Here is a 115,343-nt window from a genome sequence, read left to right on the forward strand (position 1 = left end):
TGTTCATCAAAGTCAGATATGGAGCCGCGAAGCTCCATTCCTCGTCCGACACATCCGTCGGATAGGGTTTGCGTTTTGCCATCCAGCCAGGATATCAGGTCTGGCAAGAAGTGCCTAACACGCTCTAGCCAGCGCCTGCGTGAATCGGTTGCGGTCGTTGTCACGACTGTCTCCTGCGAGGGCTCGCCTGTCGTTTTATCCGGTCGCGCCCGTCGCTTCGGCGCGCCGCCGCGCTATTGCATGGCCGTGCCGGTCTGCCGGCGGCGGTGCAATGCGTAGGCAAGCAATGTAGGGTACTGTCGGCATGAAAACAATCGAACAAAATCAATGCTTGCATAAAGTAACTTTATGATTGTGCTTTTGCTGGATTGTCTCGATGGCCTTGTCCTCACGACCCCTGCCTTCATGATCTTGCCCTTATGACCTTGCTCTCATGACTCCCACGATCAAGCAACTGCGCGCGTTCGCACTCGTGTGCCGGTTCGGCGTGCTCACGCGCGCGGCCGACGAGCTGTTCATCACGCAGCCGGCGGTGAGCGTGCTGATTCGCCAGATGGAAGAAGCGCTCGGCCTGCGCCTGTTCGATCGCACGTCGCGTGCGTTGCGGCCGACGGCGGCCGCGCACGAAATTCTGCCGGCCGTCGAGCGCATGCTGCGCGATCTCGAAACGATCCAGTCGAGCGCCAAAGAACTGACGGGGCGCGAGCGCGGCCAGTTGCGTTTCGCGGCCACGCCGTCGATCGCGGCGGCGATCGTGCCGAAGCTGCTGGCGGAATATCGCGCGCTCTATCCGAACATCGAGGTGTCGGTCGACGACGCCGCGCCCGATCGGCTGACCGCCTCGACGCTGACCGGCGACGTCGAATTCGGCATCGGCACGATCAGCGACCGGCTCGACGGCATCACGCTGCAATGCCTCGCGCGCGACCGGCTGTGCGCGATCTGCCGCAAGGATTCGGCGCTCGCGAAAAAGCGCCGCGTAAGCTGGAAGGATGCGTTGCAGTACCCATGGATCGGCATCCGTTCGACGAGCGGCATCCGCACGCTGATCGACGAAACGCTGTTTGCGCTCGGCACGCGCAAGCCGGTCGAATACGAGGTGTCATATATGACGACCGGGCTTTCGATGGTGCAGGCGGGTCTCGGTATCGCGATCTTTCCGGGCATTCTGCTCAGCGCGTTTCCGCACCGCGATCTCGTCGCGCGCAAGCTCGAAGCGCCCGCCGTCACGCGCGACGTGAACCTGATCCGGCGTGCCGGGCATTCGCTCTCGCCGGCCGCCGAGTCGTTTATCGAGCTTTGGTACAAGCGCATCGGCAAGCCGGCCGAGGTGTAGCCGGGGCCTGTTTTTTTTGCGTGGGGCATGAAATACTGTATGAATATACAGTATGATGGAAAGACCGGCCGCGAGTGCAGGCGGCGCGCGCAGCGCACGAACGGACACGTGAAAACGCGCGCGGAAACCAGCGAAGGAACGAGGCAAGATGCCTGAACAACTGTGGCTGCCCGGACTCGAGGCGCCGCCCACGCCAACCGACGGACTTTTTTTCGCCGTCTTTCCCGACACCCATACGGCGGCCGGCATCGCGAAGTTCGCGCGGCAGCTCTGCGACGAGGCGCGCGCGCGCAGCAAGCCGCTCGCGGCGGGCCGCCTGCATGTCACGCTGCGCCATCTGGGGAATTTCGCGGGCGGCTTGCCGCCGGAATACGTCGACGTGGCGAAGCGGGCGGCTGGCGCGGTCAGCATGGCGCCGTTCGCGGCCGAGTTCGACGCGCTCGAGAGCTTCGCGAAGAAGCCGCGGCCAGGCCCGGCGGTGCTGGTCGGCGAGGATGGCGTACAGGGGCTGCATAGGCTGCACGAGGTGCTCGGCGGGGCCTTGCGGACCGCCGGTTTCGGGCCCAGTTTCGGGTCCGATACACACTTCGAGCCGCACGTGACGCTCGCCTATGGGATACCTTGGGCCGAGCGTCGCCCGGTCGAGCCAGCGGGCTGGAACGTGCGGGAATTTGCGCTGATCCACAGTTTGCTGGGGCGTACGCGGCACATCGTCCTTGCGCGCTGGCCGTTGACGGGAGAGCCTTGATGGAGAGTGAGCGGTTGGTCGGCGGCGGGGCTTCACCCGGGTTTCGCTCCTGGGGGCGGCAAATTCGCGCGATCCAGAAAAGCCACGAAGGCTACGAAGGCCACGGATCGGCGGCGGTTTTATGCCGGCGAGGCAGCCTGAACGCTCGTGCGCTCCCTGATAGAATGCACGGGCCGCAACGTAGTGGATTGCAGATGAAATTGCTTGATGCGCTTGTCGAACAGCGTATTGCCGCCGCCGCCGCGCGCGGAGAGTTCGACGACTTGCCGGGTGCGGGAGCGCCGCTGCCTCTCGACGACGATGCACTGGTGCCGCAAGAGGTGCGCGTCGCCAACCGGATTCTGAAAAACGCGGGCTTCGTGCCGCCCGCTGTCGAACAGTTGCGCGCGTTACGCGACCTGCAAACGGAGCTCAATGCCGTGAGCGATCCGGCAACCCGTTGCCGTCTTCAGGCGCGCATGCTCGCACTTGATATGGCGCTCGAATCGCTGCGCGGCGGTCCGCTCGTTCTGCCGCGCGAATACTGCCGCCGGATCGCCGAACGTCTGTCGGAGCGTGCCGGCAATCCCGATCAAACCGGCGCGGGTTCACGGTGAGCGAGCCCTTCGTTCAAGCCGCTACAGCGGATGCGTCGGGGCCGGCCGAGGGCTGTAGCGGGCCTGGTTGCGCGGGTGCCGAAAGCCGCCGCGCGAACGCGAACGCTGCCGAAGTCGCTGCACCATCTTCGCCGGCTGTCGGTGCCGAATCCGCTCGTGCTGACGTAGCCGGTACTGCCGTGGCACCGGTGGCCGACGGCATCGCGGCCGCTTCCGCTACCGCCGTCGTCCCACCCGAATCTCCCGAAATCCCCGTCGTTTCCGAACGCGACCTGCGTTTTATGGCGCTGGCCCAGGCCGCCGCCGAAGAAGCGCGCGCGGCGGGTGAAGTGCCGGTCGGCGCGGTCATCGTGCGTGGCGAGGAAGTGATCGCGAAGGGCTTCAACCATCCGATCGGCGCGCACGATCCTTCCGCGCATGCGGAAATGGTCGCGTTGCGCGCCGCCGCGCAGGCGCTCGAAAACTATCGCCTGCCGGGCTGCGAACTCTACGTGACGCTCGAACCTTGCCTGATGTGCGCCGGCGCGATCATGCACGCGCGCATCGCGCGGGTCGTGTTCGGCGCGCGCGATCCGAAAACCGGCGCGTGCGGCAGTGTCGTCGATGCGTTCGCGAATCCGCAACTGAACCACCACACGAGCGTGAGCGGCGGTGTGCTCGAAACCGAATGCGGCGAGGCGCTGAGTTCGTTTTTCGCGGAGCGGCGTCGCGCGAGCCGGGCGGCCCGCGCGGCGGCGCGAGGCGAGGTCGTTGGCATGGGCGAAGAGACGGGAAAAGCCACGACAGGAAGCGGGGAACAGGCAGCGGAAAAATCCACGGAAAAGACGGCTGACGCCAGCACGCAGGTTCCGGCCAATAGTGCAGCGACCACCAGCCTCGACACCGCGACCGACACCGACCGCCCCAGTAGCGAATCGCCCCCAACTCCGCCGCTCTAAAACGACAACCCGCAACGGGCCTTGCCATGATCGCTCATCGCACCATCGAACTGATTGCGCCGTCCGGGTATCCGCATGATCCGGAAGGCTTGCATCGCGCGTTGCATCGCTTGCGCGCGCAGGGGCATCGGGTCGAGGGCGAAGCGGCGACGATGCGCCGTTATCAGCGTTTTGCCGGCACCGACGGCGAGCGCGCGGCCGATCTGAACCGGCTCGCCGATCCGTCGCGCGCATTGCCCGACGTCGTGCTCGCCGTGCGCGGCGGCTACGGCGCGGTGCGCATCCTGCATGGCCTAGACTATGAAGGGCTGCGGCGGCGGCTCGTCGATCAGCCGGTCGCGCTGGTCGGCCATAGCGACTTCACCGCGATCCAGCTTGCGCTGCTCGCGCGCGCCGGCGTGAAGACCTTCGGCGGCCCGATGCTGATGAGCGATTTCGGCGCGGAAGAGCTGAGCGAATTCACGATGCGGCATTTCTGGTCGGCGTTGACGAAGCCGTCCATGACCGTGACGGGCAACTCGCCGCAAGCGCAGGCGGTCGACGTGTCGGGCATGCTGTGGGGCGGCAATCTGGCGGTGCTGGCGTCGCTGGTCGGCACGCCGTACATGCCGCCGGTGCAAGGCGGCATCCTGTTTCTCGAGGACGTCAACGAGCAGCCGTTCCGCATCGAGCGGATGATCTATCAACTGCATCTGGCCGGCATTCTCGCGCAGCAGCAGGCACTCGTGCTCGGCGATTTCTCGGGCGGCAAGACCTACGAGTACGACAACGGCTACGACCTGCACGCGATGATCGAGCAGGTGAGGGCGTTGATCGGCATTCCGGTCGTCACGGGGCTGCAGTTCGGCCATATCCGCAACATGCTGACGCTGCCGGTCGGCGCGGACGCGCATCTCGTCGCCAACGCGCACGGTTTCAGGTTGACGTTGTCGGGTTATCCCTGCCTGGCCTGAGGCCGGAGGGCTGAACGGGGCGCATAGAGCAGGACGCAGACGGGCAGGAGCGGGCGGGAGGAAGCAGAGGCGTGAAGACGTTAAAGACGTAAGCGGGCAGCGCTGGCCTGCTTTCTTTTCATCATCAAAACGCAACTAACCGACAGTGCCTGGGGCTCCCCACATTACGGCATCCTGAGCGTCGATCACAACCCCATCGCACCCCCGCCATCCACGGGTAAACGCTAAAACCGCGGCCCCGCACATACATTCCGTGTAACACGCACTATCTGCCCATGTGTATGGGCGCACCCGGACGTTTTCGCTACACTGGGTCAACTCGGCGAGCCGGTATGAATCCCATACCGGCCCGCGCATTGCCCGAGCCTCACATGCATTTTTCGTCCCGTTACCACGCATTCGTCAGCCCATGCCACTCGACCCGAACTACCCACGCGATCTGATCGGCTACGGCCGCCACCCGGTCCACGCGAACTGGCCGGGACGCGCGCGGGTCGCGGTGCAATTCGTGCTCAATTACGAAGAGGGCGGCGAGAACTGCGTGCTACACGGCGACCCCGCATCCGAGCAGTTCCTCTCGGAGATCGTCGGCGCGGCGGCGTATCCGGCGCGTCATATGAGCATGGAGTCGATCTACGAATACGGCTCGCGCGCGGGCGTGTGGCGCATCCTGCGCGAATTCGAAAAGCGCGGCCTGCCGCTCACGGTGTTCGGCGTCGGCATGGCGATCGAACGGCATCCCGAGCTCGCGCGCACATTTGTCGAACTCGGTCATGAGATCGCCTGCCACGGGTATCGCTGGATTCACTATCAGGACATGTCGCCGGAGAAGGAGGCCGAGCACATGCGCCTCGGCATGGCAGCGATCGAGCGTGTCACGGGCACGCGGCCGCTTGGCTGGTACACCGGGCGCGACAGCCCGAACACGCATCGGCTCGTCGCCGAATACGGCGGCTTCCTGTACGACTCGGATTACTACGGCGACGACCTGCCGTTCTGGATGGACGTCGAGGTGACGGGCGGCCGGCAGGTGCTGCAACTGATCGTGCCGTACACGCTCGATACCAACGACATGCGCTTTGCGACGCCGCAAGGCTTCAATACCGCCGATCATTTCTTCACCTATCTGCGCGACGCATTCGACGTGCTCTACGCAGAAGGCGACGAAGCGCCGAAGATGCTGTCGATCGGCATGCACTGTCGGCTGCTCGGGCGGCCGGGGCGGTTTCGCGCGCTGCAGCGCTTTCTCGATCACATCGAACAGCACGAGCGCGTGTGGGTCGCGCGGCGCGTCGACATCGCGCGGCACTGGCACGAACATCATCCTTACCAACCAGACAACCGCGAGGCAGCGGCATGAAGGCGATGCAATACACCCTGGACCAACTCAACAGCCTCTCTACCGACGCGTTCGTCGCGGCGCTGTCGGGCATCTTCGAGCACTCGCCGTGGGTCGCGGAAATCGCGGCGCGCGAGCGGCCGTTTGCGAGCATCGACGCGTTGCATCACCGGATGTCGAAGATCGTCGAGACGGCCGGCGAAGCCAGTCAACTCGCGCTCATCAACGCGCACCCGGAACTGGCCGGCAAGGCCGCCGTGCGCGGCGAGCTGACCGCCGAATCGACGCGCGAGCAGAGCGGCGCCGGGCTTGCACAATGCACGCAGGCGGAGTTCGACAAGCTGCATGCGTTGAATCATGCGTATCGCGAGAAATTCGGCTTCCCGTTTATTCTCGCGGTGCGTGGCTACGACCGTCACGGCATCATCGCGAACTTCGAGTCGCGCGTGAACAACAGCCGCGCCGACGAAATGCGCGCGAGCCTCGATCAGATCTATCGCATCGCACGTTTCCGGCTCGACGACCTGATCGACGCGTGACGTCATCGCGCCCGGCAGGCGGGCGTGGCCGGTCATCCGGCGCAGGCCGCGAACCGTAACGTTTTTTTCCGCACCCATACCAATCGATATCAAGGACGACAAAGATGGCACTTCCGATTCTCGATCCCAACGCACCGGAATTCACGCGCCGTTACGTGAACCTGGCGGACCCGCGTCTGGGCGCGCAGGCGCTCGCGGCCAGCGACGAATTTTTCGCGCCGAAGGACCGCATGCTGAATCCGGAGCCGGCCGTCTTCATTCCGGGCAAGTACGACGACAACGGCAAGTGGATGGACGGCTGGGAAACGCGCCGCAAGCGTACGACCGGCTATGACTGGTGCGTCGTCAAGCTCGCGCGGCCGGGCGTCATCAAGGGGCTCGACCTCGACACGAGCCACTTCACCGGCAACTTCCCGCCGGCGGCGTCCGTGGAAGCGGCGCGCGTCGTGGATGGCGCGCCGAACCAGGCGACGCAATGGACCGAGATCGTGCCGTCGACTACCTTGCAGGGCAATAGCCACCACTACCTCGAGGTCAGCGACGCGAACGCGTACACGCATCTGCGCGTGAACATCTATCCGGACGGCGGCATCGCGCGTCTGCGCGTGTACGGTCAGCCGCAGGTCGACTGGGCCGGCGCGAGCCGCACCGAGCAGTTCGATCTCGCCGCGATGGAAAACGGCGCGTATCTGGTCGGCGCGAACAACCAGCACTTCGGCGCGGCCTCGACGATCCTGATGCCGGGCCGCGGCGTGAACATGGGCGACGGCTGGGAAACGCGCCGTCGCCGCGAGCCGGGCAACGACTGGGCGATCGTCGCGCTCGCGCAGCCGGGCGTGATCCGCAAGATCGAAGTCGACACCGCGCACTTCAAGGGCAACTATCCGGATCGCTGCTCGATCCAGGCCGCGTACGTGAAGGGCGGCACCGACAGCTCGCTCGTCACGCAGGCGATGTTCTGGCCGGTGCTGCTCGGCGAACAGAAGCTGCAGATGGACAAGCAGCATTTCTTCGAAAGCGAGATCGCGGCGCTCGGGCCGGTCACGCACGTGCGCTTCAATATCTATCCGGACGGCGGCGTGTCGCGTCTGCGTCTGTGGGGTACGCTCGAATGAAAGCGCTCGCCATCGAACCGCTGACGAAGGACGCCTTCGCCGCATTCGGCGACGTGATCGAACTCGACGGCGCAAGGCAGATTCCGATCAACCTCGGCACGACGATCCGCTATCACGATCTCGCGAAAGTGGACGTGAGCGACGAGAACGGCCGCACGCTCGTCAATCTGTTTCGTGGTCAGCCGCGCACGCTGCCGTTCGAGGTGAAGATGCTCGAGCGTCATCCGCTCGGCAGCCAGGCGTTCGTGCCGCTCAACGACAAGCCGTATCTGGTCGTCGTCGCGCCTGTGGGCGATCTCGACCCCGCACGGATTCGCGCGTTCGTCACGAGCGGCTGGCAGGGCGTCAACTACGCGAAGGGCGTGTGGCACCATCCGCTGATCGCGTTGGGCGAGGTGAGCGACTTTATCGTTGTCGATCGCGGCGGGGACGGGCTCAATCTCAACGAGCAGGATCTCGACGAGCCGCTGTGGCTGACCGAGGATGCGTTGAGCGCGGTGGCGGTTTGATGGCAAGACGACTGCCGGGGAGCCGGTAGCGTGCCGGTTTGAAGGGGAAGCCCGCGACGTAGGGTATGTCGCGGGCTTTTTTATGGGGGCGGTGGTTGGCGAGACGAAAACGCTGGCTTCAAAGGTTGCATGAAGGTTTGCATTCAGGCTTGCATCAAGGGCCGCGTCAACGTCGACGCCAGCGTGCGCGCTCAGCTTCGCCTGCCAAGCAGCGGCGAATGTCCGATCACCTCTCTTGTCCGTTCGGGCGGCTCGGGCGCCGAAAATCCCGCTGCTTCGATTGCCGGCTTGAGCCCCTTGAATTGCAGGCTTTTCTTCGAGGAGCGCAACGAGGCCATGCCGTCGTCCCACGCATGCAGCATCTGCTTGGCGAGCGCGCGCCACTGCGGTTCGTTGCGGGCCGCTTCGATCAGTTCATGGCCGACGTCGACCGCCGAGTCGCATAACGCCTCGACCATCTGCGCATATTGCCGCGGCGCGATACCCATACGGGTGTTGAAAAAGCGCTCCAGTGTCTTGCCGGCTGCCCAGGTCTTGCGGCCGTCAACGGCCAGGCCTGGCGGATTGGCTGCGAAGCGCGGATACGCCTGCGTTGTCACGACGTCGTAGACAGGCGTGAACGCGACATCGTCAATCGAGGTATAGAACAGCGCGACATTCTTGGTGTGGCAGTCCGCATTGCGCACGACGTAGTTCGTCAGCAGATGCCAGCCAAGCTGCTGAAGTTGCGCGCGCATGGTGTCGCGATCGAGCAGATAGGCGCGCGCGGCGTTGAGCAGCTTTTCGCTGGTCGAATTGTATTTTTCGTGCGGCGGCAAGCCGAGCAGGCCGCACATGTCTTCCACGCCATATGCCGGAAATCCCTGCGCATCGACGTCGAAGCGTTCGACGATCAGCGCGCGGCCATCGTCCGACATCCGCGTGCGCGCAACCGGCGCAACGCCGAGCCTCTCCAGCACGCGCATCGAATAGAACTCGTTGAAACCGAGAAACGGCGTGTTGTCGTCCGAACCCTTGACGATGTGGCGGCTCGTTCGAAGCGTGGGTTTGCCGAGCGGCAACAGCGTGGGCGCAATGGACGGCCGCGCTTCCGGTGCGATGAACTTCGGCACGACGCCCGAGATGGCCGCCCGCGCGTATTCGCGGACGAGCTGCGCAAAATGTTCGGCGGAGTTGTCGCCGTGCAGGATGTCCTCGACGTCGAGCGCCTGGAGTTCGGTGCCCGGCGCGACCCCTTCGGGCGTGACCGTGACCCGGCCAATCCCCATCGAGCCCACGACGGCAAGCAGCGAGAGATCGGTGCCGTCGAGCAGCGGCCCGAACTGCTCGCGGATCAGATTCAGCAGATAGCCCTCGGGCAGGTTCTGCCGGAAAAACGGATGCAGATCGCGCGGCCAGCGCCAGGCTTCTTCGCGCACCGGCATCGTCAGGCTGATGAAGTCGGCCGCGCTCGCGTCGCCGTTGTACTTGAGCACATAGTCGTCGCGTTCGCGAAACAGCGTGGCGACGTTTTTGCCGAGTACCTGGACGTCGAGCTTCATGGCTGCGCGTCCGGGCTGCGCTGTTCCGCGAGGATGTCTTCGAGCGTGCGGCCGTGTCCGTGAGCGACGAACTTGAGGTCGTAGCCGGCGGCTTCGAGCAGGCGCACGAGCACGGACACGCTCATGTCGTTTTTGGCGAGCGTTTCCATACGTGCGACGGTCGTGCGGGCAACACCCGCGCGGCGCGCGAGTTCTTCCTGCGACAGGTTGCTGTTGCGCCGCACGGTTTTGAGCATCTCGGAGACATCGGCGAGGTGGGTCATTTGTAGCCTCAGGGCATCAAATTCGGCGAATTCAGCTTGAATTGTAGCCCAGGAGACACAGAAATACGATTTATTTTTGTGCCTCTTGGGCTACATTTTTCCCGTTTTCGATGCTTTTTGTAGCCTCAGGGCATCAACTCAGGGCGTCAAAGTGCTATATCGATTCTGCCGACCACACACGCCACCATCGCCAAACGACCGCGGGCTTGCCGCTCCCGCGACAAGCCCGCTTCACATTGCAGCCTCGACTTCGGTGCCGGATCGCTCGCCCGGCACCCACCCTTACTTCGCCGCGCCTCCCTCGAACCACGCCGCGATCTTCATCCGTTCCTCATCGGTCATGTGCGTGACGTTGCCGAGCGGCATCGCCTTCAGCGTGACCGCCTGCTGATAGATGCGCTGGGCGTTCTGCGAGATTTCGTCGGGCGTATCCATCATCACGCCGGCCGGCGCGCTGCCCATCATCGTCGGATGGGCGGAGTGGCAGGCCACGCAGCGCTGCTGCAGCACCGGCGCGATGTCGGCGACCTTCAGCGTCGGCGCGTTGGCGGCCTGCGCCTGCGGCACCACCGGGCGCGGCATGGTCCACGCGAGCGCGACGCACATCAGCGCGACGCCGACGAGCGGCAGATACCACAGCACCTGGCCGCGATGGCGCATCACGAAGAACTGGCGGATCAGCGCGCCGGCCAGCATGATGACGACGAGCACGGCCCAGTTGTACGGATGCGTGTAGGTCATCGCGTAGTGGTTCGACAGCATCGCGAACACGACCGGCAGCGTGAAATACGTGTTGTGCACCGAGCGCTGCTTGCCGCGCTTGCCGTAGATCGGGTTCGGCGTGTCGCCCTTGAGCATCGCGTCGACCATCTTGCGCTGGCCCGGAATGATCACGAAGAACACGTTGGCCGACATGATCGTCGCGAGCATCGCGCCCATGATCAGATACGCCGCGCGACCCGCGAAGATATGGCAGGCGAGGTACGCCGCGATCAGCACGTAGGCGCCGACGCAGATGCCGAGCAGCTTGTCGCGCGTGCCGAGAATGCGGCACAGCGAGTCGTAGACGATCCAGCCGGCCGCGAGGAAGCCGATTGCCGAGGCGACCGCGACCACCGGCCCCATGTCGAGCACGTTCTTGTCGATCAGGTAAGTGCTCGGCGAGAACAGATACAGCACGGTAAAGAGACCGAAGCCCGACATCCACGTCGTGTACGACGGCCACTTCGACCAGTGCAGGTCGTCAGGCATTTCGGGCGGTGCGACCGTGTACTTCTGCATGTTGTAGAAGCCGCCGCCATGCACGTGCCACAACTCGCCGAACACGCCGCGGCGGCGCTGGTTCGGATCGGTCGGCGGTTTCAGGCTGTTGTCGAGCGCGACGAAATAGAACGATTCGCCGATCCACGCAATCGCGGCGATGACGTGGAACCAGCGAATCGCGAGGTTCAGCCAGTCGGTGATAAAGCCTTCCATGAAACTCCTCCACTTCTGATTCGTTGTGCGCGCGATGACGTTCGACGTTGCCGGTCATCGCGCCGGCTGCGGGGTAAAAGACGCAGCACGGGTTTTTATGGGTATCGCGGGGCGTGCGCCGTTTCAGGCCGTGCGGCCCATCGCGTTGCGCGCAGGTTCGCCGGTCGTCGCTCGTGTCTCCTCCGCGGGACCGGCGAGCATCCGCGAAATGCGTTCGGGCGCGGCTCTCGCGTACGCGGCCTGGTTGCTCCGTGGCCTGGTGCCCGTGGCCTAGCTGCCCCGATACGTGCTGTAAGCCCACGGCGACACGAGCAGCGGCACGTGATAGTGCGCGCCCGTATCGGCGATGCCGAAGCGCAGCACCACGCGATCGACGAAACGCGGCTCGGGCAGCTGCGTGCCGAGCGACGCGAAGTAGTCGCCGGCGCCGAACACGAGTTCGTATTCGCCCGCGACGAGCGCGTCGCCTTCGAGCAGCGGCTCGTCGCAACGGCCATCGTGATTCGTGAGGGTGGTTTTGAGCACGCGGCGCGTGTCGCCCGCGAGCGCGAAGAGTTCGACCTTGATGCCCGCGCCGGGACGGCCGTTCGCGGTGTCGAGCACGTGGGTAGTGAGCTTGCCCATTCGCAATTGTCCTTGTGTGAATGCGAGGTGTCGGTGGCGGCCCGATCCATTAACGTTAGCGGCGGATCGAGGCTCCACGTCAGTGGCTACATACCCGTCGGCGAACTGAAGCGAGCGCCGTGGAAGTCATTGTAGAAAGGATGCGCCGTCCCGCGCACGAGCGATAGGAAAGATAATAGCTGGCGCATGACGGACAGCCTTCTGAAAGCCCGCGCGCGCCGCTTTCCGGCTTATTGCCGGCCTGTTTCCCGCTTATTTCCCGCGCATGGCGCGGCAGGCGCTCGCCGGATCATCGTAGCGCGGACAAAAAACGGACCACTATATCGGCGGCGTGAATCCGGGTATCGCAACGGCGCGAGTTGCGGCCGTTATTTTGGCCACGCAAGGTTCACGTTATGCGCGGCGCGCGATGAACCGATAGTTCAAGGTTCAACGCCGAGGTTCAAACCCGCGCAACTCCCGAAGACGGCGTGACACGCTGGGTAACCGGGCCAACGGCGTTCGACGGAACGCGGCGGCGCGGTTCGCGTGCCGCCGCATCGCGTTCGAACGACTTTGCACGACAGCACCGAAAGCACAAAGGCGGAGAAAACGAATGACGATGGAACCGGCAGCAGCCACGAATACGCCATCCAGCGAGGCAACATCCCAGACGGCGACGGCGGGCAAACCGAAAAAAACGCTGCTCGTGAAGCACGCGGACGTACTCGTCACGATGGACGGCGAGCGGCGCGAGTTGCGCGACGGCGGCCTGTATATCGAGGACAACCGCATCGTCGCGGTCGGCCCGACAGCGCAATTGCCGCATACGGCCGACGAGGTGCTCGACATGCGCGGCCATCTCGTGATTCCGGGCCTCGTCAACACGCATCACCACATGTACCAGAGCCTCACGCGCGCGATTCCGGCGGCGCAGAACGCCGAACTGTTCGGCTGGCTCACGAATCTCTACAAGGTGTGGGCGAACCTCACGCCCGAAATGATCGAAGTCTCGACGCTAACTGCGATGGCCGAACTGCTGCTGTCCGGCTGCACGACGTCGAGCGACCATCTGTACATCTACCCGAACGGCAGCCGTCTCGACGACAGCATCGCCGCTGCGCGCCGCATCGGCATGCGCTTTCATGCGGCGCGCGGCAGCATGAGCGTGGGCCAGAAAGAGGGCGGCTTGCCGCCCGATTCGGTGGTCGAGCGCGAGGCGGACATCCTGAAGGACACGCAGCGTCTGATCGAGACGTATCACGACGAAGGGCGCTACGCGATGCTGCGCGTCGTGGTCGCGCCGTGCTCGCCGTTTTCGGTGAGCCGCGATCTGATGCGCGAATCGGCGCTGCTCGCGCGCGAGTACGGCGTGTCGATGCACACGCACCTTGCCGAGAACGTCAACGACGTCGAGTACAGCCGCGAGAAGTTCGGCATGACGCCGGCCGAGTATGCGCACGATCTCGGCTGGGTCGGCCGCGACGTCTGGCATGCGCACTGCGTGCAACTCGACGACGCCGGCATCGAGCTGTTCGCGCGCACCGGCACCGGCGTCGCGCATTGTCCTTGTTCGAACATGCGGCTCGCGTCGGGCATCGCGCGCGTGCGGCGCATGCGCTCGGCGGGGGTGCCGGTCGGGCTCGGCGTCGACGGCTCGGCTTCGAACGACGGCGCGCAGATGGTCGCCGAGGTGCGCCAGGCGCTGCTGCTGCAGCGCGTCGGTTTCGGCCCCGATGCGATGAGCGCGCGCGATGCGCTCGAAATCGCCACGCTCGGCGGCGCGCGCGTGCTGAACCGCGACGACATCGGCGCGCTCGCTCCCGGCATGGCGGCGGATTTCATCGCGTTCGATCTGCGTCAGCCGCTGTTTGCGGGCGCGCTGCATGATCCGGTGGCGGCGCTGGTGTTTTGCGCGCCGTCGCAGGTGAGCCATAGCGTGATCGACGGCAAGGTGGTCGTGCGGGATGGACGCTTGACGACGCTCGACCTCGGGCCGGTCATCGAGCGGCATAACGGGCTGGCGCGGGTGCTGTATGAGGCGGCGGTGTAGGGCCCTGCTAACGCGCTGATTAGCGGACTAAACAGCGGGCTGAATAGCAGGCCGACCAGCAGGCTGACCAGCGGGGGCCGACGGGCAGCGAGAAGAGGGTCGGCGAAAGACAGGCAGGGGACGGGCCAAAGACCTCGCCCCCGGGGCAGCCTCAAGGCTTGTCGATCAACGTCTTCGTCGCCTCGGCGACGAGCCCGCGCAGCCAGCGCACTTCGTCGGAGTAATGCACGCGCTCGTGCCACAGCTGGTAGTACTGCATCGGCGGAAAATCGAGCGGCGCGGGCACCACGGTCAGCGGCAGGAACTTCGCGTAGTAGTCGGCAAAGAGTCGCGTGGTCGTGAAGATCAGGTCGGACTTGATCAGCACGTACGGCGCCAGATTGAAGTACGGCAGCGTGACGACCACGTGGCGCTTTAAGCGCTCGCGCGCGAGGTGCACGTCGATCGCGCCGCGCTGGCCGACCGAATACGGCGTCGGCGCGAGATGTGGCGCGTTCAGGTACTGGTCGAGCGTAAGCCCGCCGCGTTTGGCGAACGGATGCGTGTTGCTCATCAGGCAAACGATCTGATCGACGAACAGATTCGACAGATGCAACTGCTCGGGCGGCTCCGGCCAGTTGCCGACCACGATGTCGAGCTTGCCGTCTTCGAGCGCGAGTTCGTAGTCGAACGCGGGACCGAGCGAATGGAATTCGAGCGTCGCGTTCGGCGCGGCCTGGCGAAAGCGTTCGACGACGGTCGGCACGAACAGCACGTTCAGGTAGTCGGGGCAGCCGATCCGGTAGCAGCGGATCGAGGTGGCCGGGTCGAAGTTGTGCTGCTGGAACTTGATGCGCTCGATTTCGCGCAGCGCGTTCTGCACCGGTTCGAGCAGGCGCAGGCCGTATTCGGTCGGCACCATGCCGGACTTGCCGCGCACCAGCAGCGGGTCGCCGGTGATGTCGCGCAGACGGCGCAGCGCGGCGCTGATCGCCGGTTGCGATTGATTGAGTTTGACGGCGGCGCGCGTGACGCTGCGCTCCATCAACAGCGTGTGCAGGACCCGCAGCAGGTACGTGTCGATCGCCTCGCGTTGCTGACTCATGGATTCTCCGAAATATATGTGCTGGCTGATCGAATGGGCGTGTGGGTATAAGCGTTTTAATATGGACGAAACATGCCGTCAAGGGTGGCATACCCGCAGAGGTCGCAGTGGCGCGGGTTTGCGGGAATTTTGGCGGCTCGACTGAGTAGGGCAAATTAGGTATCGTCATCCGATTATGGTGACGGATCGTTCGCGGGCACGCTGGACGAACCCGCGCGGAAACCGGCAGTCACTGACGCACGACGCAATCACATGAGCGACTTTCCCTCTGGCGGCAACGCCGCCGCGCAGCCGGGACCGGGTTCATCGAACACGGGCACCACGGCGCCACGGCTGATGCTCACGGGCATCACCAAGCAATATCCGTCCGTGCGCGCCAACGACGACGTCACGCTCGTCGTCGCGCCGGGCGAAATCCACGCGGTGCTCGGCGAGAACGGCGCGGGCAAGAGCACGCTGATGAAGATCATCTACGGCGCGGTGCGGCCCGACGCCGGCGAGATTCGCTGGGAAGGCGAGACGGTCGAGATCGCGAATCCGGCGGCCGCGCGCAAGCTCGGCGTCGGCATGGTGTTCCAGCACTTCTCGCTGTTCGAGACGCTGACGGTCGGCGAAAACATCGCGCTCGCGCTCGACGAACCATTCGACCTGAAGACCTTGTCGAAGCGCATTCGCGAGGTGTCGGCCGACTATGGCCTCGACATCGATCCGCAGCGTCACGTGCACAGCCTCACGGTCGGCGAGCGGCAGCGCGTCGAAATCGTGCGCTGTCTGCTGCAGAAGCCGCGGCTGCTAATCATGGACGAACCGACTTCGGTGCTGACGCCGCAAGCGGTCCGCAAGCTCTTCGCGACGCTGCGCCGGCTCGCGGCCGAGGGTTGCAGCATTCTCTACATCAGCCACAAGCTCGACGAAATCCAGGCGTTGTGCGACACCGCGACCGTCATGCGCGGCGGCCGCGTGACCGGTCACGTCAAGCCGAAGCACGAGACGCACGCATCGCTCGCGCAACTGATGGTCGGCCATTCGCTGCCCGATTACACGCGGCGCGAGCACCAGCCGGGTGCGGTGCTGCTCGACGTGAAGCGGCTGTCGGTGGCAAGCGACGACCGGTTCGGCACGTCGCTGCATGAGGTGTCGTTCAGCGTGCATGCGGGCGAGATCTTCGGCATTGCGGGCGTGTCGGGCAACGGGCAGGCGGAATTGCTGGCGGCGCTATCGGGTGAAAAGCGCGCCGAAAAACGCAGCATGCCGGCCGATGCGATCACGATCTGCGGCAAGCCCGCCGCGCGTCTCGGCGCGGGCGGCCGGCGCGCGCTCGGCTTCGGCTTCGTGCCGGAAGAGCGTCTCGGCCGCGGCGCGGTGCCGTCGATGAGTCTCGCGGACAACGCCTTGCTCACCGCGCATCGCCAGCAGATGGTGAGCGCGGGCTGGATTCGCGCGGGCGCGATACGCGCGTTCGCGAAGCGCTGCATCGATGCATTCGACGTGCGCTGCGGCGGCCCGGACGCGCTCGCGCAGAGTCTGTCGGGCGGCAATCTGCAGAAGTACATCATGGGCCGCGAGATCCTGCAGGCGCCGAAGGTGCTCGTGGTCGCGCAGCCCACATGGGGTGTCGACGTCGGCGCGGCGGCGTTTATCCGTCAGCAACTGCTCGATCTGTCGGCGCGCGGCGTCGCGATTCTCGTGATCTCCGAAGAACTGGAAGAGCTGTTCGATATCTGCGATCGCCTCGCGGTGCTCGCGGGCGGCCGGCTCTCGCCGGTGCGTGCGACCGGCGCGACCCATGCCGAGGAAATCGGCCGCTGGATGGCGGGGTTGTTCGGCGACCGCGAGGGCGCGGCGGACCAGCCGGCGCATGCGTGACTCACCGAACCGAACCCGAACCATTACACGCTATTCATGACGCTTCCTTATCGACTCGAAGCCCGCACGGCGCCCTCGCGCGCGATGCAGCTTGCCGTGCCGCTGATCGCCGCGTTGCTGACGCTCGCGATCGGCTTCCTGATCTTCGGCCTCGTCGGCCGCGACCCGTTGCAGGCGATGTACGCGTTCTTCATCGAGCCGCTCTCCAGCATCAACGGCTGGTCGGAACTGCTGCTGAAGGCGTCGCCGCTGTGCCTGATCGGCCTCGGTCTCGCGATCGGTTATCGCGCGAATGTCTGGAACATCGGCGCCGAAGGGCAGATGCTGCTCGGCGGCATTGCCGCGAGCGGCGTCGCGATCTATTTCGATCAGGCAAGCGGCAGGTGGATTCTGCCGACGATGATGCTCGCCGGCGTGCTCGGCGGCATGACGTGGGCCGCGATTCCGGCGTTCCTGAAGAGCCGCTTCAACACCAACGAGATTCTCGTGAGCCTGATGCTCACCTACGTCGCGACGCAACTGCTGATCTATCTCGTGAGCGGCCCGTGGCGCGATCCGCAGGGCATGAATTTTCCGCTGTCGGAAATGTTCGGCGGCGACGCGCTCTATCCGACGCTCTATGGCGACTGGCACTGGATATGGCTGCGCGGCACGCGCCTCAACGCCTCGGTCTTTCTCACGCTGATCGCGATTCCGCTCGCATGGCTTTTCATGCGCAAGAGCTTCGCGGGCTACCGGATGAACGTCGGCGGACTCGCGCCGCTCGCCGCGCGCTATGCCGGTTTCTCCGACACGAAGACCGTCTGGACCTCGCTGCTCATCAGCGGCGGTCTCGCGGGGCTCGCCGGCATGGGCGAGATCGCCGGTCCGATCGGCCAGTTGCAGGCGACGTGGTCGCCGGGCTACGGCTTCACCGCGATCATCGTGGTGTTCGTCGGGCGCCTGCATCCGCTCGGCATCGTGCTCGCGAGTCTGCTGATGGCGCTGCTCTATCTCGGCGGCGAAGCGGTGCAGACCTCGATGCAACTGCCGCAGGCGCTCTCGGGCGTGTTCCAGGGGCTGCTGCTGTTCTGCCTGCTCGGCGCCGATCTGTTCGTGAACTACCGTGTGCGGCGCCGCTCGGCGGCCGTCGCAGCCCGCTAATCCGCTGATCCGCTTCTTGTCCGCTTCTTGTCCGCTTCTTATCCATTTCTTATCTGCTCATCCGCCGCTTATGGATATCCAGCAAGCCAGTGCGCTCACGTCGAGCGCCGTCACCGCGTCGATCCCGCTGATGTTCGCGGGCGCGGGCGAACTCGTCGCCGAGAAGTCGGGCGTGCTCAACCTCGGCGTCGAGGGGATGATGCTGATGGGCGCCGTGAGCGGCTACGCGGTCACGGCGCTCACGGGCAGCCCGTGGCTCGGCGTGCTTGCCGCGATCGGCGCCGGTCTCGCGATGTCGCTGCTGTTCGCGTTCCTCACGCTGACGATGCTCGCCAACCAGGTCGCGACCGGCCTGTCGCTGACGATCTTCGGCATCGGCCTGTCGGCCTATGTCGGCAAGCCGTACACGTCGGCCGCCGTGCGCGCGACGATCGACACGTGGACCATTCCCGGCCTCTCGAAGATTCCGGTGCTCGGCCCGGCGCTGTTTACGCTCACGCCGCTCGATTACCTCGCATTCCTGATGTTTGCCGCGATCGGCTGGTTCCTGTATCGCACGCGTGCCGGGCTCGTGCTGCGCTCGGTCGGCGAATCGCCGCAGGTCGCGCACTCGGTCGGCTTTCCGGTGGTCGGCGTGCGCTATGGCGCGGTGGCGTTCGGCGGCGGCATGGCGGGGCTCGCCGGCGGCTACTATTCGATCGTCAATCTGCACCTGTGGCAGGAGAATCTGACCTCGGGGCGCGGCTGGATCGCGCTCGCGCTCGTCGTGTTCGCGACGTGGCGCCCCGGGCGTCTGCTGATCGGCGCGCTGCTGTTCGGCGCGGTCACGGGCCTGCAGTTCTATGCGCAGGCGATCGGCGTGCCGGTGCCGACGCAGTTCCTCGCGATGCTGCCGTACGTCGCGACGATCGTCGTACTCGCGCTGATCTCGCGCAATCCGAACACGATCCGTCTGAATGCGCCCGCATCGCTCGGCAAGCCGTTTTTCTCGGCGGGCTGAGCGGGCCGGCGTTTTTGGCGATTCGCGCTTCATCATCGGCTCATTGCCATTCGCGCTTCACAGTCCGTTCATCGCAGTCCGCGCTTCACGTTTCGCTCATCACAGTCCGCGCTGCACATTCCGCGCTGCACATTCCGGTTAACACGACAGGGGAACCACATGAAGAGAAGAAATCTGCTGACCGCTTTCGCCTCGTGCGCGGCTTCGCTCGCACTCGCCGCGCCGCTCGCGCAAACCGCGCAGGCCGCCGATGTGCCGGGCGTCGCCTTCGTCTATATCGGTAATCCGGGCGATGCCGGCTGGACCTTCGCGCACGACCAGGGCTCGCGCGAAGTCGAGGCGAAGTTCGGCAACAAGATCAAAATCACGCGCGTCGAGAACGTGCCGGAATCGGCCGACTCGGAGCGTGTGTTCCGCGATCTCGCGAACAAGGGCAACAAGATCATCTTCGGCACGAGCTTCGGCTTCCAGGACTTCCAGCTGAAGGTGGCGAAGGACTTCCCGGACGCCGTGTTCCTGCACGCGACCGGCTACAAGAAAGCGCCGAATTTCGGCACCTACGACGTGCGCATGTACCAGGGCGCCTATCTGGCCGGCGTCGCCGCGGGCTACGTGACGAAGAGCAACACGCTCGGCTTCGTCGCGTCGGTGCCGATTCCGGAAGTCGTGCGCAACATCAACGCGTTCACGCTCGGCGCGCGCTCGGTGAATCCGAAGGTGCATACGAAGGTGATCTGGATCAACAGCTGGTTCGATCCGGGCAAGGAAAAGCAGGCCGCCGAAACGCTGATTGGCCAGGGCGCCGACGTGCTGCTGCAGAACACCGATTCGAGCGCGACGCTCGCGACCGCGTCGGAGAAACACGTGCATGCGTTCGGCTGGGATTCGGACATGAAGAAGTTCGGTCCTGACGCGCACCTCGGCTCGGTGGTCGCGCACTGGGGCGTGTACTACAACGCGGTGATCCAGCAGGTGCTCGACGGCAAGTGGAAGAACGATCCGGTGTGGTGGGGTCTGCCGCAGAAGGCGGTCAATCTCGAGGACCTGAACACGTCGGTGATTTCGGCCGATGCGCAGAAACAGGTGGCGGCGAAACGCGAGGAACTCGCGAGCGGCAAGCGCGACGTGTTCACGGGGCCGATCAAGGATCAGTCGGGGGCGGTGAAGATTCCGGACGGCAAGACGCTGACCGATCCGGAATTGCAGCGCCTGAACTGGTATGTCGAGGGGGTGGACGGGACGTTGCCGAAGTAAGGCGCGGCAGGGCGGCCGAGGTATGTCGCCTCGGGCCGGTTCGCGGTGTCCGGCGGGTATCGGCATCGGCCGGTGAACGCTGGCACGTTGTAGCCGCAGCAGGTTCTTGAGCGGCTCGTCTGCGACATCTGCTGCGGCAAGCCGGGCCGGTTTCACGAAAACGCTGCGAAAAAGCTGCGTCCGCCTCAGCCCGGGTGCAGCTTTTTTCTACCGCCGATTCCGCGACGTCGCAGTACCGGAGACTGCCGCCGTGTCACGACACTGCAACGCCGCTGCTCAATCCTGCTTTCAGTCGTCGATACGCAGGCCTACCTTGAGCGTTACCTGCCAGTACGCGACCTTGCCGTCCTGGATCTGCCCGCGCGTTTCCGTCACTTCGAACCAGTGCAGATTACGCAGCGTTTTCGACGCTTTGGCGATGGCGGTGCTGATGGCGTCGTCGATCGATTTCGTCGACGAGCCGGTCAGTTCGATCTTCTTGTAAACGTGCTCTGACATGGATGTTCTCCTGGGTCTGCGCCGCAGATCGGCAAAGCGCCGTTCGGCCGGGCGCGGGCGAGACAAGCGCCTTCGAAAAGTATAGGCAACGATGTGCACGGTTTATGGGTGATGCGTGTGGCCGCATGCCTGGGGCGGTGGCGTGGCCGGGTGTGTGACCGTTAAAGCGGCGTCATGCGCGGCACGTAACATGCGGCGGCCCGATCCGTCAGGCCGTGCGGCGTTGGCCGGCCATCCCGCCGTGGCGCGCGGCCACGAAATTTGCCGATACCGATCGATACCGAGCCGCCGGTTTTCACCGCCGTATTACCGACGCCGCAACAACGGATGGGGCCGTCAGGCAAAGCGGCGCAGTCCGTGCGGGTTAGATTAGCGATAGTCTGCTAAAATATTGGGTTTTTCGCCGATATCACATTCAAAGGGACGCGCCGTGCTGTCTACTGCCAATATCACCATGCAATTCGGGCCGAAGCCCCTCTTCGAGAACATTTCGGTCAAATTCGGGGAAGGGAACCGCTACGGCCTGATCGGTGCGAACGGCTGCGGTAAATCCACTTTCATGAAGATTCTCGGCTCGGATCTCGAACCGAGCTCGGGCAACGTGATGCTCGAACCGAACGTGCGTCTCGGCAAGCTCCGCCAGGACCAGTTCGCCTACGAAGACGTACGCGTGCTCGACGTCGTGATGATGGGCCACACCGAAATGTGGGCCGCCATGACCGAGCGCGACGCGATCTACGCGAACCCCGACGCCACCGACGACGACTACATGCACGCCGCCGAACTCGAAGCGAAATTCGCCGAGTACGACGGCTATACGGCCGAAGCGCGCGCGGGCGAACTGCTGCTCGGCATCGGCATCGCGATCGAAGACCACAACGGCCCGATGAGCAACGTGGCGCCGGGCTGGAAACTGCGCGTGCTGCTCGCCCAGGCGCTGTTCTCGAAGCCGGACGTGCTGCTGCTCGACGAGCCGACCAACAACCTCGACATCAACTCGATCCGCTGGCTGGAAGATGTTCTGAACCAGTACAACTCGACGATGATCATCATCTCGCACGACCGGCACTTCCTGAACCAGGTCTGCACGCACATGGCCGACATGGACTACGGCACGCTCAAAGTCTATCCGGGCAACTACGACGACTACATGCTCGCCAGCACGCAGGCGCGCGAGCGTCAGCAGGCTGCCAATGCGAAGGCCAAGGAGCGCGTGGCCGACCTGCAGGACTTCGTGCGCCGCTTCTCGGCGAACAAGTCGAAGGCGCGCCAGGCCACCAGCCGTCTGAAGATGATCGACAAGATCAAGATCGAGGAATTCAAGCCGTCGTCGCGGCAGAACCCGTTTATCCGTTTCGAGTTCGAGAAGAAGCTGCACAACATCGCGGTGGTGGCGGACACCATCTCGAAGAAATACGAACGCTCGATCTTCAACAACTTCAGCATCAGCGTGCAGCCGGGCGAGCGCATCGCGATCATCGGCGAGAACGGCGCGGGCAAGACCACGCTGCTGCGCTCGCTGCTCGGCAATCTGCAACTCGATCACGGCACGGTGAAGTGGGCGGAAAACGCCAACATCGGCTACATGCCGCAAGATACCTACGAAGAGTTTCCGACCGACGTCACGCTGATGGACTGGATCGACCAGTACCGCAAGGAAGGCGACGACGAGCAGATGGTGCGCGGCACGCTCGGCCGCCTGCTGTTCAATGCGGACGACATCCGCAAATCGGTCAAGGTGCTGTCGGGCGGCGAGAAGGGCCGCATGATCTGGGGCAAGCTGATGCTCGGCCGCCACAACGTGCTGCTGATGGACGAGCCGACCAACCACATGGACATGGAGTCGATCGAGTCGCTGCAGATCGCGCTCGACAAGTTCGACGGCACGCTGATTTTCGTCTCGCACGACCGCGAATTCGTGAGCGGCCTCGCGAACCGGATCATCGAAGTGAAGACCGATGGGACGTTGAACGACTTCGGAGGTAATTACGAGGACTTCCTGACGAGTCAGGGCGTGGAGTAAAGCCTGTTCGAGGCAGCCGGTTTGTCCTGATTGTCTTGAGGCAGCGTAGCGAAACCTGATGGAACCCGATGGCCCGCCGAGGTGGATACCTCGGCGGGCTTTTTGCTGTGGCGCAGGCGTTTCCTTATCCGGACACGAATGCCGGCCGCAAAAATAGAAAATGCCGGGATGTCCCGGCATTTTCCATGGCATGGCATTCGGGCGCGGTACGACACGATGCGCGACCTGCCTCACCTGCATCCCCCGCGATTTGCGGAGAAAACCGGCCTACGGCTTGTCTGGCCTACAACCGGTCGTACTGAAAACGCATCGCCGTGCCTTCCCGTTTGATACGTTCCCAGATCGCGCGCTTTTCCTCGTCGCTGAGGAACACCCAGTTGGATACTTCGTCGGCGGTGCGGCCGCAGCCTTTGCAGACTTCATCGAACAGCGTGGAGCAGACGCCGACGCACGGGCTGTCGGGGAGATCGTGAAGATTCGAAGTCATCGGAAACCTTGTGGCGCAAAAGCGGAGTCCCGCCATGTTACCCGATGCGTAAGCGTCACGCGCCCAGCGCCAACTGCCACAGCAAGGCCCCGTTGAGCATCACGATAAACGCCGCCGACAGCCACGCGAGCGCAAGCGGCACGCCGTGCACGCGCCAGCCGCGCATGAGGTTCGCATCGGATGCGTAGCGGATCAGCGGCACGACCGCGAGCGGCAATTGCAGGCTCAGCACCACCTGGCTCGCGACGAGCAGTTGGTTCGAGCCGCGCGGACCAAACAGCGCGACCGCGAGCAGCGCCGGCCCGATCGCGAGCGCGCGCGTGAGCAGCGCGCGTTTCCAGCGCGGCAGCCGGATTTGCAGAAAGCCTTCCATGACGGTCTGACCGGCCAGCGTGCCGGTGACGGTCGCGCTCAGGCCGCAGGCGAGCAGGGCCGCCGCGAACAGGATGCTGGCCCAGCGGCTGCCGACGAGCGGCGCGATCAGCCGGTGCGCGTCGGCGAGATCGGTCACGTCGCGATGCCCGCTCGCGTAGAACACGGCCGCCGCGACGATCAGCAGCGCCGCGTTGATGACGAACGCGAACGCGAGCGAGCCGAACGTATCGAGATTGACCACGTGCAGCGCGACCTTGATGCGCGGGTCGCTGCCGTCCGGCGCGTGATGCTTGACGAGCGCCGAGTGCAGATAGAGGTTGTGCGGCATGACCGTCGCGCCGACGATGCCGGCCGCGAGCCACACCATGCCCGCATTCCTCAGCAGCTCGACGCTCGGCGCGGTGCCGGCCAGCGCCGCACGCCAGTCGGGCCGCGCGAGCGCGAGTTGCACGACGAAGCACAGGCCGACGAAGCCGATCAGCACGGCGATCACCGCTTCGAGGCGGCGGCCGCCTTTCTGCTGGAGCGCGAGCAGCGCGAACGTGCAGACCGCCGACATCATCACGCCGACCGTCAGCGAGACGCCGAGCAGCAGTTGCAGTGCAACGGCGCTGCCGACCACCTCGGCGACGTCGCAGGCGATGATCGCGACCTCGCTCGTCAGCCACAGGAACAGCGTCGCGCGCCGGCCGTTGCGCTCGCGGCATAGCTGCGCGAGGTCGCGCCCGGTTACGACGCCGAGCCGCGACGACAGCCATTGCATCAGCATCCCCATCACGCTCGACAACAGCACGATGCCGAGCAGCCGGTAGCCGTAGCCCGCGCCGGCGCCGAGCGCGGTCGCCCAGTTGCCGGGGTCGATATAGCCGACCGCGATCAGCGCGCCGGCGCCGAGGAACGAGAACCAGTGCGCGGGCCGCGTGGGCTCGCCCGGCAGACGCCGGCGGCGGTTGGGGCGCAACGCGAAAGGATTGGTGTTCATCGGTGCCTGAGGTCGGAGAGACGCATCCTCTTGCAAGCCACCTGCCCGTCGCGCGCGGCGGGCGGTGGAGCGAGGCAGGGCGGCTATTGCATGATGGCGGCGCCGGCCTCAAGCGCCTATTGTGCACCGCTACTCGCGCGCTCACCTGACAACGGGATGACAGTGCGATAACGGCGGGCTGGCGACGCCGGCGCAAGCCGCGGCCACCCGGTTATCAGCCCCATAATCCCGCATAATTTTAGGTGGACACGCGCCGATAACCCGTTAAAATTGCGGCCATTTTGCAGCGGTGCGGCCCGAGCTGTGCCGTTTGCGCGACAGCTCGGCGTTTTTTTTGGACCGCGCGGTAATTGGTGGTAGTTTTCGGGGTTTTCGGGGGCCGCGCGCGACGCAGCGGCTTGAGTGACAACGGGATCGGAGAACGGGATGAAACGACGGGTAGTGGGGCAGGTGGCGGCGCTGGTCTTGTGCGCGGCGCCGTGGTTGACGGCCGCTGCGAAGGATACGCAGCTCAACGTGTATAACTGGTCCGACTACATCGCGAAGGACACGATCCCGAACTTCACGAAGCAGACCGGCGTGCAGGTCAGGTACGACAACTACGACAGCGACGACACGCTGCAGGCCAAGCTCCTCACCGGCAATTCGGGCTACGACATCGTCGTGCCGACCAGCAACTACGCGGGCAAGCAGATCGCCGCCGGCATCTTCGAGCCGCTCGACAAATCGAAGCTGCCGAACCTTAAATATCTCGACCCGTCGCTGATGGCGCTCGTCGCCGGCGCCGATCCGGGCAACAAGTACGTGGTGCCCTGGGCTTACGGCACGACCGGGCTCGCCTACAACGTCACGAAGGCCCAGCAGATTCTCGGCAAGGACACCCCGCTCGATAACTGGGACATCCTCTTCAAGCCCGAGAACATCTCGAAGCTGAAGGCCTGCGGCGTGTCGGTGCTCGATGCGCCGGACCAGATGTTCGCGGCCACGCTGCACTACATGGGTAAGGATCCGATGAGCACGAACCCGGCCGACTATCGCGCCGCGCTCGAAGTGCTCAAGAAGATCCGTCCGTACATCACGCAGTTCAACTCGTCGGGCTATATCAACGATCTGGTCGGTGGCGACATCTGCTTCGCGTACGGCTGGTCGGGCGACGTCGTGATCGCCAAGCATCGCACGATCGAAGCGAAGAAGCCGTACAGGATCGAGTACTACATTCCGAAGGGCGGCGCGCCGGTCTGGTTCGACGTGATGGCGATTCCGAAGGACGCGAAGCACAAGGAAGCCGCGCTCGAATGGATCAACTACATCGAGACGCCGCAGGTACACGCCGCGATCACCAATGCCGTGTACTATCCGAGCACCAACCTGGAAGCGCGCAAGTACGTGGACAAGGACGTCGCGAACGATCCGGCCGTGTATCCGTCGCCTGAGACCATCAAGACGCTGTTCCTGCTGAAGCCGTTGCCGCCGGAAATCCAGCGGCTGCAAACGCGGCTGTGGACCGAACTCAAGTCCGGCCGCTGAGCGCGGCGCGCAGCAGGGAATCCGCATCATCATGAAGCCCTCGGTGTTCACCGGGGGCTTTGTTCGTCAAACGCCGGAGTGAAGCAGCATTATGATCAGTAGTGACCAGCCGGGCGCGCTGGCGGGGGCGGGCGCGCCGTCCCCGGGCCCGAACGCCGTGACGGGCGACGCAGCGGACCAGTTCATCCAGATCGTCGACGTCGTGAAGAAGTTCGGCGAGACCGTGGCGGTCAAGGGCGTCAATCTGTCGGTGAAGAAGGGCGAACTGTTCGCGCTGCTCGGCAGTTCGGGCTGCGGCAAGTCGACCTTGCTGCGCATGATGGCCGGGCTCGAAACCGTGACCTCGGGCAGGATCCTGATCGACGGCGAAGACCTCGCGCAACTGCCTCCGTACCGCCGGCCGGTCAACATGATGTTCCAGTCGTACGCGCTCTTTCCGCATATGACGGTCGAGGCGAACGTCGCGTTCGGCCTCAAGCAGGAAGGCGTGCCGAAGGCCGAACTGAAAGACCGCGTGCACAACGCGCTCGAACTCGTGCAAATGGGCCGCTTCGCGAAGCGCAAGCCGCATCAGCTGTCGGGCGGCCAGCAGCAGCGCGTCGCGCTGGCGCGCTCGCTGGTCAAGCGCCCCAAGCTGCTGCTGCTCGACGAGCCGATGTCGGCGCTCGACAAGCAGATTCGCCAGCGCACGCAGATCGAACTCGTCAATATTCTCGACCAGGTCGGCGTGACCTGCATGATGGTCACGCACGATCAGGAAGAAGCGATGACGATGGCGAGCCGCCTCGCCGTGATGAGCGAAGGCCAGATCGTTCAGCTCGGCACGCCGCACGAGGTCTACGAGTATCCGAACAGCCGCTTCTCGGCGGAATTCATCGGCTCGACCAATCTGTTCGACGGCCATACGGTCGAGGACGAAGCCGATCACGTCTTTATCGAAACGCCGGACCTGCCGTGCCAGCTGCACGTCAATCACGGCATCACGGGACCGCTCGGCATGCCCGTGACGATCTCGGTGCGCCCCGAGCGCATCGCGCTCACGCGCAAGCCGCCCGAGGGCGCGCACAACTGGGGCAAGGGCGTCGTCACGAATATCGCGTACATGGGCGGCTATTCGCTCTATCACGTGAAGCTTGAGGGCGGTAAGACCGTGATCGCGAACGTGACGAGCCTCGCGCTCACCGAGATCGAGCCGCCTACCTGGGGCGACGAAGTGTACGTGCGCTGGAGCGCATCGGCCGGCGTGGTGCTGACGTCATGAAAGAGGCGCTTGTTTCGTTCTTCGTGTGGCCGGTGCGGCGCCTGAAGCTCACGGGCCGCACCGCGGTGGTGGCGGGGCCGTTCATCTGGCTGCTGCTGTTCTTCCTCGTGCCGTTCCTGCTGGTCGTGAAGATCAGCTTCGCCGATTCGCAGCTCGGCATTCCGCCGTATACGCGCCTCGTCGACTTTGCCGACGGCGCGCTGCACATCACGCTCGACCTGTCGCACTACGCGTTTCTGCTGACCGACAGCCTGTACTTCGCGACCTACGTCAATTCGGTGGTGGTCGCGGCGATTTCGACCGTGCTGTGTCTGCTGATCGGCTACCCGATGGCCTACTACATCGCGCGCTCGAATCCGGCCACGCGCAATCTGCTGATGATGGCCGTGATGCTGCCGTTCTGGACGTCGTTCCTGATCCGCGTGTACGCATGGATCGGCATCCTGAAGAACAACGGCTTGCTGAACAACTTCCTGATGTCGATCGGGCTGATTCATACGCCGATCGAGCTGTATCACACGAACACGGCCGTCTATATCGGCATGGTCTATTCGTACCTGCCGTTTCTCGTGATGCCGCTTTACGCGCACCTCGTGAAAATGGACCTGACCTTGCTCGAAGCCGCCTACGACCTCGGTGCGAAACCGTGGAAGGCGTTCTGGCAGATCACGCTGCCGCTCTCGAAGAACGGCATCGTCGCGGGCTGCCTGCTGGTGTTCATTCCGGCGGTCGGCGAGTACGTGATCCCTGAGCTGCTCGGCGGCGCGAACACGCTGATGATCGGCCGCGTCATGTGGAACGAGTTCTTCGACAACGCCGACTGGCCGATGGCATCCGCCGTGACGTGCGCGATGGTGCTGCTGCTGCTCGTGCCGATGGCGCTGTTCCAGCATGCGCAGGCGAAGGCCTTGGACGAGGGCCGCCAATGAAGCCGAATCGCCTGTTGCAGCTGATCGCGCTCGGCATCGGCTTTCTGTTCCTGTATATCCCGATCGTGAGCCTCGTCGTGTATTCGTTCAACGAATCACAACTGGTCACGGTCTGGACCGGTTTTTCGACGCGCTGGTATACGGCGCTGCTGCACGACGACGAGCTGATCGCCTCGGCGTGGCTGTCGCTGCGCATCGGTTTGATGACGGCGTTCGCGTCGGTTGTCATCGGCACGTGGGCTGGTTTCGTGCTCGCGCGCATGGGGCGCTTTCGCGGCTTCACGTTGTATACGGGCATGATCAACGCGCCGCTCGTGATTCCCGAAGTGATTCAGGGCATCTCGCTACTGCTGCTGTTCATCGAAATGGCGCACCTGATCGGCTGGCCGGCCGAACGCGGTATCTTCACGATCTGGATCGGCCATGTGATGCTGTGCATTTCGTACGTCGCGATTATCGTGCAGTCGCGTGTGCGGGAGTTGCATCCGTCGCTCGAAGAGGCCGCGCTCGACCTCGGCGCGACGCCGCTGCGCGTGTTCTTCTTCGTCACGCTGCCGCTGATTTCGCAGGCGTTGGTGTCGGGCTGGCTGCTGTCGTTTACGCTGTCGATCGACGACCTCGTGCTGTCGGCGTTCCTGTCCGGCCCCGGTTCGACGACCTTGCCGCTCGTCGTGTTCTCGCGCGTGCGCCTGGGCCTGAATCCCGAGATGAACGCGCTTGCGACGCTGTTCATCGCGGTCGTGACGGTCGGGGTGGTCGCGGCCAACTTCGTCATGCAGCGCGCCGAGCGCAAGCGCGCGATGATGGCGGTGTGACGCGGACATAGCGTGCCCGCGCGCAAGGACGTGCGGCGCGCCGCGTGCGCGGCGGCTATTTCTTTCCTCGACCGCCGTTGTGCGGGCTACTGTTTTTCCAACCGATGACCCTGCTCGAGTGCCTTGCGCGCGTGATGGACTGGGAGCCGCTTTATCGCCTGTGGGAACTGATCGTGATGATCTGCAAGTTCCTGTGGGACCTGCTGCGGCTGCTGAGCGGCGGCGGCTGAGAGCGCCGGCCCGCGGCGGTGCCGGCAAGGCTGGCGGATCGATGCATCGGCTTAGACCGAGGCGCGGCGCGTTTCCTCAGGCCTGCACGTCCGCCTGGACCCGCGCATGAACCGCTGGCGTCCCCAGAAACGTGCGCAGATCGGAGAGCACGCGCTCGGGCGCTTCTTCCATCGGAATATGGCCGAGTTCCGCATACATGACCGATTGCGCGCCCGGAATGCGGCTCGCGAACTCGGCGGCATGGGCGGTCGGAATCCAGCGGTCTTTCGCGCCCCACAGCACGAGCGTGGGGACGTCGAGCGTTTTCAGCGCCTCGGTGTCGAGCGCGCGGAAGTCTAGCGTCGGCACCATCTTGCCGATCGCCGCGCGCGTGCCCTCGCCGTGGAAGAACTCGACGTAGCGGCGCAGCGTCAGCGGGTCGAGCTTGCGCGGATCGCCATACACGTTGCGCACCGCGCTTGTGACGATCACCTCGGGCAGCCACCACGGCGAACTGATGCGCACCAGCGAGCGGTTGAACAGGTCGATGTAGATCGGCAGTTTCATCGGAAAGCCGGCCGAATCGATCAGCACGAGCCGCTCGACGGCGCCGCGATGGCGCAGCGCGTAGTCCCATGCAATCAGGCCGCCGAGCGAATTGCCGATCAGCGTCGCGCGCGCGATGCCGAGCGCCTGCATGAACGTGTCGATGAAGCGGCGGTAGGTCGGCAGGTCCATCGTTTCGATCGCACCGCTCGCCGAATGCAGCGGTCCCGTCACGCCGAACGGCGGCAGATCGAGACGGATCACGCGATGCGCGCGTTTCAGCTCGTCGGCGACACGGTTCCACGTATGCAGCGATGAAGCGAAGCCGTGAATCATCACGATCGTGCTGCCCTGGCCCGCGTCTTCGCTTGCACCTTCGTCCACGTAATGCACGTCGGCGCCCATGATCGTCACGAACTTCGAGCCGCTTTGCGTATAGCGCCGACGCAGTTCGTCGCGCGGCACGCTCGTGATGCCGAGACGCGCGGCGAGCGGGCGCCGCGGCAGCATCGCAGCGGAAGCGGATGAGGTGGAGCCGGTGTCTGCCATGTTCTTATCTCCCTGTGTTGTTAGTTGTTCGGTGTGGGTGTCGCTCGGGGGCCGCATGCTTTTCGCCAGTCACGCCTTGCCTGCGGCAGCCCGGCAGCAAGTAAAGCGCCAGGCCCGGCGCCAGGCAGGGCGGCACGCCCAGCCTCAACGCGCGAAGCGGTAATCCTCGGGCCGCACGCGCCGCGTGCGCCTGCGAAACGCGAACGTGAAGCCGGGCCAGATCGCCGTGACCTTGCCGCTATTCGTCTGATACCAGCTATGGCAGCCCGTGGTCCATACCGAGCGGCGCATGTCCTGTTGCAGACGCGCGTTGAAATCGCGCTGCACGTCGGCGCGCACGGTCATCGTGCGAGCGTTCCGCCTGCGCAATACGCGCAGGCAATCGACGATGTATTGCAACTGCGACTCGATCATATAGATCATCGAGTTGTGGCCGAGCCCCGTATTCGGGCCGACGATCATGAAGAAGTTCGGAAAGTTCGCGATGCTCGTGCCGAGATAGGCTTCGGGACCGTCGCGCAGCCATAGCGTGCTCAGATCGGCGCCATCGAGTCCGCTCACTTCGAACGGCGCGCGCACGTCGTTGACCTGGAAGCCGGTGCCGCAAATGATCGCGTCCACCTGACGATGCACACCGTCTTCGGTCACGATGCCATCGGCGACGATCTCGCGAATGCCGCTCGTCACCACCTCGACGTTCGGCGCGCAAACCGCGGGGTAGTAGTCGCTCGACAGCAGGATGCGCTTGCAGCCGAGCCGGTAGTTCGGCGTCAGCTTCGCGCGCAGCGCCGGGTCGCGCACGCGACGCTCGAGATAGCTGAGGCCAAATTTCGTCGGCAGCTTCATGAGCTTCGGATTGACGACGAACGCCAGCGCGCGCGATTCGAGCTGCCAGTAGATGGCGCTGCGCACGAGACGCTGCGTGAACGGCAGCGCGCGGAATAGCCGCTGCATGCGCGGGCCGACGGCTTTGTCGGGCTTCGGCATGACCCACGGCGCGGTGCGCTGGAACAGATCGAGGTGCGCGACGCGCGGCTGGATTCTCGGCACGAACTGGATCGCGCTGGCCCCAGTGCCGATCACCGCGACGCGTTTGCCGTCGAGCGGATAGGCATGGTCCCAGCGCGCCGAATGAAACAGCTTGCCCGCGAAGCGTTCGATGCCCGCGATGCGCGGCAACGCGGGACGCGAGAGCGGGCCGCTCGCGGCAATCAGCACGTCGGCCTCGACGGTTTCGCGCGTGCTGTTCGTATCGATGTCGACATGCCAGAGCTGCCGCGTGTCGTCGAAGCGCGCCGCGCTCACCTTCGCATTGCAGCGCACGTGGCGCTCGATGCCGTACTTGCGCGCGCAGTGCCGCAGATACGCGAGGATTTCGGCCTGACCGCTGAATGCGCGCGACCACGACGGGTTCGCTTCGAACGAAAACGAATAGAGATGCGAGGGGATGTCGCAGGCCGCGCCGGGGTAGGTGTTGTCGCGCCAGGTGCCGCCGATATCGCTCGCGGCCTCGTAGATCGTGAACGACGCGATGCCCATCCGCAGCAGACGGATCGCCATGCCGATGCCGGCAAAGCCGCTGCCGACGATCGCAATGTGCGGTGTCGCGGATGAAGCGGAAGGGGCAGGCGTCACGGCGGTCTCCGGCATGGGGTGAAAGCGGTGTAGGACAGGTAGGGCGAATGGGTACGCCGACAGTTACGCCGACGGGTGTTCGTTCCGGTTGCGAACGCCGGGCCGAGGCGGGCAGCCTCTACGTCTACGCCTGTCTACACGCGCAGCGTAAAGCGCAGGGTAGACAACTGTACACATTGCGTCAAGATCGTTTAGAGTGCTGCTATCAAACGGACCCACGGCGGCACCTACCGTGGTACCCACTGTGGCACCTACAGCGTCATGCCCGAAAACCCCATGACCTCCTTCCCCGAAGCGGCGCTTCTCGCCGGCCAGGAATTGCCGCCCGGCAAACGCAAGTTGATCGAAGCCGCGCTGCGGCTGACCGCCAGTGGCCGCAGTTTCGCGAGCCTCGGTTTGCGCGAACTCGCGCGCGAGGCGGGGCTCAACCCGAACACGTTCTATCGCCATTTCAGCACGCTCGACGATCTGGCGCGCGAAGCCGTCGAATCGGTAAGCCGGCGTCTGCGGCCGATGCTGCGGCGCGAACGCTGGCTCGCCGCGCACGACGAACCGCATAGCGTGCCGCGTCGCGCCTGCGTGGCGTTCTTTGCGTTCGCGCAGGAAAACCGCGCGGCGTTTCTGAGCGCGCTCGCCGAATATCACGGCACCTCGCCGGCACTGCGCGAAGCGGTGCGCGCGAATCTGCACGAGGTGGCGGCGGAAATGGCGGACGACGTCGTGCAGCTCGAATTGATGCCACAGTTAGCGCGCGGGACCGTCGACGAAGTCTGCACGCAGGTCGTGCTGCAACTGTTTCATCTATCCGCCGAATACATCGACGCGAGTGCCGAGCGGCGCGACGCCTTGATCGATTATGCGGAGCGCTTCATCGTGCGGCTGTTCGCGGGGGCGGTACTGCTTGCGCAACACGCGGCCGGTAGCGCGGATGAGCCGGCGCAGGTTTGAGGTCGACGAATTCGCGCTGCGCAGCGCTCAGCAAAACCGGCCGGCAAAAAAACAGGCTCCTTCGCGAAGGAGCCTGTTTTCGTCGACGCGGGCCGCATGGCGACCCGCGATATCAGATCAGAGTCGGGGATCAGGTATCGGTCCAGCCGCCCGAATCGTCGTTGCTGCCCATGTCGATACCGCCGCCGCTGTTGTCGTTCCAGTCGTTCGAACCCTGACCGAAGTCGAGTCCGCCGCCGTTGCCGCCATCGTTGCCGCGGCGGCGCAATTCGTCGTCGTCGACGATCACGTCGCGCTCCACCACGCGGTCGCGCCCATGGTTCAGCGCCTCGCCGAGCAGCACGCCGGTCAGGAGGCCGCCCATACCGCCACCCATGCCGCCGCCTTGCTGCACGATGACCTGCGGCTGCTGCTGATACGGACCCTGCTGCGGATAAGGCGCCTGCGGGCTGCCGAAGCGCTCGGCTTCCTGCGCATAGGCCGATTGCTGGCTGCCGGGCGCTGGTGCTGCGGCCGGATCGGGCCGGCCGTCGGCGCGCGCGCGCAAGCTCGCGATACGCTGTTCGAGTTCGTCGAGCTGATACGGCGGCAGCGGATTCTTGCCGTTCGAGAGCGTTTCGACGACGCCGCGCAACTGGTCTTCCGTCGCTTCGACTTCCTTTTCCAGCGCTTCATGACCCGTCGCGGTCGAAATCTTCACGTCGAGCTTGATCGAACGCACCGCGTTCAGCATGTCGGTTGCGCGCTTCAATTGCGCGCGGCGCTCGTCGTCGGCGCGCGTGTCTTCCTGCGTGCGGGCGCGGCGCAAGGTCCAGCGCAGCACGAGCGCGATGATCGCGATCAGAATAAGGAGACCGATCCACATACCCACCCCCGGACCATGAGATTGTTGCGCTTGCGGCATCATCGCCGACGGTTGCTGCACAGCAGGCGCATTCTGCTGCGCGAACGGATTCGCGGCGTGACGGGTGACGTTGCCGCCCGCGTTTTCCGCATCGCGGCGCAGGCGTGCTTCGGTTTGCGCGAAACGGCCCGGGTCGGTGAAGCGGATCTGCGGATCGAGCGTCTTCGCCTGCTGCACCTGTGCGAGCGCGTCGCCGTAACGGCCTTCGCGATCGAGCACCTGTGCGTACAGGTAGTGCGCACGCGCGTTGTTCGGATGCGCCTGCAGCACTTCGGTGAGGCCGGCATCGGCCTGCTGCCAGTTGCCTTGCGACATCGCCGATTCGATCTGCTGCACCGTCGGCACCGCGAACGCGGCGGCCGAAACGAGCAGCAGCGAAGCGCAGGCGGTTGCGAGAAATTTTTTCATGTGCGGACCGGGCGCGGCGCGCCCGTCTCCTTCAGTCGATTGCGGTGGCCGCCATGAGCGGCCGGTATGCCGACTCTGCCGCGAGCGGCGGTCCGGCAAGCACTGCGGTTGCCGCGCGTACCTCGAAGGCGCGGCGATTCACGTACACGTACCGCGGCACGCTCGCCACGGCACGCTTGTCGCTGCACAATTACTGCGCCGGCGTGTTGAGCTGCTTCTTCAGCGCTTCGAGACGATCGTCGACGGACGGGCCGCGGTTCAGGTCCGCGAGCTTGTCGTCGAGCGCCTTGCCGCTTTTCTCGTCGGCGGAATTCAGGCGTGCGTCGGAACGCGCGTTCGACAGCGCGACCTTGTCTTCGAGCTTCTGGAAATCTTCGGACAGATTCTTGCCGCCGATGCCGCCCAGCGCGGTGGCCGCCGTATCCTTCGCCTGCGCGATCTGCTGCTTCGCCTGCAGGATGTTCGAGCGTGCGTTGAGGTCGTTGCGGCGCGTGCGCATGTCATCGATCTGGCTCTTCAGCTGCGAGACCGACGGCTCGAGCGAGGTCAGCTCCTTCGTCAGCGCATCGCGTTCGGCTTCGGCGGTGGCCTGCGCGCCGAGCGCTTCACGCGCGAGCGCCTCGTCGCCGGACTGCAGCGCGCGGCGCGCGCCGTCTTCGTATTTCTTCGCCTTGTCCGCGGCAACATCGCGCTTGCTCTGCTGAGTGGCGACCTGTGCCTGAATCTCGATCAGCGAGTTCTCGGCCTTGCCGATGCTGTCGTCGAGTTCGCGCACGATCTGGCGCGAGTCGCGCGACGGATCCTGCACCGAGTCGGCCGCATCGTTCAGAAGACCTTTGAGCGTGCGCGAAATGCTGTCAAAAAGCGACATGAAAACCTCCAGAGAATGTAAGCGGCGCCGACGATGTCCACGCGCCGCGACTGCCTTGAACTGCTACTTTACGCCGCCGCGCGCGATGCTGCGCAACGTTCGGACCGGAGTTCGGGGCGTACCGGCCAATTGCAATAGCGCGGCCCCGAATTGTTCGCGAGCATGGCTTGAATCGATGACGTTTCGATGAGCGAAAGCGCCTCGCGAGCCTGCACTTGACGGCGGATATTACACCATCGGCTTTGTCTCGAAATGGCTTGCGCGAGGCGGCTGCGCGCGGGTTTTGCCGGGCGGCGGAGGCTGTTGTCGTAGTTGCGGTATCGGTGTGGCGGCCCAGGTTGCCGACGGCTGGTCATGTGTCATGCGCCGATGTAACGATCTGCAACAGAGAGCGGTTTCTTGAGGCGTTTTGCGCGTGCTTTGTGCATAGCGACGCAGCATCGGGCGGGCGTCATGCGTGGTGATTGCCGTTCACGCGAAGCGGCCGCCTTCCGTGCTGGTGTCGCTGCGGGGTTCGTCGTCGTCGCTGGCTTTGTCGAGGCGGCGGCGCTTTAGCGAGTTGCGCAGCGGTGCCGCAGAGCCGGGCTGCGGTTGCGATGGCGACGAGTCGTCGGCTTCGGCCGCTCGGGCCGCCGTGAGTCGCGCGACGGCTTCGGCGGTGGCCGCGGCCTGCTCGTCCTGTTCGGCCGCGAGTGCCGCGGCGACGCCGGCGGGCAGCAGGGAGGCGGGGTGGTCCCCGGTGGATGGGGGCGCTAAGGCATGCCCGGTTGACGGAGCGCGTGTCGCGTCGCCAGTGCTTGAGGCATGGGCTGAATCGGCGGCTGCGGGCACGCTGTTCACCGACCCGGCGGCACCCGCCGCATGGCCCGGCGCCTTGGCGTCGTTTGCCTTGTGAGGCACACTCGCGGGTGTCGTCGCTCGCGCATGCCGCGTTCCGCGCGCGACGCGTTGCAGCGCCGCGTTCAGCGCATCGGGCGCGCGCGGTGCGCGCAGCCGGTCGACGATGCTCGCCGCCTTGACCTGCTCGCTTGTCGCGCCGAAGCTCAGCACCGCGCGCCGCATCAGTTCGCTCACGCTGATGCCCAGATCCTCCGCGGTCTGGGTGATGGCGCGCTTCTGCGCGGTCGTGACGAATACGACGATGCGCTCGCTGGGCTTGGTCATGATCGGCTCGCAGGCTTGTTGGCATGAGTGGGGCACGGCGTGCATCCGGCGCCGTGCGTCCGAGCTGTGCATTCACGGTACGTCGGCACGTGCGCGGAACAGGGCCGGGCGCGCCGGCTTCATCATATGACGAGTTGCCCGGATACGAAATGTTCGTTGCACGAAAATCCCGTGACATCAATGAGTTGTAGCGTTTCCAGGCAGTTTGTCCACAGCCCTTTCAACATTTTCTGTTGATAACCTCGCATAAATTGCCGGTCGCGCGCGGCTCGCGCCATGCGCTTCCCGAAATTACAGGTCCTTACCTTGGCGCGCCGCTTCACGAAGGGAATTCTTACAAAAAAACTGCGTTGGACCCCGGCCGATTTATTTAAAATGTGCTGTTACGTTGCGCCGGACAGGGTTCGAGGCGTGCCGTGCGGCCGGCCGGGGGCAAGGTCCGCGCGGCGGCGTACGCCGAGGCCCGGATGCTCGATCACGACTCAGGCGCGCATCGCGAGCGCGCGGACAGGCGTGCGGTTGCACGCCCACTATTCAAGTCATGCCAATCATCAAACGACCGCATTCCTCCCATTCTCCGGCCGGTGAAGACCGGGACTCCCGCCAACGCACTCCAGGTCGCAATGCCGCTTCGCGTGACGTGGGGCGCGGCCGCCGCTCGTTCGGCACGTCGTTCGTGCTGTGGTTCTTCGGCCTGATCGCGACCGCCGTCGTGGTGGGGGCGCTGATCGTCGGCTATGCGCTCGTCGTGATGGGGCCGCAACTGCCGTCGCTCGACGCGCTGACCGACTATCGCCCGAAGGTGCCGCTGCGCGTCTATACCGCGGACCACGTGCTGATCGGCGAATTCGGCGAGGAGCGGCGCAGCCTCGTGCGCTTCCAGGACATTCCGGACCAGATGAAAAAAGCGGTGCTCGCGATCGAGGACTACCGCTTCTACGAACACGGCGGGGTCGACTTCGTCGGCATCCTGCGCGCCGGTTTCGCCGACCTCGCGCATGGCGGCGCCTCGCAGGGCGCGAGCACGATCACGATGCAGGTCGCGCGCAACTTCTTCCTTTCCAGCGAGAAGACCTACACGCGCAAGATCTACGAGATGCTGCTCGCCTACAAGATCGAGCGCGCGCTCACGAAAGACCAGATTCTCGAGCTGTACATGAACCAGATCTATCTGGGCGAGCGCGCGTACGGCTTTGCCGCGGCCGCGCGCGTGTACTTCGGCAAGGACCTGAAGGACATCACGCTCGCCCAGGCCGCGATGCTCGCGGGCCTCCCGAAGGCGCCGTCCGCGTATAACCCGGTCGTCAATCCGAAGCGCGCGAAGATCCGTCAGGAGTACATCCTGCGGCGCATGCTCGAGCTGAACTACATCACGCAGCAGCAGTACGACGAGGCGATCAAGGAAGAGATTCACACCAAGAACCCGGGCAACGAGTACAGCGTGCACGCCGAGTACGTCGCCGAAATGGTGCGGCAGATGATGTACGCGCAGTACAAGGACGAGACCTATACGCGCGGCCTGAACGTCACCACCACGATCGACTCCGCCGATCAGGACGCCGCGTATCACGCGGTGCGCAAGGGCGTGATGGACTACGAGCGGCGCCACGGCTATCGCGGACCGGAGGGCTTCGTGCAACTGCCCGCGGCCGGCGACGATCGCGATCAGACCATCGACGACGCGCTCACCGATCACCCGGACAACGGCGAGATCATCGCGGGCGTCGTGACCGATGCGAGCGCGAAGCAGGTGGCCGCGCAACTGGTGGACGGCACCCAGGTGACGGTGACGGGCGACGGTCTGCGCTTCGTCGCGGCGGCATTGAGCCCGCGCGCGTCGGCAACGCTGCGCATCAGGCCGGGCTCGATCGTGCGCCTGATGGCCGACGACAAGGGCAACTGGCAGATCACGCAGCTGCCGCAGGTGGAAGGCGCGCTCGTGTCGCTGACGCCGCAGGACGGCGCGATTCGCGCGCTGATCGGCGGCTTCGACTTCAACAAGAACAAGTTCAACCACATCACGCAGGCCTGGCGCCAGCCCGGTTCGAGCTTCAAGCCGTTCATCTATTCGGCCGCGCTCGACAAGGGGCTCGGACCGGCGACGATCATCAACGACGCGCCGCTGTACTTCCCGCCGAGCACGCCGGGCGGCGACGCGTGGGAGCCGAAGGACGACGATCAGCCTGATGGCCCGATGCCGATGCGCCTCGCGTTGCAGAAGTCGAAGAACCTCGTGTCGATCCGCATCCTGTCGTTCATCGGCACGAAGTATGCGCAGGACTTCGTCACGCAGCGCTTCGGCTTCGACCCCGACAAGACCCCGCCGTATCTGCCGATGGCGCTCGGCGCGGGCCTCGTCACGCCGTTGCAGTCGGCGGGCGCGTACTCGGTGTTCGCGAACGGCGGCTACCGGATCAATCCGTATCTGATCAGCGAAGTGACCGATGCGCGCGGCGTGCCGATCTCGCGCGCGCAGCCGCTCGTCGCCGGCCGCGACGCGCCGCGCACGCTCGAGCCGCGCAACGCGTACATCATGAACAGTCTGCTGCATTCGGTCGCGACCGCGGGCACCGGCGCGGGCACCAACGTGCTGCATCGCTCGGACCTGCAGGGCAAGACCGGCACGACCAACGACGCCAAGGACGGCTGGTTCGCCGGCTATCAGCAGTCGCTCGTCGCGGTCGCGTGGATGGGCTACGACCAGCCGAAGAGCCTCGGCAGCCGCGAATTCGGCGCGCAGCTCGCGCTGCCGATCTGGGTCGAGTACATGCAGCGCGCGTTGCGCGGCGTGCCGCAGGCGGAGCCGCAGCAGCCCGATGGCGTGACCGCGATGGACGGCGAACTGTTCTTCACCGACATGCTGCCGGGACATGGCTTCGTCGCGAGTATCGGCCTCGACTCGGGCACCCCGACGGCGGGCGCGAGCGACGCGGTCGGCGGAGTGGGACCGGCCGGCATGACGCCGCCGGCGGTGCCGCCGCCGAGCGTGTCGTCGAGCGAGAAGAAGCAGATCATGGATCTGTTCGAGACGAACAAGCCTTGAGGTTGTGGTTCTGAGCCGGCGCGGCTTTCGTGGTGTTTTGACGAGGGCTGCGTTGGCTGTGGGGTTTGGCTGATTGAGGAAGGGCAGGTAGTTGTGAGCTACCGTGGGGTTGCTTCGTCGTATAGAAAGACCACGGCAGGATCACGCACCATCAATATTCCCTGCACGGGTTGTTCATCATGATCGTCAGGGCAGCGGGAATTGATCCGGCTTCACGCACAGGCGCTTTTTGATCTCGGGGTGGTAGATCGAGAGGATGCCGAGCGCTGTTGCGCCGAGTCGGTTCGCGATGTTTTCTGTCAATTCTCCGCCGGGAATATCTTCGAGGCGCCATGGCGCAATGACATTTTTTCCGCGCAACGCGGCAAGGTCTGCATCCTTAACCGAGAAAACTTCGAGTTGCTGCAATTCCGGGTTATACGAAACAACAAACGATTTTGCGGTGACCATAATTACTCCGTGGCTGGTTGCGTTGGCGTCCAGTTGATCGGCTCCGCAGTTGTGATCTGAAGGCGCTTACGAAGATCGTCGTGTACGCCCGCCTGCATCAGTATCGCCAGTGCACCTAGTTTGCGGGCATCTTCATCATCGATCGGCTGCGAACTATGCTCCTGTGCATCGGGGGAATCGTCATACCGTCGCTACGGGCCAATTTGCGATCAATGACTGACTGCACTTCGCGCCTAAAAACGGTGCATATGCTCAATTGCTGTGTTTCTTCGTCGTAGAAAACGATTGTCGCGCGGGGAGGCTTAGGCATGTCAGTATCCTCTGCAACTCTGGTAATTGGAAAACGCGCGCTGCTTATTCATCAGTCGTGGTTGGCGCCGGAGTAACTTTGATATGTGGTTTCAAATCGGGATTGGACAGCGCTAACAGATTTAGCGTTGCACCGCCGAACCGTCGAGCGAACTCGTCGTCCAGTGAGTAACCGTAGTCGGCGAGAGGCAATTCCATAGGAAAGAGACGTTGAGTAACGGCCAGTATCTTTTCAACGTCCAGGGTATACGAGATGAGCGCCTGCTTTTCTTCGGACCACATGACGACGACACATCGCTTGTTTGGGTGGTTTGCCATTAATAGTCTCTACATTGATCCGGCCCATTTTCATGTCGAGGCTAGCTCTGAAATGTATGTTGTGGGCACAGTACATAAGCCCAGGAGTATCGATACATGTTCTCTGCTATTACGCATGCGCCCGTTCCGGTTACTTTTCGTCGCACTGAGGCGGCTCGGGATGCCCGATTGAGTCCGGATGAGGGGTGACGCTGATGTATTGCTTCAATTCCGGTTGATGCACGGCCAGAAGGCCGAAGATAACGCCTCCGATGGTTCGGGCCGATTCATCATCAAGTTTGAAGTCAACATCTTCAAGAGGCCATGGAACAATCAGGGCGGAATCCATCCGTCTGGCAAGCGAGTCCCGATACAGCGTGCAAATTTTCAGTGCCTGTTGATCTTCGTCGTAAGCGATGACGACGCATCGCGGTGGCCTTTTTTCCATCTCAATCCCGTCCTCTCAAACTGACCAGCCGTCACGGCAGCGGGAATTGATCCGGCTTCACGCGCAGGCGCTCTTTAAGCCCGGGGTGGTAGATCGAGAGGATGCCGAGAGCACATGCCCCGAGGCGATTGGCGACGTTCTCGGTCAGCTCACCGCCTGGAATGGCATCAAGACGCCACGGAGCGACGACGGCGTTCTCACGCAGCGGCGTGAGGTCTGAGTCTTTGAGCGAGCACATTTCGAATTGCTGAAGTTCCTCGTTGAATGAGACGACGAAAGAGTGTGGTGTGGGCATGACCTGGAATCCCCCGCATTGGTTGTTGAGTCGGAACGCCGTCCATACCCAAGTCAGATCAGCGGGCAAACGTATCATGGCGTCGAATCGCGTATGACAAAAGAATGAGGCCCCGAAACCGCTGCAAATGCTGAAGTACATCTCTGGCAGCCTCGGGAGCGCACTTCGTGGCAATTGACGATAGCGTGCAACATTGTGGGAGACTGTTATCGTCCTGGTCGATGTATTGCTTGGTTCGCAGCCAGGAATTGATCCGGGCCCTTACCAGGCCGTAGGTCTATTTCCATGGGACATCGGGCGACCGACGATCGGACATGACCGGAAGTAAAACCCCGAAGCCTCGCCGTTGAGCGACAGCGGCACCAATACTCGCCCGTCAGAGAATCAGATCGACAGGCTCATTTCGCGCCGCCCGGACAAATCCCCGTTCGTTCAATGCGTTAGTGCGCTTGTCAGAGAGTTTTCAACAGGCTCTTCAACATAAACTGGGGATAAGTACGCCATGCTCCCTACGGAATCCCATGTTTAGTTCGGCACGTTGGCATTTGTCGCCGTATCCGACGCCGCCGAAGCCGCAGCCGCAGGCAACGACGCTCCCACCTCACTCACCGGCGGATTCCCCATCGCCTGAAACAACGCCGCCGTGTCGGTCAGCCGCGCGCTCGTATAGCGGATCTCGTCGAGCTGCGCGTTGCGCCACTGCTGCTCGCTCGAGCGCGTCGATGCAACGGGCAGCGCGCCGAGCCGGTAGCGCGCCGACGTCTCGTTGAACACGCCCTGCGCCGAGCGCGCGGCGACGTTGGCCGCATCGAGCGATTGCGCGTCGTGATCGAGTGCGGCGAGCGTATCGGCGACGTTCTGGAACGCGGCGAGCACGGTCTGCTTGTACTGCGAGACCGTGGCCTCGTAGGTGTCCTGGGCCGCGCGGCGCTGCGCGAAGAGCGCACCGCCATGAAACAGCGGCTGCGACAGCGACGCGCCGAGGCTCCAGATCGCGCCCGCGCCCGACAGCGCGACCGGCCAGCTAAAGCCGCCTTGTCCCATCGACGCCGACAGCGACAGGCTCGGGAACATCTGCGCGGTCGCCACGCCGACGTCGACCGCCGCGGCCTTCAGCGCGGCGTCGGCGGCCTGAATATCGGGCCGCGAACGCAGCAGTTCCGAGGGCACCACGACCGGCACCTGCTCGGGCAGATGCAACTGCCCGAGATCGAGATCGGCGGGCGCGGCGTCCGGCGTGCGGCCGAGCAGCACCGCGAGCGCGTGGCGCGTCGTCAGCCATTGCTGCTTCAGCGCCGGCAGACTCGCCGACACGCTGGCCGCACTCTGCTGCGCGTTCAGCAGATCGGCATGCGATACCGCGCCGAGTTCATAGCGCCGCGCGGTGTCGCGCGCCTGATCGTTGGCGAGGCTCACAAGCCGTTCGGTCGTGTCGATCTGCGCGTGCAACGCGGCACTCGTGAGCGCTGCGCTCACGATGTTCGCGGCCAGCGCGCGGCGTGCGGCATCGAACTGATAGACCTGCACGTTCACGCGCGCGGCAAGTGCCGCGTTCGCGAGGCGCGCGGCGCCGAACAGGTCGAAGGTGTAATGCGCCTGCAACTGGCCGACGAACACGTTGTACAGAAACGTGTTCGGCCCGGCTTCGGGAATCGCGAGCGCGCGATTGCGCGTCGCCTGGCCGCCCGCGTCGATGGTCGGCAGCAGCGAACTGCCGACCTGCGCGCGCAACTGCTCGCGCGCGGCGGCGAGACTGCGGTCGGTGGCCGCGAGCGTCGGACTGTTGCGCAGGCCTTCGTCGACGAGCGCGTTCAGCGCATCCGAGCGGTATAGCTTCCACCACTCGGGCACCGGCTGCGCGCCGCTCACGAACTGCTGCGCGACGCCTTGCGCGGGCACGGTTTGCGTCGGCAATGCTTCGGCGCCGTAGTGCGCGGGCTGCGGCATCGCGGGCGGCTCGCCGCTCGGTCCGAACGAGCAGGCGGCGAGCAGGCAGGTGACGCTTGCGATGCTCGCGGCGAGCGGGATGCGTGGGATGCGGGCCCGCGCATCGAAGCGCGGGCGGCGAGGGAGTGCGGGAATCGCCATGCGGGTGCTCATGCTCAGTTTCCGGTATGCGCGCCGCCGGAGCCGGCGGGCGTCGGCGGCTCGCGCTCGTCGGTCCGCACGCGGAACGACGCGGCATACAGCGCGGGCAGATAGAACAGCGTGAGGATCGTCGCGCTCGTGATGCCGCCCATCAGCGCGGTCGCCATCGGCCCGAAGAAGTTCGAGCGCAGGAGCGGGATCAGCGCGAGCACGGCGGCCGCGGCGGTCAGCGTGATCGGCCGGAAGCGCCGCACGGTCGCGCCGACGATCGCATCGAAACGCTTGTGTCCCGCGGCGATGTCCTGTTCGATCTGATCGACGAGAATCACCGAGTTGCGCATGATGATGCCGAACATCGCAATCACGCCGAGCATCGCGACGAAGCCGAACGGCTGGCCGAACAGCAGCAAGGTGAGCGCGACGCCGATCAGCCCGAGCGGCGCGGTCAGCACGACCATCAGCACGCGCGCGAAGCTTTGCAGCTGGATCATCAGCAGCGTCAGCACCGCGATCACCATGATCGGAATCTGCGCGTTGATCGAGGTTTGTCCCTTCGCGCTTTCCTCGACCGAGCCGCCGATCTCGATGCGGTAGCCGACCGGCAGCGTCGCGCGGATCGGTGCGAGCGCGCGGTCCACCGCGTGCGTGACGTCGATGCCTTGCGCACCGGCCGCGACGTCGGATTGCACGGTGATGGTCGGCTGGCGGTCGCGTTCCCAGATCACGCCGTATTCGAGGTCGTTGCGCAGCGTCCCAAGCGTGCCGAGCGGCACCGGGCCGTTCGGCGTCGGCATCGCGAGCGCGGTCAGTTGCGACGGGTCGACGCGCTCGGCGCGCGGCGCGCGCAGATCGACGCTGATCAGCTTGTCGCGTTCGCGATACTGCGTGACCGTGTAGCCCGAGAGCGTCATCGCAAGGAAGCTCGAAATGTCTTCGGACGTCACACCCAGTTCGCGCGCGCGTTTCTGGTCGATCTCGAAGTGCGCCGAGCGCTCGGCCGGTTCGTCCCAGTCGAACTGCACGTTGCGGGTGCCGTTGTTCGCGCGCATCGCCGCGGCGACGCGCTCGGCGATCGAGCGCACGGTCGCGATGTCGTCGCCGCTCACGCGGAACTGCACCGGATAGCCGACCGGCGGCCCGTTTTCGAGGCGCGACAGGCGCGTGCGGATCGCCGGGAAGTGGTCGCGCAATTGCGGTTCGAGCCACTGCGCGAGCTTCTCGCGATCCTTGACCGACTTCGCTGTGACCACGAACTGCGCGAAATTGGGCTGCTGCAATTGCTGATCGAGCGGCAGATAGAAACGCGGCGCGCCAGTGCCGACGAAGCTGACCGTGTGGTCGATCTCGGGGCGGCCTGCGAGCGTTTTTTCCAGGCGCTCGGCCTGGCGCAGCGTCGCGTCGAACGACGCGCCTTCGGGCAGCCGCACGTCGATCAGCAATTCCGGCCGGTCCGAACTCGGGAAGAACTGCTGCGGCACGAGCGAGAAGCCGGCCATCGCGAGCACGAACAGCAGCACCGTGATCGCGAGCACGACGAAGCGCCGCTCGATGCACCAGCCGATCCAGCCGCGCAGACGCGTATAGAAGCGCGTGTCGTAGATGTCGTGTTCGTGATCGTCGGGCTCGTGCGCATGGCGCTTGCGCTCGGGCAGCATGTGATAGCCGAGTAGCGGAATCAGCACGACCGCGGCGAGCCACGACGCGATCAGCGCGATCGCCGAGACCTCGAAGATCGAGCGCGTGTATTCGCCCGTGCTCGATTTCGCGAGCGCGATCGGCAGGAAGCCGGAGACGGTCACGAGCGTGCCGGTCAGCATCGGAAACGCGGTGCTCGTGTAGGCGAAGGCCGCGGCGCGCGCGCGGTTCCAGCCTTGTTCGAGCTTGACCGACATCATCTCGACCGCGATGATCGCATCGTCGACGAGCAGCCCGAGCGCGAGCACGAGCGTGCCGAGCGACACCTTGTGCAGGCCGATGTCGAACAGGTACATGCACAGCGCGGTGACGGCGAGCACGACCGGAATCGAGATCACGACGACCATGCCGGTGCGCACGCCGAGCGACACGAGGCTCACGATCAGCACGATCGCGACCGCCTCGGCGACGGCTTCGAGGAAGTCGTCGACCGAGCGCGCGACCGCGTGCGGCATGCTCGACACTTCGACGAGCCTGAGGCCCGCGGGCAGCGCCGCGCGCAATTGCGTCATCTGCCGGTCGAGCGCCTGGCCGAGACGGATCACGTCGCCGCCCGGCTGCATCGTCACGCCGATGCCGAGCACCGGTTTGCCGCCGAAGCGCATCTGCGTGACGATGGGATCGTCGTAGCCGCGCTTGATCGTGGCGATATCGCCGAGACGGAACGTGCGGTTGTTGATGCGGATCAGCGTGTCGGCGAGTGCGTTGACGTTGTTGAACTGGCCGCTCGGGCGCACGAATACGCGGTCGTCGGTGGTGGTCAGGGTGCCCGAAGGTGCGATCGTGTTCTGCGCGTTGATTGCCTGACCCAGTTGCTGCGGCGAAATGTCGAGGCGCGTGAGTTGCGTGTTGGCGATCTCGATGTAGATGTGCTGATCGGGGTCGCCGAAATAATCGACCTTGCCGACGCCCGGCACGCGCAGCAGCACCGTGCGCAACTGGTCCGCGTAATCGTGCAGTTGCGCGGGGGAAAAGCCGTCGCCTTCGAGCGTGTAGATGTTCGTGTAGACGTCGCCGAACTCGTCGTTGAAGAACGGTCCCTGAATGCCGGGCGGCAAGGTCGACGCGATATCGCCGACTTTCTTGCGCACCTGGTACCATGTTTCGGGTACCTGACTAACCGGCGCCGAGTCTTTCATCGAGAAGAAGATCAGCGATTCGCCGGGGCGCGAATAGCTGCGCACGAAGTCGATGTAGGGCGTTTCCTGCAGCTTGCGGCCGATGCGATCGGTCAACTGCTCCTGCACCTGGCGCGCGGTGGCGCCGGGCCAGAAGGTGCGGATCACCATCACGCGGAACGTGAAGGGCGGGTCTTCGGATTGCGCGAGGCGCGTGTACGCGAGCACGCCGAATGCGGTGGCGAGCGCGATCAGGAACACGACCAGCGCCTGGTGGCGCAGCGCCCATGCGGACAAGTTGAAGCGTCCCTCTTCATGCGGCGTGCTCATGAAGCGAAGTCCTCGGGATGTAGCGGCGCGATCGTGCGGACCTTCTCGCCCGCGCTCACGGTGTGCACGCCTTGCAGCACGACGCTTTCGCCGTCCTTCAACCCTTCGCTGACGACGATCGTGCGCTCGTTGTAGCGCACGATCGTCACGCGGCGCAGTTCGAGCGTGTTGTCCGCGGCGCGCACGACCCAGACGGCCGGCTGCTGGCTGTCGTGAAACAGCGCGGTGACGGGCAGCGTGAAGAGGCCGTGCTGCGCGGCTGCCGTGGCGAGCGGCAGGGCGGGCGTGACGTCGGCAGTCATGCCGAGCCGCACGTCCGGGCCGGCATCGGCAAGCGTGAGCCTTGCGCGCCAGGTGCGGCTTTGGGGATCGGCAGCGGGCGAGAGTTCGCGCACGCGCGCACTGAACTGGCGGCCCGGCAACGCGGCCAGCGTAACGCTCGCGCTTTGCCCGACCGCGAACGCGGCGAGCGCGCTTTCCGGCACGTCGCATAGCACGTCGGTGTCGCCGCTCCACGCGAGGTTGTAGACGGCCTGGCCCGCCGATACGTTCTGGCCGGTGTCGGCCTGTTCCGCCGTGATGACGCCCGCATGACCGGCGACGAGCGTGGTGTACTGCAACTGGTTCTTCGCGAGCGCCAACTGCTGCTGCGCCTGATCGCGTTGCGCCTGCGCGGACGAGTAGGCGTTGCTGGTCTGCTCCAGTTGCGCCGGGGCGATCAGGTTCTCTTTCGCCTGGGCCTTGTCGCGCTCGAATTGCTGTTGCGCATAGACGAGATTGTGTTGCGCGGCGTCGAGTTGCGCCTGCGCGCTGGCGGCGCTTTTCTGCGCATCGGCGGGATCGAGCAGGGCGACGACCTCGCCGTTTTTCACGACATCGCCGAGCCGCACGCGCCGCTCGATGATCTTGCCGCCGACCCGAAACGACAGCGGCGTCGAGTAGCGCGCCTGCACTTCGCCGGGCAGCGACGCCGCCTGCAGCGCCTCGCCGTCCGCATGCACGGCGAGCGCGACCACCGGACGCGGCGCGGGTGCCGCGGCTTCTTTCTTCGAGCAGGCCGCGAGGAGCGCCGCGCCTGCCAGCACGACGGCACACGTGCGGAGCAGGAGGCCATGACGCATGGACGGGGGAGACTGCTGGCGCATCGCAGACGATGCGGGAGAACCGGGACGCTTCACAATTACCCCAACTGGAGACAGCGAACGAACACGGCAAGCCGCGGCGGCCCGCCAGCGAGGACCCGTGCGCCGATCATGCAAATGGCATACGGAACCGACTCTGAATGATGCCTTGCATTCTAATACACAGCTGTATTTGAATGTCGAGGTGAATCGGAATTCTTTTCGGTGCTAGACTTGCGCCCATGAAACGGCAACGACTGACAAGAGAGCAAAGCAAGGACCAGACGCGGGAGCGTCTGCTCGATGCTGCGCAGACGACTTTTATGAAGAAAGGTTTCGTCGCGGCGAGCGTCGAAGATATTGCGGCGGCTGCGGGCTATACGCGCGGCGCGTTCTATTCGAACTTCCGCAGCAAGACCGACCTCTTTCTCGAATTACTGCGGCGCGATCACGAAACGATGCAGGCGGGGCTGCACGCGATCTTCGAGAGCGCGGCGTCGCGCGAGGAGATGGAAGCGCGCGTGCTGCATTACTACAGCACGCTGCATCGCGAGAACAAATGCTTCCTGCTGTGGGTCGAGGCGAAGCTGCTCGCGGTGCGCGACGGCCGTTTCCGGCCGCGTTTCAACGCGTTCATGCACGAGAAGCTCGAACAGCTAGCCGCGTATATCCGCGAGTTTTCGGTGCGGGTCGGCACGCCGCTGCTGATGCCGCCCGAGCAACTGGCTATCGGCCTGATGGGCCTGTGCGACGGTATGCACTTCTTCTATTCGGTCGATCCGCAGAATGTGCCGACGGAGAAGGTCGAAACGGTGCTGGCGGGATTTTTCGCGCGTGTGGTGTTCGGGCGCGAGGCGTGAGTTTCGGCTTGGGGGAATGCAGGGGGACTGCGCAGCCGGGCTCCCTCGAAGGTGGGTAGCCTTGTGGCACGGCGCGCGATCGTCAGATGGTCGCGCGCAGTTGAAATTGCGCCGAAGCGAAGCGGAGGGAAATGCGGTGAAGCCGTATTGAATTCGCGCAAGAATTACAAAAACGCGCGCAATCTACGAGCAGACCAGGCGAACTGAACGAGCGCAACGCGCGACCCAGTCTGGATCGCGCGTCGGATACGACAAAACGGAAACAGCGAAAATCAGTCGACCGGCAATTGCGCGCAGAGGTCGGCGGCCGGTGCCGCGCAAGCGAACGCATATTGGCCGCTTGTATTGATGATCTTTTCCCCCGCGTGCAGGGCGACCTTGATGTCCGGGCAACGCTCGTAACCGATGTAGGCCGAGCTGGCCGCAGCGGACCAGCAGACAAGCGTAAACGCGATTTTTTCCAGAAGATGAAAGCGATGTGGCATGGCGGTAATTTCCTTTTGGCCGCCATTTTACCAGTTAACTAGGGTTTATACCTAGCTAAAACCCATAATAGACTCAAAAATAGTGGTGCGGCAGTCAAGCCGCATCGAACCTGACGGGAATGTCATGTCCAGGTCAGGGTTGGGACATGATCCGATCGATACAATCGGTTCATCGGGCAAACCCGCGCGCGCTCCTGGCGCACGGGTCGACAGGCGGCAAGCTCGCGCCGGCCCGGCTTTACCGAGGCAGGAGTCGTCCCATGAATCAACTGCAGTCGATGCGCGTGTTCGTCAAGGTGGCGGATCTCGGCAGTTTCGTCGGCGCGGCAGGCGCACTCGATCTGTCGACCGCAGTGGTCACGCGGCACGTGGCGGATCTCGAAGCGCGGCTCGGTACGCGCCTGCTTAACCGCACCACGCGTCGTCTGTCGCTGACCGAGTCCGGCGCGACCTATCTGGAGCGCGTGCGCCATATTCTCGCGGACCTCGAAGGCGTCGAGCAGATGGTGGTGGCGCGCAATCACGAGCCCGTCGGCACGCTGCGCATCGTCGCGCCGGTCGTGTTCGGGCTGCATAGTCTCGCGCCGGTCGTGCAGTCGTACGCGGCGCGCTATCCGGACGTCCTGCCCGATGTCACGCTCGCCGACCGCAACGTCGATCTGGTCGAAGAGGGTTTCGACGTCGGTATTCTGGTCGCGCGACACATGCGCAGCGCGAGCATCGTCACGCGGCGTTTGACGACCGGCTACATGACGGTCTGCGCAACGCCGGCTTATCTCGCGCAGCATGGCACGCCAACGCGCCCCGAGCATCTGCTGCAGCATTCGTGTCTGAGCCGGCCGGCCGAGCAGAGTGGCGGCGAGGAGCGCGTGTTCAAGGGGCCGGACGGCGAAGTGCGGGTGCGGCCCGTCAACGCGATCGCCGCGAACAATACCGAAATGCTGCGGCAGTTCGCCTTGCTGGGCATGGGCGTGGCGATCCTGCCGAGCTATCTGATCGGGCGCGATCTGGCGGCGGGGCGCCTCGTGCGTCTGCTCGACGATTACAGTCTGCCGCCGATCGAAATCACGATTGCCTACCCGAGCCGTCTGCATCTGCCGGCGAAGGTGCGCACCTTTATCGACCACCTGGTCGATCATTTCCAGCCCGGTAGCGGTCTCACGCGCGATTCGCGCGGCGTGGCGTTCGCGCCGTCCGTCGCGGAGCCGGTGTTCGGCATGGCGGGGGCCGACGATTTCGACGCGCCCGAACTGCCGGATGCATTGCGTGAAGCAGACGAACCGGCGCGCCGCGTACCGCATGCATCGCGTGCCCGGGTGGCGGCGCCGCAGTTCTGATTTCCGTCTGATTGATCGCGGCGTGCTGCTCACGGCAGCCAGGACGGCCTAGCTATACGCACGGCTAGCACGGCCAGCGCGGCCGCCGCGCCTAAGCCCCTAGCCCCGGACCATAGTTGCCGCTGATCAGTCGCGTGACCGACGCAATATCCACGTAGTCCTGCTCCGGCATGCCGTCGAGCATCGCCAGCACTTCGTTGCTCGCGCCGGCTTCGCGCGCGGCGTCGACGAGCGCGTCCTTATTGGTCGGAAAGCGGACTTCGCTGAGAAGATCTGCGATCTGCAAATCGATCGATTCGCCGGGGATGTCCGAGGCAGTCATGCGCATGCTCCTGTGCTTGCTGTTGTTATGGCCGCGGCGTCTTCTGCGGAGAGCCCGATGGCATTGCCGGGGGGCCGCGAGCGCATCCGGGCACCATGCGCCCCGGCTTTCATCGTAAAACTATTCAGCCGCTCGCGCCGGGTACGTCGTCGAGTCCGAACTCAGGTTTGCAGATGCTCGTTCTGCCCGGTGAGGCTGCGCTCCAGATGGCGCGATTTCGGCAGCGCGATATGTTCCCATTGCTGCGGACGGTCGTCGGTGCTCGATACGCCGGGGGCAGGCGGCGCGACCGGCGCGGCGTTCGCGCGTTGCGCGAGCGTGGTGGAATCCGCGCTGTCCGGGGCGGTGCGAACCGGGGCGGCAAAGCACGAGGCGGACAGCGTCACCATGGTCAACAGTGTCGAGGTTTTCATCGCCCGACCTCCTAAGCTCATGCGGCGCTGACAGTTGAGCAAACCCCGTGCCGTTCCCGCGTCGAAAGGAAGGCGCAAGCTACAGGCGGCGTGGCGATGCACGGCCGATGCTCATTTACCATCTTAGATGGCAAATCCTGCCATGCGCGCACATTCGTGACAAAACCGCATTGTAGATTTCAGATGATGGCACGAATGCGGCAGCACCGCCTAGCGCGACGGATTCATGCGGAAGTACGCGTCGAGCAGCGATGTCTTGTAGACCACACCCGCGAGCGTCGGATGCGCGGTACTCTCGACCACCGGCAGCCGCTCGCCCTGGAACGCCATGAAGTGCTGCAGCGCGACGCCGAGCGACATGTCCGGCGTGAGCACGTCGAAATGCGGCTGCAGATAATCGGCGGCGGTCTTCGCCGACGTATCGCGTTTATCGAGCAGATCGGACGTGATGTCCTTCAGCGCGACCACGCCGAGAAACGCGCCCGACTCATTGGCGACGTACAGATACTTGACCGGATATTCGAGGAATACGCGCGTCATGTCGTGCACGGTCGCGTTCGGCGGCACGACCGTCTGCGCGGGACGGATCAGCTCGCGCATCTGCGTCGCGCGCAGGCGCGTGCGCTCCTGTTCCTCGCGATTGCGGCGCAGCGTGATCTCGTACATCGAGGTCTTGCCGATCGCGCGCGAGATGAAATACGCGACCACGCACGACACCATCAGCGGCAGCACGACCTGGTAGCTCAAGGTCATCTCGAAGATCATCAGGATCGCCATCAAGGGCGCCTGGGTCGCGCCGGCGAGGAAGGCACCCATGCCGACCATCGCATACGCATAGGCGGCCGAGGTCGCGTGCGGCCACAATTCGTGCATGCCCTGGCCGAACAGCGAGCCGACTGCCGCGCCGACGAACAGCGTCGGCGTGAAGACCCCGCCGACCGCGCCGGAGCCCGCGGTCGCCGCGGTCGCCGCGAGCTTGCAGACCAGCACGACGACGAGCGCGCTCCAGGTCCACGGCGAGTGCAGGATCGAGTTCACGACGCTGTAGCCGTTGCCCCATACCTCGGGCTCCCAGGTCGAAATGATGCCGACGATCAGGCCGCCGAGCGCAAGCCGCAGCGGTAGCGGCACAGGCAGCTTGCGAAAGCTCGCCTTCGACGCGTCGAGCAGCCGCAGGAATTGCGGCGCGGCCGCTCCGCACAGCGCACCGAGCGCGACGAAAAGCAGCACTTCCACGCCGGTCACGGTCGGGAACACCGGCATTTCGTACGGCGGCTTGTAGCCGGCGAATTCGCGCATCGTGATGTTCGCGACGACGGCCGCGACCACGACCGGCCCGAAGCTCTCCATCGCGATCGAGCCGAGCACGATCTCGGTGACGAAAAACGCGCCCGCGATCGGCGCGCTGTACGCGGACGTGATACCGGCCGCCGCGCCACAGGCCACCAGAAGGCGCAGCCGCGGCGGATCGAAGTGGACCCAGCGGCCGATCAGCGAGGCGCCGAGCGCGGCCAGTTGCACCATCGGACCTTCGCGGCCGATCGAGCCGCCGCTCGAAATCGTGAACAGCGACGACACGCTGCGCCACAGGCTCAGCCGGACCGGCACGACGCCGTCGCCGATCGCGACCGCTTCCATGTAGTCGGTGTGCGCGCATTTGTCGGCATGACGCTGGGCGACCAGCAGAAGCAGGCCGGCGATCAGGCCGCCCGCGGCCGGCAGCCCGATGCGCATGGTCCACGGCAGGCTGCGCGCCATGTCGACGAAACTGCCGACGCGCCCGGCCATCGCGAATTGCAGCAGCTCGATGCCCTTGCGAAACACGATGGTGGCAAACGCGCCGGCGATGCCGACCACGACCGACCAGACCAGCATCGTGTGGGCATCGGAGAGACGGAACAGGCGTTGGGCGCGGGTGCGCAGCTTCAGCAGGAATGAAAGCACGTCGACGGTACGGGGCGTGAGACAGGGTTGAGGAAGGCGCACCACAACAGCAGCGCGCCCGCCTTCGATGGCGGGCGCGCTGTCGCGGATGGGCGGGTATCGGCGGCGTGGATCAAGGCGCCGCCTTGTCGAGTTCCGGGTAGTGCCGGAAGACGCAGGCTTCGTTGTGCTCGATGCGCCTGTCCGAGTTCAGATACGCGGCGATGTTCGGCCGCGCCATCACCATGTCGTGCAGCGTGGCGAGCCGCGGATAGTGCTCGCCGAAGCGCTTCAGCGCGCGCGGAAACGCGTACAGCAGACCGTCGATCAGCTGGAACATCGACAGATCGACGTAGCTGAGCGTATCGCCGACCATGAAGCGCTCGCCGGCCGGGTTCTGCTTCAGCACGCGCTCGAAGTACGCCATGAACTTCGGCAGGCGGTGGTCGATGAAGTCGTGCGCGCGCGCTTTCGCGGCGTCTTTCTGGTCTTCGTAGTAGAGCGAGCTCGAGAGCGGGTGATGCGTGTCGTGCGCTTCGGTCACGACGTCGGCGATCGTCAGTTGCAGGCCGTTCGCGACATAGCGCAGGCTTTCGGCCGCCGGCGCGAGATTCAGGCGCGGGCCGAGATAGAGCAGGATATTGGTGGTCTGCGAGATGACGAGATCGCCGTCTTTCAGGAACGGCGGCGCGAACGGCGGATACGGCTCGTCGGGGCTCGCCAGCAGCGCCATCATCGCCTCGGTGCCGAGGCCCTGCGAAGGCTTGCCGCGCGCGACTTCGACGTAGGCCACGCCGGCTTCCTCGAGGGCGAGCCGCACGAATTCGCCGCGGCCCTGCAGGCCGTCCCAGTAATAGAGTTCCAGGCTCATCGATCGATCCTCATTCCGGTTGCCCGCACGCGCTGCCGGAACAGCGCGCGCGGGCGGGTTGCATGAGCAAAGTTCGCAGCAACGAGTATGCCGCGCGAACGCGCCGAATGGGGCGCCGGAATGCGCAAAACCCCGCGCGCGGCGGGGTTGGCGTCAAGGCGGGAGCGGCCTAGCGGAACAGGTACTGGACGGTCCATGTGATTCCCAGTCCACCCGCGATCAGCCACACGTACAGGATCAGGCCGGTGCTCAGCGCTCGCGGGCCGGCTTCGCGAATCTGCGAGAGGCGGGTTTCGATGCCGAGCGCGGTCATGGCCATCGTCAGCGCGAAGGTGTCGAGCAGGTTCAGCGTCGACGTCGCGTTCTCCGGCAGCACGTGTAGCGAATTGAGCACGACGCAGGCGAGGAAGCCGAGCACGAACCAGGGGATGGCGAGCTTGCGCGGCGTGCTATTGGTATTGCCGCCGAGATTGCCGCTCGCGGTGCCGTCCTGCGTGCCGCGCGCCGCGCGGTTCACCCACAAACCGACCACGAGCAGCACCGGCACCAGCAGCATCACGCGGGTCATTTTCACGATCGTCGCGATGTGGGTCGCTTCGGGGCTCACGTTGCTGGCCGCGCCGACCACCTGCGCGACCTCGTGGATCGTGCCGCCGAAGAAGAGGCCCGCGCCGACCGTATCGAGATGCAGCCAGCCGGCCTTGAACAGGATCGGGTAGAGAAACATCGACAGCGTGCCGAACAGCACGACACTGCCTACCGCCATCGCGCTCTTGTGCGGCTTCGATTGCAGCGTCGATTCGAAGGCGAGCACGGCGGCCGCGCCGCAGATCGCGCTGCCGGCGGCGGTCAGCAGCGCCGTGTCGCGGTCGAGCTTCATGATCTTCATGCCGGCCCACGTGCCGATCGCGAGCGTGCTGACGACGATCAGCACCGACTGCGCGAGCCCCGGCAGGCCGACCTGGGCGATTTCCTGCAGGCTCACGCGCAGGCCGAAGAACGCGACCGCGATGCGCAGCAGCTTGCGCGCCGAGAAGTTGACGCCGGCCGCCCAACTGGCCGGCATGCCGTCGCGCAGCGCGTTGCCGTAGAGCGCGCCCGCGACGATGCCGACGATCAGCGGGCTCAGGCCCAGCCCGGCAATCGCCGGCATCGCCGCGATGCGCGTGACGGCGGCCGCGAACAGTGCGACGAACAGCACGCCGTTGAGCTGGCCGCGGGTCGAATGCGCGGCGGTGACGGCGGTGAGCGGTACGGTTGGGGTGGACATGGTGAGCGCCTCGGTATCCGGCTTGGCTGGCTGATTGCAACGGGGCTAATCCTAAATTAGATATATCGATATGAAAAATCATGATTTAGAATGTGAAATATCGGTACAGCAGATATTTAGTCAAGATGACCCCGGATCAGCTTATAACTTTCGCCGCCGTCGCCGAGCATCGCAACATCAGCCGGGCGGCGGTGGCGCTGCATCTGTCGCAGCCGGCGGTGTCGGGCCAGTTGCGGCAGTTGCAGGACGAATTCGGCGAGCCGCTGTATCAGCGTGACGGCCGCGGCGTGCGCCTGACGCCGGCCGGCGAGCAACTGGCGAGCTATGCGGCACGGCTGCGCGACACCTGGCGCCAGGCGCATGCGTATCGCGACGCGCTGCGCGGGCTCGAACAGGGCACGCTGCGGATCGGCGCGAGCACGACGCCGGCCAGTTATCTGCTGCCGTATCTGATCGCCGAGTTTCATCAGCGCTACCCGGAGGTGACCGTGCATGCCGCCGACGGCAACACGACCGAGATTGTCGGCGCGCTCGGCGCGGTCGATATCGCGATGGTCGAAGGGCCGGTCGGCGACGATCTGCCGCCCGGCACGGCCGTGCATGCATGGCGCGAGGACGAGATCGTCGCGATCATGCCGAACTCGCATCCGCTCGCGCAGCAGGCGAGCGGCGGGCGCATCGGGCTCGCGGCGTTCGGCGCCTGCCCGCTGGTGTTGCGCGAGACGGGCTCGGGTGTGCGGCAGACGGTTGAGCGTGAGTTCGCGCGCGCGGGCGTGCCGATGCGCGTGGCGCTCGAAATCGCCGGCGTCGAGGGCGTGAAAGAGGCGGTGCGGGCCGGCATGGGCGTGGGCTTCGTCTCGGCGATGTCGATGCGGCATGAGAATGGCGCGCTGCGTCTGCTGTCGCTGAGTCCCGAGCCGCTGACGCGCCGGCTGTCGATTCTGGTGCCGCATGCGAATGCGCCGTCGCGCGTGGTCGAGCAGTTTCTGGCGCTGTGTCTCGCGGAAGGGGGCGGGTGAGTTGCGGTTGGCAGGATTTGTGTGGCGGCCAGGAGCCCGATTGGCTCGATGCGCACTGTGCGAGCAGTTGCGAATCACGGAATCGTGTCTGGCGCGGTTCGCATGCTCTCGTGCCTGCTCAGCCTGGGGATTTCCTCTATGGTGCGCAGCGGCGGTCCCGCGCACTATTCGGGCATCGCAAGCGCCTCGGCGCTTTTTTTCGAAATGCTTTTGGAACCGGTTCCAAGTCACAGTTTCCAGGCAGAATGGAGCGGATTCGACATGTCTGATGCAATGGAGATCGTGATCGTCGCAAGCGCGTTCGGCATGGACGCGGTGCGGGCGGGCGGTCATCTGAAATGGGCGCGCGTGGCGCGGCAGGCGGGTGCGGCGGGTTTCGAAGTGCGCCGCGAACTGTTCGCGAGCGACGCGGACGCGGTTCCCGGGCAACTGCGCGCGCTTGGCGCCGCGCTCGCGGAGCTGGGCCTGTGGTCGGTGTTTTCCACGCCCGCTTCGCTGTACACGTCCGCTGGCCGGTTCGATGCCGAGGCGCTGCGTCTCGCGCTCGACGAAGCCACGGCACTCGGCGCGCGCTTCGTCAAGCTGCAATTGGGCGGCTTTATCCATGATGCCGAGGGCGCGGCCATCGCCGCGCAACTGATGCGGGCGAAGCAGCAGGCGCGGGGCGCGCAGCCGAGGCTCGTCGTCGAAAACGGGCAACTGGCCGAAGGCGGTTCGCCCGCGCAGTTCGTCGGACTGTTCGACGCGCTCGCGCGCGAAGGCCATGCGGGTCGGCTCGGCATGACCTTCGATATCGGCAACTGGGCGTGGCTCGATGTCGCGCCGCTCGACGTGGCCGAGCGGCTCGCGCCATATGTCGAATACATCCATTGCAAAACAGCGGCCGGCGAGGGTGCGCGGCGATTTCCGGCGGCGCCGGCCGAGGACGACGCGCAGTTCCGTGCCGTGCTTGACCGCTTGCCGCGCCATGTGCCGCGCGGCATCGAGTTTCCGTTCGACGTGAGCCGGATCGGGACGGACGCCGCGCGTTACGTCGAATGGCTCGCGAGCGTTTAGGCAACAGGCCACGACGCATAACTCCACAGCAACGCAACACCGAGTACCCAGCACCCGCACCACCCAGGAGCCCAGCATGACCCACCCCCATCCCGCCCTCGACGTCATCACCTACGGCGAAGCCATGGCGATGTTCGTCGCCACCGAAACCGGTCCGCTCGCGGGCGTCGGGCAGTTCGCGAAGCGCATCGCCGGGGCCGATCTGAATGTCGCGACCGGCCTCGCGCGACTCGGCTTCAAGGTGGGCTGGATGAGCCGCGTCGGCGACGATTCGTTCGGCCAGTACGTGAGCGACACGCTGACCAAAGAGGGCATCGATCAGCGCTGCGTGAGCACCGACGCGCGCTATCCGACCGCCTTCCAGCTGAAGTCACGCAACGACGACGGCAGCGACCCGGCGGTCGAGTATTTCCGCAAGGGCTCGGCGGCGAGCCATCTGTCGCTCGACGACTACGTCGCCGATTACGTGCTCGGCGCGCGCCACTTGCACCTGACCGGCGTCGCGCCGGCGATCTCGGCGAGTTCGCGCGAACTCGCGTTCCATCTGGCTCGCGAAATGCGTGCGGCGGGCAGGACGATCTCGTTCGATCCGAATCTGCGCCCGACGCTGTGGCCCTCGCGAGAGGCAATGGTCGACGGGCTCAACGCGCTGGCCGCGCTGGCCGACTGGGTGCTGCCCGGCATCGGCGAGGGCGAGATTCTGACCGGCTATACGCAGCCCGAGGACATCGCGAAGTTCTATCTGGAGCGCGGTGCGCGCGGCGTGATCGTCAAGCTCGGCGCGCAGGGCGCGTACTACCGCACCGCGAGCGAGGCCGCCGTGATCGCGGGCCAGCCGGTCGCGAAGGTCGTCGATACGGTCGGCGCGGGCGACGGCTTCGCGGTCGGCGTCATCAGCGCGCTGCTCGAAGGCCGGACGCTGCCGCAGGCGGTCGCGCGCGGCAACCGGATCGGCGCGCTGGCGATTCAGGTGATCGGCGATTCCGAGGGTTTGCCGAGTCGGGCCGAGCTCGACGCGCTCGAACTGGCCGACGGGGCGCGCGTCGCGAATGCGGCGTAAGGCGGAATCGGGCATGGCCTGAAATGACCTGAAGCCGCGTGTCATGCGAAGTGAACGTCACTCGAATCTGAGCGGTATGTGCCCCGTATGTGCCCCGAACGTATCGGTGGAACGCATCGCGAGCGGCGGCAGCAACAGCAGCAATAGCAACGACAGCAGCAACAGCACCAGCGTCCGCGCACCCTCGCGCCACCTCGACCACAACAACAGCACGTACCGCGCGCCACGCTTTTTCATCATCGTTTAGGGAAGCCGTACAAGGAGACACCCATGACCTCATCACTCGCGATTCGCCGCTGGTGGACGATCATGCCGATCGTATTCATCACCTACAGCCTCGCCTATCTCGATCGCGCGAACTTCGGCTTTGCGTCGGCGGCCGGCATCAACGACGATCTCGGCATCGGCAAGGGCCTCGCGTCCCTGATCGGCGCGCTGTTCTTTCTCGGCTACTTCTTCTTCCAGATTCCGGGCGCGATCTACGCCGAGCGCCGCAGCGTCAAGAAGCTCGTGTTCTGGAGCCTCGTGCTGTGGGGCGGCTGCGCGGCGTTGACCGGCATGGTCAGCAACATCCCGTCGCTGATGGTGATCCGCTTCGTGCTCGGCGTCGTCGAAGCCGCCGTGATGCCGGCGATGCTGATCTTCATCAGCAACTGGTTCACGAAGAGCGAGCGCTCGCGCGCCAACACGTTCCTGATTCTCGGCAATCCGGTCACGGTGCTGTGGATGTCGGTCGTGTCGGGCTATCTCGTGCATTCGTTCGGCTGGCGCCAGATGTTCATCGCCGAGGGCGTACCCGCAGTCGTCTGGGCGGTCTGCTGGTGGTTCCTCGTCAAGGACAAGCCCGAGCAGGTGTCGTGGCTCACGCAAGAGGAAAAGGACGCGCTCGCGCAGACGCTGCGTGCCGAGCAGGCCGCGATCAAGCCGGTGCGCAACTACGGCGAGGCGTTTCGCACGCCGGCCGTCGTCAAGCTGTGCGCGCAGTATTTCTGCTGGAGCATCGGCGTGTACGGCTTCGTGCTGTGGCTGCCGTCGATCCTCAAGAACGGCTCGTCGCTCGGCATGGTCGAGACCGGCTGGCTGTCGGCGCTGCCGTATCTGGCCGCGACGATCGCGATGCTTGCAGCTTCGTGGGCATCGGATAAACTCAACCGCCGCAAGGTGTTCGTGTGGCCGTTCCTGCTGGTCGGCGCCATCGCGTTCGCGGCGTCGTACGGGCTCGGCTCGTCGCACTTCTGGGTCTCGTATGCGCTGCTCGTGATCGCGGGCGCCGCGATGTACGCGCCGTACGGCCCGTTCTTCGCGATCGTGCCGGAATTGCTGCCGAGGAACGTCGCGGGCGGCGCGATGGCGCTCATCAACAGCATGGGCGCGCTCGGTTCGTTCGTCGGCTCGTACGTGGTCGGCTATCTGAACGGCGCGACCGGCACGCCCGCCGCCTCGTATGCATTCATGAGCGTGGCGCTCGTCGCCGCGGTGATCCTGACGCTCGCCGTCAAGCCGGCCGCCGTCGAACGACGCGACTCCGCTCGCTCCACCGTCGCAAGGAAAATAAGCTGATGAAGAAGATCGTCGCCTGGAAGGCCTTACCCGAAGACGTGCTCGCGTATCTGCAACAGCATGCGCAGGTCGTGCAGGTCGATCCGTCACGGCATGACGCGTTCGTCGCCGCGCTGCGTGACGCCGACGGCGGCATCGGTGCGAGCGTGCAGATCACGCCGGCGATGCTCGACGGCGCGAGCCGCCTGAAGGCGCTCTCGACGATCTCGGTCGGCTTAGACCAGTTCGACGTCGACGACCTCACGCGCCGCGGCATCGTGCTCGCGCATACGCCGGACGTGCTGACCGAATCGACCGCCGACACCGTGTTCGCGCTGATTCTCGCGTCTGCGCGGCGCGTCGTCGAACTCGCCGAGTGGGTCAAGGCGGGGCAGTGGCGCGCGAGCATCGGTTCCGCGCAGTTCGGGCTCGACGTGCAGGGCAAGACGCTCGGCATCGTCGGGCTCGGGCGGATCGGCGGCGCGGTCGCGCGGCGCGCGGCGCTCGGCTTCAACATGACGGTACTCTACACGAACCGCAGCGCGAATCGCGAGGCCGAACAGGCCTATGGCGCGCGGCGCGTGGAGTTGGCCGAACTGCTCGCCGAGTCCGACTTCGTCTGTCTGCAGGTGCCGCTCACGCCGCAAACGCGGCATCTGATCGGCGCGAACGAGCTGCGTGCGATGAAGAAGAGCGCGATCCTGATCAACGCGTCGCGCGGCGCGACCGTCGACGAAGCCGCGCTGATCGAGGCGCTGCAAAACGGCACGATCCACGGCGCGGGGCTCGACGTGTTCGGCACCGAACCGGTGCCGGCCGATTCGCCGCTGCTGACGTTGCCGAATGTGGTGGCGCTGCCGCACATCGGTTCGGCGACGCACGAGACCCGCCATGCGATGGCGCTCGATGCGGCGCGTAATCTCGTGGCCGCGCTCGACGGCACGTTGACGAAGAACATCGTCAATCGCGCGGTGCTGGCGAAGTAAGGACGGTCGCGCGCGAGATCGATGCCGAAGCGCGCGCCGAGCCCGCCAACCGATATGAACGATGAACCTGTAAGCCGATGAGCACGCCATCCGCCACGCCGCGCCGCGCGACGATCACCGACGTCGCGCGCGAAGCCGGCACCGGCAAGACCAGCATCTCGCGCTATCTGAACGGCGAGATGAACGTGCTGTCGCCCGAGCTGCGCGCGCGCATCGAAGCGGCGATCGAGCGGCTCGACTATCAGCCGAACCAGATGGCGCGCGGGCTCAAGCGCGGACGCAACCGGCTGATCGGTATGCTGGTCGCCGACCTGACCAATCCCTATTCGGTCGAAGTGCTGCAAGGTGTCGAGGCGGCTTGCCACGCGCTCGGCCTGATGCCGCTGATTTGCCACGCGGCCAACGAAGTGGAGATGGAGCGGCGCTACCTGCAACTGCTCACGACCTATCGCGTGGAAGGCGTGATCGTCAATGCCCTCGGCGTGCGCGAGGAAACGCTGCGGCCCGTCGGCGAGGGCGGGATTCCGGCCGTGCTCGTCGATCGGCAGGTGGAAGGACTCGTCGCCGATATGGTCGGGCTCGACAATCGCGCCGCGGCCGAACTCGGCACGCGGCATCTGCTCGAACAGGGTTTCGAGCACATCTGGTTCGTCGTGCAGCCGTTCGAACAGGTCAGCTCGCGGCATCTGCGCGTGGAGGCGTTCGGCGCCGCGCTGCATGCGCAGAACCAGGCGCGCGGCCATACGCTGGTGTTGAATCTCGCGGATGCGGCCGAGGTCGAGCGCAGCCTCGCGGAACTGGATCGCGCGATCGAGGCGGTGAGCGGCGGTGACCTCGGCCGCAGCGTCGATAGCGACACCGGCAGCATGAGCGGGACCGGAACCGGCAGCGTGAGCGGCCAGCACATCGCGAATAACGCGCACGCAACCGCCCGCATCGCGCTATTCGCGGCCAACGCGCCGGTCGCACTCTGTCTCGCCCTGCATCTGAAGGCACGGTACGGCGCGCACTGGCAAAGCCGCGTCGCGCTCCTCTCCATCGACGACCCCGACTGGGCCGAGCTCGCCGGCGTCACGACGATCCGTCAGCCGACCTATGAAATCGGCTATCGCGCGGTCGAGTTTCTGCACGAGCGCATCGAGGGCGGGCAAACCGGCGCGCGCGACTGTCTGCTGCCGGGCGAACTGATCGTGCGCGCGTCGACTTCGCGCTGATCTGCGATCATTCGGGCTGCGGCGCGCAGCGGGTGCGCGCCGGTCATCGCAAGGAAATTCATGGTCGTCGCACCACTTACTCTCGCGAGCCTCGTGCTCGCCACGCTCGTTATCGCCGCGTTGCCGTTCCTGATCTACCGGCAGTTGCGCAAGCCGCTTGCGCTGAAACCGCGCGACGCGATCGCCGGCGTCGCTGTGTTCGCCTTGTTCGCGATGGTGATCGAGCGCGCCTTGCACGACTACCTGCTGCGCGGCAACCAGACGACTGCCGCGTTTCTCTCGCATCCGCTGGCTTTTGTCGTGTACGGCGCGCTGGCCGCGGGCATCTGCGAGGAAGTCGGGCGGTTTGTCGGCATGCGCTTTCTCGTCAGGCGCGCGATGGCGAAAGCGGCCGCTGGCACGCCCCGGGTTGCGGCGGGCGAAGGCCGTCCCGATGCCAAAGCCGACCTCAAGATTCGCGCGGGCGCGCAAGCCAGCGCACGCACGGCCGCCTTGCGCGCGGACGATGGCGCCGCGCTCAGCTACGGCCTCGGCCACGGCGGGGCGGAAGCGTGGATGGTCGGCGTGCTCGTGCAATTCCAGTGGATGCTGTTTGCGATCCTCGAAAATCGCGGCCAGCTCAGCGGCTACCTGGGCGACCTGCCGGACGAAGCGGTGATGCGCATCCATCTGATTCTGGCGAGCCTCACGCCGCAGATGGCCGGTGTCTTCGCGATCGAACGCGCGGCCGCGCTGGTGTTTCAGATCGGCCTGTCGGTGCTGATGTGGCGCGGCATGCAGGCGGGCTGGCGCGGCATCCTGCCGCTCGCGATCGTGCTGCATGCGCTGATCGACGTGCCCGCCGCGCTGTTCCAGGCGCGGCTCGTGCCGCTCGCAGTAGTGGACGCCGTGTATGCGGTGCTGGCGGTGATCGTGGTCGGGGTGCTGGTGCGCCGGTATCGGCGGCCGGAAGCGGGTGAGGCAAGGGCGCATTGACGGAGAGGGCGGCGGGGTGGCTGCGAGTGGCGCGATAATCTGTCGAGCCCTCGCTGCGCCACGCGCCGCATCGGACCGATGGGCGCCGGATGGCGGGTAGAAGGGCGGGCAGTGGGCAAACGATAGCCGTGAGCGCCTCGCTATCGACCGTGCCTTTCTCTAAAATGCGCCTACCTTTTTCCAGTATCCCGATTTTGCGGCGGCCTTCATGGAAGCTTACCAATACGACTGCGCGAATCCCGAGTTCGAGGAGCTGGCGCGCGTCATCAGCGATCTCTTTCCCGAGCAGACGCAGTTCATCCAGCGCGCATCCGACGACGGCACGCCCACGCTGGCGATCCACTGGGTGGCGATGCGCTTCGGCTCGACCGCGCGCCGTATCGAGATGACGGTGGTGATCGCGCCGGCCGCGCTCGCGCGTTATCGCGCGTTGCCGGCCCGGTTGCGCGGACGCAGCTTCGCGGTGTTGCGGGCGTATGTCGAGGCGAGCCTCGGCTCGCTCGAAGAGATGTATGCGAACGGCGAAGCCGTGCCGCGCGACGTCACGGTGGATCTCGGCGACGAATTCGCCTGACGCGCGTCGCTCGCTGCGGTGCTAAAACGGTTCGGGGCCGATCCGGGGGGCAGCCGGAACGGCGCAACTGGGATGCGCTCGATTCGCGATTCGACTTGCGGTTCAATTCGCGGCTCAGTTTGTGACTCGATTCGCGGCTCAATCCGCGAGCCGATACACCTTCGCGAAGCGCGCGGCTTGCACGACGCCGTAGTCGCCGGGCGCATATTGCATGACCCAGTCGCCGGCCGCGCCGTGCAGCACGTCGCCGCCGGCGGCGGAGCGGGCCAGCGAGAAAGCTTCGTTCATCTGCCGGGCCAGCACGACGGCCGGGCGATTGCGATAGGCGCCGGGCTCGCCGTGCGCGAGGGCCGGGTCGGCGGGCACGTATTTGGCGTCGAAGCGTTCGCGCGACACGACCCAGCGGTCGCCGGTCGAGCCGGTGATCAGCGCGTCGCCGCGCGCGTAGCGATTCGGGCCTTCGAGGCTCATTAACTGGCCTTCGACTGCGGCGAATTCGACGCCGACCGTTTCGTCCTTGACGACGCGTTGGGCGTGCGGATCGTCACGCAGATCGAGATTCCTGAGTTCGGTCATGAAGCGGATGGATAGTTGAGATTAGAGCGCGGAACGGCCGTGGTGCGTTGCCGTTTTGCGTCGAAAACTGAAGCCCACGGTTGTAGCGGATACCGCCGCACGCCGCGCACCCGAATCATGCCAGATGCGTTTGCGGGCCGGGCTGTTTTGAGATGAGACGCGCCTTGTTTCCGGCGGTGAAAAGAGAGCGGGCGAGAGCAGCCGACGTACGAGCAGGCGCACACAAGGACGAAGGTATGCACGGGCTTACCGCCTGCGCGCGCAGGCGGACGTCCCGCGCAAAAACGCCGATCGGCGCGAAGTGATGAGGCCAACGTTACAAGGCCAAAGCCACGACGCCGACATGACGCCGTAAAGCGGACCGACCGGAGATCGAAGACCGGAGACCGTGGCCCGCTTGCGCGGCGAACCTCGCCGCGCAAGCGTCGATGCCTTACTGCTTCGCCGCCGCGTCGCTTGCCGGTTCCGCCGCCGCCTTGCCGGCCTTGCCCTTGCCGTGATGGCCGCCGCGATGGTGAGCGCCGCCTTCCGGGCCGCCGCGATGGAACGTCGCGTCGGCGAGCTTCTTCTGCTCCGGCGACATGCTGCTATAGAGCGGGTCGAACGCGTCGACGAGCTTCTTCATGCCGTCCGCATGCGCCTGGGCGATCTGCGCGTACTGCTTCATGTCGTCGAGCGCGCTCACGTTCGCCGCGGCCTTGCGCTGCTGGAACAGCTGGCCCATCGTCTCGCCGTTGTCGCGCATCACGTCGGCGAATGCCTTCCATTGCGTTTCCTGTGCCGATGTGATCTTCAGTTGCGAGTGCAGATAGGCGATGCGGTCTTCGACGTTGCGTGCGTAGCCGGCCTTGGCCGCCGGGGCCGAGGCGGTGCTTTCCGGGGCCGCCGCGGGCGCGGAAGCCTGGGCGAACGCGCCGCCCATCGAAACGGCCGTAGCCAGCATAACCAGTGCTTTTTTCATCGAAACTCCTGATGTCGGTTCGTATTGGGACAAGGCGCGCGGCGGCGAACCGTCGCGCACCCATGGCGAATAGCGGCGCACGGCGACCGGCTGCCGCATCCGCCCGTCACCGCTATTAGTAACACGATATGCCTACAATACGTTTCCAGTGCGACAAACGCTTACAACCGAAACGAAAGGGAAATGGGCTGCGGGGCTGTCCACAGCCGATTTCGCACACCGTTGTCCAGCCTCTTGCCGGGACGCGCGATAATCCGCCATACCGCCGACCCACTTTCCTTTCCTTCGATGAGACCACCGCGCCTCGATCAGCTCGACGACCTCGACCGCAGCCTCGTTGCCCTGCTGCAAGCCAACGCCCGCGAAAGCGTCGCCAGTCTCGCGCGCCAGCTCGGCATCGCGCGCACGACCGTGATCGCGCGCATCGCGCGGCTCGAACGCAGCAACGTGATCGCCGGCTATAGCGTGCGGCTCGGCCAGGACGTGCTCGATTCGAGCATCGTCGCGTATGTCGGCATCATCATCGCGCCGAAGTACGGGCCGGCCGTGCAGAAGCGCCTCGCGAAAATGCCCGAGGTGCAGCTGCTATGCGCGGTGAGCGGCGAGTTCGATTACGTCGCGTGGCTGCGCGCCGATTCGCCCGAGCGGCTCAACGATCTGCTCGATCAGATCGGCGGTCTCGAAGGCGTCGAACGCACGACGACGTCGATCATTCTCGCGCGCAAGATCGACCGAGGCACGGTATGAGTCGGCTCAATCGACCATTCACGTTAACGGCTTTTTAATGATTTTTCGACAGATCGTCTGACGGCTTCGTCATAACGTCGAACTTTATGGTCATAGCGCAGCATTTTGCGCATATGAACTGTTCTCGCTTCTTCCTACACTGTCCTTGAAGGGTTCGGCCCGCGGGCGCCGCATGCCATGCGCGGCGCGCCTGCCTGGCTCGGAGACGGCACACGGACAACAAGGAGAAGCACATGAAAGTAGCGATTGTTGGCGCGGGTCTGATCGGTCACACGATTGCCCATCTGTTGCGCGAGACCGGCGACTACGACGTCGTCGCATTCGACCGCGATCCGCACGCGCTCGATAAGCTCGCCGTCCAGGGCATTCCGACGCGGCGCGTCGATTCCGCCGATGCCGCCGCGCTGCGTGCCGCGATCCAGGGCTTCGACGTGCTCGTCAACGCGCTGCCGTACTACCTCGCGGTCAACGTCGCGTCGGCTGCAAAGGGCGCGGGCGTGCACTATTTCGACCTGACCGAGGACGTGCGCGCGACCCACGCGATCCGTGCGCTCGCCGAAGACGCCGGGCATGCGTTCATGCCGCAATGCGGTCTCGCGCCGGGTTTCATCGGTATTGCCGCGCACGAACTCGCGAACCGCTTCACGGAAATCCGCGACGTGAAAATGCGCGTCGGCGCGCTGCCGGAATTCCCGACCAACGCGCTGAAGTACAACCTGACGTGGAGCGTCGACGGTCTCATCAACGAGTATTGCCAGCCCTGCGAAGCGATTCGCGACGGCCGCACGCTGTGGGTGCAGCCGCTCGAAGGTCTCGAACATTTTTCGCTCGACGGCATCGAGTACGAAGCGTTCAACACGTCGGGCGGTCTCGGCACGCTGTGCGAGACGCTGGCGGGCCGCGTCGAATCGCTCGATTACAAGTCGGTGCGCTATCCGGGCCATCGCAACCTGATGCAGTTCCTGCTCGAAGACCTGCGTCTGTCGAGCGACCGCGACACGCTGAAGACGATCATGCGGCGCGCGGTGCCGGCGACCGAGCAGGACGTCGTGCTCGTGTTCATCACGGTGAGCGGCATGCGCGACGGTCAGCTCGTGCAGGAGGTGTTCACCCGCAAGGTCTTCGCGAAGACCGTTGGCGGCGTGCCGATGAGCGCGATCCAGATCACGACGGCCGGCGCGATGTGCGCGGTGCTCGATCTGTTCCGCGAACGCAGGCTGCCGCACCAGGGCTTCGTGCGCCAGGAGCAGGTGTCGCTCGGCGAATTCCTGGCGAATCGTTTTGGGAAGCTCTACGAAGGGCAGCCGTTCGAGGCGAGGGTGCGGGCGGCGGCCGCGGTTTGAGGGCGTGCCGGTTCGAGGGTTGAAGGTTTTGATATGTCGGGATGAGGGGCGTCGCGGTCGAGCCGACGGGCTGCGACGCGCTCATGGAGCCTGAGCGCATCCGCGCAAACTTTATCGCACGTGCGGTTCGTCATCTGCCTGGTTCATCACCCGTCAGGCAACGAGCCGCGCCAGCAGCGCATCGTAATCCGCCTGCGTCGGCGCGGTGTTGTCGAACATCAGCAGATCGTCGCAAGCCGCGCCGCTCGGCACGAAGCGCCGTTGCCGGTACTCGTCCCAGTGCGCGAGCTTGTATGCGTCGTTCGGATTCGCGCGTGCGACGATCCGCTGCCGCGCCGTGTCTTCCGACGTGTGAACCCAGACGACACGCAACTCGACGTCTTGCGCGACGCCGAGCCATGCGTGATCGAACAGTTTGCGCTCGCGTACTTCGCGCGACAGCGGTCCGATCACCAGTGCGCTGATGCCAAGTTCGAGATTGTCGCGCGCGGTGTCGATGAGCCCGCGATACTCGGGGTCGCGCAGATGCTGCAGAAAAAGCGGGCTGTCGCGGTCGTTCGGATCGCCGGTCAGCATTGCCATCGCAGCCGCGCTGTAGCCGCCGAACAGCGTGTCCTTGTCGAGCAGGCAGAAGGGTTGGCCGCTCGCCTTCATCAACGGCGCGAGCAGCTTTTTCGCGAGCGTCGTCTTGCCCGTGCCCGCATGACCGCAAAAGAAAACCAGCGACGTCACGAAGGCGAATCTCCCGATGCAGCGGCGTCCTCACCAGGGGGCTGCGGATCGCGCGCGAACTTGCCGTTGGTCTCGAGCCACATGACGTTGATGATGCCGAAACCGAGGGCCACGCCCACGCCGAGAATCCAGGTGAAATACCACATCGCAGTCTCCTTGAACACGCGTCCGGCGACGCGTGCATGAAGCCGGCATGAAGCGGCATAAAGGCCGGCAAACGAGGGCGGCGGGGCGCGGCGCGTAATCGCAGGGCTTGTTGCTGCGGCCTCGCCCGCGTCCGACTCCGTCCGGTTTCCCGCAGCGGATGCGCCGAAGTACGGTACGGCGCGCACCGCAACGCCCGCACGCGGCCACCTTCAGGTCGATCATGAAGAAGAACGCCGCGCCACGCAAGAGGCGCGGCCCCTGGCCGTTCGGCCAGGCTGGCGGAATGGTCGTGCGTTGCTATCATGCAGGGCAGTCATGCGAGCGTTCGCGCGCTTTCGCGATGCGCTCGCGTGCGCGGATGGCGAGCGCGTCACCGATCTGAATTAGTGCCGGCCGCGACGGCCGACTTGCGAAGCGCTGATGCGCGAGGCAAGGCGAAGCGCGAGGCGGACTTCGTTTTCAAGGTAATCCGAACATGCTGATCAATTGCGCCGCCTATCAGGACGGCCGGAAACTCGCCGACATCGAGATCGAGAACATCAGCGACTACGTCGCGCGTCCCGAGTGCTTCGTCTGGGTCGCGCTGAAAGACCCGGACGCCGGCGAACTCGCGATGATGAAAGACGAGTTCAATCTGCACGAACTCGCGATCGAGGACGCCCAGAACGGCCATCAGCGTCCGAAGATCGAGGAGTACGGCGATTCGCTGTTCGCCGTGATGCACACGGTCGAGACCGACGACGACGGCGAACTGATGATCGGCGAAGTCGACGTGTTCGTCGGCAGCAACTACGTGCTGTCGGTGCGCCGCGGCACGCGCACCGGCTTCCAGAACGTGCGCGCGCGCTGCGAGCGCGAGCCGCATCTGCTCAAGGAAGGCTCGGCGTTCGTGCTGTATGCGCTCGTCGATGACGTGGTCGATCGTTATTTTCCGGTCATCGAGGCGATGAGCACCGAGCTCGAAGCGCTCGAAGACCGCATCTTCGACAAGAACGATTCGGCCGCCTCGCGCGCGATCGTGCAGGACCTCTATTCGATGAAGCGCCGGCTCGTGATCCTGCAGCACCATATCGTGCCGCTGCAGGAAGCGCTCGGCAAGCTGACGGGCGGGCGCATTCCGAGCATGTGCTCGGGCATGCAGGCCTATTTTCGCGACGTCTACGACCACCTCGAACGGATCGTCCGGACCATCGAGGGACGCCGCGAAATCGTCGTGACCGCGGTGCAGGTCAATCTCGGCATGATCTCGCTCGCGGAGAGCGAGATCACCAAGCGGCTCGGCTCGTTCGCGGCGCTGTTCGCGGTGCCGACGATGATCGCGGGCATCTACGGGATGAACTTCGAGCGGATTCCCGAACTCCATTTCAAGTACGGCTATCCGGTCGTTCTGCTCGTCATGCTGGTCATCGACGTCGTGCTGTTCCAGCGCTTTCGCAAGGCCGGCTGGCTGTAGCCGGCCCCGGTTCAAGGGCGCTCGCGCAACGGATGCGCGGCCGCTTCGCCATGCACGAACAGGGCGCGAGGAAGGACGCGAGAAAGCGCGGGCGCCGGCGAGGCGACGCAAGCGGTACCGGATGACGTGGCAAAAAATGTCACAAATTGGCTAAAAAGTCGTAGTGAAAGCGGTTCCATAACCAGCGGCTCCGCATTTATTCAGCAAATGCTCAAGAAAGTCGCCGGGCTGCCGTTAAATCCGGAGATAAGCGTCATGGCCGATCGATCGTGGCGCGCCGCGGCGGGCCACACACGGGGCGACAAGCACGAGCGGCGTGCAGGATGGGCGAGGTGTGAGGTGCGGAGCAAGGCGGCGCCGCGGACACGACCTTGTCCGCCAACCCCTCGGTGCCGCCCGCGAGCGGCAAGCCAGCCGCACACGGTCCGATCGACCGCGACGAAACTGCATGGGATGGGAGTCAGCGCCGAAGCGCACTCCGATCGACAGGAGAGCAACAGGTTATGGCGACGATCAAGGATGTAGCGGCTGTGGCGGGCGTGTCGTTCACGACGGTATCGCATGTGGTGAACAACTCGCGCCCGGTATCGGCCGACGTGCGCGCGAAAGTCGAACACGCGATCCGTCAACTGCACTATGTGCCGTCGGCGGTGGCGCGCTCGCTGAAGGCGCGCGCCACCGCGACGATCGGACTCGTGGTGCCGAACAGCACGAACCCGTATTTCGCGGAACTCGCGCGCGGCATCGAGGACGGCTGCGCGCGCAACGGCTACTGCGTGTTCTTCTGCAATTCCGACGACGACCCCGCCAAGCAGCGCAACTATCTGCGCGTGCTGCAGGAAAAGCGCATCGACGGGCTGATCGTCGCGTCGGCCGGCGATGACGCGGTGCTCGCGCAGACGCTCGCCGACTCGCGCGAGCCGCTTGTCGTGGTCGATCGCAACATCGAGGGGCTCAACGCGGACCTCGTGCAGATCGACCACGAAAAGGGCGCCTATCTCGCGACGCGCCATCTGCTCGAACTCGGCCACGCGCGGATCGGCTGCATCACGGGGCCAGTGCAGACGGCGGTCAGCGCGATGCGTGTGCACGGCTTTATCCGTGCGATGACCGAGCGCGGCATCGAGATTGCGGATGGCGCGATCGTCGAAAGCGATTTTTCGGGCACGGGCGGCCATCGCGCGGCCGCGCAACTGTTCGAAACGGTCAGGCCGACGGCGATTTTCGCGGGCAACGACATGATGGGCATCGGCGCGCTGCGCGCCGCGGCCGAGCGCAATATCAGCGTGCCGCGCGACTGTTCGATCATCGGTTTCGACGATATCGAGCTCGGGCGTTTCACGTTTCCGTCGCTGTCTACGGTCGGGCAGTCGGTGCGCGCGCTCGGCGACATGGCCGCGCAGACCTTGATCGAGCGGATCGCCGAGGCTTCGTCGGGCAATGGCGCGCGCGCGCCGGCGAAGCGGCGCGTGGTGTCGCCGCGCCTGATCGTGCGGGAGTCGACCGCGGCGTGGGCGGGCGAGGCCCGGCGCGATCAGGCGGCGTGACCGTGCGTATGAGTGACCATGCGCATGAGGCGGCGCCCGCACGAAGAAGTGCACCTATGACGCTTGGCACGCATGAAGCGGCACCTGCATAAAGTAACGCACGCATAAGATCGCCACCACGGCAGGCATCCGGTAGCGGTTCAGCCTCGCGGCGCACAACGGAGACAGGCAAGTGGCACACAACCAAACGGCTGCGCGCGTGACGGTGGTCGGCAGTCTGAACATGGACCTCGTGGTGCGCGCGCCGCGTCTGCCGCATCCGGGCGAGACGCTCGCCGGCCGCACGTTCGCCCAGGTGGCGGGCGGCAAGGGCGGCAACCAGGCGGTCGCGGCCGCGCGGCTCGGCGCGCGGGTGTCGATGCTCGGCTGCCTCGGCGCCGATGCGAGCGGCGCGCAGTTGCGCGCCGGCCTCGAAGCGGAAGGGATCGATTGCACCGCGCTCGAAACCGGCGCCGAGGCGAGCGGCGTTGCGCTGATTACTGTCGATGACGCGAGCCAGAACGCAATCGTGATCGTCGCGGGCAGCAACGGCGAAGTGACGCCCGCGACGATCGCGCGCCATGAAGCGGCCATCGCCGCCGCGGACGTCGTGATCTGCCAGCTCGAAACGCCGCCGCAGGCGGTGCGCGCGGCCCTTGCCGCAGCGCGCCGGCTCGGCAAGATCGTGATCCTCAATCCCGCGCCCGCCACCGGACCGTTGCCGGCCGACTGGCTGCCGCTCGTCGACTATCTGATTCCGAACGAACTCGAAGCGGCCGCGCTAAGCGGCCTGCGGGCCGATTCGCCCGACGCCGCCGCGCAGGCCGCCGCCGCGCTGCAAGCGGCCGGCGCGCGCAACGTGCTCGTCACGCTCGGCGCGCGCGGTGTGCTCGCCGCGCTCGAAGACGCGGCCGCCACTCACTACGATGCGCCGAAAGTCGCTGCGGTCGATACGACCGCAGCCGGCGATACGTTCATCGGCGGCTTCGCGGCGCAACTCGCGCAGGGCGCGAGCGTCGGCGCGGCGATCCGCTTCGCGCAGCGCGCCGCGGCGCTTTCGGTGACACGCGCGGGCGCCCAGCCGTCGATTCCGACGCGAGCCGAGGTCGACGCTTTCACCTCATTCGCCTGAGTCCGCCTCGCCTCGCCTCGCCTCGGCAAGGCAAGGCAAGGCAAGGCAAGGCAAGGCAAGGCAAAAACAAAACGCCGCTCGCTTTCTCCGCCTGCGCCAAAACAGGATCAGCCGGCTTCGCCTCACCCGGCGTCCCGCGCCCGGGTTCTGCCGCGGCAACCTCAAAACTCACGCGCCACCCAGCCTCGCCAGCGCTCGCTGCCTGCCCTGATCTCACCGTTTCAAAGCCCAACTCGCTTTCAACTGCTTACAACGTCTTTTTTCATGGACTTGAGCGTCGCGGGCTTCAAATGCTTCAAGTCTGCGAAGGCCCTGCCGTAAACGGGACTGGAAGCACGCACACAACAAAGCGCCGGAACCCGATTGTCACGCCGCCGCCATGCTGCGAATGCCGCCTCTCACTTTGCACAGCCACAGGAACACCATGTTGAACAAGGGCATTACGATCAAGGCGCGAATCGGCCTCACGATGGCTTTCCTCGCCGTGTTGCTGGTCGCGATCAGCGTTTTCGGCTTATTCGGCATCAGCCGTTCGAATAGCGCCTACCAGGACACCTTCACCAACGCGATGCCGAGCGCGACCGCCATCGATAACGCCGAGGTGTACACGGCGCGCGAGCGGCTCGTGCTCGACCGCGCCGCGTTCATGGGCGGCTCGCCCGAAGTCGCGGCGACGCTGGAGCGCGCGCGCCTGATGCGCGAGACGTCCGACACGTGGTGGAAAAAATATCTGGACCTGCCGCGCGACGCCAATGAGGACCGGCTCGCGCAGGACGTCACGGCGAAGCGCGACGCGCTGCATCAACGCATGGACGCGTTCGCGGCGGTCATCGCGGCGAACGATCATGACAAGATGGTCGGGAGCGGGAAGGGCCTGCAGGAGGATTACAACGCGCTCTCGCTCGCCGACGACGCGCTGCGCAAATTCCAGTTCGACTCGGCGAGGCAGGGCTACGACTCCGCGCAAGGCAGTTTCGACCTGTTCCGCATGGTCAGCATCGGCTCGCTGGTGGCGGGCGTGATTGCGGCGCTGCTGTCGTATCTGACGCTGAGCCGCGCGATCTCGCGGCCGCTCGACGAAGCGCTCGGCCACTTCGACGCGATCGCGGCCGGCGATCTGCGCCGGCCGGTCGTCGTCACGTCGCGCGACGAAATGGGGCAACTGCTCGACGGCATCGCCAGAATGCAGCGCAGCCTCACCGAAACGGTACGCAGCGTGCGCAGCGGCAGCGAGTCGATCGCGACCGCGACGCGCCAGATCGCCGCGGGCAACATCGATCTGTCGTCGCGCACCGAGGAGCAGGCGTCGGCGCTGCAGGAAACCGCGTCGAGCATGGACCAGCTGACCGGCACGGTCAAACAGAACGCCGACAACGCGCGCCAGGCCAGCTCGCTCGCGGCCAACGCGTCGGAGATCGCCAACAAGGGCAGCGCGGTGGTCGGCCAGGTGGTCGGCACGATGGGCGACATCAACCAGAGCTCGGCGAAGATCGCGGACATCATTTCGATCATCGAGGGCATTGCGTTCCAGACCAATATCCTCGCGCTCAACGCGGCCGTCGAGGCGGCGCGCGCCGGCGAGGAAGGGCGCGGCTTCGCGGTCGTCGCGGGCGAGGTGCGCAGCCTCGCGCAGCGCTCGTCGGCGGCGGCCAAGGAGATCAAGGAACTGATCGACACCTCGGTCGAGCGCGTGCAGTCGGGCTCGGCGCTCGTCGACGAGGCGGGCCGCACGATGACCGAGATCATCGGCGCGGTGCAGCGCGTGACCGACATCATGGGCGAGATCGCGGCGGCGTCGGAAGAGCAGAGCGGCGGCATCGACCAGGTCGCGCGCGCGGTCACGCAGATGGACGAGGTCACGCAGCAGAATGCCGCGCTCGTCGAAGAGGCGGCGGCCGCGGCGGCGTCGCTCGAAGAGCAGGCGGCGCACCTGCGCACGGCCGTGGCGGTGTTCCAGGTCGATGACGGCGGGCAGCACCCGCAGCGCGTGCAGACCGCCGGCGCACCGAGGCGCGCGATGCCGGCGGGGGCGTCGGCGGGTTTGTCCAATACCGTTCGCGCACGCAAGTTCATGCATGCCGGTGCGCCTGCCGCCCTGCCGGGCAAGGCTTCGGCGGCGATGACGTCCGCGATGGCATCCGAAGCGCCGCTGGCGATGGCCGCGCCTGTGCGGGCGTCCACTCAGGCTGCCGCGAGCGCCGGCGGCGATCAGGATTGGGAAACGTTCTGACGTGACGTGCCCGCTGGCGAAGCGCGCGTCGGCTTTGGCTTTCCGCGCTTCCATCTGTTCCAGGGCAACGCGGCGCCAGCGCAGCCATATCGGAACATTCATTCCCGACTAACTCGCCCCGGACAGCCTCTTTCGCGCGTTCCGCGCGGCGGGACGACGACGGGCCACGCCGATGACAATCCACGGATCCAAGACTGCGCATGCGCCCGCATCCGCGGTCTTTTTTATGACACGCGCGTGAATTGACGTTTGCGTGACTCGGGCTCTCCCCGGCGCGCGCCGCGATCCGGTACATTGACGGGCACGGCCACGACCCGAGCCGGCGCCGGCCGGCGCCCCACGTGGCTTGCCCCCGAGCGCGATACCGTCGCGACGCCCCGATGAACCGTTCCATGCGCCAGCCAGAAAGGACCGACATGACGCGATACGATCTTGTGCAACGCCTCGTCGAGGCACGCCGGCAGCATCGCCCGATCGATGCGCCCGCACCCGACAGCCTGCCGCCCGATGCGGCGACCGCCTATGCGATCCAGCAGGCGGTCATCGCGGGCCTCGGCGAGTCGACCGGCGCGTGGAAGATCGGCGCGAAAACGCCGGGCGGCGCCGCGTCGGGCGCGCCGATTCCGGCGTCGCTCGCGGTGCCGTCGCCGGCGCGGCTCGCGCATGACGGGTTCTTCCGCGTGCTGCTCGAACTCGAAATCGCGTTTCGTTTCGACGAGACGATCGAGCCGCGCAACGACGCGTATGCGCGCAACGAGGTGCTCGCGAAGCTTGGCGTCGCGCTGCCCGCGATCGAGATCGTCGACAGCCGCTTCGCCGAGTGGCCCAACGTCGCACCGCTCGCGCAACTGGCCGACGCGCAGAACAACGGCGCGCTGATCACCGGGCATCCGGTCGCGTATGCGGGCCTCGCGCGCAGCTTCGATTTCGTCTCGCCGGAGCTCGAACTCAGCGTCAACGGCCGCTCGCTCGTGCCGGAAGCGACCGGCAATCCGGCCGGCGATCCGCGCGAGCTGCTCGTGTGGTTCGTCAACCATTGCGCTGCAATGGGTATCACGATCGAACCCGGCTGGACGATCACCACCGGTTCGTACGTCGGCGCGCACAAGGTCGGCGAGCCGGGCATCGTGCGCGGCCATATCGACGGCCTCGGCGAAGTGGAAATCGAGCTGACCTGAGCGAACACACCGCAGCGGCGCGCCCGCGCCTGTCACCACCGCTGACGAAGCATCATGCAAACGGCTGCCCGAGGGCGGCCGTTCTGTTTTTCACGACGCCACGCGCTTCGCGCGCATCTAAATCGTTAATGGCCTGCGCGAGGTCGTTGCAACTTTGCGTGGGTCTTTCCGTATACACCTATGAAGGCGTCGTGGTTTGCCGCCGTGAACCAGTCATACGGACGCTTCACGCAACGATGCGTGACTCATGCGTGCAACGCGCGGAACCAAAAGCCATCGCGCGCGGACGAATCGCGTGAAGGTGCGCTAAGCGTGCAACGGACATGTAACAACTGTACATGCGTGTAGACCGCGCGTTCGGCTCGTGCGTTGAGATGGAAAGCCGTCACGCAGCATCATGACATCGGGGCTTTAGAGATGAAATGCGCGTGAGCGGACAGCCGATGCCTGACGACGCGACAGTGCGGGAACGCGATGTGCAACGGCACGCTGCGGCTGCGGTGCGATGACGTGGAAGCCGTGACTCAGGTGACGCAGGTCACGCGATGCGGCGGCACAATGAAGCCGCGCAATAGCGCCAACCGGCGATGCGTTGCTGAATAAAGCAGCAGTGGAGCGGAAGGAGCAGTGAGGGCGTAGCGAGGTGAGGCGGTGTGAGCGGCGATGGCGTCAACGTCATCGCAACATCATGAGCGCTGCAACATGAGTGGGAAATTGTAGGTGCTTGAAACCGGGTTTCCAAGTGAGGATTGGCAGGAAGCGGTTATGGTGCGATTTTCGTAACGTAGTCCGTGAAAAAAAATTTAAAAGGGTTTAGGATGAATTCGAGCGATGTCGTTTCCGAATAGCGCGCCGCGCACGACTTCGCTCCAGACTTCGGCGAGGAGGTAGCATGGATATCTACAGCAGTTTCGCGACCCGCTTCGAGAAAACACGGGAGGACGAACTCTCGCTCGAGGAGTATCTCGCGCTCTGCAAAGACAATCCCGCCGCGTACGCCACTGCTGGCGAACGCATGTTGACGGCAATCGGGGAGCCGGAACAGATCGACACGCGCAACGATCCGCGTTTATCGCGTATCTTCGCGAACAAGGTCATCAAGGTATACCCCGCATTCCGTGAGTTCTACGGAATGGAAGAGGTGATCGAGCAGGTGGTCGCCTACTTCCGGCACTCGGCCCAGGGGCTCGAAGAAAAGAAGCAGATCCTGTATCTGTTAGGCCCGGTCGGCGGCGGCAAGTCGTCGATTGCGGAACGTCTGAAGCAACTCATGGAGCGCGTGCCGTTCTACTCGATCAAGGGCTCGCCCGTGAACGAGTCGCCGCTCGGTCTGTTCGATTACGAGGAAGACGGCCCGATCCTCGAAGAACAATACGGCATTCCACGCCGCTACCTGAAAAGCATCCTGAGTCCGTGGGCGGTCAAGCGCCTGCACGAGTACAACGGCGACATCCGCAAGTTCCGCGTGGTGCGCCGCTATCCTTCCATCCTTCGCCAGGTCGGCATCGCCAAGACCGAACCGGGCGACGAGAACAATCAGGACATCTCGTCGCTGGTCGGCAAGGTCGATATCCGCAAGCTCGAACAGTACGCGCAGGACGACGCCGACGCCTACAGCTACTCGGGCGGCCTGTGCCTCGCGAATCAGGGCCTGCTCGAATTCGTCGAAATGTTCAAGGCGCCGATCAAGGTGCTGCACCCGCTGCTCACCGCGACCCAGGAAGGCAACTTCAAGGGCACGGAAGGCTTCGGCGCGATTCCGTTCGACGGCATCATCCTCGCGCACTCGAACGAGTCGGAGTGGAAGGCGTTCCGCAACAACCGCAACAACGAGGCGCTGCTCGACCGGATCTTCGTCGTGAAGGTGCCGTACTGCCTGCGCTATAGCGAAGAGGTCAAGATCTACGAGAAGCTGCTGCGCAACTCCTCGCTCGCGAATGCGGTGTGCGCGCCAGGCACGCTGAAGATGATGGCGCAGATGTCGGTGCTCACGCGCTTGCAGGAGCCCGAGAATTCGAGCCTCTTCTCGAAGATGCAGGTCTATGACGGCGAGAATCTGAAGGACACGGACCCAAAGGCCAAGTCGTACCAGGAGTATCGCGACTTTGCCGGCGTCGACGAAGGCATGACCGGCGTGTCGACCCGCTTCGCGTTCAAGATTCTGTCGCGCGTATTCAACTTCGACTCGACCGAGGTCGCGGCCAATCCGGTGCATCTGATGTACGTGCTCGAACAGCAGATCGAGCGCGAGCAGTTCCCGCCGGAAACCGAGCAGAAGTATCTGTCCTTCATCAAGGACGTGCTCGCGTCGCGCTATGCCGAATTCATCGGCAAGGAGATCCAGACCGCGTACCTGGAGTCGTACTCGGAATACGGCCAGAATATTTTCGACCGCTACGTGACCTATGCGGACTTCTGGATTCAGGACCAGGAGTTCCGCGATCACGACACGGGCGAGAGCTTCGACCGCGCCGCGTTGAACGCCGAGCTCGAGAAGATCGAGAAGCCCGCGGGCATCAGCAATCCGAAGGACTTCCGCAACGAGATCGTGAACTTCGTGCTGCGCGCGCGGGCCGCGAATGCGGGCAAGAACCCCGCGTGGATCAGCTACGAAAAGCTGCGCGTCGTGATCGAAAAGAAAATGTTCTCGAACACGGAAGAGTTGTTGCCGGTGATCTCGTTCAACGCGAAGGGCTCGGCGGAAGAGCAGCGCAAGCACGAAGACTTCGTCAATCGCATGGTGGCGAAGGGCTATACGCCGAAGCAGGTGCGCTTGCTGTGTGACTGGTATCTGCGCGTGCGCAAGTCGTCATGATGCGCGCGTGATACCGATGGTGTGCCGCCCGTACGGTTTAACCGTACGGGCAACCGGCGAGGCGCAAGCCGCATAGCGTTGCACTGCGCGGCGGGCGTTTCGCGCACCCGAAATATGAGTGCGGCTGCAGGAGATCGCGGCTGCATGGGACGGGAGACCGGGCGTGCTTCATCAAATTATCGACCGCAGGTTGGCAGGCAAGAACAAAAGTATTGCGAATCGCGAGCGTTTTTTGCGCCGCGTCAAGAACTATATTCGCCGCGCGGTTTCGGAGGCCGTGCGCGACCGCAGCATCAAGGACATTCAAAACACCCAGAGCATCACCATTCCGCGCAAGGACATCGCGGAACCGTCGTTCCGTCATGGCCCCGGCGGCAAGCGCGAAATGGTGCACCCCGGCAATTCGGACTATATCCGTGGCGACAAGATCCAGCGTCCGCAAGGTGGTGGGGGTAGCGGTGGCGGTAGCCAGGCCAGCAACGAAGGCGAAGGTCAGGACGACTTCGTGTTCGAGTTGAGCCGCGAAGAATTCATGCAGTACTTCTTCGACGACCTCGAACTGCCGCGTCTCGTCAAAACCCATCTGATGGCCGTGCCGACGTGGAAAAGCATCCGCGCGGGCTGGGCCGCCGAAGGCACGCCGAACAATATCGACGTGGTCCGCTCGTTGCGCAGTGCGCTGGGCCGGCGCATCGCGCTCGGTGCGCCGCTTGTCAACCAGTTGCGCGAGATGGAGCGGCAACTCGAAGAGCTGAAGGCCGATCCCGCCGATCGCCGCGAAGAGATCAAGCTGCTCGAAGACGACATCCACCATTTGAAGGGACGCATCTGGCGGATTCCGTTCATCGACCCGTTCGATCTGCGCTACGTGAATCGCGTGAAGCAGCCCACGCCGTCGAGCCAGGCCGTGATGTTCTGTCTGATGGATGTGTCCGGCTCGATGGACGAGCAGCGCAAGGACCTCGCCAAGCGCTTTTTCATCCTGCTGTACCTGTTTCTCAAGCGCAATTACGAGCGCATCGAGGTCGTGTTCATTCGCCATCACACGCGTGCCGAGGAAGTCGACGAAGACACGTTCTTTCACTCGACCGAAAGCGGCGGCACGGTGGTGTCGAGCGCGCTCGAACTGATGCGCAAAGTCATGGAGGAGCGCTATTCGCCGACTGAATGGAATATTTACGGGGCGCAGGCGTCGGACGGCGACAACTGGACCGACGATTCGCCGAAGTGCCGCAAGATACTCGCGGATGACATCCTGGAGAAGGTGCGGTATTTTGCGTATATTCAGGTGACGCCCGAAGAGCAGAACCTGTGGCTCGAATATGCGCAACTGGCCCTGACCCAGCCGCATATGGCGATGAAAAAGGTGGAAACCGCAGCCGATATCTATCCGGTGTTTCGCGAGCTGTTCGAGAAGCAGGCGGCGACTTCGTGACGGAACGCCCGTTGCGAGAAAGCACCTGATCGATGAAGCGCGCGGCGCGCACTCCTGCGACAAGATTCAGCACAGGTCGTATGAAAGGGCGCCGCGACGCACAAGGCGTGCCGCGGTCACAATGGGGGCATGCCGAGGCGAGGGCGGAACGGTAGCCGTCCGAGCCGGAGCAGTCTGCCATGCTGCAGCACGGGACACGCCGGAACGCCCCGCGAGGGCAAAGGGAAGTCCGTATGAACGTAGCCGATAGAAGGCCTCTGCCGTGCCCGTCCGACTGGACCTTCGAATTGATCGAAGAGTACGACTCGCATATTGCCCGTGTTGCGGAGCAATATGAGCTCGACGTGTATCCGATCCAGCTCGAACTCATCAGCGCCGAACAGATGATGGACGCGTACGCGTCCGTCGGCATGCCCGTGAACTACCGTCACTGGTCGTTCGGCAAACACTTTCTTGCCACCGAAAAGAGCTACCGTCGTGGACAGATGGGGCTCGCGTATGAAATCGTCATCAACTCGAACCCCTGCATCGCGTATCTGATGGAAGAGAACACGATGACGATGCAGGCGCTCGTCATCGCGCATGCGGCCTACGGGCACAATTCGTTCTTCAAGGGCAACTATCTGTTCAAGCTCTGGACCGATGCCCACGCGATCATCGACTACCTCGTCTATGCGAAGAATTACATCGCCGAGTGCGAGGAACGCTTTGGGCTCGACCGTGTCGAGGAACTGCTCGATTCGTGCCACGCGCTGATGAACTATGGCGTGGACCGCTACAAGCGTCCGCAGAAACTGTCGCTCGAACGGGAATTCGCCGCACGCCGCGAACGCGAGGCGTATCTGCAATCGCAGGTCAACGAGTTGTGGCGCACGCTGCCGACGCGGCATACGCCGTTGCCCGAGGAAGTCGAGGAGCGCTTTCCGCCCGAGCCGCAGGAAAACCTGCTGTATTTCGCGGAGAAAAACGCGCCGCTGCTCGAACCGTGGGAGCGCGAAGTGATTCGCATCGTGCGCAAGATCGGCCAGTACTTCTATCCGCAGCGGCAGACCCAGGTCATGAACGAAGGCTGGGCGACGTTCTGGCACTACACGCTGCTCAATACGATGTACAACCAGGGCAAGCTCGAAGACGGCTTCATGATGGAGTTTCTCCATTCGCACAGCAACGTCGTCTATCAGCCGCCGGTCACGAAGCCGTACTACAGCGGCATCAATCCGTATGCGCTCGGTTTTTCGATGATGAGCGACATTCGCCGCATCTGCGAGGCGCCGAGCGAGGAAGACCGCAAGTGGTTTCCGGAGTTGGCCGGCAGTCCGTGGCTGCCCGCGATGCATTACGCGATGCGCAACTTCAAGGACGAGAGCTTCGTCGCGCAGTATCTGTCGCCGCACCTGATCCGCGAAATGCGCCTGTTCTCGGTGCTCGACGACGACATGCGCGATGCGCTCGAAGTCTCGGCGATTCACGACGACAGCGGCTATCAGTACGTGCGCCAGGCGTTGTCGCGGCAGTACGACATGCATCACCGCGAGCCGAACATTCAGGTGTGGGCGGTCAATACGCGCGGCGATCGCAGCCTGACGCTGCGGCACTTCATGAGCGACAACCGGCATCTGTCGTCCGATAGCGATGAAGTGCTCAAGCACATGGCGCGGCTGTGGCAGTTCGACGTGTACCTCGAAAGCGTCGATGAGAACGGCACTGTCAGAAAGCGTTACGAGTGCCGCTATGTGCCGCCTTCGGTGAGGGTTTGATGGTGTGGCGGGTTGGATCCGCCTGAGGGTCCGCCTGATTCTGTTGCTGCGCCGTTTCGCTTCAATCCAAAGCCCTGGCTGGTCTTGCGACTGGCCGGGGCTTGGTGTTTATTGCGAGTGGAGTTTGCGCTCAGGCTTTGCCTTCGGGCATGTCACGATGCGGATGCACGACCTGGCGAACCTATCGCTCGCTTTATGAGTCGTGCCTTCCTTCCAGCGAGGCCGAATCCCATCTGCCGAGCGCTGCGGCATCGGCGAGCATGCCGACCGTGATCGGCACGCGTTCAAGTGCGCCGTGCTTTTTCCTGAAGAGCACGGTGACGAGCGAGAGGATGAGGCCGGACCCTTCGTTCACGAAGTAGCGATCGAAGCTGAAGTCGCCGACGTCGACGTTGAAGGCGTCGAAAAACTTCTCCATGAACGTCTCGGCTTCAATGCCTGTCAGGTCCAGGTCGTCCGTGAGCTTCGTTTGAGCGGTAATCTGCTTGCGCTGCGAGATTCCGGTTCGTGCGCGCACGAATTCTTCGATGGCGCCCAGCCGTTGATGGTCCATTAGTACACCCGGTCTTCCGGTTTCACGAGCAGGTTGTAGTGTCTGATACTTTTGTAGGTAACGGTTGTCGCATCGTAGGCGAGAAACACTTCTCCGATGACTGGGATTGATCGCCCTACGAATACACCGAGATTGTTTGTGAAGAGGATTTTCAGTTTGCGTACGCTTTGCAATGTGAGCGTCGGAAGTATACGAAACTTGATCTCGTAGTCCAGATGCCGGCGAGAAACACGCGATGCGATCGATGTGCCTTTCGTTGTGCCTATTGGTTTGCGCCGTGTTGGCAGGAACGGCTAGCCGGCGAGAATTGCCGAAACGCTCACGAGATCATCGACGCCCAGTCGTTGCGATGCCTCGTCCAGAAAGACCAGAAAGAAGAGTTCAGGCGGAGAGAGATAGGTGTGAACGCCATAATTATAGGTAGTACTCATAGTTCCTCCATTAAATCGTCGGAGGAATATAGCAAGCGCGAATTTCGGGATGGCGCCGATTGTCAAAGTTTGACAATCGGTAGAGAAAGACTTGGCTATGTCGAGACTCAGAGAAGTCCTGTGGCTACCTGTAACACACGCCATCAAGGATGGTGCCATGACACAATAAACCCATACGCCCGTGCGTACAAAACCAACAGAAACAAAATACCCTCAACTCACAACAAGCCGCATCCCCCACGCATGCAACAGATCGCGCAGCGTCTCGGCCTGTTCCATCTTCGCGTCGCCTCGCAGATGAATCTGCACGGCACGGCCCGCGATGCCGTCGATCGGTTGCGCGAGCCATAACTCCACGGCAAGCCCGAGGCCGTCCGGCTGATTGTCGAGAACAGGCTCGATCACGCGCGGTCTGAAACAGGCATGCTCTGACATGGCGAATCCCCTTTGCTGCGATGACGGAACGCCTTTATCGTAATTAGCGGCACGGATAGGGCCAAGCAACAAATACGCGTTTGCTAAGCAAGGAATGCTTAGCAGAAAAATCGTGTTCGACGTCGCACTGATCGGTGCACGCCCGGCACCGCTGTCGTGTCAGGCCGCCGCTTCACGCGGCGCACCGCCGGTCAGCGAAACGATGAAATCGAGGAACGCGCGCACCTTGGCCGGCGGATGATGCCGCGACGGATACAGCGCATATAGCGGATACACCGCGTCGCCCCAGTCCGGAAACAGATCGACGAGCTTGCCGCTCGCGAGCAGCGATTCCGCCCCGAGCCCGGGAATCTGCGCGATGCCCTGGCCCGCGACGCAGGTGCTATGCAAGGTCCCCACGTCGTTGACGGTCAGGCGTCCTTGCGGCGTAATCACGAGCTTCCTGCGGCCGCGATGGAATGCCCACGTGAACGGATAGCCCGTCGACGGATCGCGAAACTTGATGCACACATGCTTGCCGCTTTCGAGTTCGGTTGGGCTCGCGGGCTGCCCATGCTTCTTCAGATACGACGGCGCGGCCACGGTCAGAATGCGCGTGTCGAGCAGCTTGCGCGCGACGAGCGTCGAGATGAGCGGCTCGCCGAAGCGGATCGCGAGATCGAAGCCATCGGCGACCATATCGCCGAGCTGGTCGCGCGTCATGAGTTCGAGCTGCAGATCGTGATGCTTGTCGACGAAGCTGCCGAGCCTCGGCCCCAGCACGAGTCGCGAGAAGAACGGGTCCATGTTGACGCGCAGCCGGCCGCGCACGGCGGTCGCGCCTTGAGCGGCCGATGCCGCCGCTTCCTCGAGGCCGCTCAGCAGCGGCACGATCTGTTCGTAGAAGCGCCGGCCTTCGTCGGTCAGCGTGACCGAGCGCGTGGTGCGATCGAAGAGCCGGATGCCGAGGCGCGCTTCGAGCCGCGCAACCGAACGGCTCACGCCCGATTGCGACATGTCGAGCGCTTCACCGGCGGCTGCGAAACTGCCGCAATCGACGATCGCCGTCAGCACGCCCATGCCGTTGAGCATGCGCTCGTCAAATGGCATCTGAATTCCTTGCAGATATCCGTGATGCCCGACATGCTAACTCGAAAGTCTGTCCGATTTCACACGCTGACGCGCGAAAGTGACACCCGTTGCGCATAATGGATGAGAAACCGGCATGAACGGGTCAAAAGGCATGCTCGGGTGTCAAGCATGCCGCAGCGGCGAAGCGCGCCGGTCGAAGCGCTTATTTGGTCGTATAACCGCCGTTGATCAGAATCGTCTGCCCCGTGATCCACCATCCGTCGCTGACCAGATGACGGATGAAGGGCACGACGTCGCCGATATCGGTGAGCCCGGTTCGGGAGAATTTCGACAGCGCCGCCGCGCTCTTGTGATACTCCACCGCATCCGCGCCTTCCGCCGGATAGAAGAACGGCGTGTCCATTGGACCCGGGCCGACCGCCGTCACCGAAATGCCGCGCTCGCCGAACTCCTTCGCCGCCGCGCGGGTGAAGTGCTCGACGGGCGCCTTGGTGCCGGCATAGGCCGCATAGAACGGCGTGAACGCGCCGAGCAGCGAAGTGACGAGGGTGACGATCTTGCCGTTGTCGGCGACGTGCTTGCCGGCCTCGCGCAGAAAGAAGAACGCCGACTTGGCGTTCACGGCGCTCATCTCGTCGTATTCCGCTTCGCTGATTTCCGTGAATGGCTTCTTCAGCACCTTGCCGACCGTGTTGATCGCGATGTCGGGGCGGCCCACGGCGGCAACGACGTCGGCGAATAACTTCTCCATCGCGCTCGCCTGCGTGAGGTTCGCCTGGAATGCAATAGCCTGTGCGCCGGCCGCCTGGATCGCGGCGACCGTGCTGTCGGCATCGGCCTTGGTGCTCGCGCTGTTGTAATGGACGGCCACCGCTTTCGCGCCATGTTTGGCCAGATCGCGTGCAATCAACCCACCGAGGTTCTTCGCTCCGCCTGCGATCAGGACGGTTTTGCCTGCAATGCTGTGGTCTGCCATATCGTGTCTCCGTCGAAGTTGTGCGGTGTGCGACATGCAACCGCGTGATTCACCGATGATATAGTCCTTAAAAAACAGATAAAGCCCTTAGTTCTGACAGGACTGAACAGAAATACCGACCAATTGCACGCGCCAGCGTCACCTGTTCAGGCGAGCGACGCTCGTCTGCCGCTCGTCTGCGAATACGCCTATGGACCGAATCGACCTGCTCCGTATCTTTGCCCGCGTCGTGGAGTGCGCCAACTTCACGCGAGCCGCCGACACCCTGGCGATGCCGCGTTCCTCCGTGTCCGCCGCCATCCAGGAGCTCGAGGGCCGTCTCGGCACGCGCCTGCTGCACCGGACGACGCGCAAGGTGTCGGCCACGCTCGATGGCTCGGCCTTATACGAGCGTTGCCTGCATCTGATCGCCGACATGGAGGACACGGAAAATCTGTTCCGCCAGACGCGCAGCACGCCCAGCGGCAAGTTGCGCGTGGACATGCCGGCGCGCATCGGCCGTCTGATCGTTGCGCCGGCGCTGCCCGGCTTCCTCGAGCGATATCCGCAGATCGATATCGAGATCGGCATGACGGATCGCGTCATCGACCTGGTCGAGGAGCGCGTCGATTGCGTGCTGCGGGTCGGTACGCCGCCCAATTCTGCGCATAACTCAGCGCTGTCCGCGCGCAGCGTGGGTGACCTGGCGCTCATCAATGTGGCGAGTCCGGCCTATCTGCAGCGTCATGGTGTGCCCGAGCGTCCCGAGGATCTCGACGATCACTGGATGGTGGGCTACACCTCGCGGTCCAGCGCGCAGGTTGCGTCATGGGAATGGATGGAAGGCGGCGTGAGGCGGGCGATGCCGCTCAGGTGCCGGGTCAGCGTCAATAGTGCGGAAGCGTATATCGCGTGCTGCCTGTCGGGTGTCGGTCTCATTCAGATTCCTGCCTATGACGTGCAAGCGCATTTGCGGACGGGCGAACTCGTGGAAATTCTCGGTGCGTATCGTGCAGCGCCCATGCCCATGATGTTGCTTTACCCGCAGCGGCAGCAACTCTCCCGTCGCCTGCACGTTTTCGCGGATTGGCTCGAAGCGTTGCTCGTTGCGGCTTGCATCCGGTCTGTTGCGTCGTGATGGGTTTCGTTCAGGCCAGGAAACATGGCGGACCTCGCACGCCGGTAGTGCGTTTACCTTTCCCGAAATCGTAAATAGATGTATCAAATCGTTTTTTCTTGACTCGTGAAAAAACGGCTATTAGCGTAATTTTATAGTGGCAGTGCATGCTATACGCGTCAAGCAAAAAATCCCGATTAATCTTTAATGCTGTTTTTTAAAATATTAAAAACTGGCGAATAAATATTATCGATAATCGCCATTCCGGTCGGGCAATCCGGTTTCGGAAAAAACGATGTTTCACCCGCTATCGACGGGCGGTATTTTCGTTACCGGATGGCTCGAGTTCAAACACGGGGGTGGGCCAGCTCCGCCTGAAGGCACCGCTCGTCTGACCGTTACCGGTCCGGGCGTTTCCCCGGCGATCGTGCCGCGCGGCGCGCACAGACTGTTACATAAAGACCGACGGGAGAAGTGCACGAAGCTGGTTCAAAGGTCGTTACTGTCAATACGACCATTCCAGATCAACACGCCAAATCAACACGCCGATAAGGACAATGTCATGAAAAAAACTTTGCCGTTTTATGATCGCCATGCCCGAACACTCGTCGCGTCGTCACTCGTGATTGCACTACTCGGTCTAAGTGCCTGCAACCAGAAGAGTAATGACAGCAACGACAATGTCCCGGCCGCGAGTCAACCGGCCGCCGCGAGCGTAGCCGATGCGGCCAGCGCCGCCTCGGCCGCGCAGCCGGCGCCGGTTGCCTACACGCCGCCGAGCGCGGACCAGCTCTACCAGCTGGTCGCGCCGATCGCGCTGTTTCCGGACAAGCTCGTCGCGCTGGTGCTGGCCGGCTCGACTTACCCGGACCAGATTGAGGCCGCCAACACATGGCTCGGACAGAACCCGACGCTCAAGGGCACCGCGCTGACGTCGGCCGCGGATGCGCAACCGTGGGACGCGTCCGTCAAGGCGCTTGCGGCATTCCCGGCGACGCTCTCGCAGATGGCGTTGAACATGGAGTGGACCACCGCGCTCGGTCAGGCCTACTACCACGATCCGAACGACGTGCTGAACGCCATCCAGGTGATGCGCCAGCGTGCGAAGTCGGCGAACCATCTCAGCTCGGGCAGCCAGTTGCGCGTCACACAGACCACACAGAGCGCGCCGCCGCCGTCCTATACGCCGGCGCCCAGCGGCCCGGCGATTTATGAAGGACCGCCGATCGTGCCGCCGCCGCCGCAGACCATCGTGATCGAGCCGACCCGTCCCGACATGGTCTATGTGCCGGTCTACAACCCGGCTGTCGTCTACGGCACCGCCGCCGTCTACCCGGGCTATGCCTACCGGCCGGTCTACGGCACGGGCGCGGTGGTGACGGCGGGCGTGCTGTCGTTCGGCGTAGGCATTGCCGTCGGCGCGCTGTTCAGCCACCACGACTGGGGCTGGCACGCCTGGGACGTGAACTGGGGCGCACCGCATGCGGGCGGTCCCGCGTGGGGCAACTGGCAGCGGCCGGCCGTGGTGTATGACCACAAGACCTATATCTCGAAGTCGACAACCGTCGTCAATAACATCAACAACGTCCACAACACGCGGATCACGAACAACTACGGCACGACCAATAACAACGTCGGCAACCTGATCAATCGCGGTGCGCCGCCTGCCGGGAATGCGGCCGCGCAGCAGATGCGCGAGCAGGCGGCTCGGGGGAATCCGGCCACGATGTCCATGCCGCATTTCGGCGCGAACGCCGCGCAGCCCGGCGAGCGGCCGACGTCGCATGAGGGCGGGAACCATCCGAACGCCATGGGTACGCCTTCCGGCGCGCAGCATTCCGTGGCGCAGATGCATGCCCAGCGTGGCGAACCGCCTCAAGGCGCGGCTCATCCACCCGCCGATGCGATGCCGGGTCCCAACGGAGCGCATGAGCCGAACGCAGCGAACGGCACGACGCATGACATGCCGATGCGGCAGGAAGCGGAGCAGCGCAGCGAGGCCGAGGCGCAGCGCAATGCGCAGCCCGCACCGACCCCGCAGCCTCAGCAGCACGAGATGCAGCAGCACGAAGCGCCGAGCCCGGCACAGGCGCCGAGGCCAGCGGGACATGCGCCGCACCCGCATCCCGCACGGGCTCACGCGGCAGCTCATCCGCAGGGGCATGCGAGACAGGAGCGGCGCTGATTCCTCGGTGAATCCGCTGTGATTTCGCAATGAAGAGCGAAGGTTCGAGGCGGGTTGCGGGCCGGTCGTCGATCCTCGCGTGAGGCGCGCGCAACCATGGCGCGTCTCACGACCGAGATGCGGCGCTCGGCGTTATGCCAATGCTCCGGCGAGCCCGCAACGCAAACCCAGTCGTTCAACCGCCGCGTGTCAGCGCACGTGCGCCCATGGGCTTCGCTCAACGCCCCGTGCTTGGCGCCGCCTGGCCGCGAATCGCGGGCGTGCCGGACGGATGATCGAGGTGACGGAAGACCCACGCGGACACGAGCGTAATCACGCCCACGCAGACGAACGCGAGGCGAAAGCCGAGCGCCGCCGACCCCCATTGCGCGGAGAACAGGTTCACGAGCCCGCCGCCGATCGATACGCCGAGGCCGATCGCGAGCATCTGCACCATCGAGAACAGGCTGTTGCCGGCGCCGGCGTCTTCGTGCGAGAGGTCCTTGAGCGTGACGCTGTTCATCGCCGCGAACTGCATCGAATTGGCCGCGCCGAATACCGCGAGGATCACGATCTCGACGATCAGCGGCGTGCCGCGCGAAATCAGCGAGAACGCGACGATCGACGAGCCGACGATGATCGTGTTGACGAGCAGGAACGTCTCGTAGCCGTAGCGGCGCACGAGCGGCGCGATCCAGCGCTTGGAGAGCGTGCCGGCCAGGGCCGCGGGCAACATCATGAGGCCCGAATGCAGCGGCGAATAACCGAGTTGCAATTGCAACAGCAGCGGCACGAGAAACGGCACGGCGCTCGAACCGACCCGGCAGACGAGATTGCCGATCAGCCCGACGCTGAAATTCGGCTCGCCGAATAGCGAGAGCCTGAAGAGCGGGTCACGCCGATGCTTCGCGTACGGAATGTAGGCGAGCGCGCTCGCGACCGCCAGAGCGAACAGGCCCGCCGACCATGCCGCGCGATGCGAGGGCACCGGCGCGTCGATCGCGAGCGAAAACGCGATCATGCACAGCGACAGCAGAATGCAGCCGATGAAGTCGAACGGCGGCGCTTTGGTTGCGTCGTGCGAGGGCAGATAGCGCTGCACCGCATACAGACCGACGATGCCGATCGGCACGTTGATGAGGAAGATCCAGTGCCACGTGATCGCCTGCACGAACCAGCCGCCGAGCGTCGGCCCGGCGATCGGCCCCAACTGGCCCGCGATCGACACGAACGCGAGCGCCGAGACGTACTGCTCGCCCGATACGCTGCGCAGCACCGCGAGCCGTCCGATCGGCAGCAGCATCGAGCCGCCGAGGCCTTGCAGCACGCGCGCGAGCACGAGCTGGCCGAGCGTATGCGCGCTCGCGCAGCACAGCGAGCCGAGCACGAACACGAGAATCGCCGCGAAGTAGACGCGGCGCGAACCGAAGCGGTCGGCGAGCCAGCCGGAGGCGGGCGTGAGCATCGCCATCGTCAGCGTGTAGGCGACCACGATGGGCTGCATCGCGAGCGGCGCGACGTGCAGGCTGTTCGCGATCGAGGGCAGGGCGGTGTTGACGATCGTCGTGTCGAGCGACTGCATGAAGAAGCCGGCGGCGACGATCCAGAGTAGCGCGGAGTGGGAAGAATCCTTGGTCATTTTTCGACGGCGCGATGCGGCGGCAGTGGCCGGTGCGTTGGCCATGGTGGCGACCGAAGGAACGCGAAGGAACCAATACGCCGCGGCGGGAAGGTCGCGGCGTACCTGTGCGATCTCGGTCACAGTGTGCCGCCCGAGCCGGGTAAGCGGGAATTCCGTCATCTTATTGACATCTCCGTCAATCGGGAACCCCACTAGGTTTGCTGACTGTTATCGACTTTGCCGATAAGCAGCGCGACAATGCCGCATGCTCAATCCGATCTGGCTCAAAACCTTCTCGACCGTCGCGGCCTGCCATAGCTTCACCGAGGCGGGGCGGCGGCTCAATCTCACGCAGTCGAGCGTCAGCGAACATGTCCGGCGGCTCGAACAGAGCGTGGGCCGGCGCCTGTTCGTGCGCGACACGCATTCGCTCGCGCTGACGCTCGACGGCGAAGCCATGCTCGCGCATGCGAGCGTGATCCTGCAGGCGCTGTCGCGCGCGGAATCGCAGTTTCGCGCGCCGCGCCTCAAGGGACGCGTGCGGCTCGGCTCGTCGGACGACATCGCGCTCGGTCCGCTGCCGACCGTGCTGGCGGCATTTCGCAACGCGCATCCCGACGTCGAGCTCGAAATCACGATCGGCATGACCGGCCGGCTGTACGAACTGCTCGACGCGGGCGCGATCGATCTGCTGGTCGGCAAGCGCCGGCTCGGCGACCGGCGCGGCGTGCCGCTGTTCTCCGGGCGGCTCGAATGGCTCGCGCGCACGGGCACGCTCGTCGATCCGGGGCAGCCGCTGCCGCTGATCCTCGCCGCCGAGCCGAGCGTGACGCGCGCGGTCGTGCTCGACGCGCTGGCGGAGGCGGGTGCGAGCTGGCAAGTGGTCTGCACAAGCAGCAGTCACTCGGGCAGCATCGCGGCCGCGCGCGGCGGGCTCGGTATTACGGTGTGTCCGCAGTACCTCGTCGCGCGCGGGCTCGCGGCGCCGCTGAACGCGGCCGCGCTGCCGACGCTGCCGTCGGTGGAATTCATCGCGCTCGCGGCGAAGCGCCTGAGCCGCCCGGCGGGCACGCTGCTGCAATTGCTGCACGACAGCGATCTGCGCGGTTCGTGGATCGGCGAGTGACCGGAAGGCATGGGTGGGGCACGGCGTTTGCGGGGTGCTGAACGCGCATCGAGCGCGTTGAGCATCCTTACCGCCGACGATGGCATCGTTGCCGCTGTTCGGGCGATTCGGTATGGTGGGTTATCGGCAGTCTGATTGCCGTTGCGCGTTTTGATTGCGCGCGCGCCTGCCGTCGTTTTTATCGATGCTTCCCGGACCCGGAGAACCCGCCCATGAGCGCCACCGCCGACCTATCGCAACCGATCCGCACCGATGTCCTGATCGTCGGCGCCGGTCCCGTGGGCCTGTTCGCCGCGTTCGAGGCCGGTGTGATCGGTCTCACCTGCCAGATCGTCGATGGGCTCGGCCGGGTCGGCGGCCAGTGCATCGAGCTCTATCCCGACAAGCCGATCTACGACATTCCCGCGATTGCGTCGTGTACCGCGCGCGAACTGGTCGAGCGTCTACAGGCGCAGGTGAAGCCGTTCGACGTGCCGATCCATCTCGACCAGCGCGTCGAAACGGTCGAGCAGCGCGACGACGGACGCTGGACCGTGCGCACGCATCGCGGCCTCGTCTTCGATGTCGCGGCGATCCTGCTCGCCGCCGGCAACGGCGCATTCGTGCCGCAAAAACTCGTGCTTCCCGAAGCTGCTCCGCTCGAAAAGCGCCACGTGCACTACAGCGTGCCGCGGCTCGCCGATTTCGCCGGCAAGCGCGTGGTCGTCGCGGGCGGCGGCGATTCCGCGCTCGACTGGGCACTCGCCTTGCGCGGGGTCGCGCGGCGCGTCACGCTCGTGCATCGGCGCGCCGGTTTCAGCGCGGCCGATTCGAGCGTCGCGCAGATGCGGCGCGCGGTCGACGCGGGCGAGATGGACTTCATCGTCGGCGCGATCGCGGGACTCGGCGTCGAGGATGGCGCATTGAAGTCGCTGACGCTGCGGCATATCGACGGCGAGACGCAGATCGAGACCGAGCATCTGATCGCGCTGTATGGACTTGTCGCCGACCTCGGCCCGATCGCGCAGTGGGGGCTGACGCTTCACGGCGGACGTATCGACGTCGATACGTCGAACTACGAAAGTTCGCGGCCCGGCATCTTCGCGGTCGGCGACATCGCGAATTATCCGAACAAACAGAAGCTCATTCTGTCGGGCTTTCACGAAGCGTCGCTCGCGTTGCGCAAGGCATACGGCTATGCGTATCCGGACAAAAAACGCGTACACGTCCATTCGAGTTACGACGCGAAGCTCGCGGAAAAGATCGGTTCGGCGGGGTGAGCGGTGGGCCATAGAACAGTTTGCCGTACGTGACCGCGGTCCTGCGTTATTGGCCGGCTGGCTGACTCGATGCCGCAGCGACATGCGCGGCATCGCCTTTCCTTTTGGCATCCTGATGAAAATCCTGCCGACGATCGCGAATATGTTTTTCAATCGCGAGCGTCCCGTTGCAATGCGGTAGCTGGCCCGACAACTCATTCACTGAGCAATCCGACAAATAGCGCGCCGCAATACGCGTACAACGACATGCGGCGCGGCGCAACGTTGCAGTAAATACGGAGTGGCAAAGCAGGGCCCGGCGTATAAGCTGTGCGCCTTATAAACCTGAAATCTGCGAAAGATTCGCGCAGTGCCGCCAACGCGCCTGTGCACCCCGGCCAACCGAGGGGCCGATCATGCACGCATCGCGCGGCGCCCGTCATTCGACTACGCGCCACCGCCCGGGCACAACGTATGCTTGAGACAACAACCCTTATACGTGCATGCCATGACCGAGTCCGATCTTCCTTCTTTCCGCGAAAACGGCGAGCCCGCCCAGTTGCAGGCCGAAGTCGCGCCGACGTCGCCCGGCGGCGCCACTACCGGTATCGCTAGCGCCATCGATTACTCGTCGCTCGTGCAGGCCATCGAGGACTACGCGATTTTCCTGCTCGACGCGGGCGGCCGTATCGTCAGCTGGAACGCCGGCGCGCAGAAGTTCACGGGCTATACCGAGAGCGAAATCGTCGGTCAGCATTTCTCGTGCTTCTACGCCGAGGAGGCCGTTGCGCGTGGCTGGCCCACGTATGAACTGGAGCAGGCCGCGCTGACCGGCCGTTTCGAGGACGAAGGCTGGCGCGTGCGCAAGGACGGCACGACGTTCTGGTCGAACGTCGTGATTACCGCCATCCGCAACCCGGCGGGCGAGGTCACGGGCTTCGCGAAGATCACGCGCGATCTGACCGCGCAGCGCGAGTATCTGGAAGCATTGCGGCAAAGCGAGGAGCGCTTTCGTCTGCTCGTCGACAGCGTCAAGGACTACGCGATTTTCATGCTCGATCCCCAAGGCTGCGTGGTGAGCTGGAATGCAGGCGCGGCGCGGATCAAGGGCTATACGCACGACGAAATCGTCGGGCGTCATTTTTCGCTGTTTTACCTGCCCGAGGAAGCCGCGGCGGGCAAGCCCGCGCGCGAACTCGCGATCGCCCGGCAGATCGGCACCGTCGAGGACGAAGGCTGGCGCGTGCGCAAGGACGGCACGACGTTCTGGGCCAACGTAATCATCACGGCCGTGTACGACGAATCGAAACGGCTGCGCGGCTTTGCGAAAGTCACGCGCGATCTGACCGAGCGGCGGCGCCGCGAAGAACTCGAACGCTCGGGCGAGCGCATGCGCGAATTTCTCGCCACGCTTGCGCACGAGCTGCGCAATCCGCTCGCGCCAGTGCGCAACGCGGTCGGCGTGATGCAGATAGAAACCGGCCTGAGCCCGGCGCTCGCCCTCGCGCGCGACCTGATCGACCGCCAGGTCACGCACCTCACGCGGCTCGTCGACGATCTGCTCGACATCGGCCGCATCATGTCGGACAAGGTCGAGCTGCGCATCGCGCGGGTCGATCTCGGCGAGCTCGTCACACGCGCGATCGAGGCCGCGCGGCCGTTTACCGATGCACGCGAGCAGCGTGTCGCCGCTTACGTGCCGGCCGAGCCCGTCATCATTCGCGGCGACATGACGCGGCTCGTGCAGGTATTGCAGAACCTGCTGCACAATGCGTCGAAATTCTCGCCGCAGGGGTGTGGCATCGACGTGATGGGGCGCGTCCACTTCCGTATGGCCGTGCTCGAAGTGCGCGACCCCGGTTGTGGCATTCCGGTGCGCTCGCTCGACAGGATCTTCGAGCTGTTCGCGCAGGAAAAGGACCACGAAGGACTCGGCGAGGGCGGTCTCGGCATCGGCCTCACGCTATGCAAGTCGCTCGTCGAAATGCATGGCGGCAGCATCGTCGCGAGCAGCGAGGGGCCGGGCCTTGGCAGCACGTTCACGCTGAGCTTGCCGCTTGCCGGAGGACTTGCCGAAGCCACCGGCGAAGACGCCGGTGTGGCGGCTCCCGAGGTCGAACCGCTGCGGGTTCTGCTCGTCGACGACAATCGCGATTCGGCCGACAGCCTCGCGATGCTGCTCGAACTCAAGGGCCACGAGGTGCGTATCGCCTACGAGGGCGAACAGGCGCTGCCGATCGCGGCGCGCTTCGCGCCGCATCTCGCGCTGATCGACCTCGCGATGCCGAAGATGGACGGCTATGCGACGCTCGCGGGAATGCGCGCGATGCCCGAACTGGACCGCACGATGTTTGCCGCGATGACCGGCTTCGGCCATGCGAGCGATCTCAAACGCACGCGCGAGGCCGGCTTCCATGCGCATCTCGTGAAGCCGGTGGAAATGGCGGTGCTCGATACGCTGCTTGCACAGGCGGACGCGCGTTTGCGCGTGCCGATAACCTGTCGACGCTGATACCGAGGGCGTCTGTGCGCACTCGGGAGCCGCCCGGCCCCGCCTAACCCCGCCCGCCGCGCGAAATCTCTTCGCCCGCGCGCAGCGGCATGCGCATCGTGACCGGAATCGAGGCGAACGAGCACAGCCCGACCACGAGGAACGCGGGCCAGAAATCCGACCACATGATGCCCGGATGCCCGTGCAGCACGCGCGAAATCTGCAGCACGATCCCGCCGACCGTCACGCCGAGACCGAGCGACATCTGCTGCACAACGCTGCCGAGGCTCGTCGCGCGGCCGACGTCGCGGCTCGCGATTTCCGCGTAGGTCAGCGAGTTCAGGCTCGTAAACTGCAACGCGGGGAAAAAGCCGCCGAGCAGCACGACGACCCAGATAATCCACGTCGGCGTGTGCGGGAAGAAGAGCCCGCAGGCGGCAATCGAAATGCCCGAGAGCGCCGCGTTGAAGACGAGCACGGTGCGGAAACCGAAGCGGCGCAGCACGCTCGACGCGATCGTGCGCATGAACATGCCGCCGAACGCGGACGCGCAGGTAATCAGGCCCGACTGGAATGCGCTCATGCCGTGGCCTTCCTGCAGCAGCAGCGGCAGCAGGAACGGCAACGCGCCGAGACCGATACGAAATAGCGAGCCGCCGAGCACGCTCGCCTGGAAGGTCGGCACCCTGAAAAAGCGCAGATCGAGCAGCGGCAGCGGGACGCGCAGGGCATACACGGTGTAGAGCGCGAGCAGCACCGCGCCGATCGCGCACATGCCGAACGCGTCCGTGTTCGAGATCAGTTCACCGCCGATCAGCGAAAGCCCGAGCAGCAGCAGCACCGCGCCCGCCGCGGACAGGATGAAACCGATCCAGTCGAGCGGCCCGGGGTCGGGCTCGCGCGTGTTCGCGATGTAGCGGTTGGTCAGATAGATGCCGAGAATGCCGACCGGCACGTTGATGAAAAAAATCAGCCGCCAGTGCAGATAGGTCGTGATGAAGCCGCCGAGCAGCGGGCCGGCCGCGGGGCCGAGCATCGCGGGCACGCTCAGATAGTTCATCGCGCGGATGAAATCGGCTTTCTCGACGACGCGAAAAATGATGATGCGCCCGACCGGCACCATCATCGCGCCGCCGACGCCCTGGATGAAGCGCGCGACCGTGAAAGTCGCGAGCGAATTCGATGCGGCGCACAACAGCGAACCCGTCACGAAGATACCGATGGCCGTGCGGAAGATCGTGCGCGCGCCGAATTTGTCGGCGAGCCAGCCGCACACGGGGATGAACACGCCGAGTCCCAATACGTAGCTCGTTACGGCGATTTTCAGCGTGACCGGATCGCGCCCGAAATCGCGCGCCATCGCCGGCAGCGCGGTGACGATGACGTTCGCGTCGACGCTTTCCATGAACATCGCACACGCGACAATAAGGGGTGCAATCAGGGCTTTCTGGGCGGCGGACATGGCGGCGGGGCTGCGGCAAAGCACCACGGGTAAAGGGGGCATTATTGCACCTGTGCGGTGCGGATGGTGGATGCCGGCCCTGTCGATATCGCCCTTTTTCAGTTTTTGACATGTATAGCGGCCCTAGCGTTACGGTGATCGTCAGTTTTTGTTGCGCTGCGCCATGAAAAAGATCATAATCGGGTTATTGCTTAGGTATAAACCCTTATCACCCTAATTCGAGAGAGCCCATCATGAACGTCGCATCGACCGCAGTCCGTTCCACTCCTGCTACCACCACGCTGTTCGGCAAGCTGCGCGCTCTGGCGCTGCACGCGCTTCATCTGCATGTGCAGAACTGCGCCATGATCGCCGAAGCGTATCGCCGCCCGCTGTAAAGCCCGCCGGCGCGCAAGGCGCCTCGTGGTGAAGTCGTCGATGCCCGCTCCAATAGCGGGCATCGTGCTTTCTGGCCCCGTTTTTAGGGAGGAGCCGGGCGGTCAGAGCCCGGTTCGATCGGATGTGGGTGGAATCGTCTGAGCATACTGGGCCTGTGCGTTGCCGGCGCGGGCAGGCCGTTGTCGGCTGCGCCATCCACATACGGTTCCTCGGGACATACCCGAAGTCCTTCGCTTCAGACCCGCGATCGTTTTCTCCCTCAGAAACCGAATCGCGCCGAATCTCCGGCACGGCGCGATGGGCCGTGCCGCGCCTTGCGGCGCGCTCCCGCGCCTGATGACGGCACGCAAGGCGGCCGATCCGATGCCGCGAGCCCAAGCCTTTCAACCAGCTCCTTCCGCAGACGCGCCGCGCAACCGGACCGACAGCGAAATGGCTCATGCTGTCAACCTTTTGCACGCTTTGTCGTTATCTCTTTGTAATCGCCGACACAGGCGATACCGCGCGCGACGCCCCGTTGCCGCGACCGCTCTCGCAAGGCCCGCACTCACCATGTTTCGTCGACTTCACCACCCGTTCGCCCGGCTCGGCGCGCGGCTCAGCCGCGCAGCGAAAGCGACGGGCGGCCGGGGACTTCTGTCGCCCGTGCTCGCGCTCGTCATTTGCGGGCTGCTGCTGGTCGTATTGCAGCATCTGTCCGAGGCGGTCGACTATCGCTCGGTGATCCGCGAATTGCGAGACCTGTCGGCGAGCGGGTGGATCGGCGCGCTCGGTGCGACCGCGCTCAGCTACGTAGCGCTCGTCGGACGCGACGCGGTCGGGCTGCGCTATCTCGGCACGAGCGTGCCGCGCGCGGCGCTGTGGGTCGGCGCGACCGCGGGCTCGGCGCTCGGCAATGCCACCGGCTTCGGCGCGCTGACGGGCGGGGCGGTGCGCGCCCGCGTCTACGGCGTGGCGAACGTCACGCCCGCGCAGATCGGCCGCATGACGGTGTTTACCAGCGTGTCGCTGGCGCTCGCGCTCGTGCTGATGACCGCGCTCGGCATGGTCTGCATGGCGGGCCAGCTCGCACCGATGCTGCATCTCACACCGGTGGCGCTGCGCTGGAGCGGCGCGGCGCTGCTGGTCGCGCTGGGGCTCGCCGCCGCCGCGTGCCGCCGCGAAACGCGGCCGGTCCGCACGCGCTGGTCCTGGCTTTCATTCGATATCCCCGCACGCCGCGATCTGCTTGCCCAGGTCGCGCTGGCCGTGCTCGACGTGGTGGCCGCCGGTCTCGCGCTATGGACGCTGTTGCCGCACGCGAACGTCGGCTTTATCGGTTTCATCACCGTCTACGCGGCTGCGATGCTGCTCGGCATGATCGGCCATACGCCCGGCGGCGTCGGCGTGTTCGAGGCGGCGATGGTGTTTACGCTGAGCGGCAGTGTGCCGATGCAGCAGATGGTTGCCGCGCTGCTGGCCTATCGCGCGATCTATTTCGGCGTTCCGCTGCTCGTGTCGGCCGCGTTGCTCGCGGGTTTCGAAGGCCGTGCGCTGAAGAACCATCTGTCGCGGCTGCAGGCCGAGCGCGTGTCGGAACTCGCGCCGCTGTTTCTGAGCCTCGTCACGTTCGTGGTCGGCGGCATGCTGGTGATTTCGAGCGCGACGCCCGCGTTCTGGCAACGCATCCATATCCTGCGCGATATGGTGCCGCTGTGGGTGCTCGAAAGCTCGCAGATGCTGTGCAGCGTGCTCGGCGTGCTGCTGCTGTTCGTCGCGCGCGGTCTGCTGCGGCGGCTCGACGCGGCATGGTGGATGACGCTCGTGCTCGCGGTGTCGAGCCTCGCGTTGTCGCTGACCAAAGGTCTCGCGTTCGTCGAGGCCGGCGTGCTCGGCATGCTGATCGCGCTGCTGCTCGCGACGCGCAAGCGCTTCAACCGTCATTCGTCGCTGTTCGCCGAGCGCTTCACGGCGGGCTGGCTCGTGTCGATCGCCATGGTGCTGATGCTGGCGACGTGGGTCATGCTGTTCGCCTTCCGCGACGTGCCGTACACGCGCGATCTCTGGTGGCAGTTCGCCTTCGACGAACGCGCCCCGCGCGCGCTGCGCGCGACACTGGCCGCCAGCCTGTTCGCCGCGACGTTTTCGTTCTGGCAGTTGCTGCGTCCGGCGCCGGGGCGTTTCGTCAAACCGGCGCCCGAGGACTTGCACGACGCCGCGCGCATCGTGCGTGCGCAGGAGCGCAGCGACGCCGGCCTCGCGCTGATGGGCGACAAGAGCTTCCTGTTTTCGGAATCGCGCGAAGCGTTCCTGATGTACGCGAAATACGGCCGCACGTGGGCCGCGCTGCACGATCCGGTGGGGCCGCGCGAGGAGTGGGCCGGTCTCATCGGCAAGTTCGTCGCGCTCGCACATGCGCACGGCGGCCGCGCCGCGTTCTACCAGGTGCGTGCCAATGCGCTGCCGCTTTATCTCGACGCGGGTCTCACGCTGATGAAGCTCGGCGAGGAAGCGCATATCGTGCTCGACGATTTCGATCTGAAGGGCTCGCACCGCGCGCATCTGCGTTATGCGCTCAAGCGCGGCGAGCGCGACGGCTTCACGGTCGAAGTGATCGATCAGGCCAACGTGCCGGCCTCGCTCGAAACGCTGCGCGGCATTTCCGACGGCTGGCTCGACAGCCGCGACGCGCGCGAGAAGAGCTTCTCGGTCGCGGCTTTCCATGACGAATACCTGGCTGCGCAATCGGTGATGCTGGTGCGCCAGAACGGCGAGCCGGTCGCCTTCGTGACCTTCATGACGACCGATCTGAATACCGAGGCGACCGTCGGCGTGATGCGCCACCTCGAAAGCGCATCGTCGTACGCGATGGAATATCTGTTCACGCAGCTCGCGCTGCATCTGAAGCAGGCCGGTTTCCGCTCGCTGAGTCTCGGCATCGCGCCGCTCTCGGGCGTTCAGCCGACGCCGCTGGCGTCGCGCTGGCATCGGGTTGCCGGTATCGTGTGGCGCTTCGGCGGCCGTTTCTATAACTTCCGCGGCTTGCGTGCTTTCAAAAGCAAGTTTCAGCCGCACTGGGAGCCGCGTTATCTCGCGGCATCGGGTTCGATGGGCGTGTTTTTCACGCTGGCGGACCTGTCGTTGCTGGCAGGAGGCCGGCGTTCATGACCTTGCATCCGTTTTTCCGGCTCGCCATCGCGGCGAGCGTTCTCAGCGGCGGCGCGCTCGCGCATGCGGCCACCACTACTACCACTACCACCACCGTCGCCGGCGGCCGCTATGGCGAGGTCCGGGTCACGCAGCCGGATGGGCCGTTGCGCGGCTTCGTCGTGCTGTATTCGCAGGCGAGCGGCTGGAGCGCGGCCGATCAGCAAAGCGCCGATGCGCTCGCGCAGGCCGGTGCGATGACCGTCGGCGTGGATACCGCGCAATACGTCGCGAACCTGAGCGCGAAGAAAGAGACCTGCCATCAGCTCGTCGGCGATGCCGAAGCGTTGAGCCATCAGCTCGAACGGCAAGCGCGCTCGAATCAGTACTTCGCGCCGATCGTCGCGGGCACGGGGCAGGGCGCGACGCTCGCGATGCACGTGCTCGAACAGGCCCCGTCGAACACGATTGCGGGCGCCGTCTCGGTCGATGCCGAGCGCACGCTCGACGCGCGCTTTCACCCGTGCGCGCCGGACCCGACCGTGATTCGCGACAAGGTGCCCGGCTTCGTCGAAAAGGCGAACACGGGCGCGGCCGATCGCACGCGTCTCGTTGCGTTGCTGACGCCGCATCTGCAATCGGTATCGACGGGCGATGACGACGTGTCCGATCTGCCGCTCATCGAATTGCCGGCCGCGCATCCGAACGGCCTGATGGCGATCGTGATCTCCGGCGACGGCGGCTGGCGCGATCTCGACAAGACGATCGCGCAGGCGTTGCAGAAGGATGGCGTGTCGGTGATCGGCTGGGACAGCCTGCGTTACTTCTGGAGCGAGAAGCCGCCCGCGCAAACGAGCCGCGATCTCGCGCGCGTGATGCAAACCTACGGCGCGCGCTGGCACGCGCAACACATCGCGCTCGTCGGCTATTCGTTCGGCGCGGACGTGATGCCGTTCGCGTACAACCGCTTGCCCGCGGAGCAGCGCGCGAAGGTGTCGCTGATCTCGCTGCTCGGCTTCGCACCCGACGCCGATTTCCAGATTCGCGTGGGCGGCTGGCTCGGCATGCCCGCAAGCGACAAGGCACTGAACGTGCGGCCCGAATTGACGCATGTGCCGCCGTCGATCGTGCAATGCTTCTATGGCGAGAGCGAGACCGACACGCTGTGTCCGGCGCTCGACAAGACCGGTGTCGACGTGATCCGCACGTCCGGCGACCATCACTTTGGCCGCGATTACAACGCGCTGGAGCAGCGGATTCTCACCGCATTCAGAAAGCAGAGCGGCGTGCAGGATTGAACGTCGCTCTGCTGTCCCGCCGGGGCGTTCGAGCCTGCACGCCCCGGCAGCGTCGAGCATTGCGGGATTGACAAAGCCCGCCGGGTCGACGAAGATCGCCTGCATGCACTGCCTCGACATCCGTATTGCGCTGATTATTAGCATCATTCATCGAATGGTGGGTTAGCGCACGTCGGATAGAACAGACAAGGCAGTGACAAACTAACCCGCCACAGAGGCGGGTTTTTTTATGTCCGCTTTTCTGCCTGCCTCCTGGCGAACTTGCTGCCGATCGTGGTCCGTTGCCATCGATCGCGGTCGATTCGTTGTTGCATCGTTGTTGCATCTTCGTTGTTAACCAGGAGCTTGCCTTGCTATCGAACAAACTCGAACGGGCCGTCGTCGCGGCCGAGCGCGCTGCACTTTCCCACGACTACCTGAAGAAAATCCTGACCGCGCGCGTCTACGACGTGGCGCGCGAGACTGAACTCGAACACGCGCCGAACCTGTCGGCGCGGCTGCGCAATCCGGTGTATCTGAAACGCGAGGACAACCAGCCGGTGTTCTCGTTCAAGCTGCGCGGCGCATACAACAAGATGGCGCATATTCCGGCCGAAGCGCTGCAACGCGGCGTGATTACCGCGTCGGCGGGCAATCATGCGCAGGGCGTGGCGCTTTCCGCGGCACGCATGGGCGTGAAGGCGATCATCGTGGTACCGGTCACGACGCCGCAGGTCAAGGTCGACGCGATACGCACGCATGGCGGACCGACCGTCGAGGTCGTGCAGTCCGGCGAGTCGTATAGCGATGCGTATGGTCACGCGGTCAAACTGCAGGAAGAGCGTGGCCTGACCTTCGTGCATCCGTTCGATGATCCGTATGTGATCGCGGGCCAGGGCACCGTGGCGATGGAAATCCTGAGCCAGCACCAGGGGCCGATCCACGCGATCTTCGTGCCGATCGGTGGCGGTGGGCTCGCGGCCGGCGTGGCGGCGTATGTGAAATCGGTGCGCCCCGAGATCAAGGTGATCGGCGTGCAGACCGACGATTCGTGTGCGATGGCGGCGTCGTTGAAAGCGGGCGAGCGCGTGACGCTGAACGAAGTGGGCCTGTTCTCCGATGGCACGGCCGTGAAGCTCGTCGGCGAGGAAACCTTCCGCCTGTGCAGCGAGTATCTCGACGAAGTGCTGCTCGTGAATACCGATGCACTGTGCGCGGCAATCAAGGACGTGTTCCAGGACACGCGCAGCGTGCTCGAACCAGCCGGTTCCTTGGCGGTGGCCGGTGCGAAGCAGTATGCCGAACGGGAAGGCATCGAGAACCAGACGCTGATCGCGATCACCTCGGGCGCGAACATGAACTTCGACCGCATGCGTTTCGTCGCCGAGCGGGCGGAAGTCGGTGAAGCGCGCGAAGCAGTGTTCGCCGTAACGATCCCCGAAGAACGCGGCAGCTTCAAACGCTTCTGCGAACTGGTCGGCACGCGCAGCGTCACCGAATTCAACTACCGGATCGCGGATGCCAATTCGGCGCACATCTTCGTCGGCGTGCAGATTCGCAACCGCAGCGAGTCGGCGCAGATCGCGGGCGCATTCGAAGCCCACGGTTTCGCCACCGTCGACCTCACGCTCGACGAACTCTCGAAGCAGCACATCCGCTACATGGTGGGTGGCCGCTCGCCGCTCGCGCTCGACGAGCGCCTGTTCCGCTTCGAATTCCCGGAGCGCCCGGGCGCGCTGATGAAATTCCTTTCGTCGATGGCGCCGAACTGGAACATCAGCCTGTTCCACTATCGCAACCAGGGCGCGGACTGTAGCTCGATTCTCGTCGGCATCCAGGTGCCCGCAAGCGAGAACGCGGAGTTCGATCGTTTTCTCAGGACACTCGGCTATCCGTACTGGGAAGAGACACACAATCCCGTGTATCGGCTGTTTCTTGTCTAGTTGAATGCATCGGGGTTTACCTGAGGGGTGCGTCACATCGACGCACCGCGCCGTGAATTCCTGCGCTCGGCGGAAAGCCCCGCCTGGTGTGCGTTTTCGGCCGATGCGAGGGCGCCACGAGCGTCTTCGCCATCAGCTTTCTATCTCCTGAGGCGATACAGCCTATCCAATTTATCGCGTTGCGGGATACCGGTCGTGATCGTCACACTGTGCGCCAATTCATCGCCACATTCAGGAGACACAGCATGCGCACTCAAGTCGGCATCATCGGCGCCGGGCCCGCCGGATTGCTTCTTTCCCACCTGCTTCACCTGCGCGGCATCGAGTCCGTCGTGCTCGAAACGCGTACCCGCGACCAGATCGAATCCACCATCCGCGCCGGCGTGCTCGAACAGGGCACGATGGACCTGCTGACTGAAACCGGCCTCGGCGAACGCATGAAAGCGGAAGGCGCGCTGCATCACGGTTTCGAACTTGCCTTCGAAGGCAAGCGCCGCCGCATCGATCTGATGGACCTCACCGGTAAAGCGATCACCGTCTACGCCCAGCACGAAGTGATCAAGGACCTCGTCGCGGCACGCGTCGCCGCGAATGCCGAGCTGCGTTTCGGCGTGACGGACACGTCGATCCAGGGCATCGACACCGACACGCCGTCGATCCGCTATCGCCACGAGGGCGCCGAGCACGAACTGCAATGCGATTTCGTGATCGGCTGCGACGGCTCGCAAGGCGTGTCGCGCGCGGCGATTCCCCAGGCACTCCGCAAGGACTTCGAACGGGTCTATCCGTTCGGCTGGTTCGGCATCCTGAGCGAAGGGCCGCCGTCGTCGGAGGAACTGATCTACGCGCGTCACGAGCGCGGCTTCGCGCTGATCAGCACGCGCTCGCCGAACGTGCAGCGCATGTACTTCCAGTGCGACCCGAAAGACTCGGTCGATAACTGGTCCGACGATCGCATCTGGGCGGAACTGCATGCGCGTGCCGATTCGCACGACGGCCAGCAGATTGTCGACGGCCAGATTTTCCAGAAGAACATCGTCGGCATGCGCAGTTTCGTTTCGACGACGATGCAGCACGGGCGCCTGTTCCTCGCGGGCGACGCCGCGCATATCGTGCCGCCGACCGGCGCGAAGGGCATGAACCTCGCGGTCGCCGACGTGAACGTGCTGAGCCAGGCGCTGAACGCGTTCTACAAGGAAAACCGCACCGATCTGCTCGAGCGCTACAGCGAAACCGCGCTCAAGCGCATCTGGCGCGCCGAGCACTTCTCGTACTGGATGACGAGCATGATGCATCGTATCGAAGGCGCTTCGGCGTTCGAGCAGCAGTTGCAGGTTGCCGAACTCGAGTATGTGACGACCTCGCGCACGGCGGCCACGGTGCTCGCGGAGAACTACGTCGGCGTGGCCGGCGCGCAGATGCAAGGCATGCTATAAGCGATGCGCCTCGCGCGGCGCTCGGGAACCCTAATTGATCGACAGGTCCCGATGCGCCGCCGACTGAAATTCCTTGGGCGTGACGCCGGTCTGCTTACGGAAATAGCGGCTGAAATAAGCGGCATCTTCGAAACCGAGCGCATGCGCGATCTGTTTGATGCTCGATCCCGAGTAGACCAGATCGCGCTGCGCCTCGCGTATCAGTTGATCGTTGACGAGCGACAACGGGGAATGGCCGAGTTCCTCGCGGCAGATGCGGCCCAGTTGCGCCGCCGTAACGCCGAGTTTTTCCGCATAGAAATCGATCGGCTGATGTTCGCGCACGTGTGCGGCGATCAGTTCGCGTAGCCGCTTGAGCTGCGCCGCGCGCCGGTCGTTGATCGTCGAGCCGGTCGTCGCGCCAGCGCTCGATACGGCATCGGCCAGGCGCGCTACTTGCACAAAAAGTGCAATCATCAGCGACATGCCCGCGGCGATGTGACCGCGTGCGCTGCCGCGAAATTCCTGCTCCAGCAAACCGAATAACGGCATCAGCGTGTGCTCGCCGATTTCGCGCCGCACGGGGATCAGTGCGGGCCGCTGCAGCACCGGCAACAGTCCCGGTGACACTACCTTCGAAATCGACTCCAGCGCCCGCTGCGCGGCCGTAATCACGAGCCCGTCGATCTCCGGCGAAAACACGAATCCATGCACCGTTTGTGCGGGAAGCAGCACGAGGCAGGGCGGTTCGATCGAGAGCTTTTCGCTTTCGACCAGCACGTGCCCCGTGCCGCTGCGGATATAGAGAATCTGCAGTAACGCATCGTGCCGGTGCGCAGCGATATGCCAGTCATTCGGCCGGCTACGCTCGACGATCCATTCGAAATTGAACGCGTCGTACCACGGCGGCCGTGCCGACTCGCCGTACAGATCGTAGTTAGGGATATTCCTCATGCCGTTTCGTCTCCTATGTTCGAATTGTCCTGCGATGTGCCGTCTTTGTCCAATTTCCGCGCAAGCCGCGTCGCTATACTTTTTGCCATGAAAGATACGGTGGATAGCGCGGCGCTCAGGCCGCGACAGCGCATCGCCGTCACGATCAGAACCATGGAGATTCGGATGACTAATAACACGGAAACGCAGGCAAAGCCGCACCAGGGAGATGCACACTCACGGCACTGGCTCGGTCTCGAAGGGCGCGTGTGCGTTGTGAGCGGAGCGGCGGGCGGAATCGGCGGCGCGATCGCTCAGGTGCTCGCCGGGGCCGGCGCGCGTCTCGCGCTGCTCGATCGCGATGAGGAGAAGTGCCGGGCGCTGGCGCAAACGCTGAACGCAAGCGGCGTCGACGCGCTCGCGTTGACGTGCGATATCGGCGATATCGACAGCGTGCGCGGTGCGGTAACGGCCGTCGAAACTGCCTATGGTGCCGCCGACGTGCTCGTGAACAACGCGGGTCTGCTGCGGCCGGGCGGCATCGAAGAGATCGGCCTCGATGCCTGGAACGCGATGCTGCGCGTGAATCTGACCGGCTACATGCTGTGCTCGCAGCAGTTCGGTCACGGCATGCTCAGGCGCGGTTCCGGCGCCATCGTGCACGTCGCCTCGGTGGCCGCGCATCATCCGCAAACCTATAGCGGCGCATACAGCGCGGGCAAAGCGGGCGTGACGCTGCTGTCGAAGCAGATCGCGGCGGAGTGGGGGCCGCGTGGCATTCGCAGCAATGCCGTGTGTCCGGGCATGATCCGCACGCCGCTCTCTGCCGCGTTCTATGAGCAGGGCGATATCGAACGCCGCCGCAGTGCGATGACGGCCAGTCGCCGCATCGGCGAGCCGAACGATATCGCCGACGTGGTCGCGTTTCTCGCGAGCACGCGCGCCGCCTATGTGAACGGCGCGGAAATCACCGTCGACGGCGGCCTCGAAAGCATGCTGATGGATCTCGTGCCGCGTCCCGGCTTCGAGGCCGTGCAAGCCGCCCGCTAAGTTCTCGCCAAGTTCTCATACAAGGAAGCGATACCATGACCAATGCAACGCAGAGCGCTGCGCTGACCTGCGACGTGCTCGTCATCGGCTCGGGCGCGGGCGGCCTTTCGACGGCCATCACCGCGCGCAAGCATGGGCTCGACGTCGTCGTGATCGAAAAAGCGCCGTTTTTCGGCGGCACGACCGCGTTTTCCGGCGGCGTGCTCTGGATTCCCGGCAACCGTCACGCGCAAAGCAACGGCGTTAGCGATACGCGCGAAGCGGCGCTGACCTATATGCGCAACGAAACCGGCGCGTTCTTCGATGCCGCCGGCGTCGAGGCCTTTCTCGACACGGGCCCGGAAATGCTCGATTTCTTCGAGCGCGAGACCACGGTCAAATTCGTGCCGACGCTATACCCGGACTATCACCCGGACGTGGGCGGCGGTGTCGATATCGGCCGCTCGGTCGTGGCCGCGCCGTTCGATGCGCGCGCGCTCGGCAAGGACATCGCGCGGCTGCGTCCGCCGCTCAAGACGATCACGTTCATCGGCATGATGTTCAACTCGTCGAATGCGGACCTCAAGCACTTCTTCAACGCGACGCGTTCGCTCAAGTCCGCGCTGTACGTCGCGAAGCGTCTCGCGAGCCATCTGAAGGATCTCGCGCTGTACCGGCGCGGCGTGCAAATCACGAGCGGCAATGCGCTCGCCGCGCGTCTCGCGAAATCGGCGCTCGATCTCGGCATTCCGATTCACACGAATACCGCCGCGCGCGAATTGATCGTGACGGACGGGCGCGTCACCGGCGCGCTCGTCAATGGGCCGGACGGCGAGCGGCGCATCGTCGCGCGGCGTGGCGTCGTGCTCGCGTGCGGCGGTTTCTCGCATGACGTGGCGCGTATCGCGCGTGCCTATCCGCATGTGCGGCGGGGCGGCGAACACGTATCGCCGGTGCCGTCGGGCAATACCGGCGATGGGCTCGGCATGGCCGAACGTCTCGGCGCGCGGGTGGCGATACGTTATCCGCAAGCCGCGGCGTGGATGCCGGTGTCGCGCGTGCCGATGAGCGACGGCAGCGTCGGTGTGTTTCCGCATCTTCTCGATCGCTACAAGCCCGGCGTGATCGGCGTGACGCGTGGCGGCAAGCGCTTCACCAACGAAGCGAATTCGTATCACGACGTGGGCGCCGCCATGATCGAAGCGTGCGAGAGCGAACGCGAAACCGCGATGTGGCTCGTCTGCGACCACGCGACGATCCGCAAATACGGGCTCGGTTTTGCCAAGCCCGCACCGGTGCCGCTCGGTCCGCTGCTGCGCAACGGCTATCTGAGCACGGGCCGCACGCTCGCCGAACTCGCGCGCAACGCGGGGCTCGACGGCGCGGCGCTCGAAGCCACGGTGCAGCGCTACAACGTCGACGCGGTGCGCGGCGAAGACCCCGAGTTCGGCCGCGGCACGACCTCGTTCAACCGCTATCTCGCGGACCCCGAGCACAAGCCGAACCCGTGCGTCGCGCCGATCGGCGACGGACCGTATTACGCACTGAAGGTGCTGATGGGCGACCTCGGCACGTTCGACGGCATCGCGACCCAGGTCACCGGCGAAGTGCTCGACGAGGCGGGCGCGCCGATTGCCGGACTGTATGCGGTCGGCAACGATCGCGCGAGCGTGATGGGCGGCAACTATCCGGGCGCGGGCATCACGCTCGGGCCGATCATGACCTTCGGCTACATCACGGGGCGCAATCTCGCGGGTGTGGGCGTAGGCGGCAACGCGGCAAAAGCACAGGACGGCGCGGCCGGGAGCAGCGCGGGCATGCGCGACAACGCGCCGGTCACGGCATTGAGAAGCGGCACCTGAGCAGGAACCGTTCATTGGCCGGCCAGCGTAACGGCGCACGATCGGTTTGCACGGTACGCGCATAACCGATCGGCATATCCAGCAGGCTCACGGCTGACGCAAGGCCGGCTCGCGATACCGCGTCAGAAGTAACGAATTGCGCCGGATGATGCGGCTTTCCTGTCTCGGAGAGCCGCATCGGCCCGCGCCGCATGCGACTGGACTCCAATCGACTCGCCGAAACCGGCCTCGGGTTCGGCTCAGGAGTCCGCACTTTCAGTAGTAATCCAAACAATAAAAAAAATCTCGTCATTTCACGGAGACATCGCAATGAACAAGCGCCAACCCTGGCCCTGTAGCGGACCGCAATGCGGTAACGCGCCGGCGCCAACGACCCTGCCGGCAATGGCATCACGCCCGCACGGCGTCGCCACGCCTTTTCGCCTTGAAACGGGAGCATGCAAATGACGCGCTCCGAACGCAATGTGGATGTGCAGGCCTTTATCGACGCGCAGCGCTTTTCGCCATTCCAGTGGACGATTCTCGTGCTGTGCTTTCTTGTCGTCGCGGCGGACGGTTTCGACACGGCTGCGGTCGGCTTTATCGCACCGTCGCTCGTGCAGCAGTGGGGCATTGCGCGCAGCGCGCTCGGCCCGGTGATGAGTGCGGCGCTCGTCGGACTCGGCATCGGCGCGCTCGCGGCCGGTCCGTTCGCGGATCGCATCGGCCGCAAGACGGTGCTCGTGCTGTCGGTCTTTTTCTTCGGACTATGGAGTCTCGCCGCGGCCCGCGCGACCTCGATCGAATCGCTGACCTTGCTGCGATTTTTCACCGGCCTCGGTCTCGGTGCGGCGATGCCGAACGCGGTCACGCTGATGTCCGAGTACGCACCCGCTCGCATTCGCGCGGTCGCGGTCAATGCGATGTTCTGCGGCTTTTCATGCGGTCTCGCGATCGGCGGCCTCGCCTCGGCGTGGCTGATTCCGCAATTCGGCTGGCCGAGCGTGCTGGTCGCGGGCGGCGTCGGCCCGATCGTGCTGACCGTGCTGCTGATGGTGCTGCTGCCGGAATCCGCGCAATTTCTCGCCGTGCGCAAGCAGGCCGATCAACGTATCGCGGGAATCCTGCAACGCATTGCGCCGCAGAGCCGCTTCGACGGCTGCCATTTCTTCGCGATCGACGTGCGGCACAGCGCAGGCAACGCGCGTACCAAAGGCGCGCTCTCGATCATTCTGTCGGCACGCTACCGTTTCGGCACGCTGATGCTGTGGCTCGCCTATTTCATGGGGCTGCTGATCTACTACCTGCTCACCAACTGGCTGCCCACGCTGTTCAAGGACACCGGCTTTTCGGGCGAAAAAGCTGCCTTGATGACCTCGCTGTTTCCGCTTGGCGGCGTGCTCGGCAATCTGTGCGTCGGCTGGATCATGGACCGTTTCGCCGGCCATCGCGTGATCGCCTTCACGTTCGTGCTGGTCGGCGCGCTCGTGTTGCTGGTCGGGCAGGGCGTCGGCCATCAGGTGTGGCTCGGTACGCTGATCTTCCTCACGGGTACGGTCGCGACGAGCGCGGTCACGTCGATGTCGGCGCTTGCGGCGAGTTTCTATCCGACGCGTGCGCGTGCAACCGGGGTCGCGTGGATGCTCGGCATCGGCCGCATCGGCGGTGTCGCGGGCGCGCTCGTCGGCGCGGCGCTGATGGGGCTCGGCTGGAAGTTCGGCGCGGTGTTCAGCCTGCTGGCACTGCCGGCCATGGTGTCGGCGAGCGGCGTGTATCTGATGATGCGGCGCGTATTGCACAAAGACGCGCCCGAGGATGCGCCCGAGGATGCGCAGGACGATGCGTCCACGGATGAAGCGGCCGGCGCGGTGGCGCTGAAATGAGGGGGGAGATGGCGTTGCCGTGAAAACTCACTATGAGCTCACAATGCGCTCACGACGCGCGCAGCAACGCCATCTCGTTGTGCAGCAGCGCGAGCAGATCGTCGTCGGTGGGACGGGTGCCCCAGTGGCGCGCGCCGGCCACCGACGCGATCGCCATCCACGAATGCGGCGGAAACCACTCGCGCAGCAGCATGCCGTCCTGACGCAAACAGAGCTGGCCCGTTTGCTCGCTGTATTCGGCGCAGATCAGCGCGCCGTCGATATGCGCGCTCACGCGCCTGGGATCGTTGTGTAGCACGTCGTCGCTCCTGTCGAAGGGGTGGCGCGAATGCCGGCGTGGCGCGGCGGCAGGACCGCCGCCGGGCATCGTTCAGTGATCGTGATCGTGCCCATGCCCGTGCCAGCCATCGTCGTGATCGTGGCCGCGGCCGTGCCAGCCGTTATCGTGCCGGTCGCCGTGCCATTCTTCGTGATGATGCTCCCACTCGTCCCGCCCCCAATAGCGATGACCATCGTAGTAGCGATCGCCGTACCAGCCCGGCGCGATCACGACCGCGGGCGGCGGCGCCACGTACACGGGCGCGGGCTGCACATAGACCGGCGGGGGCGGCGCTACCACGACGCCCGGAATGCCGATGTTAACGCCAACGTCGACATGCGCGAACGCGGCCGACGATACGCCGATCGCGAGGGCCGCGACGATCGCCGACGATATCCAGCGGCTGCGAGAGTGACTCATAGTGTGTTCTCTGTTTTGATGAGTGTGGTGAGGTCAGGCGCGTCGGCGCGCGGCTTCACGAATGCCTCATGAAGCGCGCACCATCCGCTCAATAATGATCGTGGTCGTAGTGATGGTCGTGATGATGATCGTCGGGGACCACGATGCAACCGCTCAATGCGCCGCCGAGCGTGGTGGCCAGAATGACGAGTGCGAAAATTTTCTTCATGATGTTGCTCCCTTGGCAAAAGTTGCCATTGTGTTTCGTGTGAACCGAACTCTACTGAGCGGCGCGATTATCGGTGTGTTTGTGTGTAACAGGACGTGTCGATACGCGCGCGCGGCAACGCGGCCATACGGTGACAACGGACGTGACGGAAAAACGGCAAGCCTAACGCGTCGAAATGACAGGGGATTGTTAAGCGGATCGGCAAGCCCTTGAGCGCGTTATGAAAAGAAGCGTAGGCGCGAGCCCTTGAGGTATCGGTATGAAGCGGGCGTTCGATACATCGACGGTTCGCGGGCACGGCGGGGCAGGCCGAATCGTGTTTCGCGTCGGAGGTATCGCGCGGATACATTCAGTTGCAGACTGGGGATCCGAGGCCGCATGACGCCTGCGTGCGCATGTCGGATCGATGACATCGCACGTGTTGCGCCATCAGCTTCTCTTAAGCTTCGATCGGATACGAGCACGCGACGTGCGCATCACAGGTGCCGCTGCGGTACTTCATCAAGCACCCCAGGCACCCCAGGTTCATCGAGCCCATCGTACGCCCTCTAGGGCGGCGTCCCCACGGGCTCCGGCGCGCTCGTCTGGCGATAACCGAGCCGCGCCGAAATCGCGAGCCCGGCCTGCTTGAGCAGGGCGACGTAGTGCTGCTTCGTATCGGCGCCGCAGCGCATCGTCGGAAACGAAATCGACAGCCCGGCGATCACGCGGCCGAAGCGGTCGAACACCGGCACCGCGATGCACTGCAGGCCGTCTTCCTGCTCCTCGTTGTCTTCGCCGAAACCCTGCTCGCGCACGCGCGGCAAAATGCTCAGCACTGCTTCGGCGCAGGTCAGCGTTTTCTGCGTCGACTTGCGGAATTCGACGTGCGAGAGCACCTCGCGCGCATCGGCCGGCGCCATCCACGCGAGCAGCACCTTGCCGATCGCCGTGCTGTGCAGCGGATTGCGCCGGCCGATGCGCGACTGCATGCGCAGGCCGTAGTCGGCGTCGATCTTGTGGATGTAGATGATCGCGTCGTCGTCGAATGCGCCGAGGTGAACCGCTTCGCGCGTCATCTGGCCGATGCGGCGCATTTCGGTGTCGGCCTCGCGCACGAGATCGACGCTTTCGAGCGCCTTCGCGCCGAGTTCGAACAGACGGATCGTGAGCCGGTAGCGCTCGGTTTCGATTTCCTGCGTGACGTAGCCGAGCGCCTTCAGCGTTTGAATGACGCGATGCACGGTGGTCTTCGACATGCCGAGCCGTTGCGACAGCTCGCTGATGCCGATCTGTCCGCTGTCGCCGATCGCGCCGAGAATCGCGAAGACTCGACCCACCGACGACGCGGATTCGCCGCGCTCGCCGCCGTCCGCCTCGGGCGATGCGTCGGCGGTGTGCTTGCGCGATTTGCCGCGCGTCTTCTCGTCAGTCCTGCTGACCGCCTTGCTGTTAGTCTCGTCCCGCGCTTTATCGCGTCGTGTTTCCGTTGCCGCCATGTCCGTCATTCCCTGTCTGTGCCGAGCCGCGCCGTCGCCTTACCGGGCTAGCGCGCAAGCCAGCCGCCGTCTACCGCGAGTGTATGTCCATGCACGTAGTCCGACGCCAGCGAGGCGGAAACACCACGGGCCCCGCGAGATCGTCCGGGATACCCCAGCGGCCCGCCGGAATGCGGCCGAGACCATCTATCGTTCTCCGCTCGCGGGATCGGCGCTGTGCCGCGCCATGTGCCCGAGCACTGTAACGCACAATTTCGATTCCGGAACACTGGTTCGAAAAATATTGCTCTGCGTCATTAAAGCTGGCAAAGGTTTTGGTGCCGTAACGGGTAAACGATAGTCGGCGTTTACAAAAAGAAACGGAACGATGTTCCTTTTGTGGTGCTATATTGCGCCGGACAGGGAGAGCCCGGCGCAGAACGGGACATGACCCCGGGTAATCCACCCGTCAACGGGACGTGACCGTCCATGGAGGAGGCATGAAGATCAAGAAGGCCATCGACCGCATTCCTGGCGGCCTGATGCTGGTGCCGCTGCTGCTCGGCGCCTGCGTGCACACGTTCGCGCCCGGCGCGGGCAAATACTTCGGCTCGTTCACCAACGGCCTGATTACCGGCACGGTGCCGATTCTCGCGGTGTGGTTCTTCTGCATGGGCGCGACGATCGATCTGCGCGCGACCGGCACCGTGTTGCGCAAATCGGGCACGCTGCTCGCCACCAAGATGGCGGTCGCGTGGGTCGTCACGCTGATCGCGGCGCGCTTCATTCCGATCGACGGCATCAAGACCGGGCTCTTCGCGGGGCTCTCGGTGCTCGCGATCACGACCTCGATGGACATGACCAACGGCGGTCTCTACGCAGCCGTGATGCAGCAGTACGGCACGAAGGAGGAGGCGGGCGCGTTCGTGCTGATGTCCGTCGAATCGGGGCCGCTCATCAGCATGATCATTCTCGGCGCGACCGGCGTCGCGTTCTTCGAGCCACGCCTGTTCGTCGGCGCGGTGCTGCCGTTCCTGATCGGCTTCGTGCTCGGCAACCTCGATAGCGAGCTGCGCGACCTGTTCGGCCGCTGCGTGCATCCGCTGATCCCGTTCTTCGGTTTCGCGCTCGGCAACGGCATCGATCTGAACGTGATCGTGACGAGCGGGCTGCCCGGCATCGCGCTCGGCCTCGGCGTGATCGTCGTGACCGGCATTCCGCTGATTCTCGCCGACCGCTGGATCGCGGGCGGCAATGGCGCGGCGGGGCTTGCGGCATCGTCGACGGCGGGGGCGGCGGTCGCGAATCCGGCGATCATCGCCGACATGATTCCGAGCTTCAAGCCGCTCGTGCCGGCCGCGACCGCGATGGTCGCGACGGCTTGCCTCGTCACCGCGATTCTGGTGCCGATTCTCACGGCGCTGTGGGTGCGCCGGCATCATGCTCGCGACGCGTTGCGCGAGGAGTTCGCGGCGGCCACGCAGGCGCCGCCGCTCAACGAGCGCGACGCGCACGTCTGACGCGCCATTCCGAAGGCGTCGGAAACGAAAAGGCCGGCTCCGCGCGCAAGCGCGGAGCCGGCCTGTCTCTTTCTATTAGTGCGTCGTTAAACCGCCATCACCGTCACGGCCTTCGTGACGAGGTAGGCTTCCATCGCTTCCGGACCGCCTTCCGAGCCGTAGCCGGAATCCTTGATGCCGCCGAACGGCATTTCCGGCGTCGGCGTGGCCGGCTGGTTGATCCACAGCATGCCGACTTCCATCTGCTGCGACAGCATATGCACGTTGGCGAACGACTTCGTGTACGCGTAGCCCGCGAGGCCGAACGGCAGACGGTTCGCTTCGGCAATCGCTTCTTCGAGCTTGTCGAAGCCGCGGATCGCGGCGATCGGGCCGAACGGCTCGTTGTTGAATACGTCGGCTTCGAGCGGCACGTCGGTCAGCACGGTCGGCGCGAAGAAGTTGCCGGCCGAGCCGACGCGCTCGCCGCCCGTCGCGATCGTCGCGCCGGTCTTGCGCGCGTCGTCGACGACCTTGGCCATCGCGCTCAGACGGCGCGCGTTGGCGAGCGGCCCGAGCGTCGTGCCTTCGGCGAGGCCATCGCCGAGCTTGAGGCTTTCGGCATGCTTGACGAGCGCCGCGGCGAATTCTTCGCGCAGGCTGTTGTGCACGAGGAAACGCGTCGGCGAGATGCAGACCTGGCCCGCGTTGCGGAACTTCGCGGCGCCGGCGGCCTTGACCGCGAGCGCGACGTCGGCGTCTTCGGCGACGATCACCGGGGCGTGGCCGCCGAGCTCCATCGTGGCGCGCTTCATGTGCGAACCGGCCAGCGCGGCCAGTTGCTTGCCGACCGGCGTCGAGCCCGTGAACGTGACCTTGCGGATCACCGGATGCGGGATCAGGTAGCTCGAGATTTCAGCCGGATCGCCGAACACGAGGCCGACCACGCCGGCCGGCACGCCGGCTTCGACGAAGGCCTGCAGCAGCGCGGCCGGCGACGCCGGGGTTTCTTCCGGCGCCTTCACGAGGAACGAGCAGCCGCAGGCGAGCGCCGCGGAGAGCTTGCGCACGACCTGGTTGACCGGGAAGTTCCACGGCGTGAACGCGGCGACCGGGCCGATCGGCTCCTTCAGTACCTGCGAGTGCTGGGCGACGTTGCGCGACGGCACGATGCGGCCGTACACGCGGCGGCCTTCGTCCGCGAACCATTCGATGATGTCGGCGGCGGCCAGTACTTCGAGACGCGCTTCGACGAACGGCTTGCCCTGTTCCTGGGTCATCAGGCGGCCGATGTCGGCGGCGCGCTCGCGCACCAGCGCGGCGGCCTTGCGCA

At 64.8% G+C, this 115,343-nt stretch carries 97 protein-coding genes and 4 pseudogenes (1 of these 101 running past the window's edge); 56 read left to right on the plus strand and 45 right to left on the minus strand.

The window, feature by feature from the left end:
• A pseudogene (locus G3N58_RS34015) lies at positions 1-82 on the minus strand (IS5/IS1182 family transposase); the annotation flags it as partial.
• A 351-nt stretch (positions 83-433) separates the two neighbouring features.
• Here G3N58_RS34015 and G3N58_RS06210 point away from each other — a divergent pair.
• The 9 genes and pseudogenes from G3N58_RS06210 (at position 434) to G3N58_RS06250 (ending at position 8,073) form a co-directional block, all read left to right on the plus strand.
• Positions 434-1,336, plus strand: coding sequence for a LysR family transcriptional regulator (locus tag G3N58_RS06210; protein WP_205998775.1), 903 nt, complete (start codon positions 434-436; stop codon positions 1,334-1,336).
• Positions 1,337-1,484: 148 nt separating this feature from the next.
• Positions 1,485-2,084 carry a 2'-5' RNA ligase family protein gene (locus G3N58_RS06215; protein WP_205998776.1) on the plus strand — a complete coding sequence of 200 codons (600 nt, stop codon included), beginning with the start codon at positions 1,485-1,487 and terminating at the stop codon, positions 2,082-2,084.
• A gap of 194 nt (positions 2,085-2,278) precedes the next feature.
• The gene (locus G3N58_RS06220; RefSeq protein WP_205998777.1) at positions 2,279-2,680 is read left to right on the plus strand and encodes a DnaJ family domain-containing protein; all 402 of its coding nucleotides are present in this window, start codon (positions 2,279-2,281) and stop codon (positions 2,678-2,680) included.
• Between the two features lie 200 nt (positions 2,681-2,880).
• Positions 2,881-3,420, plus strand: a pseudogene (gene tadA, locus G3N58_RS06225) (tRNA adenosine(34) deaminase TadA); the annotation flags it as partial.
• A gap of 224 nt (positions 3,421-3,644) precedes the next feature.
• Positions 3,645-4,571 (plus strand): muramoyltetrapeptide carboxypeptidase, encoded by a 927-nt coding sequence (gene ldcA / locus G3N58_RS06230; RefSeq protein WP_205998778.1) that lies wholly within the window; start codon positions 3,645-3,647, stop codon positions 4,569-4,571.
• A 409-nt stretch (positions 4,572-4,980) separates the two neighbouring features.
• Positions 4,981-5,931, plus strand: coding sequence for an allantoinase PuuE (puuE, locus tag G3N58_RS06235; RefSeq protein ID WP_205998779.1), 951 nt, complete (start codon positions 4,981-4,983; stop codon positions 5,929-5,931).
• Positions 5,928-6,449 (plus strand): 2-oxo-4-hydroxy-4-carboxy-5-ureidoimidazoline decarboxylase, encoded by a 522-nt coding sequence (uraD, locus tag G3N58_RS06240; protein WP_205990017.1) that lies wholly within the window; start codon positions 5,928-5,930, stop codon positions 6,447-6,449. The genes puuE and uraD overlap by 4 nt, the downstream gene beginning before the upstream one ends.
• A gap of 104 nt (positions 6,450-6,553) precedes the next feature.
• Positions 6,554-7,564, plus strand: coding sequence for an allantoicase (alc, locus tag G3N58_RS06245; protein WP_167046116.1), 1,011 nt, complete (start codon positions 6,554-6,556; stop codon positions 7,562-7,564).
• Positions 7,561-8,073 carry an ureidoglycolate lyase gene (locus G3N58_RS06250; RefSeq protein ID WP_205998780.1) on the plus strand — a complete coding sequence of 171 codons (513 nt, stop codon included), beginning with the start codon at positions 7,561-7,563 and terminating at the stop codon, positions 8,071-8,073. The genes alc and G3N58_RS06250 overlap by 4 nt, the downstream gene beginning before the upstream one ends.
• A gap of 191 nt (positions 8,074-8,264) precedes the next feature.
• Here the strand turns inward: G3N58_RS06250 and G3N58_RS06255 are convergent, their stop codons facing one another.
• From G3N58_RS06255 to uraH, 4 genes are all read right to left on the minus strand, one after another.
• Positions 8,265-9,614, minus strand: coding sequence for a type II toxin-antitoxin system HipA family toxin (locus G3N58_RS06255; protein ID WP_167284057.1), 1,350 nt, complete (start codon positions 9,612-9,614; stop codon positions 8,265-8,267).
• Entirely contained in the window at positions 9,611-9,877 is a 267-nt protein-coding gene (locus G3N58_RS06260; RefSeq protein WP_167046107.1) for a helix-turn-helix transcriptional regulator, read from the minus strand. The genes G3N58_RS06255 and G3N58_RS06260 overlap by 4 nt, the downstream gene beginning before the upstream one ends.
• A 282-nt stretch (positions 9,878-10,159) precedes the next feature.
• Complete coding sequence (locus G3N58_RS06265) at positions 10,160-11,353, minus strand: urate hydroxylase PuuD (protein ID WP_205998781.1); 1,194 nt, start codon at positions 11,351-11,353, stop codon at positions 10,160-10,162.
• 270 nt (positions 11,354-11,623) lie between these two features.
• A complete protein-coding gene (uraH, locus tag G3N58_RS06270) occupies positions 11,624-11,977 on the minus strand; it encodes a hydroxyisourate hydrolase (RefSeq protein ID WP_205998782.1) in 354 nt (117 codons plus the stop codon).
• A gap of 595 nt (positions 11,978-12,572) precedes the next feature.
• On the opposite strand from uraH, the gene G3N58_RS06275 reads away from it, so the two are divergent.
• Positions 12,573-14,009, plus strand: coding sequence for an 8-oxoguanine deaminase (locus tag G3N58_RS06275; RefSeq protein ID WP_241017016.1), 1,437 nt, complete (start codon positions 12,573-12,575; stop codon positions 14,007-14,009).
• Between the two features lie 151 nt (positions 14,010-14,160).
• Here the strand turns inward: G3N58_RS06275 and G3N58_RS06280 are convergent, their stop codons facing one another.
• Complete coding sequence (locus G3N58_RS06280; protein ID WP_167046098.1) at positions 14,161-15,093, minus strand: LysR substrate-binding domain-containing protein; 933 nt, start codon at positions 15,091-15,093, stop codon at positions 14,161-14,163.
• Between the two features lie 336 nt (positions 15,094-15,429).
• Between G3N58_RS06280 and G3N58_RS06285 the strand changes: the two genes are divergently transcribed.
• From G3N58_RS06285 to G3N58_RS06300, 4 genes are all read left to right on the plus strand, one after another.
• A complete protein-coding gene (locus G3N58_RS06285) occupies positions 15,430-16,959 on the plus strand; it encodes an ABC transporter ATP-binding protein (RefSeq protein WP_241017021.1) in 1,530 nt (509 codons plus the stop codon).
• A 36-nt stretch (positions 16,960-16,995) separates the two neighbouring features.
• Entirely contained in the window at positions 16,996-18,102 is a 1,107-nt protein-coding gene (locus G3N58_RS06290; RefSeq protein WP_205998784.1) for an ABC transporter permease, read from the plus strand.
• Positions 18,103-18,172: 70 nt separating this feature from the next.
• Positions 18,173-19,102: an ABC transporter permease gene (locus tag G3N58_RS06295; RefSeq protein WP_205998785.1), complete on the plus strand. Its 930-nt coding sequence runs from the start codon at positions 18,173-18,175 to the stop codon at positions 19,100-19,102.
• Positions 19,103-19,261: 159 nt separating this feature from the next.
• Entirely contained in the window at positions 19,262-20,356 is a 1,095-nt protein-coding gene (locus G3N58_RS06300) for a BMP family ABC transporter substrate-binding protein (protein ID WP_205998786.1), read from the plus strand.
• 288 nt (positions 20,357-20,644) lie between these two features.
• Here the strand turns inward: G3N58_RS06300 and G3N58_RS06305 are convergent, their stop codons facing one another.
• Positions 20,645-20,854 (minus strand): dodecin, encoded by a 210-nt coding sequence (locus G3N58_RS06305; RefSeq protein ID WP_167046083.1) that lies wholly within the window; start codon positions 20,852-20,854, stop codon positions 20,645-20,647.
• A gap of 430 nt (positions 20,855-21,284) precedes the next feature.
• Here G3N58_RS06305 and G3N58_RS06310 point away from each other — a divergent pair, with 430 nt between their 5' ends.
• Positions 21,285-22,877, plus strand: coding sequence for an ABC-F family ATPase (locus G3N58_RS06310; protein ID WP_167046080.1), 1,593 nt, complete (start codon positions 21,285-21,287; stop codon positions 22,875-22,877).
• 283 nt (positions 22,878-23,160) lie between these two features.
• Here G3N58_RS06310 and G3N58_RS06315 read toward each other — a convergent pair whose 3' ends face one another.
• Positions 23,161-23,364, minus strand: coding sequence for a DUF1289 domain-containing protein (locus tag G3N58_RS06315; RefSeq protein WP_167046078.1), 204 nt, complete (start codon positions 23,362-23,364; stop codon positions 23,161-23,163).
• A 55-nt stretch (positions 23,365-23,419) separates the two neighbouring features.
• Entirely contained in the window at positions 23,420-24,721 is a 1,302-nt protein-coding gene (locus tag G3N58_RS06320) for an Nramp family divalent metal transporter (RefSeq protein ID WP_205998787.1), read from the minus strand.
• Between the two features lie 426 nt (positions 24,722-25,147).
• Between G3N58_RS06320 and G3N58_RS06325 the strand changes: the two genes are divergently transcribed.
• The 5 genes from G3N58_RS06325 to G3N58_RS34470 all read left to right on the plus strand — a co-directional run bounded on the left by G3N58_RS06325 (position 25,148) and on the right by G3N58_RS34470 (position 29,483).
• On the plus strand, positions 25,148-26,248 hold the full coding sequence (locus tag G3N58_RS06325) for a polyamine ABC transporter substrate-binding protein (protein ID WP_167046072.1): 1,101 nt from the start codon (positions 25,148-25,150) through the stop codon (positions 26,246-26,248).
• 91 nt (positions 26,249-26,339) lie between these two features.
• Complete coding sequence (potA, locus tag G3N58_RS06330) at positions 26,340-27,509, plus strand: polyamine ABC transporter ATP-binding protein (RefSeq protein WP_167284049.1); 1,170 nt, start codon at positions 26,340-26,342, stop codon at positions 27,507-27,509.
• Positions 27,506-28,438, plus strand: coding sequence for an ABC transporter permease subunit (locus G3N58_RS06335; protein ID WP_167046066.1), 933 nt, complete (start codon positions 27,506-27,508; stop codon positions 28,436-28,438). The genes potA and G3N58_RS06335 overlap by 4 nt, the downstream gene beginning before the upstream one ends.
• Entirely contained in the window at positions 28,435-29,253 is an 819-nt protein-coding gene (locus tag G3N58_RS06340; RefSeq protein WP_205998788.1) for an ABC transporter permease subunit, read from the plus strand. The genes G3N58_RS06335 and G3N58_RS06340 overlap by 4 nt, the downstream gene beginning before the upstream one ends.
• A 104-nt stretch (positions 29,254-29,357) precedes the next feature.
• Positions 29,358-29,483, plus strand: a complete 126-nt coding sequence (locus G3N58_RS34470; protein ID WP_277396795.1) for a hypothetical protein — start codon at positions 29,358-29,360, stop codon at positions 29,481-29,483.
• 76 nt (positions 29,484-29,559) lie between these two features.
• On the opposite strand, the gene G3N58_RS06345 is transcribed toward G3N58_RS34470, so the two are convergent.
• Positions 29,560-30,558, minus strand: a complete 999-nt coding sequence (locus G3N58_RS06345; protein WP_205998789.1) for an alpha/beta fold hydrolase — start codon at positions 30,556-30,558, stop codon at positions 29,560-29,562.
• A 144-nt stretch (positions 30,559-30,702) separates the two neighbouring features.
• Positions 30,703-32,193 carry an NAD(P)/FAD-dependent oxidoreductase gene (locus G3N58_RS06350; protein WP_346778243.1) on the minus strand — a complete coding sequence of 497 codons (1,491 nt, stop codon included), beginning with the start codon at positions 32,191-32,193 and terminating at the stop codon, positions 30,703-30,705.
• Between the two features lie 261 nt (positions 32,194-32,454).
• On the opposite strand from G3N58_RS06350, the gene G3N58_RS06355 reads away from it, so the two are divergent.
• Positions 32,455-33,141, plus strand: coding sequence for a TetR family transcriptional regulator (locus G3N58_RS06355; RefSeq protein ID WP_205998791.1), 687 nt, complete (start codon positions 32,455-32,457; stop codon positions 33,139-33,141).
• 130 nt (positions 33,142-33,271) lie between these two features.
• On the opposite strand, the gene G3N58_RS06360 is transcribed toward G3N58_RS06355, so the two are convergent.
• From G3N58_RS06360 to G3N58_RS06370, 3 genes are all read right to left on the minus strand, one after another.
• Positions 33,272-34,453, minus strand: a complete 1,182-nt coding sequence (locus tag G3N58_RS06360) for a tetratricopeptide repeat protein (RefSeq protein ID WP_205998792.1) — start codon at positions 34,451-34,453, stop codon at positions 33,272-33,274.
• 190 nt (positions 34,454-34,643) lie between these two features.
• On the minus strand, positions 34,644-35,324 hold the full coding sequence (locus G3N58_RS06365) for a PspA/IM30 family protein (RefSeq protein WP_167046048.1): 681 nt from the start codon (positions 35,322-35,324) through the stop codon (positions 34,644-34,646).
• Between the two features lie 471 nt (positions 35,325-35,795).
• Positions 35,796-36,488, minus strand: a complete 693-nt coding sequence (locus tag G3N58_RS06370; RefSeq protein WP_205998793.1) for a hypothetical protein — start codon at positions 36,486-36,488, stop codon at positions 35,796-35,798.
• Positions 36,489-37,029: 541 nt separating this feature from the next.
• Here G3N58_RS06370 and G3N58_RS06375 point away from each other — a divergent pair.
• Complete coding sequence (locus G3N58_RS06375; protein WP_205998794.1) at positions 37,030-39,531, plus strand: penicillin-binding protein 1A; 2,502 nt, start codon at positions 37,030-37,032, stop codon at positions 39,529-39,531.
• Positions 39,532-39,717: 186 nt separating this feature from the next.
• Here G3N58_RS06375 and G3N58_RS06380 read toward each other — a convergent pair whose 3' ends face one another.
• From G3N58_RS06380 to G3N58_RS06410, 7 genes are all read right to left on the minus strand, one after another.
• Positions 39,718-39,981 (minus strand): hypothetical protein, encoded by a 264-nt coding sequence (locus G3N58_RS06380; protein ID WP_167284041.1) that lies wholly within the window; start codon positions 39,979-39,981, stop codon positions 39,718-39,720.
• A gap of 354 nt (positions 39,982-40,335) precedes the next feature.
• The gene (locus G3N58_RS06385) at positions 40,336-40,608 is read right to left on the minus strand and encodes a hypothetical protein (RefSeq protein ID WP_205998795.1); all 273 of its coding nucleotides are present in this window, start codon (positions 40,606-40,608) and stop codon (positions 40,336-40,338) included.
• Between the two features lie 130 nt (positions 40,609-40,738).
• Positions 40,739-41,035: a hypothetical protein gene (locus G3N58_RS06390; protein ID WP_167284039.1), complete on the minus strand. Its 297-nt coding sequence runs from the start codon at positions 41,033-41,035 to the stop codon at positions 40,739-40,741.
• 31 nt (positions 41,036-41,066) lie between these two features.
• The gene (locus G3N58_RS06395) at positions 41,067-41,330 is read right to left on the minus strand and encodes a hypothetical protein (protein WP_167046027.1); all 264 of its coding nucleotides are present in this window, start codon (positions 41,328-41,330) and stop codon (positions 41,067-41,069) included.
• 525 nt (positions 41,331-41,855) lie between these two features.
• A complete protein-coding gene (locus G3N58_RS06400; protein ID WP_205998835.1) occupies positions 41,856-43,418 on the minus strand; it encodes an efflux transporter outer membrane subunit in 1,563 nt (520 codons plus the stop codon).
• A gap of 14 nt (positions 43,419-43,432) precedes the next feature.
• A complete protein-coding gene (locus tag G3N58_RS06405) occupies positions 43,433-46,561 on the minus strand; it encodes an efflux RND transporter permease subunit (protein ID WP_205998796.1) in 3,129 nt (1,042 codons plus the stop codon).
• The gene (locus G3N58_RS06410) at positions 46,558-47,682 is read right to left on the minus strand and encodes an efflux RND transporter periplasmic adaptor subunit (RefSeq protein ID WP_241017017.1); all 1,125 of its coding nucleotides are present in this window, start codon (positions 47,680-47,682) and stop codon (positions 46,558-46,560) included. Before G3N58_RS06410 ends, G3N58_RS06405 begins: the two co-directional genes overlap by 4 nt.
• A gap of 242 nt (positions 47,683-47,924) precedes the next feature.
• On the opposite strand from G3N58_RS06410, the gene G3N58_RS06415 reads away from it, so the two are divergent.
• The gene (locus G3N58_RS06415; protein WP_167046018.1) at positions 47,925-48,542 is read left to right on the plus strand and encodes a TetR/AcrR family transcriptional regulator; all 618 of its coding nucleotides are present in this window, start codon (positions 47,925-47,927) and stop codon (positions 48,540-48,542) included.
• Between the two features lie 272 nt (positions 48,543-48,814).
• Here the strand turns inward: G3N58_RS06415 and G3N58_RS06420 are convergent, their stop codons facing one another.
• Positions 48,815-49,027 carry a hypothetical protein gene (locus tag G3N58_RS06420; protein WP_167046015.1) on the minus strand — a complete coding sequence of 71 codons (213 nt, stop codon included), beginning with the start codon at positions 49,025-49,027 and terminating at the stop codon, positions 48,815-48,817.
• 260 nt (positions 49,028-49,287) lie between these two features.
• Here G3N58_RS06420 and G3N58_RS06425 point away from each other — a divergent pair, with 260 nt between their 5' ends.
• Entirely contained in the window at positions 49,288-50,364 is a 1,077-nt protein-coding gene (locus G3N58_RS06425; protein WP_205998798.1) for a LysR family transcriptional regulator, read from the plus strand.
• A 91-nt stretch (positions 50,365-50,455) separates the two neighbouring features.
• Here G3N58_RS06425 and G3N58_RS06430 read toward each other — a convergent pair whose 3' ends face one another.
• The 5 genes from G3N58_RS06430 to G3N58_RS06450 all read right to left on the minus strand — a co-directional run bounded on the left by G3N58_RS06430 (position 50,456) and on the right by G3N58_RS06450 (position 55,163).
• On the minus strand, positions 50,456-50,686 hold the full coding sequence (locus G3N58_RS06430) for a DUF2795 domain-containing protein (RefSeq protein ID WP_167046009.1): 231 nt from the start codon (positions 50,684-50,686) through the stop codon (positions 50,456-50,458).
• A gap of 161 nt (positions 50,687-50,847) precedes the next feature.
• Positions 50,848-51,099 (minus strand): hypothetical protein, encoded by a 252-nt coding sequence (locus tag G3N58_RS06435; protein WP_167046006.1) that lies wholly within the window; start codon positions 51,097-51,099, stop codon positions 50,848-50,850.
• Positions 51,100-51,309: 210 nt separating this feature from the next.
• Positions 51,310-53,043 (minus strand): ClcB-like voltage-gated chloride channel protein, encoded by a 1,734-nt coding sequence (locus G3N58_RS06440; RefSeq protein ID WP_167046003.1) that lies wholly within the window; start codon positions 53,041-53,043, stop codon positions 51,310-51,312.
• Positions 53,044-53,155: 112 nt separating this feature from the next.
• Entirely contained in the window at positions 53,156-53,893 is a 738-nt protein-coding gene (locus tag G3N58_RS06445) for a glutathione S-transferase (RefSeq protein ID WP_205998799.1), read from the minus strand.
• 169 nt (positions 53,894-54,062) lie between these two features.
• Positions 54,063-55,163: a YeiH family protein gene (locus G3N58_RS06450; RefSeq protein ID WP_205998800.1), complete on the minus strand. Its 1,101-nt coding sequence runs from the start codon at positions 55,161-55,163 to the stop codon at positions 54,063-54,065.
• 125 nt (positions 55,164-55,288) lie between these two features.
• Between G3N58_RS06450 and G3N58_RS06455 the strand changes: the two genes are divergently transcribed.
• The 3 genes from G3N58_RS06455 (at position 55,289) to G3N58_RS06465 (ending at position 58,298) form a co-directional block, all read left to right on the plus strand.
• The gene (locus G3N58_RS06455; protein WP_167045995.1) at positions 55,289-56,182 is read left to right on the plus strand and encodes a LysR family transcriptional regulator; all 894 of its coding nucleotides are present in this window, start codon (positions 55,289-55,291) and stop codon (positions 56,180-56,182) included.
• A gap of 261 nt (positions 56,183-56,443) precedes the next feature.
• Entirely contained in the window at positions 56,444-57,238 is a 795-nt protein-coding gene (locus G3N58_RS06460) for a TIM barrel protein (protein ID WP_205998801.1), read from the plus strand.
• A 76-nt stretch (positions 57,239-57,314) separates the two neighbouring features.
• Positions 57,315-58,298 (plus strand): sugar kinase, encoded by a 984-nt coding sequence (locus G3N58_RS06465; RefSeq protein ID WP_205998802.1) that lies wholly within the window; start codon positions 57,315-57,317, stop codon positions 58,296-58,298.
• Positions 58,299-58,355: 57 nt separating this feature from the next.
• Here the strand turns inward: G3N58_RS06465 and G3N58_RS06470 are convergent, their stop codons facing one another.
• Positions 58,356-58,538, minus strand: a complete 183-nt coding sequence (locus G3N58_RS06470; protein WP_167045987.1) for a hypothetical protein — start codon at positions 58,536-58,538, stop codon at positions 58,356-58,358.
• A gap of 30 nt (positions 58,539-58,568) precedes the next feature.
• Here G3N58_RS06470 and G3N58_RS06475 point away from each other — a divergent pair, with 30 nt between their 5' ends.
• The 5 genes from G3N58_RS06475 (at position 58,569) to G3N58_RS06495 (ending at position 63,586) form a co-directional block, all read left to right on the plus strand.
• A complete protein-coding gene (locus tag G3N58_RS06475) occupies positions 58,569-59,858 on the plus strand; it encodes an MFS transporter (RefSeq protein WP_167284029.1) in 1,290 nt (429 codons plus the stop codon).
• Positions 59,858-60,823, plus strand: coding sequence for a D-glycerate dehydrogenase (locus G3N58_RS06480; RefSeq protein ID WP_205998803.1), 966 nt, complete (start codon positions 59,858-59,860; stop codon positions 60,821-60,823). The genes G3N58_RS06475 and G3N58_RS06480 overlap by 1 nt, the downstream gene beginning before the upstream one ends.
• A gap of 77 nt (positions 60,824-60,900) precedes the next feature.
• Positions 60,901-62,037 (plus strand): LacI family DNA-binding transcriptional regulator, encoded by a 1,137-nt coding sequence (locus G3N58_RS06485; protein ID WP_205998804.1) that lies wholly within the window; start codon positions 60,901-60,903, stop codon positions 62,035-62,037.
• Between the two features lie 60 nt (positions 62,038-62,097).
• On the plus strand, positions 62,098-63,012 hold the full coding sequence (locus tag G3N58_RS06490; RefSeq protein WP_205990186.1) for a YhfC family intramembrane metalloprotease: 915 nt from the start codon (positions 62,098-62,100) through the stop codon (positions 63,010-63,012).
• A 208-nt stretch (positions 63,013-63,220) separates the two neighbouring features.
• Positions 63,221-63,586 (plus strand): DUF3022 domain-containing protein, encoded by a 366-nt coding sequence (locus G3N58_RS06495; RefSeq protein ID WP_167045972.1) that lies wholly within the window; start codon positions 63,221-63,223, stop codon positions 63,584-63,586.
• Between the two features lie 138 nt (positions 63,587-63,724).
• Here the strand turns inward: G3N58_RS06495 and G3N58_RS06500 are convergent, their stop codons facing one another.
• Positions 63,725-64,162, minus strand: a complete 438-nt coding sequence (locus G3N58_RS06500) for a PGDYG domain-containing protein (protein ID WP_167284025.1) — start codon at positions 64,160-64,162, stop codon at positions 63,725-63,727.
• A 433-nt stretch (positions 64,163-64,595) separates the two neighbouring features.
• A complete protein-coding gene (locus G3N58_RS06505; protein WP_205998805.1) occupies positions 64,596-65,123 on the minus strand; it encodes a Spy/CpxP family protein refolding chaperone in 528 nt (175 codons plus the stop codon).
• Between the two features lie 288 nt (positions 65,124-65,411).
• Between G3N58_RS06505 and G3N58_RS06510 the strand changes: the two genes are divergently transcribed.
• Entirely contained in the window at positions 65,412-65,870 is a 459-nt protein-coding gene (locus G3N58_RS06510; protein WP_167045963.1) for an Lrp/AsnC family transcriptional regulator, read from the plus strand.
• A gap of 233 nt (positions 65,871-66,103) precedes the next feature.
• Positions 66,104-67,213 (plus strand): saccharopine dehydrogenase NADP-binding domain-containing protein, encoded by a 1,110-nt coding sequence (locus tag G3N58_RS06515; RefSeq protein ID WP_205998806.1) that lies wholly within the window; start codon positions 66,104-66,106, stop codon positions 67,211-67,213.
• Positions 67,214-67,366: 153 nt separating this feature from the next.
• Here the strand turns inward: G3N58_RS06515 and G3N58_RS06520 are convergent, their stop codons facing one another.
• Entirely contained in the window at positions 67,367-67,945 is a 579-nt protein-coding gene (locus G3N58_RS06520) for an ATP-binding protein (protein WP_167045957.1), read from the minus strand.
• A complete protein-coding gene (cydX, locus tag G3N58_RS06525) occupies positions 67,942-68,091 on the minus strand; it encodes a cytochrome bd-I oxidase subunit CydX (RefSeq protein WP_167045954.1) in 150 nt (49 codons plus the stop codon). The genes G3N58_RS06520 and cydX overlap by 4 nt, the downstream gene beginning before the upstream one ends.
• 476 nt (positions 68,092-68,567) lie before the next feature.
• Between cydX and corA the strand changes: the two genes are divergently transcribed.
• The 8 genes from corA (at position 68,568) to G3N58_RS06565 (ending at position 81,618) form a co-directional block, all read left to right on the plus strand.
• The gene (corA, locus tag G3N58_RS06530) at positions 68,568-69,545 is read left to right on the plus strand and encodes a magnesium/cobalt transporter CorA (protein ID WP_167045951.1); all 978 of its coding nucleotides are present in this window, start codon (positions 68,568-68,570) and stop codon (positions 69,543-69,545) included.
• 503 nt (positions 69,546-70,048) lie between these two features.
• Positions 70,049-71,092, plus strand: coding sequence for a LacI family DNA-binding transcriptional regulator (locus tag G3N58_RS06535; RefSeq protein WP_167045948.1), 1,044 nt, complete (start codon positions 70,049-70,051; stop codon positions 71,090-71,092).
• A gap of 172 nt (positions 71,093-71,264) precedes the next feature.
• The gene (gene rbsK / locus G3N58_RS06540) at positions 71,265-72,203 is read left to right on the plus strand and encodes a ribokinase (RefSeq protein WP_205998807.1); all 939 of its coding nucleotides are present in this window, start codon (positions 71,265-71,267) and stop codon (positions 72,201-72,203) included.
• A gap of 424 nt (positions 72,204-72,627) precedes the next feature.
• Positions 72,628-74,433, plus strand: coding sequence for a methyl-accepting chemotaxis protein (locus tag G3N58_RS06545; RefSeq protein ID WP_205998808.1), 1,806 nt, complete (start codon positions 72,628-72,630; stop codon positions 74,431-74,433).
• 416 nt (positions 74,434-74,849) lie between these two features.
• Positions 74,850-75,611: a hydratase gene (locus tag G3N58_RS06550; protein ID WP_167045939.1), complete on the plus strand. Its 762-nt coding sequence runs from the start codon at positions 74,850-74,852 to the stop codon at positions 75,609-75,611.
• An 892-nt stretch (positions 75,612-76,503) separates the two neighbouring features.
• On the plus strand, positions 76,504-78,426 hold the full coding sequence (locus tag G3N58_RS06555; protein ID WP_167045936.1) for a PrkA family serine protein kinase: 1,923 nt from the start codon (positions 76,504-76,506) through the stop codon (positions 78,424-78,426).
• A 163-nt stretch (positions 78,427-78,589) separates the two neighbouring features.
• Positions 78,590-79,861, plus strand: a complete 1,272-nt coding sequence (locus G3N58_RS06560) for a YeaH/YhbH family protein (protein WP_167045933.1) — start codon at positions 78,590-78,592, stop codon at positions 79,859-79,861.
• Positions 79,862-80,094: 233 nt separating this feature from the next.
• Entirely contained in the window at positions 80,095-81,618 is a 1,524-nt protein-coding gene (locus G3N58_RS06565; RefSeq protein WP_167045930.1) for a SpoVR family protein, read from the plus strand.
• Positions 81,619-81,811: 193 nt separating this feature from the next.
• On the opposite strand, the gene G3N58_RS06570 is transcribed toward G3N58_RS06565, so the two are convergent.
• From G3N58_RS06570 to G3N58_RS06590, 5 genes and pseudogenes are all read right to left on the minus strand, one after another.
• The gene (locus G3N58_RS06570; RefSeq protein WP_205998809.1) at positions 81,812-82,171 is read right to left on the minus strand and encodes a DUF1493 family protein; all 360 of its coding nucleotides are present in this window, start codon (positions 82,169-82,171) and stop codon (positions 81,812-81,814) included.
• A pseudogene (locus tag G3N58_RS34590) lies at positions 82,171-82,602 on the minus strand (STM2901 family protein). Before G3N58_RS34590 ends, G3N58_RS06570 begins: the two are co-directional and overlap by 1 nt.
• A gap of 213 nt (positions 82,603-82,815) precedes the next feature.
• Positions 82,816-83,037, minus strand: a complete 222-nt coding sequence (locus tag G3N58_RS06580) for a hypothetical protein (protein ID WP_167045924.1) — start codon at positions 83,035-83,037, stop codon at positions 82,816-82,818.
• 159 nt (positions 83,038-83,196) lie between these two features.
• Positions 83,197-84,126: a LysR family transcriptional regulator gene (locus G3N58_RS06585; protein ID WP_205998810.1), complete on the minus strand. Its 930-nt coding sequence runs from the start codon at positions 84,124-84,126 to the stop codon at positions 83,197-83,199.
• Between the two features lie 184 nt (positions 84,127-84,310).
• Entirely contained in the window at positions 84,311-85,084 is a 774-nt protein-coding gene (locus G3N58_RS06590) for an SDR family oxidoreductase (RefSeq protein WP_205998811.1), read from the minus strand.
• Between the two features lie 190 nt (positions 85,085-85,274).
• Between G3N58_RS06590 and G3N58_RS06595 the strand changes: the two genes are divergently transcribed.
• Both G3N58_RS06595 and G3N58_RS06600 read left to right on the plus strand, forming a co-directional pair.
• The gene (locus G3N58_RS06595) at positions 85,275-86,201 is read left to right on the plus strand and encodes a LysR family transcriptional regulator (protein WP_167045915.1); all 927 of its coding nucleotides are present in this window, start codon (positions 85,275-85,277) and stop codon (positions 86,199-86,201) included.
• 541 nt (positions 86,202-86,742) lie between these two features.
• Complete coding sequence (locus G3N58_RS06600) at positions 86,743-88,365, plus strand: DUF3300 domain-containing protein (RefSeq protein WP_205998812.1); 1,623 nt, start codon at positions 86,743-86,745, stop codon at positions 88,363-88,365.
• Positions 88,366-88,582: 217 nt separating this feature from the next.
• On the opposite strand, the gene G3N58_RS06605 is transcribed toward G3N58_RS06600, so the two are convergent.
• Entirely contained in the window at positions 88,583-90,028 is a 1,446-nt protein-coding gene (locus tag G3N58_RS06605) for a DHA2 family efflux MFS transporter permease subunit (RefSeq protein ID WP_167045908.1), read from the minus strand.
• Between the two features lie 202 nt (positions 90,029-90,230).
• Between G3N58_RS06605 and G3N58_RS06610 the strand changes: the two genes are divergently transcribed.
• From G3N58_RS06610 to G3N58_RS06620, 3 genes are all read left to right on the plus strand, one after another.
• On the plus strand, positions 90,231-91,091 hold the full coding sequence (locus G3N58_RS06610) for a LysR family transcriptional regulator (RefSeq protein WP_167045905.1): 861 nt from the start codon (positions 90,231-90,233) through the stop codon (positions 91,089-91,091).
• 212 nt (positions 91,092-91,303) lie between these two features.
• The gene (locus tag G3N58_RS06615) at positions 91,304-92,350 is read left to right on the plus strand and encodes an NAD(P)/FAD-dependent oxidoreductase (RefSeq protein WP_205998813.1); all 1,047 of its coding nucleotides are present in this window, start codon (positions 91,304-91,306) and stop codon (positions 92,348-92,350) included.
• Between the two features lie 487 nt (positions 92,351-92,837).
• Positions 92,838-94,841, plus strand: a complete 2,004-nt coding sequence (locus tag G3N58_RS06620; RefSeq protein WP_205998814.1) for a PAS domain-containing sensor histidine kinase — start codon at positions 92,838-92,840, stop codon at positions 94,839-94,841.
• 43 nt (positions 94,842-94,884) lie between these two features.
• On the opposite strand, the gene G3N58_RS06625 is transcribed toward G3N58_RS06620, so the two are convergent.
• The gene (locus G3N58_RS06625; protein WP_167284014.1) at positions 94,885-96,282 is read right to left on the minus strand and encodes an MFS transporter; all 1,398 of its coding nucleotides are present in this window, start codon (positions 96,280-96,282) and stop codon (positions 94,885-94,887) included.
• Between the two features lie 233 nt (positions 96,283-96,515).
• Between G3N58_RS06625 and G3N58_RS06630 the strand changes: the two genes are divergently transcribed.
• The 5 genes from G3N58_RS06630 (at position 96,516) to G3N58_RS06650 (ending at position 104,442) form a co-directional block, all read left to right on the plus strand.
• Positions 96,516-96,659, plus strand: a complete 144-nt coding sequence (locus tag G3N58_RS06630; protein ID WP_167045893.1) for a hypothetical protein — start codon at positions 96,516-96,518, stop codon at positions 96,657-96,659.
• A gap of 553 nt (positions 96,660-97,212) precedes the next feature.
• Complete coding sequence (mprF, locus tag G3N58_RS06635; protein WP_205998815.1) at positions 97,213-99,807, plus strand: bifunctional lysylphosphatidylglycerol flippase/synthetase MprF; 2,595 nt, start codon at positions 97,213-97,215, stop codon at positions 99,805-99,807.
• Positions 99,804-101,084 carry a virulence factor family protein gene (locus G3N58_RS06640; RefSeq protein WP_167282733.1) on the plus strand — a complete coding sequence of 427 codons (1,281 nt, stop codon included), beginning with the start codon at positions 99,804-99,806 and terminating at the stop codon, positions 101,082-101,084. The genes mprF and G3N58_RS06640 overlap by 4 nt, the downstream gene beginning before the upstream one ends.
• A gap of 350 nt (positions 101,085-101,434) precedes the next feature.
• Complete coding sequence (gene ilvA, locus G3N58_RS06645; RefSeq protein ID WP_205998816.1) at positions 101,435-103,006, plus strand: threonine ammonia-lyase, biosynthetic; 1,572 nt, start codon at positions 101,435-101,437, stop codon at positions 103,004-103,006.
• A 245-nt stretch (positions 103,007-103,251) separates the two neighbouring features.
• Positions 103,252-104,442 carry a 4-hydroxybenzoate 3-monooxygenase gene (locus G3N58_RS06650; RefSeq protein WP_205998817.1) on the plus strand — a complete coding sequence of 397 codons (1,191 nt, stop codon included), beginning with the start codon at positions 103,252-103,254 and terminating at the stop codon, positions 104,440-104,442.
• Between the two features lie 30 nt (positions 104,443-104,472).
• Here G3N58_RS06650 and G3N58_RS06655 read toward each other — a convergent pair whose 3' ends face one another.
• Entirely contained in the window at positions 104,473-105,375 is a 903-nt protein-coding gene (locus G3N58_RS06655; protein WP_205998818.1) for a helix-turn-helix domain-containing protein, read from the minus strand.
• Between the two features lie 165 nt (positions 105,376-105,540).
• Between G3N58_RS06655 and G3N58_RS06660 the strand changes: the two genes are divergently transcribed.
• From G3N58_RS06660 to G3N58_RS06670, 3 genes are all read left to right on the plus strand, one after another.
• Positions 105,541-106,404: an SDR family oxidoreductase gene (locus tag G3N58_RS06660; protein WP_205998819.1), complete on the plus strand. Its 864-nt coding sequence runs from the start codon at positions 105,541-105,543 to the stop codon at positions 106,402-106,404.
• 35 nt (positions 106,405-106,439) lie between these two features.
• Positions 106,440-108,245: an FAD-dependent oxidoreductase gene (locus G3N58_RS06665; RefSeq protein ID WP_167038065.1), complete on the plus strand. Its 1,806-nt coding sequence runs from the start codon at positions 106,440-106,442 to the stop codon at positions 108,243-108,245.
• A gap of 443 nt (positions 108,246-108,688) precedes the next feature.
• Positions 108,689-110,107, plus strand: coding sequence for an aromatic acid/H+ symport family MFS transporter (locus tag G3N58_RS06670; RefSeq protein WP_205998820.1), 1,419 nt, complete (start codon positions 108,689-108,691; stop codon positions 110,105-110,107).
• Between the two features lie 49 nt (positions 110,108-110,156).
• On the opposite strand, the gene G3N58_RS06675 is transcribed toward G3N58_RS06670, so the two are convergent.
• The 4 genes and pseudogenes from G3N58_RS06675 to G3N58_RS34025 form a co-directional block, all read right to left on the minus strand.
• Positions 110,157-110,405 carry a hypothetical protein gene (locus tag G3N58_RS06675; protein ID WP_167038069.1) on the minus strand — a complete coding sequence of 83 codons (249 nt, stop codon included), beginning with the start codon at positions 110,403-110,405 and terminating at the stop codon, positions 110,157-110,159.
• Between the two features lie 72 nt (positions 110,406-110,477).
• Positions 110,478-110,846 (minus strand): hypothetical protein, encoded by a 369-nt coding sequence (locus G3N58_RS06680; protein ID WP_205998821.1) that lies wholly within the window; start codon positions 110,844-110,846, stop codon positions 110,478-110,480.
• Positions 110,847-111,602: 756 nt separating this feature from the next.
• Positions 111,603-112,541, minus strand: a complete 939-nt coding sequence (gene kdgR, locus G3N58_RS06685; RefSeq protein WP_205998822.1) for a DNA-binding transcriptional regulator KdgR — start codon at positions 112,539-112,541, stop codon at positions 111,603-111,605.
• Positions 112,542-112,579: 38 nt separating this feature from the next.
• A pseudogene (locus G3N58_RS34025) lies at positions 112,580-112,719 on the minus strand (SDR family oxidoreductase); the annotation flags it as partial.
• Between the two features lie 292 nt (positions 112,720-113,011).
• Here G3N58_RS34025 and kdgT point away from each other — a divergent pair.
• A complete protein-coding gene (gene kdgT, locus G3N58_RS06690) occupies positions 113,012-114,031 on the plus strand; it encodes a 2-keto-3-deoxygluconate transporter (RefSeq protein WP_167282750.1) in 1,020 nt (339 codons plus the stop codon).
• An 86-nt stretch (positions 114,032-114,117) separates the two neighbouring features.
• Here kdgT and G3N58_RS06695 read toward each other — a convergent pair whose 3' ends face one another.
• A protein-coding gene (locus G3N58_RS06695; protein ID WP_167282752.1) for an NAD-dependent succinate-semialdehyde dehydrogenase crosses the window boundary here: on the minus strand, positions 114,118-115,343 show its 3' portion. Its footprint extends 220 nt past the window's final position; the window shows 1,226 of its 1,446 coding nt (coding positions 221-1,446); its start codon lies beyond the right edge, outside the window; it ends in the stop codon at positions 114,118-114,120.

The sequence above is a fragment of the Paraburkholderia sp. Ac-20342 genome (assembly GCF_017104985.1).
Lineage (GTDB): Bacteria > Pseudomonadota > Gammaproteobacteria > Burkholderiales > Burkholderiaceae > Paraburkholderia.

Excerpts from the sequence above, each read along its gene's own strand:
- G3N58_RS06210 (WP_205998775.1), top strand. The coding sequence starts at position 434 with ATGACTCCCACGATCAAGCAACTGCGCGCGTTCGCACTCGTGTGCCGG.
- G3N58_RS06215 (WP_205998776.1), top strand. The coding sequence starts at position 1,485 with ATGCCTGAACAACTGTGGCTGCCCGGACTCGAGGCGCCGCCCACGCCA.
- G3N58_RS06220 (WP_205998777.1), top strand. The coding sequence starts at position 2,279 with ATGAAATTGCTTGATGCGCTTGTCGAACAGCGTATTGCCGCCGCCGCC.
- ldcA (WP_205998778.1), top strand. The coding sequence starts at position 3,645 with ATGATCGCTCATCGCACCATCGAACTGATTGCGCCGTCCGGGTATCCG.
- puuE (WP_205998779.1), top strand. The coding sequence starts at position 4,981 with ATGCCACTCGACCCGAACTACCCACGCGATCTGATCGGCTACGGCCGC.
- uraD (WP_205990017.1), top strand. The coding sequence starts at position 5,928 with ATGAAGGCGATGCAATACACCCTGGACCAACTCAACAGCCTCTCTACC.
- alc (WP_167046116.1), top strand. The coding sequence starts at position 6,554 with ATGGCACTTCCGATTCTCGATCCCAACGCACCGGAATTCACGCGCCGT.
- G3N58_RS06250 (WP_205998780.1), top strand. The coding sequence starts at position 7,561 with ATGAAAGCGCTCGCCATCGAACCGCTGACGAAGGACGCCTTCGCCGCA.
- G3N58_RS06255 (WP_167284057.1), bottom strand. The coding sequence starts at position 9,614 with ATGAAGCTCGACGTCCAGGTACTCGGCAAAAACGTCGCCACGCTGTTT.
- G3N58_RS06260 (WP_167046107.1), bottom strand. The coding sequence starts at position 9,877 with ATGACCCACCTCGCCGATGTCTCCGAGATGCTCAAAACCGTGCGGCGC.
- G3N58_RS06265 (WP_205998781.1), bottom strand. The coding sequence starts at position 11,353 with ATGGAAGGCTTTATCACCGACTGGCTGAACCTCGCGATTCGCTGGTTC.
- uraH (WP_205998782.1), bottom strand. The coding sequence starts at position 11,977 with ATGGGCAAGCTCACTACCCACGTGCTCGACACCGCGAACGGCCGTCCC.
- G3N58_RS06275 (WP_241017016.1), top strand. The coding sequence starts at position 12,573 with ATGACGATGGAACCGGCAGCAGCCACGAATACGCCATCCAGCGAGGCA.
- G3N58_RS06280 (WP_167046098.1), bottom strand. The coding sequence starts at position 15,093 with ATGAGTCAGCAACGCGAGGCGATCGACACGTACCTGCTGCGGGTCCTG.
- G3N58_RS06285 (WP_241017021.1), top strand. The coding sequence starts at position 15,430 with ATGCTCACGGGCATCACCAAGCAATATCCGTCCGTGCGCGCCAACGAC.
- G3N58_RS06290 (WP_205998784.1), top strand. The coding sequence starts at position 16,996 with ATGACGCTTCCTTATCGACTCGAAGCCCGCACGGCGCCCTCGCGCGCG.
- G3N58_RS06295 (WP_205998785.1), top strand. The coding sequence starts at position 18,173 with ATGGATATCCAGCAAGCCAGTGCGCTCACGTCGAGCGCCGTCACCGCG.
- G3N58_RS06300 (WP_205998786.1), top strand. The coding sequence starts at position 19,262 with ATGAAGAGAAGAAATCTGCTGACCGCTTTCGCCTCGTGCGCGGCTTCG.
- G3N58_RS06305 (WP_167046083.1), bottom strand. The coding sequence starts at position 20,854 with ATGTCAGAGCACGTTTACAAGAAGATCGAACTGACCGGCTCGTCGACG.
- G3N58_RS06315 (WP_167046078.1), bottom strand. The coding sequence starts at position 23,364 with ATGACTTCGAATCTTCACGATCTCCCCGACAGCCCGTGCGTCGGCGTC.
- G3N58_RS06320 (WP_205998787.1), bottom strand. The coding sequence starts at position 24,721 with ATGAACACCAATCCTTTCGCGTTGCGCCCCAACCGCCGCCGGCGTCTG.
- G3N58_RS06325 (WP_167046072.1), top strand. The coding sequence starts at position 25,148 with ATGAAACGACGGGTAGTGGGGCAGGTGGCGGCGCTGGTCTTGTGCGCG.
- potA (WP_167284049.1), top strand. The coding sequence starts at position 26,340 with ATGATCAGTAGTGACCAGCCGGGCGCGCTGGCGGGGGCGGGCGCGCCG.
- G3N58_RS06335 (WP_167046066.1), top strand. The coding sequence starts at position 27,506 with ATGAAAGAGGCGCTTGTTTCGTTCTTCGTGTGGCCGGTGCGGCGCCTG.
- G3N58_RS06340 (WP_205998788.1), top strand. The coding sequence starts at position 28,435 with ATGAAGCCGAATCGCCTGTTGCAGCTGATCGCGCTCGGCATCGGCTTT.
- G3N58_RS34470 (WP_277396795.1), top strand. The coding sequence starts at position 29,358 with ATGACCCTGCTCGAGTGCCTTGCGCGCGTGATGGACTGGGAGCCGCTT.
- G3N58_RS06345 (WP_205998789.1), bottom strand. The coding sequence starts at position 30,558 with ATGGCAGACACCGGCTCCACCTCATCCGCTTCCGCTGCGATGCTGCCG.
- G3N58_RS06355 (WP_205998791.1), top strand. The coding sequence starts at position 32,455 with ATGCCCGAAAACCCCATGACCTCCTTCCCCGAAGCGGCGCTTCTCGCC.
- G3N58_RS06360 (WP_205998792.1), bottom strand. The coding sequence starts at position 34,453 with ATGAAAAAATTTCTCGCAACCGCCTGCGCTTCGCTGCTGCTCGTTTCG.
- G3N58_RS06365 (WP_167046048.1), bottom strand. The coding sequence starts at position 35,324 with ATGTCGCTTTTTGACAGCATTTCGCGCACGCTCAAAGGTCTTCTGAAC.
- G3N58_RS06370 (WP_205998793.1), bottom strand. The coding sequence starts at position 36,488 with ATGACCAAGCCCAGCGAGCGCATCGTCGTATTCGTCACGACCGCGCAG.
- G3N58_RS06375 (WP_205998794.1), top strand. The coding sequence starts at position 37,030 with ATGCCAATCATCAAACGACCGCATTCCTCCCATTCTCCGGCCGGTGAA.
- G3N58_RS06380 (WP_167284041.1), bottom strand. The coding sequence starts at position 39,981 with ATGGTCACCGCAAAATCGTTTGTTGTTTCGTATAACCCGGAATTGCAG.
- G3N58_RS06385 (WP_205998795.1), bottom strand. The coding sequence starts at position 40,608 with ATGGCAAACCACCCAAACAAGCGATGTGTCGTCGTCATGTGGTCCGAA.
- G3N58_RS06390 (WP_167284039.1), bottom strand. The coding sequence starts at position 41,035 with ATGGAAAAAAGGCCACCGCGATGCGTCGTCATCGCTTACGACGAAGAT.
- G3N58_RS06395 (WP_167046027.1), bottom strand. The coding sequence starts at position 41,330 with ATGCCCACACCACACTCTTTCGTCGTCTCATTCAACGAGGAACTTCAG.
- G3N58_RS06400 (WP_205998835.1), bottom strand. The coding sequence starts at position 43,418 with ATGGCGATTCCCGCACTCCCTCGCCGCCCGCGCTTCGATGCGCGGGCC.
- G3N58_RS06405 (WP_205998796.1), bottom strand. The coding sequence starts at position 46,561 with ATGAGCACGCCGCATGAAGAGGGACGCTTCAACTTGTCCGCATGGGCG.
- G3N58_RS06410 (WP_241017017.1), bottom strand. The coding sequence starts at position 47,682 with ATGCGTCATGGCCTCCTGCTCCGCACGTGTGCCGTCGTGCTGGCAGGC.
- G3N58_RS06415 (WP_167046018.1), top strand. The coding sequence starts at position 47,925 with ATGAAACGGCAACGACTGACAAGAGAGCAAAGCAAGGACCAGACGCGG.
- G3N58_RS06420 (WP_167046015.1), bottom strand. The coding sequence starts at position 49,027 with ATGCCACATCGCTTTCATCTTCTGGAAAAAATCGCGTTTACGCTTGTC.
- G3N58_RS06425 (WP_205998798.1), top strand. The coding sequence starts at position 49,288 with ATGAATCAACTGCAGTCGATGCGCGTGTTCGTCAAGGTGGCGGATCTC.
- G3N58_RS06430 (WP_167046009.1), bottom strand. The coding sequence starts at position 50,686 with ATGACTGCCTCGGACATCCCCGGCGAATCGATCGATTTGCAGATCGCA.
- G3N58_RS06435 (WP_167046006.1), bottom strand. The coding sequence starts at position 51,099 with ATGAAAACCTCGACACTGTTGACCATGGTGACGCTGTCCGCCTCGTGC.
- G3N58_RS06445 (WP_205998799.1), bottom strand. The coding sequence starts at position 53,893 with ATGAGCCTGGAACTCTATTACTGGGACGGCCTGCAGGGCCGCGGCGAA.
- G3N58_RS06450 (WP_205998800.1), bottom strand. The coding sequence starts at position 55,163 with ATGTCCACCCCAACCGTACCGCTCACCGCCGTCACCGCCGCGCATTCG.
- G3N58_RS06455 (WP_167045995.1), top strand. The coding sequence starts at position 55,289 with ATGACCCCGGATCAGCTTATAACTTTCGCCGCCGTCGCCGAGCATCGC.
- G3N58_RS06460 (WP_205998801.1), top strand. The coding sequence starts at position 56,444 with ATGTCTGATGCAATGGAGATCGTGATCGTCGCAAGCGCGTTCGGCATG.
- G3N58_RS06465 (WP_205998802.1), top strand. The coding sequence starts at position 57,315 with ATGACCCACCCCCATCCCGCCCTCGACGTCATCACCTACGGCGAAGCC.
- G3N58_RS06470 (WP_167045987.1), bottom strand. The coding sequence starts at position 58,538 with ATGATGAAAAAGCGTGGCGCGCGGTACGTGCTGTTGTTGTGGTCGAGG.
- G3N58_RS06475 (WP_167284029.1), top strand. The coding sequence starts at position 58,569 with ATGACCTCATCACTCGCGATTCGCCGCTGGTGGACGATCATGCCGATC.
- G3N58_RS06480 (WP_205998803.1), top strand. The coding sequence starts at position 59,858 with ATGAAGAAGATCGTCGCCTGGAAGGCCTTACCCGAAGACGTGCTCGCG.
- G3N58_RS06485 (WP_205998804.1), top strand. The coding sequence starts at position 60,901 with ATGAGCACGCCATCCGCCACGCCGCGCCGCGCGACGATCACCGACGTC.
- G3N58_RS06490 (WP_205990186.1), top strand. The coding sequence starts at position 62,098 with ATGGTCGTCGCACCACTTACTCTCGCGAGCCTCGTGCTCGCCACGCTC.
- G3N58_RS06495 (WP_167045972.1), top strand. The coding sequence starts at position 63,221 with ATGGAAGCTTACCAATACGACTGCGCGAATCCCGAGTTCGAGGAGCTG.
- G3N58_RS06500 (WP_167284025.1), bottom strand. The coding sequence starts at position 64,162 with ATGACCGAACTCAGGAATCTCGATCTGCGTGACGATCCGCACGCCCAA.
- G3N58_RS06505 (WP_205998805.1), bottom strand. The coding sequence starts at position 65,123 with ATGAAAAAAGCACTGGTTATGCTGGCTACGGCCGTTTCGATGGGCGGC.
- G3N58_RS06510 (WP_167045963.1), top strand. The coding sequence starts at position 65,412 with ATGAGACCACCGCGCCTCGATCAGCTCGACGACCTCGACCGCAGCCTC.
- G3N58_RS06515 (WP_205998806.1), top strand. The coding sequence starts at position 66,104 with ATGAAAGTAGCGATTGTTGGCGCGGGTCTGATCGGTCACACGATTGCC.
- cydX (WP_167045954.1), bottom strand. The coding sequence starts at position 68,091 with ATGTGGTATTTCACCTGGATTCTCGGCGTGGGCGTGGCCCTCGGTTTC.
- corA (WP_167045951.1), top strand. The coding sequence starts at position 68,568 with ATGCTGATCAATTGCGCCGCCTATCAGGACGGCCGGAAACTCGCCGAC.
- G3N58_RS06535 (WP_167045948.1), top strand. The coding sequence starts at position 70,049 with ATGGCGACGATCAAGGATGTAGCGGCTGTGGCGGGCGTGTCGTTCACG.
- G3N58_RS06545 (WP_205998808.1), top strand. The coding sequence starts at position 72,628 with ATGTTGAACAAGGGCATTACGATCAAGGCGCGAATCGGCCTCACGATG.
- G3N58_RS06550 (WP_167045939.1), top strand. The coding sequence starts at position 74,850 with ATGACGCGATACGATCTTGTGCAACGCCTCGTCGAGGCACGCCGGCAG.
- G3N58_RS06555 (WP_167045936.1), top strand. The coding sequence starts at position 76,504 with ATGGATATCTACAGCAGTTTCGCGACCCGCTTCGAGAAAACACGGGAG.
- G3N58_RS06565 (WP_167045930.1), top strand. The coding sequence starts at position 80,095 with ATGAACGTAGCCGATAGAAGGCCTCTGCCGTGCCCGTCCGACTGGACC.
- G3N58_RS06570 (WP_205998809.1), bottom strand. The coding sequence starts at position 82,171 with ATGGACCATCAACGGCTGGGCGCCATCGAAGAATTCGTGCGCGCACGA.
- G3N58_RS06580 (WP_167045924.1), bottom strand. The coding sequence starts at position 83,037 with ATGTCAGAGCATGCCTGTTTCAGACCGCGCGTGATCGAGCCTGTTCTC.
- G3N58_RS06585 (WP_205998810.1), bottom strand. The coding sequence starts at position 84,126 with ATGCCATTTGACGAGCGCATGCTCAACGGCATGGGCGTGCTGACGGCG.
- G3N58_RS06590 (WP_205998811.1), bottom strand. The coding sequence starts at position 85,084 with ATGGCAGACCACAGCATTGCAGGCAAAACCGTCCTGATCGCAGGCGGA.
- G3N58_RS06595 (WP_167045915.1), top strand. The coding sequence starts at position 85,275 with ATGGACCGAATCGACCTGCTCCGTATCTTTGCCCGCGTCGTGGAGTGC.
- G3N58_RS06600 (WP_205998812.1), top strand. The coding sequence starts at position 86,743 with ATGAAAAAAACTTTGCCGTTTTATGATCGCCATGCCCGAACACTCGTC.
- G3N58_RS06605 (WP_167045908.1), bottom strand. The coding sequence starts at position 90,028 with ATGGCCAACGCACCGGCCACTGCCGCCGCATCGCGCCGTCGAAAAATG.
- G3N58_RS06610 (WP_167045905.1), top strand. The coding sequence starts at position 90,231 with ATGCTCAATCCGATCTGGCTCAAAACCTTCTCGACCGTCGCGGCCTGC.
- G3N58_RS06615 (WP_205998813.1), top strand. The coding sequence starts at position 91,304 with ATGAGCGCCACCGCCGACCTATCGCAACCGATCCGCACCGATGTCCTG.
- G3N58_RS06620 (WP_205998814.1), top strand. The coding sequence starts at position 92,838 with ATGACCGAGTCCGATCTTCCTTCTTTCCGCGAAAACGGCGAGCCCGCC.
- G3N58_RS06625 (WP_167284014.1), bottom strand. The coding sequence starts at position 96,282 with ATGTCCGCCGCCCAGAAAGCCCTGATTGCACCCCTTATTGTCGCGTGT.
- G3N58_RS06630 (WP_167045893.1), top strand. The coding sequence starts at position 96,516 with ATGAACGTCGCATCGACCGCAGTCCGTTCCACTCCTGCTACCACCACG.
- mprF (WP_205998815.1), top strand. The coding sequence starts at position 97,213 with ATGTTTCGTCGACTTCACCACCCGTTCGCCCGGCTCGGCGCGCGGCTC.
- G3N58_RS06640 (WP_167282733.1), top strand. The coding sequence starts at position 99,804 with ATGACCTTGCATCCGTTTTTCCGGCTCGCCATCGCGGCGAGCGTTCTC.
- G3N58_RS06650 (WP_205998817.1), top strand. The coding sequence starts at position 103,252 with ATGCGCACTCAAGTCGGCATCATCGGCGCCGGGCCCGCCGGATTGCTT.
- G3N58_RS06655 (WP_205998818.1), bottom strand. The coding sequence starts at position 105,375 with ATGAGGAATATCCCTAACTACGATCTGTACGGCGAGTCGGCACGGCCG.
- G3N58_RS06660 (WP_205998819.1), top strand. The coding sequence starts at position 105,541 with ATGACTAATAACACGGAAACGCAGGCAAAGCCGCACCAGGGAGATGCA.
- G3N58_RS06665 (WP_167038065.1), top strand. The coding sequence starts at position 106,440 with ATGACCAATGCAACGCAGAGCGCTGCGCTGACCTGCGACGTGCTCGTC.
- G3N58_RS06670 (WP_205998820.1), top strand. The coding sequence starts at position 108,689 with ATGACGCGCTCCGAACGCAATGTGGATGTGCAGGCCTTTATCGACGCG.
- G3N58_RS06680 (WP_205998821.1), bottom strand. The coding sequence starts at position 110,846 with ATGAGTCACTCTCGCAGCCGCTGGATATCGTCGGCGATCGTCGCGGCC.
- kdgR (WP_205998822.1), bottom strand. The coding sequence starts at position 112,541 with ATGACGGACATGGCGGCAACGGAAACACGACGCGATAAAGCGCGGGAC.
- kdgT (WP_167282750.1), top strand. The coding sequence starts at position 113,012 with ATGAAGATCAAGAAGGCCATCGACCGCATTCCTGGCGGCCTGATGCTG.